Source organism: Mannheimia indoligenes (genome assembly GCF_036880405.1).
GTDB classification, from domain to species: Bacteria; Pseudomonadota; Gammaproteobacteria; order Enterobacterales; family Pasteurellaceae; genus Mannheimia; species Mannheimia indoligenes.
Window position 1 is genome coordinate 57,672 of sequence record NZ_JBAJJM010000002.1, and the last position, 99,719, is coordinate 157,390.

The 99,719-nt window shown below is 39.7% G+C and carries 103 protein-coding genes, 2 tRNA genes and 1 riboswitch (1 of these 106 only partly in view); of the genes, 69 read left to right on the plus strand and 36 right to left on the minus strand.

Annotation, left to right across the window (positions count from 1 at the left end):
• The 6 genes from V6W77_RS02040 to V6W77_RS02065 form a co-directional block, all read left to right on the plus strand.
• A protein-coding gene (locus V6W77_RS02040; protein ID WP_334253646.1) for an AAA family ATPase crosses the window boundary here: on the plus strand, positions 1–1,384 show its 3' portion. The gene continues 674 nt to the left of window position 1, outside the view; 1,384 of the gene's 2,058 nt are visible here — the last part of the coding sequence; its start codon lies off the left edge, out of view; the stop codon is at positions 1,382–1,384.
• Positions 1,385–1,489: 105 nt separating this feature from the next.
• Positions 1,490–2,530, plus strand: coding sequence for a selenide, water dikinase SelD (gene selD, locus V6W77_RS02045; protein WP_334253647.1), 1,041 nt, complete (start codon positions 1,490–1,492; stop codon positions 2,528–2,530).
• On the plus strand, positions 2,530–3,006 hold the full coding sequence (locus V6W77_RS02050; RefSeq protein WP_334253648.1) for an NUDIX hydrolase: 477 nt from the start codon (positions 2,530–2,532) through the stop codon (positions 3,004–3,006). Before selD ends, V6W77_RS02050 begins: the two co-directional genes overlap by 1 nt.
• A complete protein-coding gene (gene ubiH / locus V6W77_RS02055) occupies positions 2,993–4,186 on the plus strand; it encodes a 2-octaprenyl-6-methoxyphenyl hydroxylase (RefSeq protein WP_428981766.1) in 1,194 nt (397 codons plus the stop codon). The genes V6W77_RS02050 and ubiH overlap by 14 nt, the downstream gene beginning before the upstream one ends.
• 268 nt (positions 4,187–4,454) lie before the next feature.
• Entirely contained in the window at positions 4,455–5,678 is a 1,224-nt protein-coding gene (locus V6W77_RS02060; protein WP_283386171.1) for a uracil-xanthine permease family protein, read from the plus strand.
• A 57-nt stretch (positions 5,679–5,735) separates the two neighbouring features.
• Positions 5,736–6,719 carry a dihydroorotate dehydrogenase gene (locus V6W77_RS02065; RefSeq protein WP_334234824.1) on the plus strand — a complete coding sequence of 328 codons (984 nt, stop codon included), beginning with the start codon at positions 5,736–5,738 and terminating at the stop codon, positions 6,717–6,719.
• Between the two features lie 50 nt (positions 6,720–6,769).
• On the opposite strand, the gene V6W77_RS02070 is transcribed toward V6W77_RS02065, so the two are convergent.
• From V6W77_RS02070 to lexA, 7 genes are all read right to left on the minus strand, one after another.
• A complete protein-coding gene (locus V6W77_RS02070) occupies positions 6,770–7,180 on the minus strand; it encodes a DUF2251 domain-containing protein (RefSeq protein WP_025236379.1) in 411 nt (136 codons plus the stop codon).
• A gap of 66 nt (positions 7,181–7,246) precedes the next feature.
• Positions 7,247–8,557 carry a phosphopyruvate hydratase gene (gene eno, locus V6W77_RS02075; RefSeq protein WP_025236378.1) on the minus strand — a complete coding sequence of 437 codons (1,311 nt, stop codon included), beginning with the start codon at positions 8,555–8,557 and terminating at the stop codon, positions 7,247–7,249.
• A gap of 190 nt (positions 8,558–8,747) precedes the next feature.
• Complete coding sequence (gene rlmC / locus V6W77_RS02080; RefSeq protein ID WP_334253650.1) at positions 8,748–9,935, minus strand: 23S rRNA (uracil(747)-C(5))-methyltransferase RlmC; 1,188 nt, start codon at positions 9,933–9,935, stop codon at positions 8,748–8,750.
• A complete protein-coding gene (nagZ, locus tag V6W77_RS02085; RefSeq protein WP_334253651.1) occupies positions 9,928–10,965 on the minus strand; it encodes a beta-N-acetylhexosaminidase in 1,038 nt (345 codons plus the stop codon). Before nagZ ends, rlmC begins: the two co-directional genes overlap by 8 nt.
• 90 nt (positions 10,966–11,055) lie before the next feature.
• Positions 11,056–11,787, minus strand: coding sequence for a TerC family protein (locus V6W77_RS02090; protein ID WP_334235953.1), 732 nt, complete (start codon positions 11,785–11,787; stop codon positions 11,056–11,058).
• Between the two features lie 80 nt (positions 11,788–11,867).
• A complete protein-coding gene (mutH, locus tag V6W77_RS02095; RefSeq protein WP_334248230.1) occupies positions 11,868–12,557 on the minus strand; it encodes a DNA mismatch repair endonuclease MutH in 690 nt (229 codons plus the stop codon).
• A gap of 85 nt (positions 12,558–12,642) precedes the next feature.
• Positions 12,643–13,278, minus strand: a complete 636-nt coding sequence (lexA, locus tag V6W77_RS02100; protein ID WP_025236373.1) for a transcriptional repressor LexA — start codon at positions 13,276–13,278, stop codon at positions 12,643–12,645.
• A 164-nt stretch (positions 13,279–13,442) separates the two neighbouring features.
• On the opposite strand from lexA, the gene plsB reads away from it, so the two are divergent.
• A complete protein-coding gene (gene plsB, locus V6W77_RS02105) occupies positions 13,443–15,887 on the plus strand; it encodes a glycerol-3-phosphate 1-O-acyltransferase PlsB (RefSeq protein WP_334253652.1) in 2,445 nt (814 codons plus the stop codon).
• Between the two features lie 80 nt (positions 15,888–15,967).
• Here the strand turns inward: plsB and V6W77_RS02110 are convergent, their stop codons facing one another.
• On the minus strand, positions 15,968–16,531 hold the full coding sequence (locus tag V6W77_RS02110; protein WP_025236371.1) for an acetate uptake transporter: 564 nt from the start codon (positions 16,529–16,531) through the stop codon (positions 15,968–15,970).
• Between the two features lie 201 nt (positions 16,532–16,732).
• Between V6W77_RS02110 and dmsD the strand changes: the two genes are divergently transcribed.
• The 5 genes from dmsD to V6W77_RS02135 all read left to right on the plus strand — a co-directional run bounded on the left by dmsD (position 16,733) and on the right by V6W77_RS02135 (position 22,118).
• A complete protein-coding gene (dmsD, locus tag V6W77_RS02115) occupies positions 16,733–17,338 on the plus strand; it encodes a Tat proofreading chaperone DmsD (RefSeq protein ID WP_334253653.1) in 606 nt (201 codons plus the stop codon).
• A gap of 17 nt (positions 17,339–17,355) precedes the next feature.
• On the plus strand, positions 17,356–17,898 hold the full coding sequence (napF, locus tag V6W77_RS02120; protein ID WP_334253654.1) for a ferredoxin-type protein NapF: 543 nt from the start codon (positions 17,356–17,358) through the stop codon (positions 17,896–17,898).
• A gap of 227 nt (positions 17,899–18,125) precedes the next feature.
• Positions 18,126–20,564, plus strand: coding sequence for a DmsA/YnfE/YnfF family dimethyl sulfoxide reductase (locus V6W77_RS02125; protein ID WP_334253655.1), 2,439 nt, complete (start codon positions 18,126–18,128; stop codon positions 20,562–20,564).
• An 11-nt stretch (positions 20,565–20,575) separates the two neighbouring features.
• Entirely contained in the window at positions 20,576–21,196 is a 621-nt protein-coding gene (locus tag V6W77_RS02130; protein WP_334253656.1) for a DMSO/selenate family reductase complex B subunit, read from the plus strand.
• A 1-nt stretch (position 21,197) separates the two neighbouring features.
• The gene (locus tag V6W77_RS02135) at positions 21,198–22,118 is read left to right on the plus strand and encodes a DmsC/YnfH family molybdoenzyme membrane anchor subunit (protein ID WP_334253657.1); all 921 of its coding nucleotides are present in this window, start codon (positions 21,198–21,200) and stop codon (positions 22,116–22,118) included.
• 103 nt (positions 22,119–22,221) lie between these two features.
• Here the strand turns inward: V6W77_RS02135 and V6W77_RS02140 are convergent, their stop codons facing one another.
• Positions 22,222–23,121 (minus strand): AraC family transcriptional regulator, encoded by a 900-nt coding sequence (locus tag V6W77_RS02140; RefSeq protein WP_334253658.1) that lies wholly within the window; start codon positions 23,119–23,121, stop codon positions 22,222–22,224.
• 117 nt (positions 23,122–23,238) lie between these two features.
• Here V6W77_RS02140 and V6W77_RS02145 point away from each other — a divergent pair, with 117 nt between their 5' ends.
• From V6W77_RS02145 to purT, 3 genes are all read left to right on the plus strand, one after another.
• Positions 23,239–23,580 carry a carboxymuconolactone decarboxylase family protein gene (locus tag V6W77_RS02145; protein WP_334253659.1) on the plus strand — a complete coding sequence of 114 codons (342 nt, stop codon included), beginning with the start codon at positions 23,239–23,241 and terminating at the stop codon, positions 23,578–23,580.
• An 8-nt stretch (positions 23,581–23,588) separates the two neighbouring features.
• A complete protein-coding gene (locus V6W77_RS02150) occupies positions 23,589–23,942 on the plus strand; it encodes a rhodanese-like domain-containing protein (RefSeq protein WP_334253660.1) in 354 nt (117 codons plus the stop codon).
• Between the two features lie 173 nt (positions 23,943–24,115).
• A complete protein-coding gene (gene purT, locus V6W77_RS02155) occupies positions 24,116–25,297 on the plus strand; it encodes a formate-dependent phosphoribosylglycinamide formyltransferase (protein WP_334253661.1) in 1,182 nt (393 codons plus the stop codon).
• Between the two features lie 37 nt (positions 25,298–25,334).
• On the opposite strand, the gene V6W77_RS02160 is transcribed toward purT, so the two are convergent.
• The 8 genes from V6W77_RS02160 to V6W77_RS02195 all read right to left on the minus strand — a co-directional run bounded on the left by V6W77_RS02160 (position 25,335) and on the right by V6W77_RS02195 (position 31,474).
• Positions 25,335–25,610 carry a hypothetical protein gene (locus tag V6W77_RS02160; protein ID WP_283386155.1) on the minus strand — a complete coding sequence of 92 codons (276 nt, stop codon included), beginning with the start codon at positions 25,608–25,610 and terminating at the stop codon, positions 25,335–25,337.
• Positions 25,611–25,743: 133 nt separating this feature from the next.
• A complete protein-coding gene (gene rplT, locus V6W77_RS02165) occupies positions 25,744–26,097 on the minus strand; it encodes a 50S ribosomal protein L20 (RefSeq protein WP_005596075.1) in 354 nt (117 codons plus the stop codon).
• Between the two features lie 97 nt (positions 26,098–26,194).
• Complete coding sequence (gene rpmI / locus V6W77_RS02170; RefSeq protein WP_005596065.1) at positions 26,195–26,392, minus strand: 50S ribosomal protein L35; 198 nt, start codon at positions 26,390–26,392, stop codon at positions 26,195–26,197.
• Positions 26,393–26,599: 207 nt separating this feature from the next.
• Positions 26,600–27,142: a translation initiation factor IF-3 gene (gene infC, locus V6W77_RS02175; protein WP_081732111.1), complete on the minus strand. Its 543-nt coding sequence runs from the start codon at positions 27,140–27,142 to the stop codon at positions 26,600–26,602.
• 157 nt (positions 27,143–27,299) lie between these two features.
• On the minus strand, positions 27,300–29,099 hold the full coding sequence (gene recQ, locus V6W77_RS02180; RefSeq protein WP_334235964.1) for a DNA helicase RecQ: 1,800 nt from the start codon (positions 29,097–29,099) through the stop codon (positions 27,300–27,302).
• A gap of 111 nt (positions 29,100–29,210) precedes the next feature.
• Positions 29,211–29,516 carry an iron donor protein CyaY gene (gene cyaY, locus V6W77_RS02185; protein ID WP_025236366.1) on the minus strand — a complete coding sequence of 102 codons (306 nt, stop codon included), beginning with the start codon at positions 29,514–29,516 and terminating at the stop codon, positions 29,211–29,213.
• A 77-nt stretch (positions 29,517–29,593) separates the two neighbouring features.
• Complete coding sequence (gene tsaD / locus V6W77_RS02190; protein WP_334253662.1) at positions 29,594–30,625, minus strand: tRNA (adenosine(37)-N6)-threonylcarbamoyltransferase complex transferase subunit TsaD; 1,032 nt, start codon at positions 30,623–30,625, stop codon at positions 29,594–29,596.
• A 72-nt stretch (positions 30,626–30,697) separates the two neighbouring features.
• Positions 30,698–31,474, minus strand: coding sequence for an outer membrane protein assembly factor BamD (locus tag V6W77_RS02195; RefSeq protein WP_334253663.1), 777 nt, complete (start codon positions 31,472–31,474; stop codon positions 30,698–30,700).
• A 139-nt stretch (positions 31,475–31,613) separates the two neighbouring features.
• Here V6W77_RS02195 and rluD point away from each other — a divergent pair, with 139 nt between their 5' ends.
• Positions 31,614–32,594, plus strand: coding sequence for a 23S rRNA pseudouridine(1911/1915/1917) synthase RluD (gene rluD, locus V6W77_RS02200; protein WP_334229734.1), 981 nt, complete (start codon positions 31,614–31,616; stop codon positions 32,592–32,594).
• Positions 32,595–32,672: 78 nt separating this feature from the next.
• A complete protein-coding gene (locus V6W77_RS02205; RefSeq protein WP_038643990.1) occupies positions 32,673–32,795 on the plus strand; it encodes an entericidin A/B family lipoprotein in 123 nt (40 codons plus the stop codon).
• 51 nt (positions 32,796–32,846) lie between these two features.
• On the opposite strand, the gene V6W77_RS02210 is transcribed toward V6W77_RS02205, so the two are convergent.
• The 3 genes from V6W77_RS02210 to V6W77_RS02220 form a co-directional block, all read right to left on the minus strand.
• On the minus strand, positions 32,847–33,554 hold the full coding sequence (locus V6W77_RS02210) for a YwiC-like family protein (RefSeq protein ID WP_334253664.1): 708 nt from the start codon (positions 33,552–33,554) through the stop codon (positions 32,847–32,849).
• A gap of 66 nt (positions 33,555–33,620) precedes the next feature.
• Positions 33,621–34,595 (minus strand): 6-phosphofructokinase, encoded by a 975-nt coding sequence (gene pfkA / locus V6W77_RS02215; RefSeq protein WP_283386148.1) that lies wholly within the window; start codon positions 34,593–34,595, stop codon positions 33,621–33,623.
• 106 nt (positions 34,596–34,701) lie between these two features.
• Positions 34,702–35,898, minus strand: coding sequence for an aminotransferase class V-fold PLP-dependent enzyme (locus V6W77_RS02220; RefSeq protein ID WP_334253665.1), 1,197 nt, complete (start codon positions 35,896–35,898; stop codon positions 34,702–34,704).
• Positions 35,899–36,354: 456 nt separating this feature from the next.
• Between V6W77_RS02220 and V6W77_RS02225 the strand changes: the two genes are divergently transcribed.
• From V6W77_RS02225 to V6W77_RS02240, 4 genes are all read left to right on the plus strand, one after another.
• The gene (locus V6W77_RS02225; protein WP_334253666.1) at positions 36,355–36,504 is read left to right on the plus strand and encodes a hypothetical protein; all 150 of its coding nucleotides are present in this window, start codon (positions 36,355–36,357) and stop codon (positions 36,502–36,504) included.
• A gap of 131 nt (positions 36,505–36,635) precedes the next feature.
• Positions 36,636–36,788 carry a hypothetical protein gene (locus V6W77_RS02230; RefSeq protein ID WP_334253667.1) on the plus strand — a complete coding sequence of 51 codons (153 nt, stop codon included), beginning with the start codon at positions 36,636–36,638 and terminating at the stop codon, positions 36,786–36,788.
• A 94-nt stretch (positions 36,789–36,882) separates the two neighbouring features.
• A complete protein-coding gene (locus tag V6W77_RS02235) occupies positions 36,883–37,008 on the plus strand; it encodes a hypothetical protein (RefSeq protein ID WP_283386145.1) in 126 nt (41 codons plus the stop codon).
• Positions 37,009–37,042: 34 nt separating this feature from the next.
• On the plus strand, positions 37,043–37,270 hold the full coding sequence (locus V6W77_RS02240) for an ATP-binding cassette domain-containing protein (RefSeq protein WP_349306814.1): 228 nt from the start codon (positions 37,043–37,045) through the stop codon (positions 37,268–37,270).
• A 1-nt stretch (position 37,271) separates the two neighbouring features.
• On the opposite strand, the gene V6W77_RS02245 is transcribed toward V6W77_RS02240, so the two are convergent.
• The 7 genes from V6W77_RS02245 to V6W77_RS02275 form a co-directional block, all read right to left on the minus strand.
• Positions 37,272–37,940: a thermonuclease family protein gene (locus V6W77_RS02245; protein WP_283386144.1), complete on the minus strand. Its 669-nt coding sequence runs from the start codon at positions 37,938–37,940 to the stop codon at positions 37,272–37,274.
• A 43-nt stretch (positions 37,941–37,983) separates the two neighbouring features.
• Positions 37,984–39,351, minus strand: a complete 1,368-nt coding sequence (locus tag V6W77_RS02250; RefSeq protein WP_334253668.1) for an alanine/glycine:cation symporter family protein — start codon at positions 39,349–39,351, stop codon at positions 37,984–37,986.
• Positions 39,352–39,468: 117 nt separating this feature from the next.
• A riboswitch (glycine riboswitch) is annotated at positions 39,469–39,565 on the minus strand.
• 168 nt (positions 39,566–39,733) lie between these two features.
• The gene (locus V6W77_RS02255) at positions 39,734–40,789 is read right to left on the minus strand and encodes an AI-2E family transporter (protein WP_025236353.1); all 1,056 of its coding nucleotides are present in this window, start codon (positions 40,787–40,789) and stop codon (positions 39,734–39,736) included.
• 45 nt (positions 40,790–40,834) lie between these two features.
• Entirely contained in the window at positions 40,835–41,248 is a 414-nt protein-coding gene (gene ruvX / locus V6W77_RS02260; protein ID WP_334253669.1) for a Holliday junction resolvase RuvX, read from the minus strand.
• Positions 41,248–41,808, minus strand: coding sequence for a YqgE/AlgH family protein (locus V6W77_RS02265; protein ID WP_334253670.1), 561 nt, complete (start codon positions 41,806–41,808; stop codon positions 41,248–41,250). Before V6W77_RS02265 ends, ruvX begins: the two co-directional genes overlap by 1 nt.
• Positions 41,808–42,539, minus strand: a complete 732-nt coding sequence (rsmE, locus tag V6W77_RS02270) for a 16S rRNA (uracil(1498)-N(3))-methyltransferase (protein ID WP_334234351.1) — start codon at positions 42,537–42,539, stop codon at positions 41,808–41,810. The genes V6W77_RS02265 and rsmE overlap by 1 nt, the downstream gene beginning before the upstream one ends.
• A 196-nt stretch (positions 42,540–42,735) precedes the next feature.
• Positions 42,736–43,323: a YajG family lipoprotein gene (locus V6W77_RS02275; RefSeq protein WP_025236348.1), complete on the minus strand. Its 588-nt coding sequence runs from the start codon at positions 43,321–43,323 to the stop codon at positions 42,736–42,738.
• Positions 43,324–43,411: 88 nt separating this feature from the next.
• Between V6W77_RS02275 and V6W77_RS02280 the strand changes: the two genes are divergently transcribed.
• Positions 43,412–43,723 carry a BolA family protein gene (locus V6W77_RS02280; protein WP_025236347.1) on the plus strand — a complete coding sequence of 104 codons (312 nt, stop codon included), beginning with the start codon at positions 43,412–43,414 and terminating at the stop codon, positions 43,721–43,723.
• Positions 43,724–43,816: 93 nt separating this feature from the next.
• A tRNA-Ser gene (locus tag V6W77_RS02285) sits at positions 43,817–43,906 on the plus strand.
• Between the two features lie 184 nt (positions 43,907–44,090).
• Here the strand turns inward: V6W77_RS02285 and V6W77_RS02290 are convergent.
• Together V6W77_RS02290 and V6W77_RS02295 are read right to left on the minus strand one after the other, a co-directional pair.
• The gene (locus V6W77_RS02290) at positions 44,091–44,465 is read right to left on the minus strand and encodes a copper resistance protein NlpE (RefSeq protein WP_025236280.1); all 375 of its coding nucleotides are present in this window, start codon (positions 44,463–44,465) and stop codon (positions 44,091–44,093) included.
• Between the two features lie 15 nt (positions 44,466–44,480).
• Positions 44,481–44,786 carry a DciA family protein gene (locus V6W77_RS02295; RefSeq protein ID WP_334253671.1) on the minus strand — a complete coding sequence of 102 codons (306 nt, stop codon included), beginning with the start codon at positions 44,784–44,786 and terminating at the stop codon, positions 44,481–44,483.
• A gap of 118 nt (positions 44,787–44,904) precedes the next feature.
• Between V6W77_RS02295 and secM the strand changes: the two genes are divergently transcribed.
• The 6 genes from secM (at position 44,905) to groL (ending at position 51,399) form a co-directional block, all read left to right on the plus strand.
• Positions 44,905–45,225: a secA translation cis-regulator SecM gene (gene secM, locus V6W77_RS02300; protein WP_334253672.1), complete on the plus strand. Its 321-nt coding sequence runs from the start codon at positions 44,905–44,907 to the stop codon at positions 45,223–45,225.
• A 57-nt stretch (positions 45,226–45,282) separates the two neighbouring features.
• On the plus strand, positions 45,283–47,997 hold the full coding sequence (gene secA, locus V6W77_RS02305; RefSeq protein ID WP_334253673.1) for a preprotein translocase subunit SecA: 2,715 nt from the start codon (positions 45,283–45,285) through the stop codon (positions 47,995–47,997).
• 88 nt (positions 47,998–48,085) lie between these two features.
• The gene (gene mutT, locus V6W77_RS02310) at positions 48,086–48,496 is read left to right on the plus strand and encodes an 8-oxo-dGTP diphosphatase MutT (protein ID WP_188156593.1); all 411 of its coding nucleotides are present in this window, start codon (positions 48,086–48,088) and stop codon (positions 48,494–48,496) included.
• A 140-nt stretch (positions 48,497–48,636) separates the two neighbouring features.
• Entirely contained in the window at positions 48,637–49,197 is a 561-nt protein-coding gene (locus V6W77_RS02315) for a YceI family protein (RefSeq protein WP_334253674.1), read from the plus strand.
• 211 nt (positions 49,198–49,408) lie between these two features.
• Complete coding sequence (locus tag V6W77_RS02320; RefSeq protein WP_025236286.1) at positions 49,409–49,699, plus strand: co-chaperone GroES; 291 nt, start codon at positions 49,409–49,411, stop codon at positions 49,697–49,699.
• A 59-nt stretch (positions 49,700–49,758) separates the two neighbouring features.
• Positions 49,759–51,399 (plus strand): chaperonin GroEL, encoded by a 1,641-nt coding sequence (gene groL, locus V6W77_RS02325; protein ID WP_188156590.1) that lies wholly within the window; start codon positions 49,759–49,761, stop codon positions 51,397–51,399.
• Positions 51,400–51,533: 134 nt separating this feature from the next.
• Here groL and V6W77_RS02330 read toward each other — a convergent pair whose 3' ends face one another.
• Complete coding sequence (locus V6W77_RS02330) at positions 51,534–51,860, minus strand: DUF5339 domain-containing protein (RefSeq protein WP_025236344.1); 327 nt, start codon at positions 51,858–51,860, stop codon at positions 51,534–51,536.
• A gap of 409 nt (positions 51,861–52,269) precedes the next feature.
• Here V6W77_RS02330 and V6W77_RS02335 point away from each other — a divergent pair, with 409 nt between their 5' ends.
• The 15 genes from V6W77_RS02335 (at position 52,270) to V6W77_RS02405 (ending at position 64,904) form a co-directional block, all read left to right on the plus strand.
• A complete protein-coding gene (locus V6W77_RS02335; RefSeq protein WP_334253675.1) occupies positions 52,270–53,820 on the plus strand; it encodes a cytochrome ubiquinol oxidase subunit I in 1,551 nt (516 codons plus the stop codon).
• A 12-nt stretch (positions 53,821–53,832) separates the two neighbouring features.
• Complete coding sequence (cydB, locus tag V6W77_RS02340) at positions 53,833–54,966, plus strand: cytochrome d ubiquinol oxidase subunit II (protein ID WP_334239095.1); 1,134 nt, start codon at positions 53,833–53,835, stop codon at positions 54,964–54,966.
• 14 nt (positions 54,967–54,980) lie between these two features.
• Positions 54,981–55,079, plus strand: coding sequence for a cytochrome bd oxidase small subunit, CydX/CbdX family (locus V6W77_RS02345; RefSeq protein WP_080686558.1), 99 nt, complete (start codon positions 54,981–54,983; stop codon positions 55,077–55,079).
• Positions 55,079–55,366, plus strand: coding sequence for a cyd operon protein YbgE (ybgE, locus tag V6W77_RS02350; protein ID WP_334253676.1), 288 nt, complete (start codon positions 55,079–55,081; stop codon positions 55,364–55,366). The genes V6W77_RS02345 and ybgE overlap by 1 nt, the downstream gene beginning before the upstream one ends.
• 160 nt (positions 55,367–55,526) lie before the next feature.
• Positions 55,527–55,928: a tol-pal system-associated acyl-CoA thioesterase gene (gene ybgC, locus V6W77_RS02355; protein ID WP_025236340.1), complete on the plus strand. Its 402-nt coding sequence runs from the start codon at positions 55,527–55,529 to the stop codon at positions 55,926–55,928.
• 21 nt (positions 55,929–55,949) lie between these two features.
• Positions 55,950–56,630 carry a protein TolQ gene (tolQ, locus tag V6W77_RS02360; RefSeq protein WP_025236339.1) on the plus strand — a complete coding sequence of 227 codons (681 nt, stop codon included), beginning with the start codon at positions 55,950–55,952 and terminating at the stop codon, positions 56,628–56,630.
• Positions 56,631–56,769: 139 nt separating this feature from the next.
• The gene (gene tolR / locus V6W77_RS02365) at positions 56,770–57,210 is read left to right on the plus strand and encodes a colicin uptake protein TolR (RefSeq protein WP_025236338.1); all 441 of its coding nucleotides are present in this window, start codon (positions 56,770–56,772) and stop codon (positions 57,208–57,210) included.
• Between the two features lie 16 nt (positions 57,211–57,226).
• A complete protein-coding gene (tolA, locus tag V6W77_RS02370; protein ID WP_334239093.1) occupies positions 57,227–58,513 on the plus strand; it encodes a cell envelope integrity protein TolA in 1,287 nt (428 codons plus the stop codon).
• A gap of 16 nt (positions 58,514–58,529) precedes the next feature.
• On the plus strand, positions 58,530–59,816 hold the full coding sequence (tolB, locus tag V6W77_RS02375; protein ID WP_283386131.1) for a Tol-Pal system beta propeller repeat protein TolB: 1,287 nt from the start codon (positions 58,530–58,532) through the stop codon (positions 59,814–59,816).
• A gap of 27 nt (positions 59,817–59,843) precedes the next feature.
• Complete coding sequence (locus V6W77_RS02380) at positions 59,844–60,317, plus strand: OmpA family protein (protein WP_334253677.1); 474 nt, start codon at positions 59,844–59,846, stop codon at positions 60,315–60,317.
• Positions 60,318–60,380: 63 nt separating this feature from the next.
• Positions 60,381–61,265 carry a DMT family transporter gene (locus tag V6W77_RS02385; RefSeq protein ID WP_334253696.1) on the plus strand — a complete coding sequence of 295 codons (885 nt, stop codon included), beginning with the start codon at positions 60,381–60,383 and terminating at the stop codon, positions 61,263–61,265.
• Between the two features lie 65 nt (positions 61,266–61,330).
• The gene (djlA, locus tag V6W77_RS02390) at positions 61,331–62,203 is read left to right on the plus strand and encodes a co-chaperone DjlA (RefSeq protein WP_025236333.1); all 873 of its coding nucleotides are present in this window, start codon (positions 61,331–61,333) and stop codon (positions 62,201–62,203) included.
• Positions 62,203–62,829 (plus strand): DUF2238 domain-containing protein, encoded by a 627-nt coding sequence (locus V6W77_RS02395; protein WP_334229750.1) that lies wholly within the window; start codon positions 62,203–62,205, stop codon positions 62,827–62,829. Before djlA ends, V6W77_RS02395 begins: the two co-directional genes overlap by 1 nt.
• 77 nt (positions 62,830–62,906) lie before the next feature.
• The gene (dusC, locus tag V6W77_RS02400) at positions 62,907–63,857 is read left to right on the plus strand and encodes a tRNA dihydrouridine(16) synthase DusC (RefSeq protein ID WP_334253678.1); all 951 of its coding nucleotides are present in this window, start codon (positions 62,907–62,909) and stop codon (positions 63,855–63,857) included.
• Positions 63,858–64,904: a TIGR01620 family protein gene (locus tag V6W77_RS02405; RefSeq protein ID WP_334253679.1), complete on the plus strand. Its 1,047-nt coding sequence runs from the start codon at positions 63,858–63,860 to the stop codon at positions 64,902–64,904.
• A 34-nt stretch (positions 64,905–64,938) separates the two neighbouring features.
• On the opposite strand, the gene V6W77_RS02410 is transcribed toward V6W77_RS02405, so the two are convergent.
• Positions 64,939–65,598, minus strand: coding sequence for a histidine phosphatase family protein (locus V6W77_RS02410; protein ID WP_334253680.1), 660 nt, complete (start codon positions 65,596–65,598; stop codon positions 64,939–64,941).
• A 47-nt stretch (positions 65,599–65,645) separates the two neighbouring features.
• Here V6W77_RS02410 and V6W77_RS02415 point away from each other — a divergent pair, with 47 nt between their 5' ends.
• The 3 genes from V6W77_RS02415 to V6W77_RS02425 all read left to right on the plus strand — a co-directional run bounded on the left by V6W77_RS02415 (position 65,646) and on the right by V6W77_RS02425 (position 67,469).
• The gene (locus V6W77_RS02415) at positions 65,646–66,272 is read left to right on the plus strand and encodes a TIGR01621 family pseudouridine synthase (protein ID WP_334253681.1); all 627 of its coding nucleotides are present in this window, start codon (positions 65,646–65,648) and stop codon (positions 66,270–66,272) included.
• Between the two features lie 31 nt (positions 66,273–66,303).
• Positions 66,304–66,924, plus strand: coding sequence for a glutathione S-transferase (locus V6W77_RS02420; RefSeq protein WP_334253682.1), 621 nt, complete (start codon positions 66,304–66,306; stop codon positions 66,922–66,924).
• Between the two features lie 158 nt (positions 66,925–67,082).
• The gene (locus V6W77_RS02425) at positions 67,083–67,469 is read left to right on the plus strand and encodes a lysozyme inhibitor LprI family protein (protein WP_025247961.1); all 387 of its coding nucleotides are present in this window, start codon (positions 67,083–67,085) and stop codon (positions 67,467–67,469) included.
• Positions 67,470–67,531: 62 nt separating this feature from the next.
• Here V6W77_RS02425 and V6W77_RS02430 read toward each other — a convergent pair whose 3' ends face one another.
• The gene (locus V6W77_RS02430) at positions 67,532–69,469 is read right to left on the minus strand and encodes an ABC transporter ATP-binding protein (protein ID WP_334253683.1); all 1,938 of its coding nucleotides are present in this window, start codon (positions 69,467–69,469) and stop codon (positions 67,532–67,534) included.
• Positions 69,470–69,713: 244 nt separating this feature from the next.
• On the opposite strand from V6W77_RS02430, the gene V6W77_RS02435 reads away from it, so the two are divergent.
• The 5 genes from V6W77_RS02435 to V6W77_RS02455 all read left to right on the plus strand — a co-directional run bounded on the left by V6W77_RS02435 (position 69,714) and on the right by V6W77_RS02455 (position 73,809).
• A complete protein-coding gene (locus tag V6W77_RS02435) occupies positions 69,714–70,925 on the plus strand; it encodes an ATP-binding protein (RefSeq protein WP_334253684.1) in 1,212 nt (403 codons plus the stop codon).
• Between the two features lie 69 nt (positions 70,926–70,994).
• Entirely contained in the window at positions 70,995–71,612 is a 618-nt protein-coding gene (locus V6W77_RS02440) for a MarC family protein (RefSeq protein WP_283386120.1), read from the plus strand.
• 26 nt (positions 71,613–71,638) lie between these two features.
• Positions 71,639–72,868: a molybdopterin molybdotransferase MoeA gene (gene moeA / locus V6W77_RS02445; protein WP_334253685.1), complete on the plus strand. Its 1,230-nt coding sequence runs from the start codon at positions 71,639–71,641 to the stop codon at positions 72,866–72,868.
• A gap of 12 nt (positions 72,869–72,880) precedes the next feature.
• Entirely contained in the window at positions 72,881–73,630 is a 750-nt protein-coding gene (moeB, locus tag V6W77_RS02450) for a molybdopterin-synthase adenylyltransferase MoeB (protein ID WP_334253686.1), read from the plus strand.
• Positions 73,631–73,733: 103 nt separating this feature from the next.
• A tRNA-Asn gene (locus V6W77_RS02455) sits at positions 73,734–73,809 on the plus strand.
• A gap of 131 nt (positions 73,810–73,940) precedes the next feature.
• Here V6W77_RS02455 and yfbV read toward each other — a convergent pair.
• Positions 73,941–74,378 carry a terminus macrodomain insulation protein YfbV gene (yfbV, locus tag V6W77_RS02460; RefSeq protein WP_334235985.1) on the minus strand — a complete coding sequence of 146 codons (438 nt, stop codon included), beginning with the start codon at positions 74,376–74,378 and terminating at the stop codon, positions 73,941–73,943.
• Positions 74,379–74,508: 130 nt separating this feature from the next.
• Between yfbV and V6W77_RS02465 the strand changes: the two genes are divergently transcribed.
• The 10 genes from V6W77_RS02465 (at position 74,509) to lptD (ending at position 84,935) form a co-directional block, all read left to right on the plus strand.
• Positions 74,509–75,255 carry an ABC transporter permease gene (locus V6W77_RS02465; protein ID WP_334253687.1) on the plus strand — a complete coding sequence of 249 codons (747 nt, stop codon included), beginning with the start codon at positions 74,509–74,511 and terminating at the stop codon, positions 75,253–75,255.
• Between the two features lie 11 nt (positions 75,256–75,266).
• The gene (locus tag V6W77_RS02470) at positions 75,267–75,824 is read left to right on the plus strand and encodes a septation protein A (protein ID WP_025236319.1); all 558 of its coding nucleotides are present in this window, start codon (positions 75,267–75,269) and stop codon (positions 75,822–75,824) included.
• Entirely contained in the window at positions 75,814–76,278 is a 465-nt protein-coding gene (gene yciA / locus V6W77_RS02475; RefSeq protein ID WP_283386114.1) for an acyl-CoA thioester hydrolase YciA, read from the plus strand. Before V6W77_RS02470 ends, yciA begins: the two co-directional genes overlap by 11 nt.
• A gap of 1 nt (position 76,279) precedes the next feature.
• Entirely contained in the window at positions 76,280–76,561 is a 282-nt protein-coding gene (locus V6W77_RS02480; protein WP_283386113.1) for a YciI family protein, read from the plus strand.
• An 80-nt stretch (positions 76,562–76,641) separates the two neighbouring features.
• Positions 76,642–79,533, plus strand: a complete 2,892-nt coding sequence (gene glnE / locus V6W77_RS02485) for a bifunctional [glutamate--ammonia ligase]-adenylyl-L-tyrosine phosphorylase/[glutamate--ammonia-ligase] adenylyltransferase (RefSeq protein WP_334253688.1) — start codon at positions 76,642–76,644, stop codon at positions 79,531–79,533.
• A 67-nt stretch (positions 79,534–79,600) separates the two neighbouring features.
• Positions 79,601–79,978 (plus strand): YacL family protein, encoded by a 378-nt coding sequence (locus tag V6W77_RS02490; RefSeq protein WP_334253689.1) that lies wholly within the window; start codon positions 79,601–79,603, stop codon positions 79,976–79,978.
• A 75-nt stretch (positions 79,979–80,053) separates the two neighbouring features.
• On the plus strand, positions 80,054–80,641 hold the full coding sequence (gene yihI, locus V6W77_RS02495; protein ID WP_025236314.1) for a Der GTPase-activating protein YihI: 588 nt from the start codon (positions 80,054–80,056) through the stop codon (positions 80,639–80,641).
• 16 nt (positions 80,642–80,657) lie between these two features.
• Entirely contained in the window at positions 80,658–81,125 is a 468-nt protein-coding gene (locus V6W77_RS02500; protein ID WP_334253697.1) for a DUF2489 domain-containing protein, read from the plus strand.
• On the plus strand, positions 81,125–82,492 hold the full coding sequence (hemN, locus tag V6W77_RS02505; RefSeq protein WP_334253690.1) for an oxygen-independent coproporphyrinogen III oxidase: 1,368 nt from the start codon (positions 81,125–81,127) through the stop codon (positions 82,490–82,492). Before V6W77_RS02500 ends, hemN begins: the two co-directional genes overlap by 1 nt.
• A gap of 109 nt (positions 82,493–82,601) precedes the next feature.
• Complete coding sequence (gene lptD / locus V6W77_RS02510; protein ID WP_283386111.1) at positions 82,602–84,935, plus strand: LPS assembly protein LptD; 2,334 nt, start codon at positions 82,602–82,604, stop codon at positions 84,933–84,935.
• Positions 84,936–85,067: 132 nt separating this feature from the next.
• Here the strand turns inward: lptD and plsY are convergent, their stop codons facing one another.
• Positions 85,068–85,673, minus strand: a complete 606-nt coding sequence (plsY, locus tag V6W77_RS02515; protein ID WP_025235646.1) for a glycerol-3-phosphate 1-O-acyltransferase PlsY — start codon at positions 85,671–85,673, stop codon at positions 85,068–85,070.
• 69 nt (positions 85,674–85,742) lie between these two features.
• Between plsY and folB the strand changes: the two genes are divergently transcribed.
• The 4 genes from folB (at position 85,743) to V6W77_RS02535 (ending at position 89,475) form a co-directional block, all read left to right on the plus strand.
• On the plus strand, positions 85,743–86,099 hold the full coding sequence (folB, locus tag V6W77_RS02520) for a dihydroneopterin aldolase (protein WP_334253691.1): 357 nt from the start codon (positions 85,743–85,745) through the stop codon (positions 86,097–86,099).
• Complete coding sequence (locus V6W77_RS02525) at positions 86,096–86,998, plus strand: DMT family transporter (RefSeq protein ID WP_334253692.1); 903 nt, start codon at positions 86,096–86,098, stop codon at positions 86,996–86,998. Before folB ends, V6W77_RS02525 begins: the two co-directional genes overlap by 4 nt.
• A gap of 14 nt (positions 86,999–87,012) precedes the next feature.
• Positions 87,013–87,912: a cytidine deaminase gene (gene cdd / locus V6W77_RS02530; RefSeq protein ID WP_283386108.1), complete on the plus strand. Its 900-nt coding sequence runs from the start codon at positions 87,013–87,015 to the stop codon at positions 87,910–87,912.
• A 171-nt stretch (positions 87,913–88,083) separates the two neighbouring features.
• A complete protein-coding gene (locus tag V6W77_RS02535) occupies positions 88,084–89,475 on the plus strand; it encodes a DASS family sodium-coupled anion symporter (protein WP_334229769.1) in 1,392 nt (463 codons plus the stop codon).
• Positions 89,476–89,523: 48 nt separating this feature from the next.
• Here V6W77_RS02535 and V6W77_RS02540 read toward each other — a convergent pair whose 3' ends face one another.
• Together V6W77_RS02540 and clpB are read right to left on the minus strand one after the other, a co-directional pair.
• Positions 89,524–90,666 carry a 5-methyltetrahydropteroyltriglutamate--homocysteine S-methyltransferase gene (locus V6W77_RS02540; RefSeq protein ID WP_334253693.1) on the minus strand — a complete coding sequence of 381 codons (1,143 nt, stop codon included), beginning with the start codon at positions 90,664–90,666 and terminating at the stop codon, positions 89,524–89,526.
• A 177-nt stretch (positions 90,667–90,843) separates the two neighbouring features.
• Positions 90,844–93,411, minus strand: a complete 2,568-nt coding sequence (gene clpB, locus V6W77_RS02545) for an ATP-dependent chaperone ClpB (protein WP_334253694.1) — start codon at positions 93,409–93,411, stop codon at positions 90,844–90,846.
• Between the two features lie 265 nt (positions 93,412–93,676).
• Here clpB and V6W77_RS02550 point away from each other — a divergent pair, with 265 nt between their 5' ends.
• The 3 genes from V6W77_RS02550 to V6W77_RS02560 form a co-directional block, all read left to right on the plus strand.
• The gene (locus V6W77_RS02550; RefSeq protein ID WP_334229772.1) at positions 93,677–94,324 is read left to right on the plus strand and encodes an OmpW/AlkL family protein; all 648 of its coding nucleotides are present in this window, start codon (positions 93,677–93,679) and stop codon (positions 94,322–94,324) included.
• Between the two features lie 309 nt (positions 94,325–94,633).
• A complete protein-coding gene (ilvD, locus tag V6W77_RS02555) occupies positions 94,634–96,481 on the plus strand; it encodes a dihydroxy-acid dehydratase (RefSeq protein WP_283386103.1) in 1,848 nt (615 codons plus the stop codon).
• A 420-nt stretch (positions 96,482–96,901) separates the two neighbouring features.
• A partial coding sequence (locus V6W77_RS02560) for a collagen-flanked surface repeat-containing protein (protein ID WP_334253695.1) occupies positions 96,902–99,719 on the plus strand: 2,818 nt, incomplete at its 3' end.

A 99,719-nucleotide genomic window follows, 5' to 3' on the forward strand; every position in this document is an offset into this window, starting at 1 on the left:
TGCAATGATGAAAGCCTACTTATCACAAGCCTTAAATACTCAACAAAAAGGTGTGAATCTATTGATTTACGGCAAGCCCGGAACAGGGAAAACAGAGCTTGCGACATTATTGGCAAATGAATTAAATACAGCAGCCTATACTTTAAGTTTTGAAGATGAAGCCGGCGAAGCCGTTTCTGCCAAAAATCGTTTAAATAGCTGTGTGTTGGCACAAACGTTACTAGCTGATCGAAATGCACTGATTATTTTTGATGAAATTGAAGATGTTTTTGCAGGTTCATTTTCAGCTCGTTCAGAAGCACAATCTAAAAAGGCGTGGGTAAATCATTTTTTAGAAAATAATAATGTCCCGATGATTTGGATTTCAAATTCAGTCGATTGCATTGACAACGCCTATCTCCGCCGCTTTGATATGGTGTTTGAAATGCCGATGTTGCCGAATAAACATAAAGAAAGTTTGATTAGTGCATTGGCAGGAGAAAAACTCTCTCCCGACTATATCCGCTATTTCGCCCAAAATGCCGATTTATCGCCGGCGGTATTAACTCGTACTTTTAATGTGATGAACTGCCTCCCTATCGAAAACCAAGCGGATTTTGCCGGAAAAGCGTTGGGAATGTTTAATCAAACGCTGGTTTCGCAAGGTTTCCGCAAAATTGAACCGCTTGTTGAAAGCAAAATTGCCTACAATTTAGATTGGGTAAATTGTGCGGAAAATATGCACAAAATCAGCGAGGGGCTAAAACGCACCAAACGTGGGCGAATTTGTTGCTACGGTCCACCGGGAACTGGCAAAACCGCTTGGGCAAATTGGTTGGCACAGAAAATGGGATTGCAAACCTTGGTTTGTCAAGGTTCGGATTTATTAAGCTCTTATGTGGGAGAAACGGAGCAAAAGATTGCTGAAGCGTTTCGCCGAGCCAAAGAGAACAATATGGCTCTGATTTTTGATGAAGTGGATACCTTTCTGTTTGCTCGTGAAAGCGGGCAACGCAGTTGGGAGCATAGCCAAGTTAATGAAATGCTGACGCAAATCGAAAAATTTGAAGGCTTACTGATCGTTTCCACCAACTTAATGGATAATCTTGACCCAGCCGCATTACGCCGTTTTGATCTCAAACTCCATTTTGGCTATTTAAACGTGGAACAACGTAAAACTGTCGCTATCAGTCAAGCGAAAAAATTGGAGCTGCCTGAGTTGAATGAGCAAGAGCTTTCCCGTTTTGATTACTTGGAGAATCTCACCTTAGGCGATTTTACAGTGGTGGCTCGCCGACATCGGTTTGCTCCCTTTGAACATTGTACGGATTGGCTTGAAGCACTGGAAGCGGAATTATGGCTAAAACCTAAAGTGGAAACGAATTTGGAAAAATGGGTGCTTTAAGGAAAGTAAGCGGTCGCTTTTTCCTGAAATTTTGCAAAAAATTTCCCAAATTTGACCGCTTGTTAGCGTACAATAGGCATAATTTTAATTAATGATGGAGGCGAGATGTCTGAACCGATTAGATTAACCCAGTTCAGCCACGGGGCGGGTTGAGGTTGTAAGATTTCTCCTAAGGTGTTAGGGACAATTTTACAAACACAGTTAGATAAATTTATCGACCCGAATTTGCTCGTGGGCAATGAAACGGCAGACGATGCGGCGGTTTACGATCTAGGCAATGGGCAGGCGATTATCAGCACAACGGATTTCTTTATGCCGATTGTGGATGACCCGTTTGATTTCGGGCGGATCGCCTCTGCTAACGCCATTAGCGATATTTACGCAATGGGTGGCAAGCCGATTATGGCGATTGCCATTCTTGGTTTTCCTGTAAATAAATTGCCGGCAGAAGTGGCTCAACAAATTGTTGAAGGTGGGCGTTTTGCCTGTCAGCAAGCTGGTATTGCGTTGGCTGGCGGACATTCTATTGACTCGCCTGAGCCGATTTTTGGCTTAGCCGTTACAGGGATTGTGCCGACTGAGCGTGTTAAACGTAACGCTTCGGCAGTTGCCGGCTGTGAACTGTTTTTAACCAAGCCGTTAGGGATTGGGGTTTTAACCACTGCCGAGAAAAAAGGCTTGCTCAAGTCGGAACATCAGAATTTGGCAAGTGAAGTGATGTGCCAAATCAACTTAATTGGGGCTGAATTTTCCGAACTTGATGAAGTAACGGCAATGACTGATGTAACAGGATTTGGGCTGTTGGGGCATTTAAGCGAAGTGTGCCAAGGTTCGAATTTGCGTGCGGAAGTGCATTTTGCCGATATTCAAACCTTAGAGGGTACTAAAGAGTATATCGCCTTAGGGGCAGTACCGGGTGGAACAAATCGTAACTTTGACAGCTACGGGCATTTAATTTCAGCGATGACGGACGAGCAAAAAGCGATTTTATGCGATCCACAAACCTCAGGCGGTTTATTGGTGGCGGTGCTGCCACAAGCGGTCGAAAAAATCCAACAAATTGCAAATCAAGCAAATGTATCACTATACCACGTTGGCAAATTGCTTGAAATGGAAGAGGGAAAACCACTTATTGAGGTAATTTGATGTTTAAACCAAATATAACAATGGCTTGCGTGGTACATTGCAAGGGCAAGTTTTTGTTCGTTGAAGAGATTGAATATGGTAAACGAACACTTAATCAACCGGCAGGACATTTAGAACCAAATGAAACGTTGCTGGAAGGGGCAAGCCGAGAGTTGTTTGAAGAAACCGGTATTCGGGCGGAAATGGCAAGCCTTGTTAAAATTTATCAATGGCAAGCCCCACGCTCTAAAACGGACTATTTGCGTTTTCTGTTTGCGGTAGAGCTTGAAGATTGGCTCGAACCAAAGCCGCAGGATTCGGATATTACCCAAGCAATGTGGCTCACGTTTGAGGAATTTAACTACTATATTCAGCAGAAGGGGCAATGTGAACGTAGCCCACTGGTGTTGCAATCATTGAAAGATTATTTGAACGGCGAGCGTTATCCGCTCTCGTTACTAAATGCGTTTGAGTGGAGGAAAAATGCAGCAATTTGATGTTGTGATTGTAGGCGGAGCGGTAAGCGGCTCGGTGTTGGCGTTGGCGTTAAGCAGTTTTTGTCAGCACAAAATCTCCATTGCGATAGTTGAAAAATCGTTGCCCAACTATGAACAACAAGGCGGTTTTGATGCTCGTAGTATTGCCTTAGCCGAAGGCAGTTTGCAAAAAATGAGCCAAATTCTACCGCTTGCAGGCGAGAATTTGGGCGAGATGATTCAAGCTATTGCTACCCCAATTCAACAAATCCAAGTAGCAGATAAAGGGCATTTTGGCAAAACTACACTCAAAGCAAGCGAGCAGAATATTCGTCAACTCGGTGCGGTGGTCGAGCTGGCAAAATTAGGCAAAAATTTAACTGCTTGCATTGAAAAACAGCCGAATATTCACGTTTTTTGCCCGAATGAAGTTAAGTCAATTAAACGCTCACAGCAATATTGTGAACTGACGCTAAAAAATGGCGAGAAGCTGAGCTGTTCTTTACTTGTGGCGGCTGATGGTATTCAGTCTCAAATTGCTAAACAATGTGGAATAGAAACTGTACAAGTTCGAGATTATAAACAATCAGCCATTATTGCTAATGTAGAGCTGAATAAATGGCATCAATATCAAGCCTTTGAGTATTTTACCGAACAAGGACCTTTTGCTTTACTGCCGTTAGGTGGCAATATGATGTCATTGGTTTGGTGTGTGAAAAATGCAGATGAATTGGTGCAGTTGTCAGATAATGAATTTTTAAGCCGATTACAACATCAATTTGGTTGGAAATTAGGACAGTTTTTGCGTGCCAGCAAGCGGTTTGTTTATCCGCTGATTTTGCAAAAAGCAGAAAGTCATATCCATCACCGATTAGCTATTGTCGGTAATGCGGCACAGATGCTTCACCCGGTAGCAGGTCAGGGATTTAACTTAGGATTGAGAGATTTGTACGCATTGGCAAAGCGAGTAGCAGAAGCCTTTAATCAGGGCAAAGATATTGGCGACTTTTCGTTGTTAGTCGAGTTTGAAAAAGAGAGAGTGCAAGATCAAAGTCGTATTATCAATGCAACAAGCGGTTTAATTTCTGTCTTTTCTTGCGGAATGTTGCCTATGCAAGTTATGCGGAACTTAGGGCTATTCGCCGTTTCACACTCGAAAACGGCTAGAGATTTTATAGCTAATCGAGCATTAGGGTGGTAAAAGTACAAAATCTTAAATTTTCTATTTGACATTGTTGCAAGAGCGCTATATTATTCTGCCGTCTAAAAATCAATCCTAAGCCTTGAATGAAAATTCAAGGCTTTCCTTTTAGTGGAAGCCCTAGAAATTTTGTTTGCCGTAAAATCGGCAAAAAAATTTTACCTAAAATTGGCAACCGATTGCCGTAATCGTTTGCTAAGATGGTTTTGTATGCTTTCATCTGAGTAACTGCAAGAGTTACATCGTCATCACACAAAGAGAGTAAAAAATGACCACAGAAAATATGAATACGCCAAAACAGGCGTTTATCGGCTTGCAAATGTTGTTTGTTGCATTTGGGGCATTGGTATTAGTTCCGCTAATTACCGGTTTAGATCCTAATGTTGCCCTTCTTACTGCCGGTGTCGGCACTCTAATTTTCCAAGTTTGTACTAAACGTCAAGTCCCTGTTTTTCTCGCATCGTCTTTCGCTTTTATTGCTCCAATCCAATTCGGTGTCCAACAATGGGGTATTCCTGTAACAATGGGAGCATTACTATGCTCAGGTTTCATTTATATGGCATTATCTGCTTTAGTGAAAGCAAAAGGTGTTGAAATCTTACATAGATATTTTCCACCAATTGTGATTGGTCCTGTGATTATGGTGATCGGTTTGGGTCTTGCTCCTGTGGCAGTAGATATGGCAACAGGTAAATCAGCAAACATTCCATATAACACTGCAATTGTTGTTTCAATGACAACGTTGGTAACTACCCTTATTGTGGCTGTTTTTGCTAAGGGTTTATTGAAATTAGTACCAATTTTAGCCGGTTTAACAGTAGGCTATATTTTATCTATCTTTATGGGATTGGTGGATTTTACCAAAGTGATTGAAGCTCCTTGGTTTAGCTTACCAAATGTTTCTGCACCTGAATTTAAATTAGATGCTATTCTTTACTTACTACCAATTGCTCTTGCTCCTGCAGTTGAGCATTTAGGCGATGTGATGGCTATCAGCCAAGTAGCAGGCAAAGATTTTATGAAAAAACCAGGCTTACACCGTACACTTTTAGGAGATGGTTTAGCAACTTCTGCGGCAGCGGCATTAGGTGGTCCACCAAATACGACTTATTCAGAAGTAACCGGTGCAGTGATGCTAACCAAAAACTTCAATCCGAAAATTATGACTTGGGCTGCGTGTTGGGCAATTGCCTTCTCATTCTGCGGAAAAATTGGGGCATTCCTTGCAACGATCCCAACTTTCGTGATGGGCGGTATTATGATGTTGCTATTCGGTGCAGTAGCCGTTGTGGGTATCAATACCTTAATCAAAGCTAAAGTTGATTTAAGTATCCCACGCAATCTTTGTATTGCTTCTGTTGTAATGACATTCGGGATTGGTGGTATGTTAATCAACATCGGTGAGTTCTCTTTGAAGGGAATCAGCTTATGTGCTTTAGTGGCGATTGTGCTAAATATCGTATTACCAAAAGAAAAAAACGTAACTCACTAATCGGAAAGGACGCTAATGCGTCCTTTTTGTTACAAATTCTAAAATAAGGAATAATCTATGCAAAAATTAACGTTCAATCCTCCTCTTCTTAATACGCCTTGCCCTTGGTGCTCTGAGCTCGACAACCTGCGTGAACTCTATGCGTGTGAATACACGGGGGCTGTTACTACGCGTACTTCAATGTTAGAGCCATACCCACACGATTGGGCGAACAATCAATATGTTTTATTTGATTCTACTGCTCAACAAGTTGCCGGTGTAAATGTACAAAATGCAACTGCTATGCAAACTTCCAGCCTCAATACTATTGGGCTTAGTCCGAATAATTTAACTGTAACCAAAGGTTTTGTTCGTACAATTTCTGATGAATTAAGCTCAAATAGCAGTAAACCGTTTATCATTTCTGTATTTGGCTCACCTGAGGAAGTGGGAGATTGTTACGAGCAGATTTGTGCGTTACAAAATGAAGTGAAAATGCCATTGGCAATGGAAATTAATATTTCTTGCCCTAATATTCCGGGTAAAGTTTCGCCCGCTTATTCCGCAGAGGAACTTCTGCCGTATTTAAAAGCACTACAAACAACGCTGGAGAAACTTAATCAGGGGGAAAATGCTCTGCCAATCGGCATCAAAATTCCGCCGTTTACTTACCAAAATCAGTATGATGAATTGATTAAAGGGTTATTACAAGCGGTCGAAAATGGTAAAAATTTACCAATTACTTTTATTACTTCAACGAATACGCTTGGCTCATCATTGTTAATGCAAGGTGATAAATCGGTATTAAACTCAGAAGTGGGTACAGGTGTAGGAGGAATGGCGGGAACTGCAATTCACGCCCTTTCTCTTGGAAATGTTTACACACTACGTCAAATGCTTGATCAAGAACCGGCATTGAAATCACTGCAAATTATTGGTGTGGGTGGTGTAAATGATAAAGCAGGCTTTGAGCGAATGAAAGCCGTTGGGGCTGACTTTGTAGGTTTAGCAACGGCATTAGGTGTGAAAGGAATTGGCGTGTTTAAAGAGATTTTGTCTTAATCACGAAGAATAGAGGCGTGCCTTGCACGCCTAAATACTAAATAAAACATTTAGCCCAACCATTTCTCCACTAATTCATTAGTGGTTTCCTTATGCACCCACATACTGCCCAATTCGGGGTGAGGGAATTTGGTGCGGTTGTAGCCGACAAATTGGCGAAAATCAAATACGGCGTGTGGGTAGCCGTTAATGAGTAAAAAGGCTTGATAACCGCTTTCGTCCCAACAAATTTCCAAACGGCGTGGCTCGTGTAGTGAGTTTTGCTCAATATCACTGACGCTAAATACAAACAGACTATCGACCACAGGTTGCTCGGTTTGGTGTAAATCCATCGCATAAAAATAGCCGGTTTCGTCATCAATTTCAAACATCACCACTAAATGTTCGTGCTGAGTAGAATGTGCCCCATTGCGGTAAGGCTCGTTAAGTAGAATATGATCGGTTAAAACAGAGTAGAGCATTAAGTTATCCTTATATAGAAAAATGCCACTGATTTCTCAGTGGCATTTGTGATTTCATATCAGCAATTACGCTTGACCTTTAATCTCTTTACGACCATTGAACGGAGCCGGTGTACCAGCACGCTCTAACGCTTCTTCGATACGGATTAATTGGTTGTATTTCGCAACACGATCTGAACGGCTCATAGAACCGGTTTTGATTTGACCTGCTGCTGTACCAACCGCTAAATCTGCAATCGTTGCATCTTCAGTTTCGCCTGAACGGTGAGAGATAACTGCGGTGTAACCTGCGTCTTTAGCCATTTTGATTGCAGCTAATGTTTCAGTTAATGAACCGATTTGGTTGAATTTGATTAAGATAGAGTTTGCAATACCTTTTTCGATACCGTTTTTAAGGATTTTAGTATTAGTTACGAATAAATCGTCGCCTACTAATTGTACTTTGTCGCCTAATACTTTAGTTTGGTATGCGAAACCTTCCCAGTCTGACTCATCTTGACCATCTTCGATAGACACGATTGGATACTCTTTACATAAGCCTTCTAAGTAGTGAGTGAACTCTTGTGAAGTGAAGGTTTTACCTTCGCCTTTCATATCGTATACATTACGTTCTTTGTCGTAGAACTCAGAAGATGCACAGTCCATCGCTAAAGTAACATCTTTACCTAATACATAACCTGCTTTTTCTACCGCTTCTTTGATACACGCTAATGCGTCTGCGTTAGAGGCTAAGTTAGGAGCGAAACCACCTTCATCACCTACTGCGGTATTTAAACCTTTAGATTTTAATACTTTCGCTAAGTTGTGGAATACTTCAGCACCAATGCGTAATGCTTCTTTTAATGTTGAAGCACCCACCGGTTGAATCATAAACTCTTGAATATCAACGTTGTTGTCTGCGTGCTCACCACCGTTGATGATGTTCATCATTGGTAACGGCATAGAGTAAACGCCCGGAGTACCGTTTAATTCAGCGATGTAAGCATAAAGCGGTAAACCTTTAGATGCCGCTGCAGCTTTAGCGGTTGCTAAAGATACTGCTAAGATTGCGTTTGCACCAAATTTAGATTTGTTATCTGTACCGTCTAAATCGATCATAATTTGGTCGATTTCAGCTTGTGCTGTACCTTCTTTACCTTCAATTGCTTTAGCAATTTCGTTGTTTACTGCTGAAACCGCTTTTAATACGCCTTTACCTAAGAAACGACCTTTATCGCCATCACGTAATTCTAACGCTTCGCGTGAACCTGTTGATGCACCTGATGGAGCAGCTGCTAAACCTACGAAGCCACCTTCTAAGTGAACTTCAGCTTCTACGGTTGGGTTACCACGAGAGTCGATAATTTCACGACCGATTACTTTAACAATTTTAGCCATTGTTGAGTTCCTCTAATTTGAGAGTTAATAGAAAAAAAGAATAGGTATATAGTAAAACGATTTTACGCTTTTGTCTTGGAAAAACTGTGATGAGAGTTGAGAATTTACCACTAATTTGATCTAAGACTATATTCGCTCAAGATTATAGCAATTTTTGCAAAAAACGGCAAAAATTTGCCCGCTTGTATGCTTATTTTTTGATTAAAAAAGTCAGTGTTTCATAATGTGAAGTATGAGGGAACATATCAAACAACTGCACTTTGTTTAATTCATAATTGGTTAAAGCTGCAAAATCTTTAGCCATAGATTGAGCGTTGCAACTTGAATAAATCAAATAAGGCGAGCCTAAATCATTTAAAAATTCCGCTAAAGGTTTGCCAATACCACGTCGAGGCGGATTGACAATCACTAAATCAGGTGTTGAGCCTACTTCATTTAACGCAAATTGGGCGGAGTCCAGTGAGGCAAATGTTACCTTTTCTAAACCTAATCTTTGGGCTGATTTTGTTGCACTGGCAATAGCCGAAGCCGAAATTTCAATGCCCGTTAATTCCACATCAACACCTTTATCTTGCAATGCTTTGGCACAATGTAACCCAAAGCCACCGACACCGCAGAACAGATCCCAACATTTTTGTATCGGTAAGTTTTCAATCCACTGTCGAGCAGTCAAATAAAGTTGGCTTGCAACAAAAGGGTTGGTTTGGAAAAAGCCTTGCGGACGAATAAATAACGGAATGCCGTTAAAATGTTCTTCAATGACTTTATGCTCTGTTAGGAATATCTCGGTTTCACCTTCCAAGACGGCTGCGTGTTGTGGTTGAATGTTGAGGCTAATGACCGAATTTTTGGGTAGTTTTCCTACTAAGTGAGGTAACTCTCTTTCGACTAACGCTCGCTTTGCTTCACTTCTTACCACAAAACGGATCATCAGCGATTGATTGAATTGGCTTTCGGTAATCAGAATATATTTCAGCTCGCCTTTTTTCTTGGCGATGTTATAAGGTACTAAACCGGCTCGGGCGATAAAGTCTTTTAAAATCGGAAAAAGAGCCGAAAACGAAGGCGGATAGAGAGAACAATCAGTTAAATCTACACCACTTTGTGCATCATTTTGATCTCTCAAAATGCCGAGAATCGGGCGTTCCACACTACCGGAGACCACCATTTTCGCTTTATTGCGAAACCGGGAAATCGGCGAGCGAACAAGCGGTAAGATTTCGGTTTCATTTTGCAAAATAAAAGGAAAAATTAACCGCTTGAGGTCGGCTTCTTTCTCTGTTAATTGGTTCTGATAGGATAGCTCAAGCCATTGGCAAGAGGTACAATCGCCACGCTCAAAGTGTAAGCAACTAAGTTGATTAGGCTGATTAAGCATTGGCTTCTTTCCACTCTAGCCAGTTATTTTGTAGAGCTGTCAGCTCAGCTTGAGCTTGTTGATAACGTGTGCTGTTTTCTAATTCACGCCAAGTTACGGTTCGACGTTTCATTAATGATAGATGACGTTCTTTTTGAGCTTGAGTTGGCTGGTATTGCAAGCCGTCTAACACCTGTACCACACCCTCAGGTTCATTACAAAGAAGTAATAAATCGCAACCGGCTTGAATCGCTTTTTCAGAACGTTCCACAAAATTCCCCATAAAGCCAGCCCCTTTCATTCCTAAATCATCAGAGAAAATCACACCATTGAAATTGAGTTGCTTGCGTAAAATTTCTTTCAGCCAGTAAGCTGAGCCACTTGCCGGTTGGCTGTCGCATTGGGTGTAAACTACGTGAGCCGGCATAATCGCAGAGAGTTTACCTTTGCTGATCAATTGTTTAAACGGCAGGATATCGTGGCTGAAAATTTCGGCTTTCAGACGATCATCAAACGGGGTTTCTAAATGCGAATCAGCTAAAACGTGCCCGTGTCCGGGAAAATGTTTGCCTGTGGTTGCCATTCCCATTTCTAACATTCCGTCAATAAAGGCTTCGGCAATAGGTAAAATAGTATTTGGATCTTGCCCGAATGAACGGTCGCCAATTGCTTTGCAGTCGTGTCCTAAATCCAACACAGGAGCAAAACTTAAATCAATGTCTAGTGCGAACATTTCCGCCGCCATTAACCAGCCTGTTTCTTTTGCTAGTTGCGTTGCTTGCTCTGGGGTTTGAGCCAATTGATTAAAAGATTGCATCGCCGGCAGTTTTGTAAAACCTTCACGGAAACGTTGTACACGTCCACCTTCTTGATCGACGGTAATCAATAAAGGTTTTTTCACGCGGCTTCGAATATCTTTTACTAAGGCTTGGATTTGTTGTTTATCGTAAAAATTGCGAGTGAATAAAATTAACCCGGAAACCAAAGGGTGTTCCAGCATTTCCATTTCTTCTTGAGCAAGTTCTTTGTCTTTAATATCAATGAGTAGCATAATTTGTAAAAAATCGGATAAATAAAACCGCTTGTATTGTACATTAAAAAGCCCTTGATTTTCATCAAGGGCTAACGAATTGCTCAGTAATTATATTTGTTGCACTTTTATTTGGTTACGACGCATTTTGATATTGAGCATTTCAACTACAACAGAGAAGCCCATTGCGGTATAAACTGCCGCTTTTGGAATGTGGATATCAAAGGCTTCGCCGACTAACACTACGCCAATTAAAATCAAGAATGCTAAAGCAAGATTTTTAATCGTTGGGTTATTATCAACAAAGTCGCCAATTGCTTTTGCTGCTAACATCATCACACCAACTGCGATCATAATTGCAATAACCATCACGGGAATGTCATCAGCCATTGCTACAGCAGTAATTACCGAATCAAGTGAGAAAATAACATCAAAAATAGCGATTTGTGCCAGTATCATCAAAAAGCCGGTCTTTTTGAGTGAGGTTGTTTCTTCCTCGTGTGAATTAGCCGAAATAGATTCTTTTAGTTCCATCAAACTTTTTACAATAAGGAAAAGACCGCCGATAAGTAAAATTAAGTCTCTACCTGAAATAGCATTACCTGCAATATAGAAAAGAGGGGTAACTAATTTCATCATCCACGCAAGTGAAAGAAGCAATAAAATACGTGTTCCCATTGCTAAAGCCAAACCGATAATTCGAGCTGATTGGCGTTGCTCAATCGGCAAGCGGGAAACTAAAATACTGATAACAATGATGTTATCGATACCAAGTACAATTTCAAGCCCGGTGAGCGTAACAAGTGCTACCCAAGCTTCAGGATTTGTCATCCACTCAAACATAAAATGTCCTTTTAAAAATAGGGAATTGCTTTTTTTCTATACAAAAGAAAGGCAACATCTTATAGAGAATAGAGGCAAAATTAAAGGGGGGAATATAAAAAGTTTTGTAAAATTTCTGCCGTGAATTGTTTGCGTAAATAAAAGCCTAAAGGCAGTGATTGAACTCGCTCACCATAAGCATTGATCGCAGAGGTTACAGAGCGATTGTTTCTACCTTTGGGTCTAAGTTGTAAGACTTCACCGTGCTTGGCATTAATTGCGTGAAGTTTGCCGAATACAATCATTTCCATCAACTCTTCCCAATCACGTTTTAATTGGAATTCTTGTTCAAGTGTAGGCGACCATAAAATCGCTTGTCCGATATGGCGTTGATAAAGTGGAATAGTACGTTCGCCTTCGACAGGAATCCATAATACACGCGAAAGTTTATGCTTAACGTGTGAACTTTCCCAAGTAATACCGTTGTTTTGAGTGAGAGGAGCAAGGCTTACAAACGTAGTTTCTAACGGTAAGCCTTTGTGATTAATAGGAATAGTTTTAAGCTCAATACCTAAATGCGAAAAATCTTGCTCTGCTTTGCTCCCCGCCTTTGCCCCAAGTGCAGTTTCTATAAGTGTTCCCACCCAGCCCTTGTCTCGTTTGAGATCCGGCGGAACCGGAATATTCAGCATTTCAGCAATTTCACCTAAGCTAAAACCTGCTAGCCATTGTGCTTTGGCTAACAGTTCTTGTTCAGTTTGAGGAACACCGGTAAGAGAATAATCATTCATAGAGAATTAATAAACAAGCGGTCGTTTTTTAATGATTTTTTGCAATTGGCATCATTGATAGGGCGAAAAATATTACCCTGCCAATTTACATCCACGCATTACTACGAATAACGCCAACCGCAATGCCTTCAATCTCAATATATTCTTGGCTTGGATTAACCACAATTGGCTTTAACTCATCATTTTCAGGGTGTAAATAAATTAAGTCTCCCTTTTTCTCTAATCGTTTCACTGTTACTTCATCATTCACTCGAGCAACAACAACTTGACCGTTACGAGCGGTATTGGTTTTATGAACAGCTAATAAATCACCGTCTAAAATACCGATTTTCTCCATTGAATTACCGTTTACTTTGAGTAAATAATCAGCAGTCGGATTAAACATAGCCCCATTAACAGGATAATGATTTTCAACGTGCTCTACTGCTAAAATCGGTGTGCCGGCAGCTACTTTGCCGATTAATGGTAAGCCTTCATCTTCATCATTGGCAGCTTCGTTTTCGTCCTCAACGAGAATGCGAATACCGCGAGATGTGCCGGAGAGCATTTCAATATAACCTTTGCGGGCTAAGGCTTTTAGATGTTCTTCTGCGGCATTGGGTGATTTAAAACCGATTTCTCGTGCAATTTCTACACGGGTTGGTGGCATACCTGTTGTTTCGATATGATTTTTTACAAAATCAAAAATTTCTTGCTGACGAGCAGTTAAATGTTTACGCATCTGGGTTGAACCTCACTGTCTTTATATACAGAAAATATTGATAGTATATACAGTATTTTTTATTTTGTAACTAATAATTTCACAAAATTATAGAAAAAACTATGGTAGAATGAGGTGAATCAGAGGTTAGACCTCCAAAAATAACAATTCTAAAGGGTATTAATATGTCTGGCTTATTAAATTTCTATCGTGCTTTTCTCAATTTACCACTTTCACTTTTGGTAAAATCCCGTGCTATTCCAACTGATCCCGTAAACGAACTAGATCTGAACTTAGAGCAGCCTATCGTTTATGTGTTGCCTTATACTTCGCAAACGGATTTACTGATTTTGCAAAAAAACTGTTTGGCACTAAACTTGCCTGACCCATTGCAAGATAATGTTATTGATGGGCACGCTTTACCTCGCTTCGTATTTTTAGATGAGGGCAGACGCTTTTTTAAATCAAAAGGGGCAAAAAGTGAGACCGAGTCTATTTTTTATCGCTATTTAGATTTACATCGTGAAAAAACGGAGCTAGATGTTCAGCTTGTGCCTGTTTCAGTGTTATGGGGGCGAGCTCCGGGTAAAGAAGATGCACGTCATTTGCAAGTTTTAACTTCATTTCAGCGTTTTATGTCAATGGTTTGGTTCGGGCGTGATAATTTTGTCCGCTTCTCGCCAGCTGTGTCGCTACGTTATATGGTAACCGAACACGGTGCAGATGAAAAAATTGCACAAAAAATTGCTCGAGTGGCGAAAATGCACTTTGCTAAATTACGTTATTCTGCAATGGGACCTCGTTTGCCTAACCGTGAAGCAATGTTCAATAAAATTCTTAATTCAGAGGTAATTCAAGCTGCAATTGCAGAAGAAGCGAAAAAATCTTCGCCTGAAAAAGCACGTAAAGAAGCGGAAAAAATCATTAATGAGATTGCGGCTGATGTAAAACACGATAGTTTGCGTATTGCCGATCGTGTACTGAGTTGGCTTTGGAACAAGTTATATCAAGGCATTAATGTGCAAAATTCGGATCGTGTCAGAAAACTTGCCTTAGAGGGGCACGAAATTGTGTACGTGCCGTGCCACCGTAGCCATATGGACTATTTGCTTTTATCTTATCTGCTTTATCATCACGGTGTTGTACCACCGCATATTGCAGCAGGGATCAACTTAAATTTCTGGCCGGCAGGTCCGATTTTCCGTAGTTGGGGAGCATTTTTCATTCGCCGTACTTTTAAAGGAAACCGTTTATATTCCACCATTTTCCGTGAATATTTGGCGGAGCTATTCTATCGTGGCTATTCTGTGGAGTATTTCATCGAAGGTGGACGTTCTCGCACAGGGCGTTTGTTACAGCCTAAAACAGGTATGATGTCGATGACTTTACAAGCACTTCAACGTGGCTTAAATCGTCCATTAAGCATTGTGCCGGTATATATTGGCTATGAACACGTTCTGGAAGTGGATACTTATGCCAAAGAGCTGCGAGGGGCGGCAAAAGAGAAAGAAAATGCAGGTTTAGTATTACGCGTACTTAAAAAACTGAAAAATTTAGGTCAAGGCTATGTGAATTTTGGCGAGCCGATTCAGGTAAACAATTATCTAAATCAATATTTCCCTGAATGGAAGGAGCAAACTGAAGATACTCGCCCTAAATGGTTGAATGAGGCAGTAGATCAAATTTCTCATCAAGTGATGGTAAATATCAATAAAGCAGCAGCGGTAAATGCCAAGAATTTAGTCGGTTCGGCATTATTGGCTTCACGCCAGAGAGCTTTATCTCGTGAGCAGCTTATTGAACAGCTTGAGAGCTATGTTCAACTATTCCGCAATGTGCTTTATTCTAAAGATATGACTCTGCCGGAAGAAAGTGCAGCTGAAATGCTTGAGCACGTTATTCAATTACCTCGTTCCGGAGTAACCATTGAGAAAGACAATTTCGGCGAACTCATTCGTTTAGAACGTGAAGCTGCAGTATTAATGACATACTATCGTAATAATGTACAACATCTATTTGTATTACCTTCACTGGTAGCAAGCTTCGTGCTACATCACGAGGCGATTTCAAAAGATTTGGTTATTCAATCGGTTTATCGAATTTATCCGTTCTTGCAAGCAGAGTTATTTTTACACTTTAAGCAAGAAGAAGTAGCAGAACAGGTTGAAGCCATCATCAATGAGTTTGTTCGTCAAGGCATCATTAAAAATGAAAGTGATATGTTGATGATTAACCGTCTGCATATTCGTACATTACAACTTCATTCGGCTGGCGTGCGTGAGATTTTACAGCGTTACTACATCAGTTTAAGTTTATTGCTTGAACAACCGGATATTAGTCGCATTGCATTAGAAAAAGAGAGTAGTTCAGTAGCACAGCGTTTGTCGGTACTACACGGTATTAATGCTCCCGAATTCTTTGATAAAGCCATTTTTTCAACATTTACTAATAGTTTGAAAGCACAAGGCTACTTTGATGGTGGCGATAATTTAGTTACCGAAAAAGTGCAAGAAACTGAGGCATTACTAAGAAGTTTGATTTCTATTGAAGTGCAACAAACCATTCAAGGAGCGATGGCAAAAGTTGATGTAGAAAAAGTCGAACGTGAAAAAGTAGAGAAAGAAAGCTAACAAGCGGTTGTTTTTCTCACCTATTTTGCAAATAAAAAGGCTGAATGTTCATTACATTCAGCCTTTTGTTATTACTTAAATTATTTAGGCTCACCGATTGGTAAAACCGTTCTGCCAAAGCTTTCGTTGATAATATCTGCCGCTGCTAAGTAGAACGCTAAGAATGCCGTTAATAAACCAAAGTTACCACCGATATGCGTGATACTACTGTTGTGGGTGAAATCGCCCGCTGCTAATAAGTAGAACGTAATAGTTAAGCTTAAGAAAATCGCTTGTAACGCACGTGGTTTGGTTAAAGTACCGATGAACATCATAAATGTGAATGTTCCCCAAGCCACTAAATACCAGCCGATAAACTCCGGAGATACAGTTGAAGCAAAGAACACTTTAAATAATGCAAAAGACCACCAGAATGCACCGTAGCTGGTGAAAGCCGTAAAGCCGAAGGTGTTACCTTTAGCAAATTCAAACATACCTGCGATCATCTGTGCAGTACCGCCGAAGGCAAAGCCCATTGCTAATACTAAACCAACGTTTTCGCCACTAAATGTGCCATTATTAATTAAACTTAATAAAAAAGTCGTAAGTGCAAAGCCGCATAAACCGAGCGGAGCCGGGTTAGTTCCTGAATTTGGAGCTGACATTGAAAACCTCTATTGTATTGTTACACCACAAACTGTGGCAATGCTTTTATTCACTTCTAAGAAAGAAGCTATTTTCCCTAAATTTTAGGGCGATAAAGTATAGCGATTTTGCAGCGAATTGACTAGATATTTCGATTTTATTGCGTTTTTTTACAAAAAATTTAAAATTCTGATTGCACTTTGGAAAATAAAGGAAGAAATATGTTGAGTGTATATAATCAAATCACGCAATTTGGGCGAATTCTCGGCTCGCTTTTCTATGCTGAGCCAAACAGTAAACAAAATCAGCCGTTAGTCGCATTATTGCAAAATGGCGAATGGCAGGCAGAATGTGGTTTTTTAAGAGAACATAAGCGGTCAGAAATTCAGAAAAATTTGCAAAATGCCACCTCAGAACAGTTGAATGAGGCTTATCAAACTCTGTTTATCGGACCAAATGCGTTGCCTGCTCCGCCTTGGGGGTCGGTGTATTTGGATAAAGAATCGGTACTTTTTGGCGACAGTTTATTAAATTTACGCACCTTTTTGAATGACAATCAAATTGCTTTTTCCCTTAACCAAAATGAGCCGGAAGATCATATCGGATTGATGTTGATGCTAGTTGCCTATCTTGCAGAAGAAAATCCGAGCCTGCTTAAACCATTTTTTGCCGAACATTTTCTACCCTGGGCGTATCGCTTTTTTGAATTGTTCAATGCAGAGAATTATCCGTTTTATCGAGGCTTAGGTGAATTAACTTTTGAGTTACTAAAAGAATGGCAAAAAAATCTGGAAATTCAACCGATTACATTACAACTTTATCGTTAAATTAAGCTGACAGATAAATGAAAGACGAACGCTATTACGCTGCCTATTTGGAACATAATCGCATTTCACGGCGAGGTCTATTCCGAGCCTTAATCGGTGGCGGTCAAAAAGCCCAAGCTGAAAGTGCCGCAGAATTACTTAAAAGAGCTGTGGCACGTCCTCCTTTTGCGGTAGTTGAACCGTTATTTTTGAAATCTTGCAACGGCTGCGGTGATTGCGTTTCTGCTTGCCCTTATGGTTTGATTTTGCTCAAAGAGGGCAAGGCAAGCCTTGAGATCGATTTTTCTGCCTGTGATCTCTGTGGTAAATGTGCCGAAGTCTGTTCAACAGGGGCATTGGCATTGAACGTGCCACCCGATACAGGGCTACGTCCAAACATTGATCTCTCCTGTGTACGGCAGTACCACCAATCTTGCCTGTTTTGTGAAACTGCGTGCAAAACCTCTGCACTTTCGTTTAACTCTACGACTCGGAAAATGCAGCTAGACAATGAAAAATGCAATGGTTGCGGTGAATGTAAAACCGCTTGCCTACATAATTACATCAATTTGGCTCTCTAATTGATGCTGAATATGTGAGGCAAGTTGTTGTTTTTACAGAGTTTTTTGCAAAATTTTGTGGAAAATTGACCGCTTGTTACATTGAATCCTACTAAAAAGTTTCAACTTATTACCTTAAAGTTCCATCACCCTCCAAATTTGACCATTATCAAAGCCCACCCTAATAAAAATCTGCATAGTATTGGTAATTTTTTATTCTTTTTTCTTTTTTCTTTGTGGGGGAAACTATGCAGAAAAAATCAGAACAACCACTTTCTGTGAATAGACGGGATTTTCTGAAAGGCTCGGCGGCGGTCGGTGGTGTGGCACTGGCGGCAAGCAGCGTACAGATTCCGTTAGCGAAAGCGGAAACCAAGCCTGTGGCAACAGCCAAAGGCGAAGAAAAACTGGTGTGGAGTGCCTGTACGGTAAACTGCCACAGCCGTTGTCCGCTTAGAATGCACGTTCAAGACGGGGTGATTAAATATGTGGAAACCGACAATTTGGGCGATGATGTCTATGGCGATTTCCACCAAGTGCGTGCCTGCGCCCGTGGACGTTCAATGCGTCGTCGTGTTTATAATCCGGATCGCTTGAAATACCCGATGAAACGTGTCGGCAAACGTGGCGAAGGTAAATTCAAACGCATTTCGTGGGACGAGGCGTTTGAAGAGATTGCGTCTAACTTAAAACGCATTATCGCCCAATATGGTAACGAGGCTCTCTATCTGCCGTTTGCAACCGGTACGCTCGGGGCAACCGTGGCGGCAAGCTATCCGCCACCACGCAGTATTTCCAACCGTTTTATGAACAGTATCGGCGGTTGTTTGGGGCATCACGGCACTTACAGCTATTCGCAAATTTTTGAGGCGATTCCGTATATGTACGGTAGCAATGCAGCCAATAGCCCAACCGATATTGAAAACTCGAAATTAGTGGTCTATTTCGGTAACAACCCGGCGGAAACCCGTATGAGTGGCGGTGGTGTGACTTATCTCTACCAACAAGCCCAAGAACGTTCACAAGCCAAAACCATTATGATCGACCCACGCTATAACGACACCATCGCAGGTCGTGGCGAGTGGGTGCCGATTCGTCCGGGTACGGATGCGGCGCTAGTCGAAGGTATGGCGTATGTGATGATTACCGAAAACTTAGTCGATCAAGCCTTCCTTGATACCTATTGTGTCGGCTATGACGAGAAAACCTTGCCGGCATCAGCCAAACCAAACGGACACTACAAAGCCTATATTTTAGGCGAAGGCGATGATAAAACCGCCAAAACTCCTGAATGGGCGGAGAAAATCACCGGCATTCCAAAAAACAAAATCATTGAATTAGCCCGTGAAATTGGGACGACTAAACCGGCTTACATTTGCCAAGGTTGGGGGCCACAACGCCACGCCAATGGTGAACAAGCCTCTCGTGCCATCGCCATGTTGGCTTGCTTAACAGGTAACGTGGGGATTAACGGCGGAAACAGCGGCTCCCGTGAAGGTTTCTACACGATGCCGTTCGTGCGTTTGCCGGTGGGTAAAAACCCGATTGCGGCGAAAATTCCAATCTTTATGTGGACAGACGCAGTTACCCGTGGTGCAGAAATGACGGCTCTCAAAGACGGTTTGAAAGGAGCGGAAAAACTCAATCAAAACGTTAAATTCATTTTGAACTACGCAGGCAACTGTATCATCAACCAACACTCGGATATCAACCGCACCCACGAGATTTTGCAAGATGAAAGCAAGCTCGAAATGTTGGTGGTGATTGATAACCATATGACTTCCACCGCCAAATATGCGGATATTTTACTGCCGGACTGCACTACGTCTGAGCAAGCAGACTTCTGTATGGACGGCTCGGCGGGCAATATGGGCTATGTCATTTTTGCCGATAAAGCGATTGAACCGCAGTTTGAATGTAAACCGGTGTATGAAATTCTGTCGGGTATTGCCGAGAAAATGGGCGTGAAAGACGTTTTCACCGAAGGTAGAACCCAAGAAGAGTGGTTACGCCATCTCTATGCGCAAACCCAAGAGAAAAATCCGTTCTTCAAAGAAATTACCTTTGAACAGTTCCGTGAGCGAGGCATTATCAAGCAGAAAGATCCTGCCGGTCATATGGTGGCGTTCAAAAAATTCCGCCAAGATCCGGTGGCAAATCCGCTTGAAACGCCGTCAGGCAAAATTGAGATTTACTCTGAACGTTTGGCGAAAATTGCCGAAACGTGGGAATTACCGGAAGGTGATGTGATTAGCCCACTGCCGATCTACGCTCGCCAATTCGAGGGCTGGGACGATCCAAAACGTGAGCAGTTCCCACTGCAATTAGTCGGTTTCCACTATAAATCTCGTGTGCATTCGACTTATGCGAACGTGGATGTGTTAGAGCAGGCATCTCGCCAGTCGGTGTGGATCAACCCACTTGATGCCGAAAAACGTGGCATTAAAAACGGCGATATGGTGCGGATTTTCAACGATCGTGGCGAAACCCGTGTGATGGCAAATGTCACGCCACGGATTATGCCGGGTGTTACCGCAATGGGTGAAGGGGCGTGGTATATGCCGGACGGCAATCGGGTCGATCACAATGGCAGCTTTAACGTGCTGACCACACAACGCCCATCGCCGCTCTCCAAAGGCAATCCGCAACACACCAACTTGGTGCAAATTGAACGAGTACAAGGGTAAGGGGGTAGAAAATGAGTAAAAAACAGTACGGCTTTTATATTGATTCACAGCGTTGCACAGGATGCAAAACCTGCGAATTAGCCTGTAAAGATTACAAAGATTTAACCCCTGATGTCAGTTTCCGCCGTATTTACGAATACTGCGGTGGTGGCTGGAAACAAGAAGGCGAGGCGTGGACGCAAGATGTGTTCTCTTACTATCTCTCCATCTCTTGTAACCACTGTGACAACCCGGCTTGTGCCAGCGTTTGCCCGAGTAGGGCAATGCACAAGCGTGAAGACGGCTTTGTGGTGGTCAATCAAGACGTTTGTATTGGCTGCCAATACTGCTCAATGGCTTGCCCTTACGGTGCGCCTCAATTCAACCAACGCACAGGGCGTATGACCAAATGTGACGGCTGTTTCGAGCGTGTAGAGCAGGGCTTAAAACCAATGTGTGTGGAATCTTGCCCACTGCGTGCGTTAGATCTGTTGCCGATTGATGAACTGCGTGAGAAGTATGGCGAAATCAAAGATGTTGCGCCATTGCCACCATCGCACTATACCAACCCGAATATGGCATTACGCTTAAATACCAACGCCAAACCGACCGATTTTGAAGGCGGTTTCTTAGCTAATCCGAAGGAGGTTTAAAATGGGTGCAGGATTACACGAATTACCGCTGGTCTTCTTTACCGTCTTTGCACAGGCGGTGGTGGGGGCATTTATCGGCTTAACGCTGGTGCTTGCCACATCGCAAGGCAAATTGGCAGAAAATCGAGTGCATTATGCGATGACGATTTTGTGGGGGCTTATGGCGTTAGGCTTTATTGCATCCACCACCCACTTAGGTTCGCCAGAACGTGCTTTCAACGCTCTAAACCGTGTCGGGGCATCGGATTTGAGTAACGAAATTTTCACTGGCTCAACGTTCTTTGCCTTAGGCGGTGCATACTGGGCATTGGCAACGGCGGTATTTTTGCAAAAAGATAGCGTAAAACTACCGCTTGTCAGCCCACTCGCAAACCTTATCGCCCCGATTGCCAACAAATTACCCAAAGGTTGGGCAACACTCGGCAGAATTATCGTGGCGATTAGCGGTGTGATTTTCGTTGCGGCAATGGCGAAACTCTACCTCATCCCAACCGTGCCAACGTGGAACAGCATTTTCACCCCACTCTCATTCGGCCTAACCGCCTTACTGGCAGGTTCAGCCTTAACAGTGGTGCTGTTACAGTTAGCAAAAGTGGAAACAGGGCAATCTCTGTTCGCCAAACTTGTTGCACTCTTTGCGGTGATTGCGTTGGTGGTTACTTTCTTCCACTACCAACACCTAGCCCAAACCAAAAATGCGATTTTCCAAGCCCTTGATTTAGTGCCGGGCTATATGACATACAGCATTATCCGTTTTGGCTTGATTTTTGTTGGCGTGGTAGCGGTATTCATCAGCCTGAAAAAACAGTGCGTATGGTTAAGCGGATTGGGTTTTGTGCTGATTGTTGCCGGAGAATTACTGGCAAGAACCCTGTTCTACGGCACACATATGACTGTGGGCTTGAAAGCGTTAGGGGGCTAAGTTTGATAAGTTATCAAGCAATAAATTAATCCCTTTTCTTTGACTTAAAAAGCCATAATGGATCTATTTAGTCCATTATGGCTTTTTGTATCGAGCAAATTTGTTAACTATTTTTACTCTGTCGATATTGGCTCGGTGTTTCGCCATAAGCCTTTTTAAAGGCGGTAATAAAATGTGGCTCAGACTGAAAACCGCAGGCTAGGGCAATGCTTAAGACCGAATCAGGCTGGCTTTTCAGCAGCATTGCCGCTTTTTGCAGCCGTATTTTATGCACAAAAGCGTGGGGGCTAATACCTAAATTTTTGTTAAATAAGCGAATAAGTTGTGAGCGGGAGAGGTGAACCACTGCCGCCATTTCCTCAATTTGCCAAGAAAGCTCAGGGTTTAATAAGATTTCACGCATTAAAGGGCGTAATCGGGTATCTTGCCACGCTTTTAACACGCCGACCGTTTCCCGTTCGTGGTGGGTTAAATATTGGCGGAAAATCATCGTGAGAATCACTAATGCCAATGAATTGACTACTGACTTACTGGCAAAACCCGGATCATCACCTTCTTGGCGGAGCAGACTTAAAATGGCGTTTAATGGGGTTTCAGTTGCTTGAAAAATCAGCATTTCAGGTAGGTTATCCATTAAATCGGCTTGGCTATCATAGTGAAAATGTAGGCAAAACAGATCACATTCTGATTTTGTCTTGCTGTTTTGCACCAAGGTAAAGCCACCGAGCTCTGCTTGGTTAATCACGCTTTTGGCATTAACTGGCTCAATTTGGCTGCGTAATGTGTGATCGGCTGATTTTGGAAAAAAGGCAATATCGCCTTGATTAAGCTGAATAGTTTCGCCGTTATAGTAAAGATAAGCCGAGCCTTGGCTGACAATATGTGCCACAGCTTGCCTATCTTGATACGGGTTATCTAGCTGCCATTTGCCCTGTAGTTGGCATTTGACGTTGATTCCTGCCGAAATTTGGGAAAACGCCAAGAGTTTGTCTAAAACGTCCATTTTTAATCCTAAAATTGCGATGATTTCATTACAAGATGATATTTTTTGATAATAAATTCTATCAAATAAATGCAAAAATAGCTTTAAAGTTTACAGTTCATAATGGAGAAAATTATTATGTCATCTTTTCAAAATTGGGCAGAGCATACCACTCACGTTAAACAATCTTTCGGTAAATTAGGGCAGAAACATCCGAAAATGTTAGAAGCTTATAAAGCATTGGGAACGGCTGCGGCGGCTGAAGCCTTAGATCACAAAACCCGAGAGTTGATTGCTGTGGCAGTAGCGGTCACGACACGTTGTGAGAGTTGTATTAGTGTACACGCAGAAGAAGCGGCAAAAGCCGGTGCAACCGAAAGTGAAATTGCCGGTGCATTGGCAACCGCTATTGCATTAAATGCAGGTGCGGCTTACACTTATGCATTGCGTGCTTTAGAAGCCGTTGAGCAACAAAGATAGGAGGGAATATGAAAAAATGGATTTCAGTTTTGGTGTTAGCACTTGGTTTGCCAATTCACGTTAATGCGGAGCAAGCCACCGCTCAGCAAACACACGCAACGAAAGCAGCAGGTATTTGGATCGATGTGCGTTCAGCAGAAGAATTTCAGCAGGGGCATTTGAGTGGAGCATTGAATATCACACATACGGAGATTGCAAAACAGGTTTCTCAAATTGCCCCTGATAAAAATCAGCCTATCAATCTTTATTGTCGTTCAGGAAAACGAGCTGAAGCGGCTCGCAATGAGCTGCAAAAATTGGGCTATACCAACATTGTGAATCACGGTGGTTACACAGATTTAGTGAAACAAGGGCTGAAATAGCACCTTAATAGCGAATAACAGTGCCGAGCAAATGCTCGGCATTTTTGTTGAGAAAAAACCTATTTGCAAAAAATTTCAAAAATCTCACCGCTTGTAAGCCTAGCCCTAACCGATGGATTTCAAGTATAATATTGCAACGCAAACGTTTGCTTTAAATGTAAAGGAGAAAGAATATGACAACAATCGGCACCCCGTTAAGACCTAATGCAACCAAAGTGATGATGTTAGGTTCGGGCGAATTAGGCAAAGAAGTGGTGATTGAACTGCAACGCTTGGGCGTGGAAGTAATTGCGGTGGATCGCTACGAAAATGCCCCGGCACAGCAAGTGGCACACCGTGCTTATACGATTTCAATGTTAAACGGCGCTGCATTACGTGCATTGGTTGAAAAAGAGAAACCGGATTTTATCGTGCCGGAAGTGGAAGCAATTGCGACCGCTACCTTAGTCGAGTTGGAGCAAGAGGGCTATACTGTAATTCCTACCGCAAAAGCAACACAATTAACCATGAACCGAGAGGGTATTCGCCGTTTGGCGGCGGAAGAGTTAGGGCTGAAAACGTCCCCTTACCGTTTTGTCGATAATTTCGAGCAATTCCAACAGGCGATTAGCGAAATCGGTATTCCGTGCGTGGTGAAACCGATTATGTCCTCGTCCGGACACGGTCAGTCGGTGGTTAAATCCGAAGCCGATATTCAAAAAGCGTGGGATTATTCGCAAGAAGGCGGGCGTGCCGGCGGTGGACGCGTGATTGTGGAAGGCTTTATCAAATTTGATTATGAAATTACCCAGCTTACCGTTCGCCACATTCACGGCACATCATTCTTAGCCCCAATCGGCCATATCCAAATTGACGGCGACTATCGTGAATCGTGGCAGCCGCAAGCGATGTCGGAAATCGCCTTAAAACGTGCCCAAGAAACCGCTGAAAAAATTACCACAGCACTTGGCGGACGTGGCATTTTCGGCGTGGAACTCTTTGTGTGTGGCGATGAGATTATCTTTAACGAAGTCTCGCCACGTCCGCACGACACGGGTATGGTGACAATGGCATCGCAAGAGCTTTCGCAGTTTGCCCTACACGCCCGTGCGATTTTGGGTTTACCGATTCCGGAAATTCACCGCATCAGCCCGGCGGCATCAAAAGCGATTGTGGTGGAGGGTAAATCGGATAATGTGTGTTTCGGCGGCTTGGAAAACGTCTTAGCCGAAATCGGCACCAACATTCGTTTATTCGGCAAAGGCGAAGTGAATGGACACCGCCGTTTGGGAGTGATTTTAGCTCGTGATGAAAACACCGATAAAGCATTGGAAAAGGCTCGTAGAGCCTATGATCAGCTAGATATCAGCTTATAACAACAAGGGCTATTAAATAGCCCTTTTCTTTTGAAAATTACCAATACTTGTGACGCCAGCCGTGATGATAACCCACACCAATACTTGGGTAAATTACAGGGCGAATTGGATAAATTGTACTTTTTGAGCGTCTATCACTTTGGTTTAGTGCTTCATTGTTTGGTTGAGCATTTTTATCCACAGTTTGTTTAGTTAATATTCGTTGTTGATAATCGTGAACGGCTTGCATATCCATTGGCACAGTGCTTTGTTGTGCTGGAGTTGAACAAGCAGTAATGACGATTGATGAAACGAGTAGCATAATTTTTTTCATATCATTTCCTTATATTTGCAAAAAATTTGTTAATTTAGACCGCTTGTTTTCTATTTTTATCTTAAAGGTTTGTAATTTTTACCGATAAAATAAAAAAGGACGCACTAGGCGTCCTCATCTCTATTCTTTAAAATTAAAGAGCAGATTTTGCTTTTTCAACTAAAGCGGCGAATGCTACTTTGTCGAATACAGCGATGTCAGCTAAAATCTTACGATCGATTTCAACAGATGCTTTTTTCAAGCCGTTGATGAATTTGCTGTAAGATAAACCGTTTTGACGTGCTGCAGCGTTGATACGAGCAATCCATAATTGACGGAATTGACGTTTACGTTGACGACGGTCACGGTAAGCATATTGACCAGCTTTAATTACAGCTTGGAACGCAACGCGATAAACACGTGAACGCGCACCATAATAACCTTTAGCAGCCTTAAGAACTTTCTTATGGCGTGCTCTTGCAATAACACCACGTTTTACACGAGCCATTATTTAATCTCCTAAATTGTCTATTTTGATTTATGGACGACTTCTCGCCCCTAAGAATTACTATTCGTACGTTTGTGTTTTTAACGCAGCCTTAGGCTTATGCGTATGGTAAACACGCTACTACTAAAACTTGGTCTGCTTTCGCTACCATTGATTTATGACGTAAATGACGTTTACGTTTAGTGGTTTTCTTAGTCAAAATATGACGTAAGTGAGATTGTTTACGTTTGAAACCGCCAGAAGCTGTTTTTTTGAAACGCTTAGCAGCACCACGTACTGTTTTAATTTTAGGCATTGTTAAAAAACTCCGCATTGTTTTTGGTTTAAATGAATAATCAGGCGAACTCTTATGAGTTACTTGGTTGCACTGATTACGCTACTTTACGGCTTTCACCGCAATCTAAAAAAGCAGCTCAGGCTGCTGAGTGTGCCTGTCTGCTTTTGTTTCTCTTTACGAAAAACGAGCGAATTTTACAGAATAAGCTCGCTTTTTGCAAGTGAATTATTTTTTCTTCGGTGCGATAACCATCACAACTTGGCGACCTTCCAATTTGCCCGGTGCAGATTCAACTGCTGCAATCTCAGCAGTATCTGCTTTCACACGTTCTAAAACGTCCATACCGATCTCTTGGTGAGCCATTTCACGTCCGCGGAAGCGAACCGTAATTTTTACTTTATCGCCATCTTCTAAGAAGCGAAGAATGCTACGCAATTTAACTTGGTAATCGCCATCATCTGTACCCGGACGGAATTTGATTTCCTTCACTTGTACCACTTTTTGCTTTTTCTTTTGCTCTTTTGCCGCTTTTTCTTTTTCATAGATGAACTTACCGTAGTTCATAATACGACAAACAGGCGGTTCAGCATTTGGGCTGATTTCTACTAAGTCTAATTCAGCTTCTTCAGCTTTTGTTAATGCTTCTTGAATTGATACAATACCAAGTTGTTCGCCATTTTCATCAGTTAAGCGAACTTCTTTCACACCACGAATTTCTTCATTAATACGGTGTGCACGGTTTGTTTGAACACGTTTTACAGGTTTAATAGCCTTATTCCTTCTAGTAAATTTTTGGTTAAATAAGACCGCTTGAAAGCGGTTAAGTATTTTTATAGTGTCCGTTTTATTTTATAAAAAACAGATAAACGTTCGGATTCTATAGGATTTTCAATGCTTATGCAATAATAAACCCTTATTTAGCTCCCTATTTTCGGTTATTTTGATGTTCTTTGATTAATGTCATAAATGCTTGACCAAATCGTTCAAATTTTCGCTCACCGACACCGTTTATTTCGAGCATTTCCACTTTTGAAGTCGGCAGGAATTCCGCCATTTCTTGTAGCGTGGCATCATTAAATACAATATAAGGCGGAATATTTTCCTTATCGGCAATCTGTTTACGCAAGAAGCGAAGACGAGCGAATAGGTCTTTATCATAACGATGGCTTGCTTGTTTTTGCACAAATGCCGTGGCGGAAATACCCAAGCGTGGCAATGCCAGTTGTAACGGTTTCTCACCACGTAAAAAAGGTCTTGCACTTTCGGTTAATTGAAGAGCTGAATGATTAGCTATATTTTGATAAATCAGTCCTAAATGAATGAGTTGTCTTACCACATTCTGCCAATAATGCTGGCTCTGTTCTTTCCCAATACCGTAAACTGAAAGTTGATCGTGATTGTGTTCACGAATTTTTAAGTTATTCATTCCACGAAGTACAGCAATAATGTGGTGCTGACCGAAAATCTGCCCTGTTCGATAAATAACCGACATCACTTTTTGAGCATCGAGTAAGCCATCATATTTTTGTGGCGGATCTAAGCAAATATCGCAGTTTTTGCAATCTTCTTGTTTATGTTCGCCAAAGTAATTGAGTAAAACTAAGCGGCGGCAAGTTTGTGATTCCGCAAATTCGCCGATAGCGTGTAACTTGTGCTGTTTGATGTCTCTTTGTTCGCTTTCTGGCTCTTCTAAGAGGATTTTTTGTAGCCAGCCATAATCGCTTGGATCGTAGAAAAGTATTGCTTCCGAAGGAAGATCATCTCGTCCAGCACGTCCTGTTTCTTGGTAATAAGATTCGATAGAACGGGGAAGATCGAAGTGTACAACAAAACGGACGTTTGATTTGTTTATCCCCATTCCAAAAGCAATGGTTGCCACCACAATTTGAATGTCATCTCGCTGAAATGCATTTTGTACAAATTCTCGCTGTTCAAAACTCATTCCTGCGTGATAGCCCAGCACGCTAATATTTCTGGAAGCTAATTTTTCAGTAATTTCTTCCACTTTTTTACGGCTATTGCAATAAATAATTCCACTTTTTCCCTGCTGTTTATTGATGAATTTCAGCAACTGTTCAAGTGGCTTAAATTTTTCTTGTACCGTATAGCGAATATTCGGACGATCAAAACTACCTAAATAAATATGTGGATTATTTAGACGTAAATGGTGAAGAATATCCGCTCGTGTTGTTGGGTCTGCTGTGGCGGTTAGTGCCATTAACGGCACGTTAGGAAACGTATTTCGCAAGCCACCAAGTAGAGTGTATTCAGGGCGGAAATCGTGTCCCCATTGGGAAACACAATGGGCTTCATCTACGGCAATAAAACTAATTTTACAGAGTGAGATAAAATGGAAAAAGCCTTGTGTCATCACTTTCTCAGGGGAAAGATAAAGTAATTTTAATTTACCTGATAAGGCTTTTTGCTCTACAAGCTGTTGTTCTTCGAGTGTTTGAGTAGAGTTTAAATAGGCAGCTTCAATACCATTGGTAATGAGCTGATCTACTTGATCTTTCATTAATGAAATCAGTGGCGAAATAACGAGCGTTATGCCATCCAAACATAGAGCAGGTACTTGATAGCAAAGGGATTTTCCACCGCCTGTTGTCATAATTACAAGGCAATCACGATTTTCCAACACGGCAGAAATGACTTCTTCTTGCCCGTCTCGGAATTTTTGATAGCCAAAAACATTATTTAAAACAGAAATTGCGGTGGTATTCATTATTTTTATATGTGGGGAAGCACTATGTGCCTCCGCAAGCGGTTTATTTGAGGAAAAAATTTACAAATATAAATTATAAAAGGACGCACTTCAGTACGCCCTTACAAACAATTAGAAAGAAATGCTTTCACCGTGTCGAGCAAAAGCTTCTTCTAAATGTTGCCAGAAGGTGCGACCTTCGTCTGTAACCCATTCTCCATCAATGTTTTTAAAATGAATGCCACCTAATTTGCTGGCAAGCCATAGTTCTAACATCGCTTCTTGTTTGTTAATGATGATTTGTGATTCGTCATCAAAGGTTAAAGTGCAAACTGCACCTTGAATTTCGGTATCAACCGATAAACCTTCGTCATCAATTTTTTCTTCAATTTGCTGCCATACTTGTTCAACAGATTGGTGGAATTGTGCTGTGTTCATTTTTTATCCTTAAAATATGTTGTTGTTTGAAAGAGATATTTTTGCAAAATTACCAAGAAATTTGACCGCTTGCAATGCTATTTAATTGGCGGTAGTTCGGTCATCGCCCAGCGAGGTTTTACGCTAATACTTAAATCGCTGTGTTCGCCGTTTTTTAAACGTAAAAAACCTGTGTAGGCAATCATCGCACCGTTGTCGGTGCAAAATTGCGGGCGAGGGTAAAATACTTCGCCTTTGAGTTTTTGCATCATTTCGGCAACGTCGGCACGTAATTGCTTGTTGGCACTTACACCGCCTGCCATCACTAGCCGTTTATAGCCTGTTTTTTCTAATGCCCGTTTGCACTTAATTAAAATAGTATCCACTACCGCTTGTTGGAACGCGTGAGCAATATCGCAACGAGTTTGCTCGTTAATTTCGCCATTTTCGTTTGCGTTGGCTTTAATGGTATTTGCAGCAAAAGTTTTTAAGCCGGAAAAGCTGAAATCTAAGCCCGGTCGGTCGGTCATCGGGCGTGGGAATTTAAAACGATTTGGTGTGCCAGATTCGGCAAGTTTTGACATCGCAACTCCTGCCGGGTAATCCAAACCTAATAATTTCCCGGTTTTGTCAAATGCTTCACCTGCGGCATCGTCAATAGATTCGCCCATTAATTCGTATTTGCCGATACCATCGACTTTCACTAATTGGGTGTGTCCGCCTGAAATTAATAACGCCACAAACGGAAATTCGGGAGCGTTTTCTTCCAACATAGGAGCAAGCAGATGCCCTTCCATATGATGAACGCCAAGAGCCGGCACATTCCACGCATAAGCTAAAGAGCGAGCAATGGTTGAGCCTACTAATAATGCTCCAACCAAGCCCGGACCGGCGGTATAAGCAATACCATCAATATCGGAAGGCTGAAGGTTAGCTTCTTTTAGGGCTTCTTGGATGAGTGGGAGCGTTTTGCGGATATGATCTCGTGAAGCAAGCTCCGGCACAACACCACCATAATCAGCGTGCATATCAATTTGGCTGTAGAGCTGGTTTGCTACTAAGCCTTTTTCTTCATCATAAATGGCAACGCCGGTTTCATCGCAAGAGGTTTCAATACCTAAAATTCGCATAATTTCCTAATGAGCTAATAAGTTATAAAGCCAAAAGGGGCGAAACCGCCCCTAATATTCTGGTATATTTAATTAGAATTGTTCACCATATTCCGGTTTTGCCGGGTTTGGTAAGGTTTTATTTTCGTATTCTTTAATTAATAGTTCGGTTTTTTGCTCTGAATCTTGAATACCCATTTGTTTAAATGCTTCTTTCAGATAAGGAAGGGCATTTTTAGTTGCTTCGGTATTTGGATAGAAACGCAACATTTCTTCTACGCGATTTACTACTGCAACGTACGCATTACGTTTATCATAGAATTTTACGATCGATAATTCGTGTTCGGATAAACGGTTGAATAAATAGTTCATCCAATTTTGAGCATCTTGAGCATATTGGCTTTGTGGATAGTGCTGAACGATAGTTTGGAAGTTACCGTAAGCGTTACGCACATTATCCACTGCACGAGAAGCACGATTTACTTTAAAGAAATCTTGGATAAAATTATCGCCTAAGCGTGCATTTGAAAGACCGGCTAAGTAGAATACATAATCCATATTGGCTGCATTTGGATAAGAACGGGCGAAACGTTCTGCAGCATCTAATGCTTTATAATATTCGCCTACTTTATATTGTGCATAAATTAAACTTAATTGGGTTTGTTCACCAAGACCTGAATATTGACCACCTTTAGCACTCACTCCCTCTAAATAACGAATGGCAGAGTTATAATCGCCGTCTTGTAAATAGGTTTGCCCTTTGCTATAAAGATCTTGAACGTTTGATTCTTCGATGTCTTTATTAGAACTTGAACAACCTACAACAAGCCCTGCTAATGCTAATGTGGCAAGAGTTTTAAATTTACGCATATGTTTTACCTATAAAAAGTGTCTGAGACCAAAAGTTAATGTACAATACCTCAGACTAAGAATAACTTATGAAGTTCATCTCACTATTTTATATAACATCACGCAAGTAAGCAAATGACTAATTAGGATTTATATTTTAATGACTACTCAAAAAAAGATTTTAACCGCAGAAATTACAGCTGACCTATTAGGTGCTCGTTTAGATCAAGCACTGGCACAACTTTTTCCGGATTATTCACGTTCACGCATTAAAGTGTGGATTGAAAGCGATTTAGTAAAAGTGAACGGCAATATCATCAATAAAGCACGAGAAAAAGTATTTGGTGGCGAAATGGTGGAAATTACCGCTGAAATCGAAGAAGAAATTCGTTTTGAGCCGCAAGATATTCCGCTCAATATTGTGTATGAAGATGACGATATTATTGTTATCAATAAACCAAAAGATTTAGTGGTTCACCCCGGAGCGGGCAACCCTGATGGTACGGTATTAAATGCGTTGTTGCATTATTATCCGCCGATTGCAGAAGTCCCACGAGCCGGCATTGTGCATCGTTTAGATAAAGATACAACAGGCTTAATGGTGGTAGCGAAAAATATTCCAGCCCAAACTCACCTAGTAACAGCATTACAAAAACGCCGTATTACGCGTGAGTATGAAGCAGTCGCAAGCGGCATTATGACTCAAGGTGGTAAAGTTGATGAACCAATGGCTCGTCACCCAACCAAGCGTACTGCGATGGCTGTTCACCCAATGGGGAAACCGGCTGTGACTCACTATCGCATTATGGAGCGTTTCCGTAACTACACCCGCTTGCGTTTACGTTTGGAAACCGGGCGTACTCACCAAATTCGTGTGCATATGGCACATATTGCTCACCCTTTATTAGGTGATCAACTTTATGGCGGCAGACCTCGCCCACCAAAAGGAGCAAGTGAGGAATTTTTATCTGTTTTACGCAGTTTTCAACGCCAAGCATTACACGCTATTATGCTACGCTTAGAACACCCGATTACAGGGGAATTGATGGAATGGCACGCTCCATTACCGGAAGATTTTGTGGAACTCATTCAAGCATTAAAAGCGGATTACGAGCTTTATAAAGATGAACTAGATTATTAATTTAACGTATTGCGTTTATAATTTAGACTTGTTATATTGAAGTCGTTTTCATAACAAACAAAAAATAAGGAGTGTTTTATGAAAAAATTAGTATTAGCAATTTTAGCAAGTGCAACTTTCTTAACAGCGTGTAACACTGTTGATGGCGTAGGCAAGGATGTTGAGAAAGCTGGTGATCAAATCCAGAAAGCAGCACAATAAGAATAATTAAAAAACCTCTGATAAGCTCAGAGGTTTTTTGTTATAGAAAAATCATAAAACTAACGCAATCAAAAAAAGTAGGATAACAGGAAATTCCAACATTCCGATCTGTTTTACATTCAAGCCTAAACTCGGCACAATAATCGCACGAGCAGTTGCAATTAAATAGGCAAAAAAGACCGCTTGCATTGAACTCAAACAATAAATAAGAGTTAATAGTAGGTGTGTTGCGATGCTGAGCTCCATATATACAGGGTTTTTACGTTCTCTCACCATACTTTTTACATAGAACGTAGTGGCAATAAAAAACAGCGTAGGGTGGAGTAGAATCTCAATATTATATTGTTTTGTAACAATATAATAAGCTGCCATTCCCATTACCCCGAAAGTTAAAATGCCTGCAATATCATTCCACAAATTCCGTTCATCTTTTTGCTTGGCAAAGTAAATTTGAATTAATCCAAGCGGTAGAATTATCACTAAAAATTGCAAAATAGCAGGCACATTATAAATAACAGGCAAAGCAAAGAGTAAACTTAAAGCGAAGTAAATTTTTGCCCATTTTTTATTACGTTCGGTTGGTTTTTTGCTAAATAAAGAGAGAAAAGGGTAAGAGAAAAGATAGAGGAATAGCCAAGAAAGCCCAAAGAAAATATGCAAAGGTGTAAATCCACTTGTGATGACCACATAAAGAAAAGGCAGCATTGCCATTGCTAATGCACCGTGTTGGTTGGAAATAACGGGTTTTTCTTTGAACATTCGATTTCCTTATTAGGTGAAAATAAAAAGGCGACTATTTTAGTCGCCTTTAAATTTTAAGAAATCCTAGAATAATTTTCTAGAGGTCTCGTATAATTCTTCTTTAAACGGACGACGCATATTATTAATTGCATCAATAATATCGTGATGAACTAACTGCTCGTTTTGAATACCGACACAGTGTCCGCCAAAACCTTGTAATAATAATTCTACCGCATAAACGCCCATACGAGAGGCTAAAATACGGTCAAATGCACAAGGTGCACCACCTCGTTGGGTATGACCTAACACAGTTGCACGAGTTTCGTGTCCGAAACGCTCTTCAATCTCTTTTGCTAATTCGTGAACATCAGTCATTAACTCAGTAATTGCAATGATAGAATGGCGTTTACCTTTTTGGAAACCATCAGAAATACTATCCATTAATGCTTCTTTATTCAATCCTTTTTCCGGCACGATAATATATTCACAACCGCCGGCTAAGGCTGCACTAATGGTTAAATCACCACAATGGCGACCCATTATTTCAACAATAGAAATACGTTGGTGAGAACTTGATGTATCACGTAAACGGTCAATTGCTTCTAAAGCGGTTTCTAACGCAGTTTGATAGCCGATAGTATAATCAGTACCTACGATATCATTATCAATCGTGCCCGGAATACCGATACACGGATAACCAAATTCCTCAGTTAATAACTTCGCTCCCATATAAGAGCCATCGCCACCAATAACAACTAACGCATCAATATCATATTTTTTTAATGTTTCTACGCATTTTTTACGTACTTCAGGGCGTTTGAATTCAGGAAAGCGTGCTGAACCTAAGAATGTACCGCCACGATTGATAGTTTCTGATACAGAGCGTCTGTCTAGTGGAATCACTTTATCGTGATAAAGCCCTGAATAACCATCTTGAACGCCACAAACTGCTAATCCTTCATTTAATGCTGCACGCACCACACCACGAATAGCGGCATTCATACCCGGTGCATCGCCACCGCTGGTTAAAATCGCAATTTTCTTGATTTTTTTACTCATCTAAAAACACCTTTTTGATAAATTAAATTTAAAATAGAAACTAGTGTAAAGATTACAATATTCAGCCTTTTCGTTCTACTAAAAAATATGTATTTTTTGATTTAGCTTAGCTTTCTTGCAAAATTTCGAGTGCAAAATCTAAGGCGTTGAAAAAATGCTCAATATCCTCTTTTGTATTGTAATGAGCCAGCGAAAGGCGAAGTGTGCCGCTTTCTTGCAAATAACGCAAATAAGGCTTAGCACAATGTTCGCCGTGCCGAATAGCGATTTTACTCTGGGTCAAAAAAGCGGCAATATCGGCAGGGTGTTGATCTTTAACCACAAAACTAATAGTCGGTGTATTTTGTTGTCCGATAATTTGCAAATGTTGATAAGAATTTAACCGCTTGCGGGTGTATTCTGCTAACGTATAAAGTTGTTGATTAAGTTCTGTAAAATTCCATTTCTCTAACCAAGCCAAAACTTGTCCAAAACCAATAATACCTACAATATTTGGCGTGCCTGCTTCCAACCGGTAAGGCAAATCTGCTACAGTTAGTTCACTTTCAGTAACGTTTTTCAGCATTTTGCCACCGAATACAAGCGGTCGAATTTGCTCCAAACTTTGCAATTTACCGGTCAGCACGCCCACACCGTTTGGACCATACATTTTATGGGCGGAAAAAGCGTAGAAATCGGCATCAAGTTTTTGCACATCCACTTGCTCACAACATACAGCTTGAGCAATATCTAACACAATTTTAGCGGAAGTGTGTCGGCGAATAATTGGGATTAAATGTTCCGCAGGTTGGCGAACCCCTGTTACATTGGAAACTAAATTAAAAGCGACGATTTTGGTTTTTTCTGACAACGCATTTTTAAGTGTTTCAGCTTCAATTTGATACTGTTCATTAAGTGGCAGCACAATAAGTTTTGCTCTTGTGCGTTCGGCAAGTTGTTGCCAAGGAATAAAATTGGCGTGATGTTCTGCCACTGAAATCACAATTTCATCACCTTCTGCAATTTGATGCTCCAAGCCATAAGCCACAGTGTTAATGCTTTGGGTTGTGCCACTGGTCCAAATTACCGCTTCACGGGCTTCCACATTAAAACGTTTCATCACCAAATCACGAGCCAGCTCATATTGCTCGGTTTGCGGCAAATCATACTGACTACGATGCACCGAACCGGCAGAGGCGTAAAATTCGCTGGTTGCTTGAATCAGCACATCAGGTTTCAGCGTTGTAGCGGCGGAATCTAAATAAGTCCAACCGTCAGCTTGGGTGAAAAAGGGAAAATAGGTACGAAATTGTTGGTTACGCATATAATTTGCCTTAAATGAGAATGAATGTTATTTTGTAGATGCGTTTTTTCTGAGTTGAGGTATTGTAGATAAAAAATAACTTGCTCAATTATTAAAAATCATATTGTTGGCTTATCTGCTCTCTCAAATATTGGATATATCATAGCACAATTTAACCTTCCTGACGTCCTTAGCCTTATAGTTTGCTTTTGGTATTGGCTGACTTATTTATTATTGTTAGCTCTTTTCTGAAGCATAGAAAGAGAGTAGAAATAGAGAGACTACGCGAAATGAACATTAAAAGAATGGTAATTGTATTTCTCATTGCAATGATTTATGTATTTGTGGTTCGTAAAATATTAAAAATGAAAGTGTGGTAAATACGAATATTGTTAGTAGACATAGTTATATTACTCTTAGTTTGTATTAGCCAGGGCCTCATTACACATAAAGAGAACAAATATACCAATTCTTGGTATGCCAATTTTTGCTGGTTTGGCAGTAGGTAAATTGGGTTTTGATCCTGCATTTGATACCTTTATTAAAAGTATAGAGAAGCAAATTCCAGATGCACTGGATAGAATGAAAACATTAATAAAAATGGGGATTTTTGTCTATATGATTTAAATCAGTAAGTCAGTATATAGAGGATATATTGTTATTTTATGTGGCTATTATAATGAAGTTGTTATTTTATTTTCGTTTGAAATGGAATTTAGTATAGGAAGTATGATTGTTTTTTATAGTGAGGTGTTGTTATGAGTATTTTAATGGTGGTTTTTATTGGTTTTATTTATTTTATGGTTTCTAATGTTATTTATCCATTGCTACCATTTGGTTTTAGTGAGATTGTTTATGATGTAATGTTTTTTTGTGTTTTATTTATTTGGTATTTTTTTAGAAAAGAATAGCAATGATATATTCGTTATTTTTATATAATTAAATGTTAATTAATATTAAGCTGTATATGAATCTATATGTGGATTTATATAGGAAACCTTAGTTATGTGTTTAGACAAGAAGCTATTGCATATCAGTCAAAAAATTTATCAAGATAAGCAGGCTTATTTAGTTGAAATTGAAAAAACGATGAATGACTATGCTGATTTAGTAAAGCATTATGAGAAATGATTAAAAGTAGGGCATTCCAGCCACGATGAAGTAAATATTTCGAAAAGCCGGCGGACAAAGACAACGATTATTTATTGCTAGAGCTTTATATAAAAAGCCTAAAATTCTCTTGATGGACGAGGCAACCAGCCATTTAGATGAAGAAAATGAGAAGTTTGTTAATCAAGCGATTTCACAAATGAATATAACAAGGATTATTATTGCTCATAGACAATCTACAATTCAATCAGCAGATAGAATTATTTCTTTGAATGAATGTTAAATTAATATCTATTTTGCTGAGCTTTCCGATACAGTTTATTACACGGAATGCCATCATTATTACCATCTAACGCTTTCCAACCGCATTGTTGAAAGTAGTGTTTTGCTTGTTCGTAATTGCCGATTTGGTTGCAGCTTAATTTAATTTTGCAGTTAATTGCTTGTGGTGGATTTGCAATATTTCCCGGTTTTTTGACCGCTTGTGGTAAGGCTGATGTATGCTCTTTTCGCCATTGGCTTGGATTGATGGGGAATTTGTCCTGCCATAAGCCGATTTTGGCGTGTTTTGCTTGATTTTGTGCCTCAATGTACTCTCGCTTTGTGGTATAAGCCCACGCCATACCGTTTTCTACTAAGGCTAAGTTGATGTTTTTACCGTTTAAATAGAGGGTAGCAAGTAAGCGTTGATAGCGATCGTAGCCTGAAATCACGGCAGTAATGTTTTGTTTAAATACTAACTGAGCCAGAGCTTGTTTAGCTCTATTTCCATAAGGCTGAGATTGTTCAGGTGCATCAATATGTATCAGTCTCACTTTAAGTGGTGTTTTGTTTACTAAGCAACTTAGGGTGTCGCCATCGCTAATTCCCACCACTTTGCAATTGATTTGTCGCTCATTTGCATAACTAATTGAAAACAATAGGCAAAAAATAAAGGTGTATAAAAATTTCATAAATAAAAATATAGGGCTAAATTGCCCTATATTCTATCAGTTTTTATTCTGTTTCGCCTTTTTTAAGGCGAGCAAAGAAATCTTTGGTTTCGCTAATAATTACTTTGCGTAAAGCAATAATTGCAATGAGATTTGGGAATGCCATTAAACCGTTTACAATATCGGCAATTGTCCAGATGGTGTCGAGTTGTAAAAACGGGGCAGCGGCAATTAACGCAATAAATAAAATGCGATAGAGCTTGATGTATTGGGTTCGTCCACGTGTTAAATAGACAAAACAACGTTCACCATAATAACACCAGCCTAAAATAGTGGTGAATGCGAAGAAAACTAAGCCAACTGTTACAATAATTGCACCAAATGAGCTGTCTAAGCCTTGAGTAAAGGCAGTTGTCGTGAGAGCTGCTCCTTTAATATCACCTGTCCAAGCACCTGAAATAATAATAACCAAGCCTGTCATTGTACAAACAATGATAGTATCTAAAAATGTGCCTGTCATTGAAATTAAGCCCTGTCTCACAGGTTCTTTGGTTTGAGCAGCAGCGGCGGCAATCGGGGCTGAGCCTAAGCCTGATTCATTCGAGAAAATACCGCGTGCTACACCCAGCTGAATGGCTTGCATTACCGTAAAACCAAATGCTCCACCTAATGCTGCTTGCGGATTAAAGGCAGCGTGAACAATAGTAACGATAGCTTGTGGTACTTTTTCGGCGTTGAGAATAATCACACACAGTGAAGCAACAACATAAGCGATAGCCATAAACGGCACAACAATGGTTGCAATTTTAGAAATACGTTTTACACCGCCAAGAATAATTGCAGTTACAATCAGCGTTAAAATAATAGCACTAAAGAGAATTGGCACATCGAAGGTACTTTCTAAGGCGTGCGTAATGCCATTTACTTGTGGGAAAGTGCCAATACCGAGTAACGCCACTAATACCCCAAAAAAAGCAAAGGCTTTAGCGAGCCAACGCCATTTTTTACCCATACCTAATTCGATATAGTACATTGGTCCGCCGGCAACGAAGCCCGCTTTATCTTTAGTACGATATTTAATCGCAAGCAATCCTTCGGCGTATTTAGTTGCCATACCGAATAGGGCGATGAGCCACATCCAAAATAATGCACCTGGTCCGCCCGAATGAATTGCGGTGGCAACACCAACAATATTCCCTGTACCGATAGTCGCTGCAAGGGCAGTAGCAAGGGCGGCAAAAGCTGAGATGTCTCCTGATTGTCCTTTCCCTTTTTCAGGTTTGAACATATAAACGAACGCTCGCCCAAGTTGGCTTAATTGAATGCCTTTTAAGGCAAGAGTGAGATAAATCCCTACGCCTGAAATTAAAATCAGAAGCGGCGGACCCCAAATAAAATTATTGATTTGATTAAGAATGGTGTCGATTGACATTAAATGTTCCTCGTAAAAATAACTTACAAGGAAAGAAAAGGAATGCTAGAACAAGCGGTTAAAAAACGGAAATTTTTTGCAAAAAATCAGCAAAAAACAACCGCTTGTATTATATAACTTTTCTCCCCTGTCCTTTTGCCTGAGCGTTTCACACATTGCTGCATTTTCGCCTTCGGCGGCTGATTTTTCATCAGCTCTCTCCAAGGGTTCGTCCAGTAACAGTCCTCGCAACTTAGTTGCACCTGAAAGAGTTTGCCTCGTCGGTGAAATGTTAATTCATTTCTCTCCAGCTACCTTCATCCGAACAATCTGATTTATTTCAGTTTGTGAAATAAAAAAGAGTTGCCAAATTCTAGCAACTCTTTTTCGCTCGTCAAGTTATTTAGTGATATTTTTTGCCTCTTGGCACTTCTTCTAAATCACTGAACAATACGGCATATTTTCTTGTGTCTTTATTTGATTCTAACGCCACTTTACACGCCATTGTTAAAGGAACAGAAAGCAACATTCCCACCGCTCCGAGCAACCAGCCCCAAAACAGAAGTGAAAGGAATACCACTAGAGTTGAAAGCCCTAGCTTTTTACCCATTAAACGAGGCTCTAAGGCATTACCGATAACCATATTAATGGCAACCATACCGATTAATGTTCCTAGCCCGATTGAAAAGCCATTTAATATGAGGGCTTGAATAACAATAGGAATGCCTGCCAAAATTGAACCGATATTCGGAACATAGTTAAGTAAGAAGCTAAACATAGCCCATAAAATAGCGTATTGGACATCTAACGATGTTAATAAAATCCATACAAAAATACCGGTAAGAAGACTAACAAAGGTTTTTACGCCTAAATAACCGATTACGCCTTCTAATACTTGGTTGATATACTCTTTTTCATTGCGTAAATCATCATCTTCACTTAACGCTAAAGCCAGTTTATATTTCGCTACAGGCATTTCCATTAGCATAAAAATGACGATTAAAAAGACCACAAAAATATTTGATAATGTACCGGAAAGCCCCACCAATAGCGAACTGACAAAATTCATAATGGAGCTTGGGTCAAATTTGCTCATCAGTTCTTCCTGTGAAATATGAATTGGTAAATTCCACTGCTGTGCAAATTCCAAAAGGGCACGAACTCTGGTTGAGAGCTGCGTTTTATATTGCGGTATTGAGCCGGTAAACTCTTGCAATGAGCTATTAATAATGCCTGCAAAAAAGGTAAAACCTAACAGAATCACTATCAGCAAGAGTGTAATTGCTAACCATAGCGGAATTTTTCGCTTCGTCATAAAATTAATCATTGGCGAGCAAATAATCGCAATGAAAAGTGCGAGTAGAAATGGCACTACAATCTCACTAGACAATTTAATACCGGCTAAAATAATAATGATTGCAGCGATAGAAACTAAACTACGGCTAGATGAAAGTATCATAAATATCCTTTTACAAGCGGTCGAAAATCGTTAATTTTTTGCAAATTACCGATTTTTAAACCAGCTTTCTAAAATTAAACAAGCGGAAATGGAATCCACTTTATCCTTTTTTAATGCTTTGTAGCCACCACGAGAAAAAATTTCCGCTTTGGCTTCAACGGTGGTTAAACGTTCATCTTGTAACTCAACAGGCAAATTAAAACGTCCGTTTAAGCGGTTAGCGAATTTTCGGGCTCTTTGGGTTAAAGGCTGTTCTGTTCCGTCCATATTTAATGGTAAGCCGACAACTAAAATATCGGGCTTCCATTCTTGCAACAGTTTACCAATTTCTTCCCATTTTGGAATACCGTCTCGGGCTTTAAATGAACTCAAGCCTTGAGCCGTGCCGGTAATACTTTGACCAACAGCACAACCAATGCTATTTGTGCCGAAATCGAAGGCAATAACGGTTTCGGACATTAAGCTCTCCCTGCTCTGGCTGGTATACCTGAAAGCCCCATCATTTCATAGGCTTCTGCCCAGCGATCTAAATAGCCGGTTTCAAATAATGTTTTTTCATTTGCTTCAGACACAATCCAATAATTTTGTGCAATTTCTTGCTCCAGTTGGTTGGTTCGCCACGTTGAGCAGCCTAAGCAAACAATAAATTTTTCCGGCGATTCGGGAGTACCGAAAGAGTCTAACACATCGCCTGAAGTTGTGAGTGTGATTCTATCCGTGATCGGATAAGTGTGAATAAAATCATTTTCTGTTTTGCTGTGAATGATAAAGCCCCTGTCTTGATTAACCGGTCCGCCGCTGAGCACCATTTGATCTTTATTATAATCACGCTGCTTTGCCATTTGGAAATCCATACGGGTAAGCAATTCAAGTACAGAAAGATCGGTTGGCGTGTTAATTACAACCCCCATCGCCCCTTGCTGATTGTGCTCACAAATATAGATAACGGTACGTTCAAAATAATCATCGTCCATTTCTGGGGTGGCAATCAGAAATTTGCCTTGTAAATTTTCTAGCATTAAATATCTCCAAAACACACTTGTAGGGCAGTAATGGCGGCAAGTGAGGCAGTTTCTGTGCGTAATACTCGTTTGCCTAACAATACTTCGGTAAAGCCTTCGCTTTCTGTCATCGCAATTTCTTCTGCCGATAATCCGCCTTCTGAACCAATTAATAAGCGTACTCCTGCACTCGGTACATTTGGCAGTTCCCGAATGGTATATTTGGCTCTTGGATGCAGATTAAGTTTTAGCATTTCATCTTGCTCTTTGCACCAATCGGTGAGCTTCATAATCGGGCGAATTTCAGGAATTTCATTTCGTCCGCATTGCTCGCACGCAGCAATCGCAATTTTTTGCCATTGTTGTAGTTTTTTATCTTGTCGTTCATCATTGAGTTTTACACCACAACGCTCCGACCAAAGAGGGGTAATAATTTTTACACCCAATTCCACCGATTTTTGAATGGTAAATTCCATTCTATCGCCTCTGGAAATCACTTGCCCTAAATGAATAGGCAAATTAGATTCTCTATCGTCTAATTCACTTGAATCAATTTTTGCAATAATTTGGCGTTTTTCGACCGCTTGTAATGTGGCGTGAAAAATATGGTTCGAGCCATCAAACAAAATAATCTGCTCGCCTTCTTTCATTCGTAGCACTCGCCCAACGTGATTAAATGCATCTTCACTTAAAATACAACTTTGCTGATTAGCTAATAGTTCCGGGTGGTAAATTCTTGGGATTCTCATTTTATATCTATTTAAAATATATCAAAGGCAGACTTATGTCTGCCTTATGGTAAGGGGAAATTGTTCAACAGTAAATTGAATTTATGTTATTTTCAATCAACATCACAAAATAGAAAACAACAAGCGGTTAAATTTTTTCAATTTTTTGCAAAAAACTGAGCAAATTTAACCGCTTGTAAGATGAGTTCAATATCAATTACTTGAATTGATGAATTGCTGCTGCGATTTCGTTATCGTTATAAATTGCTTTAACAACATCAGAATAGGCTTGGTCTAGCACCTTTTTGATTTCATCGTTGTTTGCACCAAATGCTCCTTCATAACCGCGTGTTGCGTTGAAGTTTTTGCTGAAGTTGCCTCTTGAACCTTGAACAGTAACTTCAACACCAACTTGTGCATCAGCTTTATAGCGTAAATTGCCTTGCTCAACTGTTGCGAAGAATTTACGAATATTCACAGTAACATTTGCATTTGCTGCACCTTGCACAATTTGGAAGCCTTTTGCGTTAAGGTCTTGCTGTACTGCTTGTTGGAACATTGCAGCCACTTCCGGCACTGCGGTTAAACGAATTAATTCACCGTTTTTAGTGTAGCTTGCAATTTCGCGTGAGGTACGTAAATCTTGTGTCATCACATTTACCGCAGCAGTTTGATTGTTGGTGTTAAATACCGCAGTTGGGGTTGGTGTTGCAAAAGTTAAAGTATTTGATTGGCTTTGACAACCTGCTAATAAAGCAGCTGCAAAGGTTGTCGCTAAAACTAAGGTTTTTTTAGATAATTTCATAATAAATCCTTCTGTTTAATAAATTATGAGAAAAATTTTCACTAGTATAGTATTATTTAGCCTTAATTTTCAATGAAAGAGAATAAAAATGTTAGTAGAACAAACAATTATTAATAAAATAAACAACGAATTTTCGCCAATTGTGTTGAATATTGAAAATGAAAGCTATATGCACAGTTCTGGTAGGGGGGCTGAATCCCATTTTAAACTGACATTGGTATCTGACAAATTTGAAGGGAAAAGAGCCGTTGCCCGTCATCAGGCAGTTTACGCTTGTTTGGCGGAAGAATTGGAAAATGGCGTTCACGCATTGGCTCTCCATTTATACACACAAAGTGAGTGGGCTGAAATTGGTGGAATTGTACCTAAATCGCCAAATTGTTTAGGTATTGGGCAGTAATCCGTTCAAAATTTGATTTAATTTATTTTGTGAAGAAAATACTTGAAATAAAGTCGTAATATTGCTATATTTATACCATCTTTTTGTTGATTCGGTGAGATGTCCGAGTGGTTGAAGGAGCACGCCTGGAAAGCGTGTATATGGGAAACTGTATCGAGGGTTCGAATCCCTCTCTCACCGCCATCATAATGAAAGATTCCTTACTGTTTTCATAGATATTTCCTTGGTTAAGTAAAAGTAGAAATACTTTTTTATTTTTTTAGGTTATCCCCAAACATTTTTGTTTGGGGATTTTTTTATTCTTTATTTTTTTATTCTTCAATGTAGAAATAAAAAAGAGATTCCTAAGAATCTCTTTAATCGCATATTAACGAATTTTATTCAATTTATAATTGTTTGTGCTTTTTACCGTATTACCGTTTGGATCGCAAAGCTCAACATATTGGTCGGAAACTTGGAATGCCAAATTACCGGAAGCGTGTTCTAAACGGATCACGTTTGATTTGTTTGCTTCCCAAGTGTATGTGCCGTTATCACGGTAAGAATACTCTTTTTTATCTTTGAAATAGATAGTATCGTATTGATAAGTTCTATCTGCGTTTAGAGTCAGCTGTGCTTGAATTTTTTCGCAGTCAGCACAAGGAAATACACCTGCATAAGTACCTGTTACGCTTTTTTGTGGTAACAATGAACACGCACCTAGCATAGTTGCGGTAAATCCAATGAGTGCAATTTTTTTCATATTCTTTTCCTCTTTTTAAATTTTAACGCTCGGATTTACTCTAAATTCAAGCTGGGTTATTTCAGGTAAATCGGTTTGTATCTGTGCTAACAGAGCAGTTTGTTGTAACAATAAACCTTGCCTCACGGTTGCACTTTGTACATTAATAATGAGTTGATTATCAACTAAATTTGCCACTCGGTAAAGCCCACGATAAGATTCCGGCAAGATTTTCTGAATTTTTTGGTTTAAATCATTCACAAAATTTGCCTTTTCGACAATTCGACTTAAAGTGGAGTTCTGTAAAATTTCGTTAATCTTTTTAGGTGCTGAATTTTTCATCTATTATTTACTTTATCTCTATTTTTATACTTGATTTTACGTTACTTGACCCAATTATTTGATAACTCTGATTAAATTTAGCGTATAATCACTTAAATTTTTATTTAATCTTAACTTAATGAGCTTATTTTTTAAACACTTTCATAAAACGCCTTTTTGGTCGCAACTTTTTTTCGGAATGGTTGCGATGCTTGCGTTACCTGAAATTCAGGCGGTTAATCCAAATGAAAGTGAGCAAGAAGCAGTTATCAATCAATCTTTTCTTCAGTATGCTCAAGCTACGAATGAGCTAGAGCAACAATCACTTTTTATCGCAGAATTGAACCACAATATTGTGGAAATTAAACCACAAGCGGTCAATTTTTGCGAATTTTTTACTAAATCTTACCGCTTGGATAAACAAAATATTTATCCAATTCGAGCAGGACCTTACGCCTAACTATAAATTTCATTTTAAAATCAATTAATTAACAATATTTATATTTAGGAAAATACAATGATTTCAAAATTACTTACCTCTATTTTTGGCTCAAGCAATGACCGTACGCTAAAACGTTTAAGAAAACGAGTGGTGCAAATTAATAAACTTGAGCCGACATTTGAACAGCTATCTGACGAAGAATTAAAAGCCAAAACGGCTGAATTTAGACTCCGTTTAGCAGATGGGGCAACCTTAGACAGTTTATTGCCTGAAGCCTTTGCAACGGTTCGAGAAGCGAGTAAACGTGTGTTAGGTATGCGTCCGTTTGATGTACAGCTTATTGGCGGTATGGTTTTAACCGGGCGTAATATTGCCGAAATGCGTACTGGTGAAGGGAAAACATTAACTGCAACTCTGCCTTGCTATTTAAATGCTTTAACCGGTAAAGGGGTTCACGTTGTAACCGTAAATGATTACCTTGCTCGCCGTGATGCGGAAACTAACCGTCCATTATTTGAATTTTTAGGCTTAACCGTAGGCGTGAACATTCCTGGTTTACCGCCGGAGGTTAAACGTGCGGCATACCAAGCAGATATTACTTATTCAACCAATAGTGAATTAGGTTTTGACTACTTGCGTGATAATTTAGCTCACGATAGAAATGAACGTTTTCAACGTGAATTACATTACGCATTAGTGGATGAGGTGGACTCTATCTTAATTGATGAAGCTCGTACGCCATTAATTATTTCAGGACCAGCGGAAGATGCGACTCAAATTTATCAAGCAGTAGATCAAATTATTCCGCATTTGATCGCACAAGATAAAGAAGATACCGAAGAATACACAGGCGAGGGTGATTTTACCCTAGATCTGAAAAATAAACAGGCTCATTTAACTGAGCGTGGTATGGTGAAAGTAGAGGATTTCCTTACTCAAATGGGCTTGATGGAAGAAGGGGAGAGCTTATATCACCCGGCTCGTATTTCGCTTTTACATCACGTTAGTGCGGCGTTGCGTGCTCATAAATTGTTTGAACGCAACGTGGACTACATTGTAAAAGATGGCGAGATTGTCATCATTGACGAGCACACAGGGCGAACAATGGCAGGTCGTCGCTGGTCTGATGGTCTACATCAAGCGATTGAAGCAAAAGAGCGTGTGAATATTCAAGGCGAAAACCAAACCGTTGCTTCTATTACTTACCAAAACTATTTCCGTCTATACGAAAAATTAGCAGGTATGACAGGTACAGCAGATACCGAAGCTTTTGAATTCCAACAAATTTACGGCTTAAATACCGTTGTTGTGCCAACAAACAGACCGGTTATCCGTGTAGATCGCACTGACTTAATGTTCAAAAGTGAAGCAGAAAAATTTGCGGCGATTATTACTGAAATTAAAGATTGTATGGAACGCCAGCAACCTGTGTTAGTGGGGACAGCATCGGTGGAAAAATCGGAGTTATTATCGGCAGAATTAACTAAAGCGGGTATTCCTCACAACGTATTAAATGCAAAATTCCACGCCCAAGAAGCAGAAATTGTGGCAGAAGCAGGTGCACCGGGTGCAGTAACTATTGCAACGAATATGGCTGGTCGCGGTACCGATATCGTGCTTGGCGGTAACTGGAGAATGGAAATTGCCAAACTTGAAAACCCAACTCAAGAACAAATTGATGAAATTAAATCAGCGTGGCAAGAGCGTTACAACACGGTAATGCAAGCAGGTGGTTTGCACATTATTGGTACAGAACGCCACGAGTCTCGCCGTATTGACAACCAGCTGCGTGGTCGTTCCGGTCGTCAAGGCGACCCGGGTTCATCACGTTTCTACTTATCATTAGATGACTCGTTGATGCGAATTTACCTCAATGAAGGTAAATTGAATATGATGCGTAAAGCCTTTACTGAAGAAGGCGAAGCGATGGAATCGAAACTTCTTACCAAAGTGATTGCTTCGGCTCAAGCAAAAGTGGAGGCTCATAACTTTGATGGTCGTAAAAACCTATTGCAATATGATGATGTAGCGAACGAACAGCGTAAAGTGATTTACGAACAACGTAACCATTTATTAGACACAGACGATATTTCTTCAATGATTGAAACTATTCGCCAAGATGTATTTGATAGCACCATCAGTGAGTACATTCCGCCTCAATCTATTGAAGAAATGTGGGACGTACCGGGCTTGGAAGAGCGTTTACGCCGAGAGTTTGGCTTAGACTTACCAATTTCTCACTGGTTAGAAACCGAAAAAGATCTACACGAAGAAACCTTGCGTGAGCGTATTCTCAATATCGCTATTGAAGAATATAAAGCGAAAGAAGAGAAAGTTGGTGCTGAAGTAATGCGTAATTTTGAAAAAGGTGTAATGCTACAAAATCTTGATGAATTATGGAAAGAGCATCTTTCTTCTATGGACTACTTACGCAAAGGCATTCACTTGCGTGGCTATGCTCAGAAAGATCCGAAGCAAGAGTACAAAAAAGAGTCTTTTGCAATGTTTACCAATATGCTTAACACCTTAAAATTAAATGTGATTAGCATTTTAAGCCGTATTCAAGTGCGTAGCCAAGAAGAGGTGGAAGAGGCTCAACGTTTGCAAGCAGAAATGGAAGCTAAAGCGGCGGAGCAATCACCAATCGATGAGCCAGCACAGCAAGTTGATCTTGAAAGTTTAAGTGATGAAGAGTTAGCAAACTTAAACATTGGTCGTAATGATCCTTGCCCTTGTGGTTCAGGCAAAAAATATAAACATTGTCACGGCAATAAAGCGAGATACGCATAATGATACAAGCGGTTATTTTTAGACAGAAATTTGCAAATTATCGTCTAAATCTGACCGCTTGAGTTTATAGAAAGAGTAGAGGAAATCTATGTCAAAACCGATTATTCAAGTATCAGCCGGTATTATCCGCAACGAATTTGGGCAAATTTATTTGACTCAACGCTTAGAAGGGCAAGACTTCGCTCAATCATTAGAATTTCCGGGCGGTAAGGTTGATGCCAGTGAGACCCCTGAAGAAGCCCTTAAACGTGAGCTAGAAGAAGAAATCGGTATTCAAGTGCTAAGTGCTTTTCCCTATGAAAGTTTCAGCTTTGAATATCCAAACAAGATTATTGAATTTTTCTTCTACTTAGTGGAAGAATGGGTAAATGAACCCTTTGGTCGAGAAGGGCAAGAGGGCTTTTGGATCGCACAATCTGATTTAGATGAAGGGGCTTTCCCACCGGCTAATGCACAATTGATTAAACGTCTAAAAGCAGAAATAGAAAATCAAGAATAGTAGTTGTTTAATCTGCTATTCTTTCTTTTAAAGAAATAATCTTTTTTCATAACGCACATTTATTCCTTATCTTTATTTGGATAGAATAAAAGTTCCTTAACTAAAATTTAACAAATCGACAATTAAAGCGAGGAAATTTTATGAAAAAAATCGTTATGTTAGTAGCTGCTATTGCTGCTGTATCTGCAAATGCGGCAACTTATAAAATTGACCCATATCACGCAAATGCAAGATTTAGTATTGACCACTTTGGGACAAGTAGCAACGTGGGCGGTTTCTACAATTTAACAGGTGAATTACAGCTTGATGTAGAAAAAAGTACCGGCTCAATTGATGTAACTATTCCGGTAAGCAGTTTACAAGCAAGTAGCCAAGATTTTACCAATCACTTAAAATCGGCTGATTTATTCCACGTTGAAAAATTCCCTGAAATGCGTTTTGTTTCAACCAAATTCCATTTTGCCGATAAAAAAGTAACGGAAGTAGAAGGTAATTTAACCTTATTAGGCAAAACTCATCCGGTAACCTTAAAAGCGACAAAATTCAACTGCTATCAAAGCCCAATGTTAAAAGCTGAAGTATGTGGCGGCGATTTCGTAACGACTATCGACAGAAGCCAATGGGGTATGAACTACCTTGTTGATGTAGGTATGACAAAAGACGTTGAAATTGCAATTCAAATTGAAGCAGCGAAGCAGTAATTATTAAGCGAATCCGCACTTATGTGCGGATTTTTTTATGGTTTTCGTTCTCTTTATTTGACTGAAATTCCACCACCAAGCGGTGAAGTTTGCAAAATTTTTTACAAATTTCACCGCTTGCCCTTGAAAGTATGAAATCCGCCTTTATATTGTTAGACGTTACGCTTTTTGCGTAGAATTATCAATCATCAATTTATAAGAGGAACAGAATATGGCACTTCGTCCATTACACGATAAAGTTATTTTAAAACGTGAAGAAGTTGAAACAAAATCGGCAGGTGGTATTGTTTTAACCGGTTCGGCAGCAACAAAATCAACCCGTGGTAAAGTAATTGCAGTAGGTACAGGTCGAATTTTAGAGAACGGTTCGGTTCAACCCTTAGCGGTTAAAGTAGGTGATGTCGTTATCTTCAATGAAGGCTACGGCGTGAAAACCGAGAAAATTGATGGCGAAGAAGTGTTAATTTTAGCAGAACACGATATTTTAGCGATTGTAGAATAAATTAATTGTAATGTAGGAGTGTATTACATACGCCTACACACATCAAAAAGGAAAAGAAAATGGCAGCAAAAGACGTTAAATTTGGTAATGATGCACGCGTAAAAATGTTAAAAGGCGTGAATATTTTAGCTGATGCAGTAAAAGTAACTTTAGGTCCGAAAGGTCGTAATGTGGTATTGGACCGTGCATACGGTGCTCCAACGATTACTAAAGATGGTGTATCGGTTGCTCGTGAAATCGAATTAGAAGATAAATTTGAAAATATGGGTGCTCAAATGGTGAAAGAGGTTGCCTCTAAAGCCAATGATGCCGCCGGTGATGGTACAACAACTGCAACGGTATTAGCTCAAGCGATCGTAAATGAAGGCTTGAAAGCGGTTGCAGCCGGTATGAACCCAATGGATTTAAAACGTGGTATCGATAAAGCAGTTGCCGCAGTTGTTGAAGAATTAAAAGTGATTTCAAAACCGTGTGAAACTTCCAAAGAGATCGAGCAAGTTGGGACAATTTCAGCAAACTCAGATGAAACCGTCGGTAAATTAATTGCTCAAGCGATGGAAAAAGTGGGCAAAGAGGGCGTAATTACTGTTGAAGACGGCACAGGTTTAGAAGATGCGTTAGATGTGGTTGAAGGTATGCAGTTTGATCGCGGCTACTTATCACCATATTTCATCAATAAACCTGAAGCTGGCACAGTAGAGTTGGAGAATCCGTACATTCTTTTAGTGGATAAAAAAGTCTCTAACATTCGTGAATTATTACCGGTGTTGGAAGGTGTGGCGAAAGCGGGCAAACCGTTAGTGATTATTGCAGAAGACATCGAAGGCGAAGCATTAGCAACGCTTGTTGTGAACACAATGCGTGGTATTGTAAAAGTAGCTGCAGTGAAAGCACCAGGATTTGGCGATCGCCGTAAAGCGATGTTACAAGATATTGCTATCTTAACTGCGGGTACCGTGATTTCTGAAGAGATCGGTATGGAACTTGAAAAAGCGACATTAGAAGAGTTAGGTCAAGCAAAACGTGTGGTTATCTCAAAAGATAACACCACGATTATTGACGGCATTGGTGATGAAACACAAATTAAAGGTCGTGTAGCACAAATTCGTCAACAAATTGAAGATTCGACTTCAGACTACGACAAAGAAAAACTGCAAGAACGTGTAGCAAAATTAGCCGGCGGTGTGGCAGTTATCAAAGTTGGTGCGGCAACAGAAGTAGCGATGAAAGAGAAGAAAGACCGTGTTGATGATGCCTTACACGCTACCCGTGCCGCAGTGGAAGAAGGTATCGTTCCGGGAGGTGGTGTAGCTTTAGTGCGTGCAGCAAGCAAAGTAGCAGCAACCTTAAAAGGCGACAATGAGGAACAAAATGTGGGTATCAAACTTGCCCTTCGTGCGATGGAAGCACCTTTACGCCAAATCGTAGCAAATGCCGGTGAAGAGTCTTCAGTAGTCGCTCGCAACGTGAAAGATGGTTCGGGTAACTATGGTTATAATGCAGGTACAGAGCAGTATGGCGATATGTTAGAAATGGGTATTTTAGATCCAACTAAAGTAACCCGTTCAGCATTACAATTTGCAGCTTCTATTGCAGGTTTAATGATCACGACAGAATGTATGATCACAGACTTACCAAAAGAAGAAAAATTAGATCCAGCCGCAATGGGCGGTATGGGTGGAATGGGCGGAATGATGTAATCGTTTGTTCTTAATAAATAAAAGCTACTGAAAAACTCAGTAGCTTTTATTTTATTTATTAGAAGAACTGCAAGCGGTCATTTTTGTAGAAAAGTTTGCAATAAAAAGCCAAGCTATTCTAGCTTGGCTTTTTCTTATTGATGTTTTTGCCTTAGGTTATTTAATGCGGTTAAACCTTTTTCACAACTTTTTTGTTGTAGAACAGTATCCATTTTAAGGATCTGTTGCTTTGTTGAAGAAAGTTTATTTTTCATTTTAACCAATTGAGTATGAGTACCCGGCTGTTTTTCTGCATCAGAAACTAATTTATTTGCGGTGTTAAACATTTTCTCACATTCAGTTGGTAATGTTTTACTTAAAGTAGGTTTTGCAACTGTAAGTGATGAAGTTTTCACATTCGCAATTGCAGTAGCTGAAACCAGTACTGCACAAAGTGTAACTCCTAAAATTCTTTTAAGCATGCGTTCTCCACACATTAAGTGCTAATAAATTCAATGTTTTGCTTATTATCAAATATAAAGCCAGCCGATACTAGCAGAAGTTTAAATAAAAGTCATCTATTAAGTGGATCTTTTTTGCTAAAAGATCCATATATATTAAAATGGTAAATTATTTGTTATAAATTTGTTTATTATAACCTAGTTATTTAGTGGGTTATATAGAATTTATTACATAAATAAACCAATTTTGTGACGAATATAACAAAATTACTATTTTTTAATTGGTTATTTACAGGTAGAATACTTTCCGACACTTTATTATAAATTTAACCAATTTGGGTTATTGTTAGAATTGAGTGAAAATTTGTGGGCGATTACTTTTCGGTAATCTATTTGTCAAATTATTATATTAATAAATAAGAGGTTTGAGATGTTAGACGTAGTTGAACTCTCACGTTTGCAGTTTGCTTTAACTGCACTCTATCACTTCTTATTCGTACCGCTTACATTAGGTCTTTCTTTCGTACTTGTTGTGATGGAAACACTTTATGTAACTACGGGTAAAGAAGTATATAAAGATATGACTAAATTCTGGGGTAAGTTATTTGGTATTAACTTTGCTCTAGGTGTAACAACTGGTATTACAATGGAATTCCAGTTTGGTATGAACTGGTCATATTACTCTCATTATGTAGGTGATATCTTTGGTGCTCCATTAGCGATTGAAGGCTTAATGGCATTCTTCTTAGAATCTACATTTGTGGGCTTGTTCTTCTTTGGTTGGGAACGTTTATCAAAAGCTAAACACTTATTAACGACTTACTGTGTTGCATTTGGTTCTAACTTATCTGCATTGTGGATTTTAGTAGCTAATGGTTGGATGCAAAATCCGGTTGCTTCAGAGTTTAACTTTGAAACAATGCGTATGGAACTTTCAAGCTTCTCTGAATTGTTACTAAATCCGGTTACGCAATCTAAATTTTTACATACTGTAACAGCAGGTTATGTTTGTGGTTCTATTTTCGTATTAGGTATTAGTGCATACTACATCTTAAAAGGTCGTGATTTAGGATTTGCTAAACGTTCATTCTCTGTAGGTGCAAGTTTTGGTTTATTATCGATTATTGCGGTATTAATTATGGGCGATGAGTCCGGTTATGAAATCGGGAAAGCTCAGCCAACAAAATTAGCTGCAATGGAAGGTGAATTTGAAACTCAACCTGCTCCGGCTGCGTGGAATGCATTTGTTATTCCAAATACAGCAGAAATGAAAAATGAATTCTCAATTCATATTCCTTATGCCGCCGGTATTATTGCAACGCGTTCTTTAGATACTGAAATTACAGGCTTAAAAGATATCCGTGTAATCAATGAACAACGTGTTCGTAACGGTATTGTTGCTTACGGTTTACTAGAAAAATTACGTTCTGGTAACTATACAGAAGCAGATAAAGAAGGCTTTAAAGCAGTGCAAAAAGATTTAGGTTTTGGCTTATTGTTAAAACAATATACAGACAATGTAGTTGATGCAACAGAAGAGCAAATCCAAAAAGCAGCGGATAATACTATTCCAAATGTAGGTCCTACTTTCTGGGCATTCCGTGTGATGATGCTTTCAGGTGTGATTATGTTGGTATTGATCATTGCTGCGTTTGTTCAAAATATGCGTGGTAGAGTAGGGCAAAGTCGTTTCCTATTAAGAACGTTATTATGTGGTATCCCATTACCGTGGATCGCAATTGAATCTGGTTGGTTCTTAGCCGAGTATGGTCGTCAGCCGTGGGCTATCTATGAGATGTTACCTGTTGGTGTAGCAAACTCTGCATTAACAACAGGCGATTTATGGTTTACGATCGGCTTGTTATGTGGTTTATATACACTGTTCTTAATCATAGAAATGTACTTAATGTTTAAATACGGACGACTTGGACCAAGTGCATTAAAAACAGGTCGTTACTACTTTGAACAATCAGCTAAATAATAGGAGTTAAAAATGCTCGATTATGAATTTCTCCGCTTTATTTGGTGGATTTTAATCATAGTATTATTAATTGGTTTCGCCATTACTGATGGCTTTACTATGGGCGTATTAAACCTTTTACCTGTGATTGGTAAGAGTAATGTTGAACGCCGTATTATGATCAACACAGTTGCTCCTCACTGGGATGGTAACCAAGTGTGGTTATTAACCGCTGGCGGTGCATTATTTGCAGCGTGGCCTACAGTATATGCAACCTCGTTCTCAGGTTTCTATATTGCAATGGTGCTAGTATTAGCAGCGTTATTCTTCCGCCCTGTTGGTTTTGAGTATCGTGCCAAAATTGATAGTCCGAAATGGCGTAATGCTTGGGACTGGGGGCTATTAATCGGTGGATTTGTACCATCATTAGTATTCGGTGTTGCATTTGGTAACTTATTACAAGGTGTACCATTTGAATTTAACAGCATTAACCAATCACAATACACAGGTACATTCTTTGGTTTATTAAATCCATTTGCATTATTATGTGGTGTGATTAGTTTAATGCTGCTAACAACACAGGGTGCAACTTGGTTACAAATGAAAACCACAGATGAGCTCCATAATAATTCAAGAAAAGTAGCACAAGTTACAGCAGCAGTTGTATTAGTTGCCTTTGTTCTTGCAGGTGTATGGTTATATTTCAAAGATGGTTTTGTAGTAACAAGCCAAATTGATCACAATGCACAATCTGTATTTACTAATAAAACAGTAGCAGTTGAAACAGGTGCTTGGTTCAGAAATTATGCGGCAATGCCTGTATTATGGATCATTCCGGCATTAGCGGTAATTGGTGCATTGCTTACTATCGTTGCATCAAGAGCAAATCGTTCCGGCTTTGCGTTCTTCTCATCATCTATTATGATTGTTGGGGTAATTACAACGGCGGCAGTTTCAATGTTCCCATTTGTAATGCCATCAATTACTCATCCTAATATGAGTTTAACGATGTGGGATGCAACCGCAAGTCAAACAACATTAACAGTAATGTTAGTAGTAGCGTGTATCTTCGTTCCAACAGTATTAGGCTATACTATTTGGTCATACATCAAAATGTATGGTCGCTTAGATGCGAGTTACTTAGAACACAATAAATCAGCTTACTAATAGGAGAGTGCATTATGTTTTATGTAACTTGGGTGTTAGGTGTAATGCTTGCAATTTTCTTTGCAACAGTAATCACTATCAGCATTGAAAAAACAGGTAAGTTTGACGAGTAATGATTAATACTCTTTATAACTTAACAGCAAAGGGCTTGTTAAAAGCCCTTTCTTTTATTTTAGCCACCGCATTATTTGCAATAATTTTACTAAATTCGACCGCTTTTGCTCTTACTTTTGGAGGAAAAACACCGTATTTAGTGATGCTCATCTTTTATGGTATGGCAATTTTGTGGATACACGGGGTTGGATTTGAAATTCATTCAACGATTTGGAAAGCAATTTTTTTACCGATAGTAGGTTATCTTATTGTCATTCCATCTTTATGTATTTTATTAATGAAATAGAGGCATTTTTAATGCCTCTATTTGTTTTTGATAGGTAAAAAATATTTTTACGATTAAACTCAAAATATACTTGCACAACGATTTGTCTATCTCTACAATAGCAACCAATTTTCCGCCTAAATTTTGGGCGTTTTTTCATTTTGAAGAAAGAGGAAAAAGTATGCATTTTCCGATTCGGGTTTATTACGAAGATACTGATGCTGGTGGGGTAGTTTATCACGCTAACTATCTTAATTTTTTCGAGCGAGCTAGAACGGAATTTTTAAGGCAATACAATTTTTCTCAGCAGGCACTTTTTGCAAAATCTCTCGCTTTTGTCGTGAAAAAAATTGAGATAGACTATAAGCTACCTGCACGTTTAGATGATTTATTAAACGTAGAAACAACCATTTCAGAGTTTAAAAAAGCTACTTTGGTGTTTAAGCAAACCTTGTGGAAACAAGATATCTGCTTAAGTGAGGCAACTGTAACAGTTGCCAGTGTTGATCTCGTTAAAATGAAACCTGTTGCAATTCCTGATGATATTCGTCAAGCATTACAAAAAATTAATTTTTCTATTTAAAAACTATTCGGAGTTTTATTAATGCAAACTGAATTTAGCCTTCTATCGTTGTTTTTAGAAGCAAGTATTGTGGTCAAGATCGTAATGTTGATCCTTGTTGTATTTTCAATTTTATCTTGGGCGGTTATTATCCAGCGTAGTAAGGTATTAACAAAAGCGAGAAAAGACTCATTGACGTTTGAAGATCGTTTTTGGTCTGGCGAAGATTTAAACCGCTTACATCAAGGTTTAGAAAACCGTCGTGATGCTTTAACAGGCTCAGAACAAATTTTCTATGTTGGATTTAAAGAATTTAACCGTTTACAACAAGCAAATCCTGATGCACCTGAATCTATCATTCAAGGTTCAACTCGTGCAATGAATTTGGCGTTAAACCGTGAAATGGAAAGCCTAGAAAACTACATCCCGTTTTTAGGCACCGTAGGTTCAATTAGCCCATATATTGGCTTATTTGGTACAGTATGGGGAATTATGCACTCATTTATGGGGTTAAGTGCAGTTAAACAAGCAACCTTACAATCTGTTGCACCGGGTATTGCAGAAGCATTAATTGCAACCGCGATTGGTCTATTTGCGGCAATTCCAGCAGTTATGGCATATAACCGTTTAAACTTACGTTTAGGTAAAGTAGAACAAGGTTATGTGAATTTCATTGATGAATTTACGACCTTATTACATCGTCAAGCCTTTTCAAAAAGATAAATAGCAAGCGGTTTCTTTCTGATAAAAATTTGCAAAATTCAGTAAAAAATCGACCGCTTGTAAAGTAATAATGCGTAGTTAAAAGTGCTACGTTATATAAATTAATGATAGATGCAAAAGCATCTTAAAAGAGGAAAATATGTCGATTCGTCGTGTAAAACGTAATGACATTAAATCGGAAATTAATATTGTTCCATTCCTAGACGTATTGTTAGTACTATTGCTTATTTTTATGGCAACAGCACCTATTATCAGTCAAAGTGTGGAAGTTAATTTACCTGAAGATACACATAGTCAATCTGTATCAAATGAAGATAAAACGCCTGTTATTTTAGAAGTGGCGGGTGTGGGGGCATATAAATTAAAAATTGATGGTAACTATGTGCAAAGTAATGGGCAAGATAATATTTCTGAAGCAGAAGTGATCGCTTATGCCGGAGAGCAATTTCAAAAAGATAATAATACATTATTTTTAGTTGCCGGTGATAAAGTTGTACCTTATGAAGAAATTATGAAAGGTATCACATTACTTAAAGATGCAGGGGTTAAATCAGTGGGTTTAATGACTGAAGGCAAATAATCAGCAAGGATAACGTGTGAAATCTCAACAAGATAGACTAGAGCTTGCAGTTATTATTTCGATCTTATTACATATATTATTGATTGGATTATTATTGCTTGGGTCTCTTTTCACCAAAACGGAATTAGCAGCGGCTGGAGGTAGTGGCGGTGATAGCGACAGCTTCGAAGCCGTAATGGTTGATACCGGGCAAGTGGCGGCGGAATATGGGCAATTGATGGCGGAGAAAAAGGGCTCTAAACCAGCTAAGCCAACGGTAGAGCCTAGAGAAGAGCCTGAAGAAACTGTTGAAGAAGCGGAAGAAAAGCCAACTCCGGAAGAAATTGAGCAACAAAAGAAAGCTGAATTAGCGGCAATTCAAGAAAAGCAACGTCAGCAAAAGTTGCAAGAGCAGCAAAAACTTCAAGAACAGCAAAAGCAAGAGCAAGCGAAACAAGAAGAAATTAAAAAGCAACAAGCAGCCGAAGAGGCTACACGTAAAAAAGCAGCTGAAGCAGCAAAATTAAAAGCAGATGCAGAAGCTAAGCGTTTGGAAGCTGCTGCTAAACAAGCTGAAGAAGAAAGAAAAGCGAAAGAAGCCCAAGAGAAGAAACTTGAGCAACAAAAAAAAGCTGAAGCTGAAAAGAAATTACAAGAGCAGAAAGAGCTAAAAGAGAAACAAGCTAAGGAAAAAGCAGAGAAAGAAGCTAAGGAAAAAGCTGAGAAAGAGGCTAAAGCGAAAGCCGAAAAAGAAGCTAAAGAAAAAGCAGAAAAAGAAGCCAAAGCAAAAGCTGAAAAAGAAGCTAAAGAAAAAGCAGAGAAAGAAGCTAAAGCAAAAGCTGAAAAAGCTGCTAAAGAAAAAGCAGAGAAAGAGGCTAAAGCAAAAGCCGCTGCTGAAGCAAAAGCTGCTCAAGCGAAGAATAACAAAGCACTTGACGATTTCCTAGATGGTGGCGACATTGGCGGTGGTTCAAGCAAAGGCGGTAATAAAAACTCATCGGGTTCTCAAGGATCAGGCGGTACAAGTGGTCTTGGTCAAGGTGCGAATGTCGATGGTAATGCATACGGTCAGCGAATTAAGAAATTAATTCAATCTAAATATCGTGTTGATCCAAGCTTTGCAGGAAAACAATGCGATGTTAAGATTTTCTTAAGTCGAGATGGTACAATTACTAATTATCAAGTAGTTAGTGGCGATAAAGCAGTGTGTGATGCAGCGGTAAGTGCAATTGTGGCAACCAGAAAAGTGCCGCCTGCACCATCAGATGCAGTCTATAATATGTTTAAATCTCCAACGCTTGATTTTAGTTTAAAAGTTAAATAACTTTAGAGGGTTAAAAATGAAATTATTCTCTCGTATATCGAGTGTAATAGCGATAGTTTCTACATTGGTTACAAGCCAAGTGATGGCAGATTCTGATGTTCGAATTTCTATTGATGAAGGTGTAAGTATGGCTCAACCGATTGCGGTTGTGCCGTTTAAAGCAAGTGGCGTGCCTGCTGATGTGGCACAGATTATTTCTGACGATTTGCGAAATAGTGGTAAATTTACACCGCTTGAACGTTCTCAAATGCCTGCACAACCGGGTTCTGCTGGAGAAGTAGTAGCAGATCAATGGAGTGCTATTGGGATTGATAATATTGTTGTAGGACAAGTAAGTAGCACTGGCGGCGGTTATAACGTAGCTTATCAATTAATTGATACGCTAGGGACTTCAGGGACTGCAGGTGGTGTAATTGCTCAAGGCTCATTCATTGTGCCAGCAGCACAAATCCGTCAAGGTGCTCACACAGTAAGTGATCAAGTATTTGAAAAATTAACTCAAATTCGTGGTGCATTTAGAACGAAAATTGCTTATGTAGTACAACGTGGCGTATCATCTTATGAATTACGTGTATCGGATTATGATGGCTTCAACGCTTTCACTATTACAACAAGTAAAGAGCCATTAATGTCTCCAGAATGGTCTCCGGATGGTAGCAAATTAGCCTATGTTACCTTTGAGAACAAAAAAGCACAGGTTGTTGTGCACGATATCCGTTCAGGTTCTCGCCGTGTTGTAGCTGCATTAAAAGGGCATAACGGTGCACCGGCATTCTCACCAGACGGTTCTCGTATTGCATTTGCTTCTAACCAAGATGGTGAGTTAAATATTTATGTGGTGGGTAGCAACGGTGGAACACCAAGCAAATTAACTGCAAATGCAGGAAATAATACTGAGCCTAGCTGGTCTCCAGACGGGAGTACAATCTACTTCACTTCTGACCGTGCTGGTTCTCCACAAGTGTATAGAATGAGTTCATCAGGTGGCGGTGCAAGCCCAATGGGTGGTCGTGGTAGCTACAATGCTAAAGTATCATCTGATGGTAAGAATCTAATCATGATTGCCGGTGATAGAGTTGTGAAACGCGATCTCGCTTCAGGTGGCACGGAAGTACTGAGTTCAACTTTCTTAGACGAAAGTCCAAGTATTTCACCAAATGGCATTATGGTTATTTATAGCTCTACCAAAGGTACGAGTAAAGTGCTACAATTGGTATCCGCAGATGGGCGTTTTAAAGCTAATTTGCCGGGAGCAGGCGGACATTATAAATTCCCTGCGTGGTCCCCATACTTAACTAAATAATAATATTTCTCTAATTAGGAGCAACAAATGAAAAAATTTGCTAAAGTTTTAATGGTAGCAGTACCAGCTTTCGCATTAGCAGCATGTAGCAGCTCATCTGATGATGCAGCAGCAAACGCAAATGCAAACGCAGCAGCGAATGCAGCAGGCGAATTCGGTGGTTTAACAGCTGAGCAATTAAAAGCACAATACAACACAGTATACTTCGGTTTTGATAGTTATGCAGTTGAAGGTGAATACCGTCAATTATTAGACGCTCACGCTCAATTATTAGCTAAAACTGAAGGTAAAGTAACTATCGCTGGTCACGCGGATGAGCGTGGTACTCCAGAGTACAACATCGCATTAGGTCAACGTCGTGCAGATGCAGTTAAAGGTTACTTAGCAGATAAAGGTGCTAACAATACTTCAACTGTTTCTTACGGTGAAGAGAAACCTGCAGTGTTAGGTCATTCTGAGTCTGACTACGCGAAAAACCGTCGTGCAGTATTAGAATACTAATTCTTAGTTGATTCTAAAATGAAGCCCTGAATAATCAGGGCTTTCTTTTTATTAAATATCTATATTATGAATTTCTGGAATGCCTTATCTCCGTTATTTAAAGCCATATCTTGTGTACTTTTATCGGCATTAAGCTTTGCTGCTATGGCAGTATTTCTTCGCTTATCTGGTGAATTACCTGTGGCTGAAAAAGCCATTTTCCGTAATGGTATTACGGCATTAATAAGCGGCTATATTGTTTGGAAAAATCGTCAATTATTCTTCGGGCATAAAGAAAATCGGCTTTTGTTACTTTGTCGTTCGGTTACTGGTCTAATCGGTATTTTAGTTGGTGTTTATATCATAGATCATCTCGTATTAAGTGATGTAGATATGATTGGCAAGCTAACTTCTTTTATTTTGATTATTCTATCCGCTATCTTTTTGAAAGAAAAAGCTTCTATAGCACAGTGGCTCTTATGTATTGTTGCCTTTATTGGTGCACTTTTTATTATTAAACCTGCATTTGATATTCGATTTATCCCTTATTTAATTGGTATTATCGGCTCTGTTTTTGCTGCGATTGCCTACTTATGTTTGAGATTATTGTCAAAAACAGAAAAATTAGAATCGCCAAATACCATTGTTTTCTTTTTTTCTATGTTCTCGACCTTGATATTATTACCTTTTGTCGCCATTGATTATGTACCACTGACTTCTATGCAATTAGTGTACTTAATTCTAGCGGGCATCACGTCAGCAGTTGGACAGTTTTGTGTAACTACAGCATATAAATACGCAGCTGCTAAAGATATCTCAATCTATAGCTACGCATCAGTAATCTTTAGTGCGGTTTTAGGAGCACTACTTTTTGAGCAATACCCTGATGTGTGGAGCTGGCTAGGTTATGTCATTATTTTTATAGCAAGTTGGTTTATGTTTGTTTTAACGAAAAAGCAAGCAAAGTGAAATCATTAATCTTTGCCATAAATTTTGTTAGAATAGCACCACTTAGTTTACGAAAAGGATAAAAAATGCAATTTATTGGAAAAATAATTGGCTTTATTTTGGGTTACCAAATTTTTCACGGTCTATTTGGTGGGCTATTAGGGGCATTTATTGGGCATTTGGCAGATAAAAAACTCTATGCCTTAGGCACAGTACGCTCAAGTACTTTTGGTAAAAACCTTACTCGCCAATCGCTTTTCACTCAAACTACCTTTGCAGTCTTAGGACATATTGCGAAAGCCAAAGGTCGTGTAACCGAAGCCGATATTGAATTAGCTCGTGCATTAATGGCTCGCCTAAAATTAGACGGTGCAGCTCAACAATTGGCTCAAGAGGCTTTCACTTTAGGTAAAGAGCCTAATTTCCCATTGCGTCAAGTTATTCAAGAGTTTCGTGAAGCCTGTGGTGCAAGAACTGATTTGCTGCGTTTCTTTGTTGAAGTACAAATGCAAGCGGCGTTGCAAGATGGCGAATTGGATGCAAACGAACAACAAATTCTCTTTACGATTGCAGAAACAATGGGAATGTCTCGTTTCCAATTTGAGCAAATGATCGCGATGATTATGGCGGCTCAACAATTCCGCACCGGGGGCTATTACCAACAAGGTGGAAGCTATCATCAGCAATCGCAAAGTGGCTACAGTTCTCAAGGTGGTGGATATGGTTATCAACAGCCGGCAAAACCGAGTATTGAAGCGGCTTATACTGTGTTAGGTGTAACGGCACAAGACGATCAAAATACGGTTAAACGAGCTTACCGCAAGCTAATGAACGAACATCACCCTGATAAATTAGCAGCAAAAGGCTTACCTGATGAAATGATGGAATTAGCGAAAGAAAAAGCCCAACAAATTCAATCCGCCTATGATCTCATCTGCAAAGTAAAAGGATGGAAATAATGGATTCACGTTCGCATATCATTCCGCTGTTTTTAGCTATAGTTATTACCGTTATTGCCGTTTGGTCTGGTTTTAATCCAACAGATAGAGCGGTATGGTATGCGGAAGTTGCCCCCATTTTTGTCGTATTCGGCTTGCTGATTATCACTTACCCAAAATTTCAGTTTAGCGGCTTAGCTTATTTTCTAATGTCGCTTTGGTTAATTATGCATTTAATTGGGGCAAAATATACTTTTGCCAATGTGCCGTTTGATTGGGCGAATCAATTTCTAACACCATTTTTAGGAGAAGAACGTAACCATTTTGACCGTGTGGCACATTATATTATCGGTTTTTATAGCTACCCAATGGCGGAATGGTTATTGCGTAAACGTAAATGTACCTTTGGAGTTGCCCTCTTTTTCTCGTTATTTTTTATAATGTCGGTGGCGGCAGCCTATGAAATTATTGAGTGGCAATATGCGGTGATAGAAGGTGGCAATGCAGGTATTGAATTTTTAGGCTCTCAAGGCGATATTTGGGATGCTCAAAAAGATATGTTAGCCGATACCTTAGGGGCAATTACCGCTCTGATAATTTATGTGATTACTCGCCCTGATTTGCGTATTCACGATAGACATTTTTAACTCTCAAGCGGTTGAATTTACGCATTTTTTTGCAAAATTTTTATAAAATTCAACCGCTTGTCATTTTATTTTAACTAATGAACTCAATTCCAAAAGTTATTCTCGCCCCAATGCAGGGGGTGTTAGATCCCTTCGTTCGTAACCTTTTAACCTCTGTGAATGAATACGATCTCTGTATTTCTGAATTTGTGCGGGTTGTGGATCAAAAATTACCGAAAAAAGCTTTTTATCGTTTAGTACCGGAGCTTTATCAAGGCGGATTAACGGATTCCGGCACGCCAGTGCGAGTGCAGATTTTAGGGCAACACCCCCAATGGTTGGCTGAAAATGCAGCACTTGCGATTGAGCTGGGCTCGCACGGGGTAGATCTGAACTGTGGTTGCCCATCTAAAACGGTAAATGGCAGTAATGGTGGGGCATCGCTACTTAAAGATCCTGATTTAATTTACCGAGCGACAAAAGCAATGCGGGAAGCTGTGCCAAATGAACAGATTGTGTCTGTAAAAGTACGTTTAGGTTGGGATTCTGCCGAGCAATGCTTTGAAATTGCCGATGCTGTTCAGCAAGGTGGAGCGAATGAAATAACCGTACACGGGCGAACAAAATCTGATGGCTATCGTGCCGAACGTATTAACTGGCAAGCGATTGGTGAGATTCAAAAGCGTTTAACTATTCCTGTTATCGCCAATGGCGAAATTTGGGATTTTGAATCTGCAAAAAATTGCCAAGAAATGACCGCTTGCAATACTTTGATGATTGGCAGAGGGGCATTAAATACGCCAAATTTGAGCAAGGTAGTGAAATATAACGAGCTAAAAATGGCGTGGAGTGAGGTTTTGCAACTATTGTTTAAGTATGTTCAGATGGAAAATCAGTTTGACACAGGTTTTTACCACGTCGCCCGTATAAAGCAATGGTTACGCTATTTGGATAAAGAATATCCACAAGCAGTCGAATTATTTGATATTTTGAAAACTGAACACGGCTATGATGGTCTAAAAGCACATATTGAAAAGGCGGTGGGCTAAATGAGTAAACAAATTTTTAATGAAGAAGAGCTAAAAATAACCGAGTATTTTGAGCCTAAACAAGAGTTTGATCTCGAAAATTCAATTATTGAGGAAGAAGCTAAAGCTGTTGAGGCAGAACTGATTATTGAAGAAAGCCTAAAACCTTCTCGCTTTTGGGTTCGAGTGTTGCTTGCAACGCTTGCCTTGTTTGGCGTGGCGGTGATTGCTCAAAGTATTCAATGGTTAATCGATACTTTCCAACAAAAAGAGTGGATCTATTTTGCTTTCTCAATAGTCTTTTTTATTATTAGCTTGTTCGGTGTGGGCGTGATTGTCTCTGAATGGCGTAAATTGGTTTATCTGCGTAATCATCAGAAAAATCAGCAGATGAGCCAGCAGCTTTTATTAGAGCAACTTCCCTCAAATGATGGCGAACAAGCGGTCAAATTTTGTGAAGATGTTGCAAATAACCTCAATCATTTACCAACCGTTGCTCAAGCAGAGCAACGCTGGAAAAGTCAGCTTAACGAGGCTTACAATGCCAAAGAGGTATTATATCTTTTTAGTGAAAATGTACTCAAGCCGATTGATAAACAAGTTAAGCAAATGATTTCCCGTAATGCGGCAGAAAATGCGGTTATTGTGGCTGTCAGCCCACTTGCCGTCGTTGATGTATTACTAATGGCAGCAAGAAATATTGCCTTAGTGAATAAAATTACCAAAGCCTACGGAATGGAATTGGGTTACATCAGCCGCTTAAAACTATTCAAAATGGTGTTAAAAAATATGGTATTTGCCGGAGCAACGGAAATCGCTACCGATGTAGGAATGGATTTCTTCTCGCAAAACCTCACGGCAAAGCTCTCTCTCCGTGCCGCACAAGGTATTGGTGTGGGCTTACTCACTGCAAGGCTTGGCATCAAAACAATGGAATTTTGTCGCCCGGTTGCTTTTCAAGCTAATGAGCGACCAAGAATTTCCGCTATTCGCCAAGAATTATTAACATCGGTGAAAAATACAGTGTTTGCTAAAACGGAAACAAAAGAAAAAGTATTTTCTGATTAGAAATTGTAGGGCGGACAATGTTCCGCCCTTAACATTATCGTTTATATTGGCTTGTTGGAATATTATCCAAATGGTCGATATTATTAAACTCTAAGACCGTTACTTTGCCATTATCCACTTCCACTTTGGTAATCGCTGTGTTAATGATAAAACTATGCTTTTCTTCATTACGAAAATCTTGCCACGCAATACCTTTTAACACAGCGGTAAGCAGAGTTAAGGTCATTCCGTGTGAAACAATCAACACCTTACCATCATTTTGATGAAGTTGAGCAATTTGATTAAACACTTGGGTAACACGTTGATAAAGTTGTTCGAACCGCTCGCCACCGTTTGTTTTAGCGAGATATTCAGCCGGCGTGCGTTTCATTACCCAATATTCTTCATTCTCTTGTAAATCAAGGGATTTCATTCCCTCCCAACTACCGAAATCAAATTCATTCAGCCCTTTATGATGAAAGTGAGGGATATTACTCAATTTATTTTCCGCTAAAATGTAGTTTGCGGTATCTTGAGCCCGTTTTTGCATACTGGAATAAGCAGCGGTAAAAGGCACATCTTTTAACGCAATGCCGGTTTTCTTTGCCCCAATAATGCCTTCTTCCACAAGGGCTGAGTCGCCAGAGCCTTGCAATCTACCTTCAATATTCCAAACGGTTCTGCCGTGTCGAACTAAATAAATGGTAACAGCCATCGTAATTCCTTGCTAAAATAGTTAAAAATAAACGAGATTATAGCAAAATGACCTTAACATTGCCTATTTGTTATCAGCACCCCGATTTTATTATTATCAATAAGCCTGATGGTTTAAGTGTGCATAAAGACGAAGCGGAAATCGGTTTAACAGAAATGATAGCTCGTCAGCTAAATGTTGAGCAGGTGTGGTTGGTTCATCGGCTGGATAAAATCACCTCCGGCTTGTTAATTTTAGCGTTAAATAAAGAAGCAGCAGCGAAGTTTTATCATCTGTTTGAACAACATAAAATTCAGAAAACCTATTGGGCGTTGAGCGATAAAAAACCGAAGAAAAAGCAGGGGAAAATTGTGGGTGATATGGAAAAAAGCCGTAATGGAGCTTGGAAATTATGCCACAGTAAAGAGAACCCGGCGGTAACACAATTTAACTCTAATTCGCTTGAGCCATCACTTCGCCATTTTATTTTGCAACCGAAAACAGGTAAAACCCACCAACTAAGAGTGGCAATGAAAAGTTTAGGTAGCCCGATTTTAGGCGATAAACTTTATTCAGGCACAGAGGCGGATAGGGTTTATTTACACGCCTACCAGCTTGAATTTGAATACGAAAACGAACATATCTGTGTTCAAGCAGAGCCTACAAGCGGTCATTTTTGGCAAAAAATTTGCTAATTTATGTTACTAAAAAGAAACGGAGAACAGTATGAAACTTTGGTACTCAACAACAAGCCCTTTTGCTCGCAAAGCCCTTGCGGTTATTAAACATCACCAGCTTGATGACAAAGTGGAAATGTTGCGGGTAACTGCCGCAATGGATCCAAACTCACCACACAACCAAGACAATCCATTAGGACGCATTCCAGCATTACAGCGAAATTGCGGACGCTGGCTATTCGGCAGTTTGCTCATCAGCGAGTATCTTGACCAAAAAGGCAATAATACGCCTTTACTGCCAAAAGAGGGCAAGCCACGCTGGGCGGTATTAGCTTTGCACAATTTGGCAGACGGTATAATGGAAAACACAATGCACACCATTATCCAAGAAAAAATGGCTCGCCCCGAAAATGAATGGTGGGTAAGTCGCCACAAACAATTAATGGAAAGAAATATCCGCACTTTCCAACACTTAGAAGAAGCCATACAAGAATTTGGTACGGAGCTTAATTTAGGCACATTAACCGCAGTTGCATTAATTGATTGGTGGGCGTTCCGCTTAGAAAAAATCGGCTATGATCTTGCAAAAAATCATCCAAATTTAACCGCTTGGGCGGAAGAAATGAATAATAAATACAGTATTTTGGCTGAAACCAAGCCGAGAGTATAGAGAGCTTGCATTGAAAATAAAGGCATTGAGTTTGTGGTTCAATGCCTTTTTGTTTAGCTAATTTACCTAAATTTAGGTGGGTATAAAAATAGCATATTGTGCAAAAAAAAATAATTGTAAAATCCAAAAAGTTTTAATCACGACTTTAAGGAGATTTTATGAAAAAATATGCCCTACTTATTATGTTGCCAGCTATGGCTACGGCAGAAGTTAATTATTCTTCGACATTTATTAAATGTAGAAGTAATGAATCTAATAACGCAGATCTGGCAAATTGCATTTCTGAGGAAACTAACCGTCAGGAGAAGCGTTTAAATAAAGTTTATAATCAGTATCTGAAAACCCTTTCCCCTAATCATTCCAAAGCATTTAAAGAAGCTCAAAGAGCTTGGATTAAATATAAAGACTTAAGTGTGAAAGCCGCAGCTATGGAATATGAAGGCGGATCTTTGGCTGGAATTTCATCAAGCTATAAATATATGGATATGACCATTGAGAAAGCTGATGAAATTGAAAAATTATTAAAGGAAGCTAATTCAAGATAATTCTATTTGTCCGTGTGCTGGGTTAGTCTACCTAACCCAGTTATAATGTAAAAGGGAAAACATTAGTCTGCCAACATCCCTTCCAACTCTTCCTGTGCCTCCAACCACTGCATTTCAATTTCCTCCACCTGTTTTTTAGTCTCAACTTGTTGAGCAAGAGTTTCGGTGAGTTTGGCTTTATTTTCTGCTTCGTAGAGCTGGCTATCGCCAAGCATTTCTTCTAACTTATTCAGTTTTTCAGTAGCTTTTTCCAATTCTTTTTCCAACTGCGTGATTTTTTTACGCAGTGGAGCGGTTTGTTGGCGGCGTTCGGCTTCTAAACGCTTTTGCTCTTTGCGGTTTGCCGCACTATTTTCATTGGCTGTCGGCTCACAAGCGGTTGCATTTTCCGAATTTTTTGCAAGTACCGATTTCGGCTCATTCGCTAGGGCATTTTGCTCATTCAACCATTTTTGATAATCGTCCAAGTCGCCTTTAAATTCTTCTACTTTTCGGTCGTGTACCAAATAAAATTCATTCACGGTGCTGCGGAGTAAATGACGGTCGTGCGAAACCACCACCAACGAGCCTTCATAATAAGTGAGGGCATCAATTAAGGCTTGTCGCATATCCAAATCCAGATGGTTGGTTGGTTCGTCCAATAACAGTAAATTCGGGCGTTGCCATACAATCAACGCAAGCACCAAGCGAGCTTTTTCGCCACCGGAGAAAGATTGCACCGCTTGCACGACTTTATCGCCTTTAAAATCAAAACCGCCTAAATAATTACGCAGCTCTTGTTCGGTTTTTTCCGGCTCGATTTTCTGCAAATGCCAAAGTGGGCTTTCATCAAAACGGAGCGTATCCACTTGGTGCTGGGCAAAGTAGCCAAGCTGAACGCCTTTTGCGAGTTGCATTTTGCCGTTTTGTGGCGGAATTTCACCCGCTAATAATTTAATTAGAGTGGATTTCCCCGCCCCATTTCTGCCAAGCAAACCAATTCGGGAGCCGGGCACTAAATTCAATTTCACCGATTCCAGCACGGTTTTATCTGCGTAACCTGCACTCACTTTTTCCATCATCAGCAATGGGCTTGGTAAGGCAAGCGGTGGTCGGAATTCAAATTCAAACGGGGAATCTGCGTACGCAGGGGCGATAAGTTCCATTTTCTCCAATGCTTTAATACGGCTTTGAGCCTGTTTGGCTTTGGTCGCTTTGGCTTTGAAACGGTCAATAAAGCTCTGTAAATGAGCAACTTTTCGTTGTTGTTGCTGATAAGCGGCATTTTGTTGTGCGATTTTAGTCGCTCGCTGAATTTCAAACGAGGTGTAATTGCCTGTGTATTCATTGAGTTTTTGATGTTCGATATGAATGACACGGTCAATAATCGGATCAAGAAAATCACGGTCGTGGGAAATCAGTAATAACGTACCACGATAGTTAGTGAGCCAGCGTTCAAGCCAAATCACAGCATCTAAATCTAAGTGGTTGGTCGGTTCATCGAGTAGCAATAAATCGGAACGGCAAATCAACGCTTGAGCGAGATTTAAACGCATACGCCAACCGCCCGAGAAAGATTTCACAGGCAGTTGTAATTGCTCGGTGCTAAAGCCTAAGCCGTTGAGCAAGGTAGAAGCTCTGGCTTGAATTGTCCACGCATCAATGGTGTCGAGATGGGAGTGGATAGTCGCAATGCGATTGCCGTCATTTTTTGCATTCGCTTCATCAAGCTCTGCTATTAATTTTGTGTATTCTCTATCACCTTGAATCACATAATCAAGAGCGGAAATATCTAACGCAGGTGTTTCTTGATTTACCCACGAAATCTCCCAATTTTTTGGGAGTGAAACATCGCCGCCTTCAGGCTGTAGCTCATTTTTAAGTAAGGCAAAAAGAGAGGATTTTCCACACCCGTTTTTACCCACCAAACCTACCTTCTGCCCCGTATGAATGGTGGCGGAGCTGTTTTCAATCAGGACGGAATGTCCTCGTTTTAAAATTAAATCTGTAAAAAATATCATTACAAGCGGTCTGTTTTGTTAAAAATTTTGCATATTTTAGCATAGTAAATTTTAATACAATCAAAATTGTTTGAGATGAAAATTAAGTTTAATTCAATATCTAATATTGAATTAAACTTAAAATAGACTTATTATTAAGTTTAATTAACTATGTTATATTGAATTAAACTAAAAATTCATTATTAATTAAGTTCAATTCAATATGCTATGTTAAATTAAACTTAATTTTATTTCAGGAGGGTAAATGATCTCTCGCCAAATGCAATCATTAGTAACACGTTTAGTTAAACAATTTCCAGCGATTTTGGTAACAGGGGCAAGGCAGGTAGGCAAATCAACACTGCTACAATATATCGGGCAAGATTATCAATATATTACTTTTGATGATCCTATGCTATTGCAACAAGCAAAAGATGAGTCTCGGCTGTTTTTCTTAAATCATCAGGGGAAGTTGATTTTAGACGAGGTGCAGTATGTGCCTGAAATTTTCTCTTTGTTAAAACTAGAAATTGACCGAAAACAGCACAACGGTTTGTTTTTGCTTTCTGGTTCACAAGCTTTTGAATTAATGCAAAATGTGAGTGAGACACTTGCCGGGCGTATTGCTATTTTAAAGTTGCAAGGGCTCTCTTTACGTGAAATTCTTGGAGTAAGTTTTAATCAACCTTTTGTGCCAAACAATGATTATTTGTTTGCTCGTGAAGAGGAATTAAAATCACCCGAAAATGTTTGGCAACTTATCCACAAAGGCGATATGCCCCGTTTATATGCACAAGAAACTGACTGGGAAATTTATTATCGCTCTTATGTTGCTACTTATATTGAGCGAGATGTTCGCCAATTAACCAATATTGCCAGCACGACAGATTTTACCCGTTTTATGGTGTCGATCGCCTCTCGTAGTGGCGAGCTGCTGAATTACAGCAATATCGCCCAAGAGGTTGGCGTATCGAATGAAACGATTAAACGTTGGGTAGCAATTTTACAAACTTCGGGCATTATTTATTTGTTGCAACCTTATCATAACAACCATTTGAAACGGGCTATAAAAACCCCAAAAGTCTATTTTTTAGATACGGGGTTAATGGCGTACTTAACTAAATGGCTTACCCCTGAAACTATTTCGAGTGGGGCGAAAAGCGGTCAGTTTTTTGAAACTTTTGTCGTAAGCCAAGTAATTAAATCCTTTAATAATCAAGGCATTGAACCACCTCTTTATTTTTATCGGGATACTAATCAAAAAGAGATTGATTTAATTATCGAATATGACCGCACACTTTATCCGGTGGAAATTAAAGTTACTGCAAGCCCAAATAAAAAAATGGCGAAAAGTTTTGATTTATTAAGTCCGCTTTCGCCTGAATGGACGCTCGGGCAGGGAGTGATAATTAACCAATATCCGACTAAACTTTATTTAAGTGAAAATTTAGTAGCATTACCACTGAGTTATTTATAGCTCATCGCTCTACAAGCGGTCGTTTTATGTTAGAATTTTTCCAAATTCAAAATAACAGGGAGAGAAAATATGTTTGATTCATTAGCGGTGCAATTTGTGGTTCTTTGGGCGGTTATTGACCCGGTTGGATCTGTTCCTGTTTATTTGGCGAAAACGATTGGTTTGCCGATTGAAGCACGTCGCAAAATTGCGTTAAATGCGGTACTCATTGCAGGGGGAATCTTAATTTTCTTCCTAATCGGCGGGCAGATTTTATTGGAGTCAATGCAAATTCCTCTACCTGCTTTCCAAGCTGCGGGTGGCTTAGTGCTTTTATTATTTGCTTTAACGATGATTTTTGGCGAAAGTAAGCCGGATCAAGAAATCAGAATGAGCAGTAATTTAAATGAATTAGCTGTTTATCCGTTAGCTGTTCCCTCTATTGCTTCTCCGGGGGCGATGATGGCAATCGTGCTACTTACCGACAATCACCGTTTTAGTATTAGTGATCAATTTATTACCGCTGGCATTATGATGCTTGTTTTAGCAATTACTTATTTATTATTGTTAGCTGCAAATAGAATTCAGCATTTAATTGGTAATGCAGGGGCGGCAATTATTAGCCGTGTGATGGGATTAATTTTAGCGGCAATTGCAGTGAATAATTTGCTTATTGGTGTGCGTGATTTCTTCGTGCAAGTTAGCTGATTTTTGAATAGGAATAGAATAAATTTATGGCTCTTTTACCTCTTGCAGATGCATTAGAGAATATGCTTTCTCGTTTGCCTGCTCCAACAATGATTGAATATTTACCATTAAATGAATGTGCAAACCGAGTGTTGGCGGAAGATATTTCCTCGCCTATTAATGTGCCTAATTTTGATAATTCAGCAATGGACGGTTATGCAGTACGCATTGCAGATTTAGAGCAAAATTTAACCTTAAAGGTAGCAGGAAAAGCCTTTGCAGGTAATCCGTTTAGTGGCGAACTCCAAGCAGGCGAATGTGTGCGTATTATGACGGGAGCCTTAATGCCAAAAGGTGTTGATGCCGTTGTAATGCAAGAGGAAACCACTTTAAATGCAGATGGCTCTGTAACTTTTAACAATATTCCAAAATTAGGTAGTAACATTCGTCGTATTGGGGATGATGTAAAGCAAGGTGCATTGGTATTGAAAAAAGGTTCGCTATTGAATGTAGCAAGTCTGCCATTGTTAGCTTCACTCGGCATTGCTTCTGTGCCTGTGTTTGCAAAATTGAAAGTGGCGATTCTTTCTACCGGCGATGAATTAACGTCGGTTGGAGAGTCTTTGAGTGAAGGGAAAATTTACGATACCAACCGTTTTGCAGTACGTTTAATGCTGGATAAACTCAACTGTAAGATTTTAGATTACGGTATTTTGCCGGATGATGAAACCTTATTTGAACAAACTTTTATTGATGCACAAGAAAAAGCTGATGTGGTGATTACTAGCGGTGGAGTATCGGTCGGCGAGGCAGATTTTACTAAAACAGTATTGGAGAAATTAGGCGAAATCGGCTTCTGGAAAATTGCAATGAAACCGGGCAAACCTTTCGCATTTGGTAAATTGGAAAAGGCGTGGTTCTTTGGTTTGCCGGGAAATCCGGTTTCCGCATTAGTAACCTTCTACCAATTAGTACAGCCTGCTTTAGCGAAATTATCAGGTTTATCAGCAGATAAAATTGCAAATCTTACGCAAAATTTAACCGCTTGTAGTGCCGAAAAATTGAAAAAAGCAGTTGGTCGTCAAGATTTCCAACGTGGCTATTACTACGCTAATCAGCAAGGCGGGCTGGAAGTTCGACCGATTGGCTCGCAAGGTTCACATATTTTTAGTGCTTTTAATGAAAGTAACTGTTTTATCGTGCTTGAAGCAGAGCGTGGCAATGTAGAGGCTGGGGAAAAGGTAACGATTCAGCCGTTTAATTCGTTACTCGGTTAGTTGAGGGGAGATATGGAACTGACTGATCACGAAACCCTTCGTTATAACCGCCAAATTATTCTCAAAAGTGTTGATTTTGACGGGCAGGAAAAATTAAAATCGAGCCGAATTTTAATTGTGGGCTTGGGCGGTTTAGGCTGTGCGGCGTCGCAATATCTTGCTTCAGCCGGGGTAGGGCATCTCACTTTGGTTGATTTTGATACAGTTTCACTTTCTAATTTGCAACGTCAAATTTTGCATACCGATGAAACCATTGGGTTGCCTAAAGTTGAATCGGCAAAAGTTCGTTTGTCAGCGATTAATCCAAATATTCAAATTGAAGTTATCAACCAAAAATGTAGCGATGAACAGTGGGCAGAACTCATTGCTAAAACAGATTTAGTGCTAGATTGTACCGATAATGTTACTGTTCGTAATCAACTGAACTTGCAATGTTTTAACCAAAAGCGACCGCTTGTATCAGGCTCGGCAATCCGTTTTGAGGGGCAAATTAGTGTATTTACTTATCAAGATAACGAGCCTTGCTATCAGTGTTTGAGTAGCTTATTTGGCGATGGCACATTGAGTTGTGTTGAAGCTGGCGTAATTGCTCCAATTGTTGGTGTCATTGGTAGTTTTCAAGCGTTAGAAGCGATAAAAGTGTTGCTGAATATTGGCAAAATATTATCGGGAAAATTGTTGATGATTGATGGTTTACATTTTTCAATACGAGAAATGGCATTGCTTAAGCAAAAAAACTGCTCTGTTTGTACCTCTAATTAAGTATTTTCAATACTAAGAGCGTAAATAAATGTAAATAATGAACGAATGTTCATTATTTTATTTGACGGCTAAAACGTTTTAGCCTATTATGCACACCGTTAATTCCTCCTTAGTTCAGTCGGTAGAACGGTGGACTGTTAATCCATATGTCGCAGGTTCGAGTCCCGCAGGAGGAGCCAAAGATTTTTTATTTTCTTTTGTTCTTGTTTTATTTGTCTCCTTTTATAAAACAGTAATTCAAACCTCCAGAATTAGAACAAAAGTTTTGCTCCGCTCACTTATTTGAGTGGAGCTTTTTTCTTTTGGGCTTTTAAAGCTCATCAAAGTATTCATTTCCCCACGTTTCTTCCGCTAATTTCAGTAAATTTGCAAAATCTTGGAAAGAAGGCACCGCTTGTTCTTCTTCAAGTTTGACTTGAGCGGTAATTAGCTTTTGCCTGAGCGATTCATACCATTCCAACAATGATAAGGAAAGTGGCGATTTTGCCCGCTTACCCAGCCAATAAAGCCCTTGAAAAGGGATAGAGATTGCAAAAATAGCCGTAATAACAGAATTAGCTACAACAGACTGTGTGGGATCGGTAAAAAAGTATTGCCATACTAAAGCAAAGCACGCAAAAGCAGGCATTACTTTAGAAGAAAATTTAACAAGGCGAATAATGTGATAATCAGGCATAAAATTTGCCAATTTTTTCTGATTAGGCAACGTGTTTAGATAGCGTTGCCCCGCTTCAAACAGGCTTAACATAGTTTTTCTCTTTCAATCTTTTCTTTTATTGTAGCTAACTTACTAAAATCTACAATAGGTTAATGCAGTTTGGGTTAACACTTGCTATACTTTACAACAAAGTGTTTACAACTTATTTGAAGGATATTTTATGCCAATTAAATTTGTGGATTTATTACAACAAAGTTGGAATTTTATGCGTAATCAGCAATCTTTCACACTGTTTGCGATAATGACTATTGTGGTGGTGCAGCTGGTATTTATTTTATTATTGCCAACTTCGCCGGAAATGGTTGCAAATCAGCAGCCACAACAAATTCAAATTGATAGCTCAAAATTATTAGCTATTTTAATGCCAACTGTTTTATTAGGAATTGCCAATTTATTTATGACAGTATTGATGATTTTAAACATTCAATCTATCAATAATGGCAACTATCAGCATTTTTTCCAAAATGCAGGTGGAGCATCAAAACACTTTTTACCTGTTTTAATGTTGCAATTTATTATGGTACTTCCTCTTTCGTTGGGGGCTTCTTTTGCGATGGCATCGCCTGAAACTGTGATTATTGCTTTGCCTATGCTAGTGGTTGGTTTTTATTTTTTCATTAAATTGTCGATCGTTATCTATGCATATTTATTGGAAAAACCACAGAAAACCTTATCAGAAAGTATTAAATTTACCTTCCAATTATCGCGTGGAAAAATGCTGCCATTAATTTTATTTTGTGTGATCTCTTATTTATTACCGGGAATGCTATCTCGATTATTTGCGGTTTTTGGTAATGATTTTGTCGGGGCACTAATTACCGTTGTTTTCAGTGCGGTAATTAATGTATTTATGGCAATTTTTAGTTTCCGCTTTTATCAAGTTTATCGCCAAATGCCGGCAAATTAATAGGAGATTAAATGAAACAATTACTTGAATTTATTCCGCTGATTCTGTTTTTTGTCTTTTACAAAATGGACGGCATTCAAATGGCATCAATTGTGTTAGTTGTGGCAACGATCGCACAAATGATAGTCTTAAAAGTGCTTTACGGTAAAATTGAAAAGCAACAACTTATTATGAGCGGAGCAGTGGTCTTTTTTGGTTTGCTCAGTGCTTATTTTAATGAAGTGAAATATTTACAATGGAAAGTTACCATCGTTTATTCACTTTTCGCTCTGGTGCTATTAGTAAGCCAATTTGTGTTTAAAGCACCGTTAATTAAAAAATTACTCGGTAAGGAAATTAATTTGCCGGAGCAAGTGTGGAATAAAATCAACTTCGGTTGGGCTATTTTCTTTATTATTTGTATGTTACTCAATATTTATATTAGCCAATATTTATCCGAAGATGTTTGGGTTGATTTTAAATCCTTTGGCATTATCGGATTAACATTGGTTGCAACAGTTATAACGGGTTTTGTACTTTACCCTTACCTAAAAGAGGCTGAAAAACAGGAAAAACAAGATGAAAAATAAACCTTATGAAAAAGATCCTGAGGGGAAACTGATTTTAAGAACGCTTGCAATGCCATCAGACACCAATGCTAATGGTGATATTTTTGGTGGTTGGATTATGTCGCAGATGGACTTAGGCGGTGCAATTTTAGCGAAAGAACTTGCGAAAGGCAGAGTTGTTACAGTAACAGTAGATAAAATGATTTTTCACAGACCAATCTCTGTCGGCGATGTGGTGTGTTGCTACGGCAAATTGATGCACGTTGGTCGTTCTTCAATGCAAGTAAAAGTTGAAGTGTTTATCAAGCAGGTTTATGAAGGCACGCGTGAACGTTTTCTGGTAACAGAAGCGTTATTTACTTATGTTGCTACTGATAAAGAAGGCAAGCCTCGAGCTGTGCCAAGAGAGAATAATCCGGAATTAGATGAAGCTTTATCATTAATTACCCCAACTACTACTGAACAAGGAGAATAGTATGTATTACGTCATTTTTGCACAAGATAATCCGAACACGTTGGAAAAACGTTTAGAAGTACGCCCTGCACATTTAGCTCGCTTAGAAAAATTGCAGGCTGAAAATCGTTTATTAATTGCCGGTCCTAACCCAACGGAAGATGGCACAGGCGTAACAGGTTCGACGGTTATTGCTGAATTCAGCTCTCTTGAAGAGGCTCAACAATGGGCAAGCCAAGACCCTTATGTTGATGCAGGTGTATATGGCGATGTGATTGTTAAGCCGTTTAAGAAAGTGTTTTAATTTTTTCTCCCCTCTTTAGCAAAGAGGGGAATGGATAAAACGTGCAATACCTATCCATTCCCAATTTTGAGCCTAAATTTATGCTTACCACTCTAATTTCCCAATCCCAACTTAATTTACCAGCCGATTTGCAAAATTCTGAGCAAATTCAACCGCTTGTTGTGGCGATGGCAATGTCTAATTTAGTTAAACAAACCTTGCAAAAACAGCCTGATTTACTGGAGCAATGGGTTCATTTTCCTCCAACGGTAGAGGAGTGTGGTAATTATGCCACTCGTTTAAATGAGCTTTTAGCAACGATTGAAAATGAGGAACAACTTAGCAGAGCATTACGACAATTTCGCCATCGTGAATTAGCTCGATTGAGCTTTTTGCAATCAAACAAACTTGCTACAGTTGAATTTGTATTTCAACACTTATCAGACTTAGCTGAAAGTCTGATTTTAACCGCAAGAGATTGGCTATTTAAAAAGTGTTGTGAAGAATATGGTATGCCAATGAATAGCTTGGGGGAAAAGCAAGAAATGCTGATTTTAGGAATGGGGAAACTTGGCGGAGGAGAGCTAAATTTTTCATCTGATATCGATCTCATCTTTATTTACCCTGATGCCGGCGAAACAGTGGGTGGACGTAAGCCGATTGAAAACAGCAAATTTTTTACCCGACTCGGTCAGCGTTTAATTAAAGCTCTTGATGATATTACCGCTGATGGCTTTGTATACCGTACTGATATGCGGCTTCGTCCTTTTGGCGACAGCGGAGCGTTAGTATTCAGTTTTGCCGCAATGGAGGATTACTACCAAGAGCAAGGGCGTGATTGGGAGCGTTATGCGATGATCAAAGCCAAAATTTTGGGCGAAGAGAGCCAAAATATCAATCATCGCTACTTAAAACAGATGCTACGACCTTTTGTTTATCGTCGTTATTTGGATTTTTCTGCAATCCAATCTCTACGTGAAATGAAGCAAAAAATCAGCCGTGAGGTGGTTCGTCGTAGTTTAACGGATAACATCAAACTTGGTGCCGGTGGTATTCGGGAAGTAGAATTTATTGTACAAACCTTCCAGATGATTCGTGGCGGGCGAGATAAAATTTTACAGGAACGCAGCCTGTTAAAAGTACTCCCTCGCTTGAGTGAGCTGAATTTATTAACGCAATCACAGGTAGAAAAACTGCATAATGCCTATATTTTTTATCGTCAAGTGGAGAATGTACTACAAGCGATTGATGATAAACAAACGCAAACTTTACCGACAGATCTTGATGATCAAGCTCGTCTTATTTTTGCTTGTCGGAGCTATTGGCAGCAAGCCTTAAATAGCGAAGATAGCATTTTTATAGAACACCCATTTAGCGATTGGGTAGGATTTTTAGCGGTGTTAAGTTGCCACCAAAATGAGGTTCGCCACATTTTTAATGAATTGATTGGTGAGGAAGAAAATGAAGATGAAGCCTCTCCATTAAATGAAAAATTAGCCGAATGGAAAGATATTCTGAATTACAACATCTCATTAGAAGATTTGTCTGCCATATTAAAAAATTATCCTCGAGTCGCAGAAAGCGATTATGAGGCGATTTTCCACCATTTTTCCACCACTTTCCAAGATTGGGTAAAACGCCCGATTGGAGTAAGAGGGCGAGAAGTGCTTCGCAATTTAATGCCGAAAATCGCAGACAGCATTTTTGAGCGTGAGGATTATTTATTACTTTTACCTCGTTTGCTCAACATCGTAGATAAAATCACAACCCGTACAACCTATCTGGAATTGATGGTGGAGCGTGAACAGATCTTGCCACAGCTATTAACACTCTGTAGCAAATCGGTAATGATTGCCGAGCAAATTGCTCGCTACCCAATGTTGCTTGATGAACTGATAAGATACAATGGCTTAACCGAAGTGCTAGAGCTTGAGCAGTATCAATCTACCTTACAGGATTATTTAATCCGCATTCCAGAAGAAGATGAAGAAGCTTTGATTGATGGCTTACGTCAGTTTAAACAAACGCAGATTTTACGTATTGCCGCAGCCGATATTTTAGGTGTGCTACCCGTTATGAAGATCAGCGATCACCTTACTTACTTAGCACAAGCCATTATCAATGCGGTAGTGAATATGGCGTGGAAGCAGGTCAGCCGGCGTTTCGGTACACCTGAACATTTAGAGTCTGATGAAAAAGGCTTTGCGGTTATTGGCTATGGAAAATTAGGTGGGATTGAGCTGGGGTACAATTCAGATCTTGATCTGGTTTTTTTGCATAATGCTCCAGAAGATAGCCAAACGATTGGCGGTAAAAAGGAAATTTCAAGCCATCAGTTTTACTTAAAACTTGCTCAAAAAATTAACTCGATTTTTAACCTTAACACCAGTGCCGGCGTGTTATATGAAGTGGATATGCGACTTCGCCCGTCCGGTGAAGCAGGGCTTTTAGTCAGCACCTTTAATGCCTACGAACATTACCAACAAAATGAAGCTTGGACGTGGGAAAGTCAAGCCCTTGTGCGGGCAAGATGTGTGTTTGGGGCAGAGTATTTAAAGCAAGAGTTTGAACGCATCCGTCAATCTACCTTGGCATTACCTCGCACAAGCGGTCAATTACGCCAAGAAATTTGCGAAATGCGGGAGAAAATGTATCAGCACCTGAGTTCCCATTCGCAAGACAAATTCCATATCAAAACCGATCAGGGCGGCATTACTGACATTGAATTTATTGCTCAATATTTGGTGCTGGCTCACAGTAATGAAAATCCACAAATGGCGGTATGGTCTGATAACGTGCGGATTTTCGACAGTGCGGTGGAATGCGGCATTTTAAGTCTACAAGAGAGCGAGCAGCTCAAACATTGCTACACATCACTTCGCAACAAAATTCACCATTTAAACTTACTCCGCAAAGAAAATGTGGTTGAGGCAGCAGAATTTGTGGAAGAGAGGGAGTTTGTGAGAAAAATGTGGCAAGCATTATTGAACTAAATGGTAAAATTTTTCCAAAAAACAACCGCTTGTTAGGCTATAATAGCGATTAAAGAGGAGAATATGTATGGAATATCAATTTACGCATAGTATTCACGGGATTGTGGCAAAATGTTCAATGGATCACGAGGCATTTGCCCGTTGGTTGAATACGGAGATTACAGGCAATCCGAAAGAGTTGGAAACCATTTTTGCTGAAATTGAAAAGTGCAGAGCGGCTTTCCCAAATCATTATGAATGCGTATTTGAAGGACGTGAATACAGTATTTATTTTGATTATGATGAAGTGATGGCAAAAGCGAATAACTTAGATGCGGCTTTTGACGAAGAAGAAATGGAAGAAGGTTTTCAATTTTACAATGAAGAGAGTATTGCGTTTTGTGGCTTAGATGATTTTGAAAAATTCCTCAAAGCCTATCACCATTTTATGCAAACTTACCATTAATTGAAATCAACGCTATTAAGGCAAGATAATTCCTTGTAGAATAGCGTTTTATTAAAACTAGATGATGAAACAATTATGAGTCGTACGAAAAAAACACGCCGCATTACTGATATTATGCCGGCAAGAAAAACAGATAAACCAAAGCAACCAACCCCTAAATTAGGTGGTGGTAAAAATCGTAAATTAACCCGTTATGAGTTAGATGCTCAAGCTCGTGAGGAAAAGCGTAAACGCAAACATAAAGGTTTACCGACCGGTTCTCGTAATGCTGATCCGGCAGAGCAGAAAAAAGCGGTTGAGAAAGAAGTAAAAGATCCACGTATCGGCAGCCGTAAAAAAGTGCCGTTAATGGTGGAATTTGTTAATCAACCGGAAAAAGGGCGTACGATTAAGCCTGTTCCGGTTGAACCTGTAAAACCAACGCTTTCACCTGAGCAAGAGTTAGAGCAATTAGAAAATAATGAATGCTTAAATCAGCTATTAGATGATTTAGAAGCAGGCAAAACGTTATCGCTTGAAGATCAGAAATTTATGAATGAATGTTTAGACCGCATTGATGAATTAATGACGGAACTTGGCATTGAATTTGAAGATGAAGACGGTGATAACGGTGATGCGTTATTACGCCAATTTGAAACAATGGATATTAATAAATTCCGCTAACGGATAGCAAATTATGATGCTAAAAATATTCCTGATTGTACTAGCTATACTTATTCTGATTTCAATGGCTGGTTATGCAATCCATTTAATGCTTAAAGTCCGTTTACAAAAAAGACGTGAGCAAGAGTTGATTGAAGAAGCTAAACAATCACAAAAAGCCCGCTATCTACGTATTTTAGAAAGCATTGATGTGATTACCAGAGCAATGATTTCTGAACAATGCGATCTTTCCGAAGGCGTTTTACGTTTAAAGCCTCTGTTAGATGTATTGGGTAAAAAATTAAGCCACTATAATGCGATGTGGGCGTTATATGAAGTGGTGGAAAATATGCCGATTTTAGATGAACGTAAAAATTTAAAACGCAATGAACGAATGAAACTTGATTTAGAACGTGAGGCAAAGGAAGTTGAGCTTGAAGCCGAGATTAAAATCGAGTGCGAGCAATTATTAAAAGATATTGAAGAAATGAGAAAGGCAGTCTAATGTCGGAAATTATTTGGGATTTAGCCCTTATTCAAAAATATAACCATTCAGGTCCTCGTTACACCTCTTACCCAACGGCATTAGAGTTTAACGAAAATTATACTAATGATGATTTTATTGCAGCGGCTGCTCGTTATCCTGAGCGTCCGCTTTCGCTTTATGTACATATTCCGTTTTGTCATAAACTGTGCTATTTCTGTGGCTGTAATAAAGTGATTACCCGCCATCGCCATAAAGTTGAAATATATTTAGATTATTTAGAGCGTGAAATTAAAACCCGATCACCGCTATTTACAAATCGCTTGGTTACGCAAATTCACTGGGGCGGTGGTACTCCAACTTATTTAGATGAAGATCAATCTGCACGTTTGATGCAAATGCTGCGTACTCATTTTGAAATTAGCGAAGATGCTGAAATCAGTATCGAGATGGATCCGCGTGAAATTGAACTAGATATGTTAGATCACCTAAAAGCTATCGGTTTTAACCGAATTAGTATGGGGATTCAAGATTTCGACAAAGAAGTGCAACGCTTAGTAAACCGTGAGCAAGATGAAGAGTTTATTTTTGCGTTAATGAAGCGAGCAAAAGAACTCGGTTTTGTTTCGACCAATGTAGATTTAATTTACGGCTTACCGAAACAAAATGTTGAGAGCTTTATGTACACGTTACAACGTGTGGTAGAATTAAATCCGGATCGTATGAGTGTGTTTAACTACGCACACTTGCCAAGTCGTTTTGCAGCACAGGTTAAAATCAAAGAAGAGCTACTGCCGGCACCGGAAACAAAGCTTACGATCTTACAAAAATCGATCGAATTCTTAGGCGAAAACGGTTATAAATTTATCGGTATGGATCACTTTGCCAAACCTGATGATGAACTTGCGGTTGCCCAAGAAAAAGGGATTTTACACCGTAACTTCCAAGGCTATACAACACAAGAAGAGTGCGATTTGTTAGGTATGGGCGTTTCAGCAATCAGCTTATTGGGCGATACTTACGCTCAAAATCGCAAAGAGTTACAGCAATATTATGCTGATGTGGAAGAAAGTGGCATTGCTTTACATAAAGGTATTGCACTTACCCAAGATGACTGTATTCGCCGTGATGTGATTAAAGCCTTGATTTGTAATTTCAAATTAGATTTTGCAACTATTGAAAAGCAATACGGTATTGATTTTAAAGCCTATTTTGCTGAAGATCTGACTTTATTAGAGCCGTTAGCGGAAGATGAATTATTAACGATTAACGATGATGGCATTGTGGTGTTACCGCGTGGACGTTTGTTAATCCGTAATATTTGCTTATGTTTTGATGTATATTCAAGACAATTAGCGAGAAGACAGCAGTTTTCCCGTATTATCTAGTAGAACAAGCGGTTATTTTTTTAAGATTTTTTGCAAAATATAAAATAATCGGATTTGCAAGAAAACGTTCAAATTCAACCGCTTGTTCCCAATTCAGAAAGGAAAAATAATGAAACAGCGTTATAGCTTACTTTCTCTTGCTGTGATGGCAGCTTGTTATAGTAATTATGCAGTAGCTGATCTAAAGCAACAATGCTTGCTTGGTGTACCTCAATTTCAAGGTGAGGTAGTAGAAGGCGATCAGCTCAGAATGCCTGTTACCATTGAGTCTGACAGTGCGGTGATTAATCAGCCTCGTGATGCAACTTACACGGGTGATGTGAGTATTAAACAAGGCAATCGTTCAATTGTGGCTGATCAGGTTCGAGTGGAACAAGACGGCGAAAATGCCCGAATGGCATATTTGCAAGGCAATTTTAACTATCAAGACAATTTGATTCAAGCCACTGGAGCTGATGCTACTATTAATCTGCTTTCCAAAGATGCCAACTTAAGTAATGCTAACTATCAATTAGTCGGCAGACAAGGGCGAGGTACAGCAGAGTATGGTGAATTTGGGGATAGCAAACGTACGCTTAAAAATGCCAGCTTCACTTCTTGTTTACCCGATGACAATTCTTGGCAAATTGACGCGAATGAGATGATCCAACACGTTGATGAAGAGTATGCTGAAATGTGGCACGCTCGTTTCAAAGTCTTAGGTGTACCTGTTTTCTACTCACCTTATTTACAATTTCCGATTGGTGATCGTCGTCGCACTGGGTTACTTATTCCAAGTTTTGAGCGTTCAAGCAAAAATGGTTGGACTTACTCTCAACCATTTTACTGGAATATTGCACCGAATATGGATGCGACAATCACACCAACTTACTATTCCCGTCGTGGCTGGCAAGTTAGTCCGGAGTTTCGTTATCTAACCAAAATCGGTCAAGGCTTGGTGGCAACAGAGTATATGGCGAAAGATCGTCTCAGTGAATATCAACCGGAAAATGATGATCGTAAACGTTATTTGCTCCACTGGCGACACGCAATGAGTTTCTTAACTGATTGGCGTTTCTCGGTAGATTACACCAAAGTTAGCGATAGACGCTATTTCTCTGATTTTGATTCAGACTATGGTAACAGTACAGACGGCTACGCAACACAAAATTTTAGATTAGGTTATTACCAACCAAATTATAATTTATCGATTTCAGGTAAAAAATTCCAAACCTTTGATGAATTGGATATCGGACCTTACCGTGTACTTCCACAAATTGACTTTAATTACTACAAAAACGATTTAATTAAAGGTGGTGATTTCAAATTCTTCGCTCAAGCTGCTCGTTTTGAAAATGATAGTAAACTAATGCCAAAAGCGTGGCGTTTCCACGCTGAGCCAACGTTAAACTTTCCATTTGCAAACCGCTACGGTAGTTTGAATTTAGAAACTAAGTTATATGCAACTCATTATTTGCAAAGTAAAGGAAGTGAAAGTACAGAAGAGATCAAGAAAAGCGTAAGCCGAGTATTGCCTCAAATTAAGTTAGATTTCAAAACGGTTTTAGCATCAGATAAACAACTATTCTCCGGTTTTAATCAAACGATTGAGCCGAGATTGCAATATATTTATCGTCCATACAAAAATCAAAGCGATATTGGTTCTAAACGCCAGAAAAGTGTGAGTTTAGGTTATGATTCGGCACTATTGCAAAATGATTACTTCTCACTATTTAACGACCGCCGTTATAGTGGTTTAGACCGAATTTCATCGGCAAATTTAATTACAGCCGGTGGAACAACTCGCTTCTTTAACAATGAAACAGGAGAAGAGGTATTCAACTTTAGTTTAGGTCAAACCTATTATTTAAGCCCATCAAAAATTGATGATACATCGGATAATAGCACTGCTAAACGTTCTTCTTCGTGGGCGGCAGAATCTAACTGGAAATTCCATAAAAAGTGGAACTGGCACGGTAGTTATCAATATGACACTCGCTTAAATCAAACTTCTTTAGCGAATATGTCATTGCAATATAAACCGCAATCAGACAAATTGATTCAGCTTAACTATCGTTATGCAAGTAAAGATTATATCAATCAAAACTTAAATACGAATAGATATGGTCAATCTATCAAGCAAATTGGTGGGGTATTAGGTTGGGAAATAACGGATAAAGTATCGGTAATGACCAGTTATTATCACGATCTTGCTTTGAAGAAACCGGTTGAAGGGCAGCTTTCTCTGAATTACAACACTTGTTGTTGGGCAGCGAATGTCTACGTGGCTCGCCGCTTAGTTTCAACGCCTGTCGGTTCGCCTGATACGATTAACGATTTTTACTACGATAATAAATTCGGGATTAACTTTGAGTTACGTTTTGGCACAAGTTATAGCAATGGCGTATCGAGAATGTTAAAACGAGGCATTATTCCTTATACTGAACCTTACGGTATCAATTAAAAAAAAGCGAGAACATTGTTCTCGCTTTTTTATGCCAATATAAATCTCAGGGCACGAGATTGATTTGCTAGACACTGTGCTGTAGATTAACTTATCCTGAGTTTCATTCGAAAATCTGAACTATGCCTATTTTTACGCTTTCTTTTTCTTTAATTTGTCCCACATTTTATCTTCTTGTCCTCGCCATAAACGTTGAATATTGTCGTGGTGGCGGTAGACCAATAAACAACATACTAAGGCAACAGGGAAAGTAAATTGTGGCTCAAACCACCAAATATAAAACGGTACAAGTAGGGCAGTTAGCACTGCACTTAAAGATGAGTAGCCGGAAATCAAAAACACCAAAAGCCAAGTACAAATTGCTCCACCTGCAACAATAAAGCTCAACGCAGAAATTGCCCCAAATGCAGTGGCAACGCCTTTTCCGCCTTTAAATTGAAAGAAAACCGGGAAAATATGCCCCAGACAAACCGCTAATGCAATAAAACCAAGTTGTGAAGGAGATAAGCCAAAATAAATTCCCATTGCCACAGGTAATGTGCCTTTTAAAATATCGAATAAAAGCACGCCCAACGCCGCACTTTTACCCCCGATTCTAAGCACATTGGTTGCTCCGGCATTATGCGAACCGGTTTCTCTTGGGTCGGGCAAGCCTGCAAGTTTGCAGAAAATTACCGCACTTGAAATTGAGCCTAGCAAATAGGCAATCAAGATCAATAAATAGGGAATTAAAGTCATAAATTTTCCTGATTAAATTTATCTTGTGCTATATTTTACAGAAATTCTAAAAATATAACAGGACGAAAAATGAGTGATAAAGTGTTTATTCGAGAGTTAACTGCATTTGCTTCTATCGGGGCGTATGATTGGGAACATACTATTAAACAACGTCTGGTGTTTAATATTGATATGGCGTGGGATTTTTCCAAAGCCACAGAAACCGATGATGTGAAGTATTGCTTGAATTATGCAGAAGTGTCGGAAAAAGTGTTACATTTTGTAGAATCTCAACCGTTTAAATTGGTAGAAACCGTTGCCTATCAACTGGCAGAATTATTGCAAAAAGAGTACCAACTTTCTTGGGTTCGCATTGAATTGCATAAGCCTAAGGCGGTGGCTCAAGCAAGTAGTGTAGGTGTGATTGTAGAACGAGGTCATCAATGACCTCATCATCACTGAAATTAGGTTATTTTAGCTTAATTATTGCGACCCTTTTCTGGGGTGGAAATTTTGTATTAGGCAAAGTGTTAAGCGGCTCAGTTCAGCCTATTACATTAACCTATTTGCGGTGGTTACCGGCATTTTTAATTTTGGCTTTGCTCTTTTTTCGCCCGACTTTACGAGCTATACCTTTATTCAAACCTCGTTTAGGGGTAATGTGGGGGCTGGGGTTACTTGGGGTTATTTTGTTCCCTGCTACTTTATATGAAGGCTTAAAAACAACAACGGCACTCAATGCCAGCCTCTATTTAGCTATTTCGCCTGTTTTGGTATTGCTTTTAAACCGACTTGCTTTTAAAGAGCAAATTAGCCCGATTATTTTAACAGGTGCAATTATTAGCTTGCTCGGTGTACTGTGGCTATTAATGCAAGGGGAGCTTTCTCGTTTAGTCAACCTTTCAATTAATAAAGGTGATTTATGGGCGATTGCATCTACTGTAAGCTGGGCGGTTTATTGCTGTGTGATTCGGCTACGTCCGCAAGGCATCAGTAATACCGTATTTCTTACGGTATTGGTTGGATTAGCGGTTATCACTTTAACGCCTTTCTTTATTTATGAATATACAACAGAATCTGCAAAAAATTTAGCAAATTTGACCGCTTTACAATGGAGCGGAATAGGTTATTTAATTATTGGACCATCCATTCTCTCTTACGCTTTTTGGAATTTTGGTATTGCGATAGTAGGTTCAGCTAAAGGAACGGTAATGACTAACTTCACACCACTGTTTGCAGCCATTTTTAGTATCATTTTATTAAATGAAGCAGTCCATATTTACCATATTATTAGTGCCGTATTGATTACGGCAGGCATACTGATTTGTAGCTATAAAAAATATTAACCGGAGGTAGTAATATGTTTCGTACAGAAATTTTAGAACGTTTTGAACAATTAATAGCGGAGAAAAATTGTGAAATCACAAAAGCGGTAATTGAGCAACTTATCAGGCAAGATTTTCACGGACAGTTATCTTATGAAGTTGTTGATGAACTATGTGAAAAATTTAAACGTTCTCGCATTGAATTAGCCCTATTTTGTATTTCAATTGCCGCTTGCTATGCGGTTACGCCCGTCTCTCATTTTAATGTTGGAGCAGTAGCAGTTGGGAAACGTGGCGATTTCTATTTCGGGGCAAACCAAGAATTTTCGGGGGAATGTATGCAGCAATCGGTTCACGCAGAGCAGAGTGCGATTTCCCACGCGTGGCTTGCAGGCGAAACCTTGATTACAGATGTAGTGGTTAATTACACCCCTTGCGGACATTGCCGCCAATTTATGAATGAACTTAGTGGAGCTGAAAATCTAAAAGTACACTTGCCACACAGCCAAGATAATTTATTACATAGCTACTTGCCGGATAGTTTCGGACCAAAAGATTTAGGCATTGAAAAAGTCCTATTTGACAACCAACCACAACAGTTTGCAACTACAGGCGACAAATTACAACAAGCCGCCATTGCTGCTGCAAATACGTCTTACGCACCTTATAGCAAAGCCTTTAGTGGGATTGCATTACAAGTCGGCGAACGTATTATTTGTGGCAAATATGCTGAAAATGCGGCGTTCAATCCAACTTTTTTACCGTTACAAAGTGCATTGAATTATCGCCTATTTTTAGGATTAGCTGATGTGCCTGTTGAGCGAATTGTATTAGCCGAAGCAGAAGGCTCATTAAGTAGTAGGGCAATGACGAAAGCCTTAGCTAAATCCTTATTGGATTTAGACATTGAATATGTTCCACTACAAGCGGTCTGATTTTTAATTATTTTTGCGATTTAATCACTATTTTCTAAAGCGAGCAAAAATGCTTGCTTTTTTATTCTCTATCTTTTTGATTTAACGCATATTTTGGTGTTTTTTTACTAATGGCAAGTTGTAATTTTAGTTAAGATATTTCCCATAATATTAAAAATATAAGGATTTGAAATGAATAATGCACTCATTTTAGAACAAGTTAAAAAGAACCGACGTGATATGGCTATTTTTATAGCGGACGTTGTGCTTTTCTTTGTTTTACTAAACACATTACCTTTTGAGCCGGAGCCAACCAAAGGCTTAGCTCTTTTAGCTTTTGTTGCTATTTTATGGCTCACGGAAGCGGTTCACGTTACCATTACTGCTCTTTTTGTGCCTGTGTTGGCAATTGCATTGGGGGTGGTTACTTCAAAAGAGGCATTAAGTGCCTTTGCTGATCCAACTATCTTCTTATTCTTTGGAGGTTTTGCATTGGCTGCCGCATTGCATATCCAAAAAATTGACAAAATGATCGCAAATAAAATTATGGCTCTGGCAAAGGGAAAATTATTTGTTGCCGTACTTTATTTATTTGGCGTTACGGCTTTTTTGTCAATGTGGATGAGCAATACCGCAACGGCTGCGATGATGCTACCTCTTGCATTAGGCATTCTCAGTAAAATGGACAGAGAATCGGAACGCAATACTTATACTTTCGTATTACTTGGTATTGCGTATAGTGCAAGTATCGGCGGAATGGGGACTTTAGTCGGAAGCCCGCCAAATGCGATTGCAGCTTCCCAGCTACACCTTACATTTTCCGATTGGTTGATGTATGGCTTGCCGGTTATGTTGATTATTTTGCCATTAGTCATTTTTATTTTATATATCACTTTCAAGCCTAGATTTAATCAAGATTTTGAGTTTGAATTTGAACAAATTAACTTTAATCGTCAACGTGTTATTACGCTGAGCATTTTTCTTTTCATTGCGTGCTGTTGGGTGCTAAGTAGTGTGATTAATCCGCTTATTTCAAGCTTCTTAGGCTTAAAATCTAATATTGGCAACTTTGATAGTATTATTGCACTCGTTGCTTCCTTGCTATTGTGTGTAACAAAAGTAGTGAGTTGGCAACAAATTCAAGACAATACAGAATGGGGAATATTATTTCTCTTTGGTGGTGGGCTCACCTTGAGTGCCGTACTTAGCCATACAGGAGCAAGCCGAATTATGGCGGAAGGTATTATCTCTTTAATTGAAGGCAAACATTATTTTATTGTGTGCTTAATTATTGCTGCTTTTATTATCTGCTTAACGGAGTTTACTTCAAATACCGCAAGTGCAGCATTACTTGTGCCGATATTTATCTCTATTGCAGAGGCTTTAAATATCAACCCACTTGGATTTGCCTTAATTATTGGACTAGGGGCATCTTGTGCCTTTATGTTGCCTGTAGGAACACCACCTAATGCCATTGTTTACGGAACAGGTTTGGTTAGACAAAAAGATATGCTCAAGTCTTATAAAATCGACTTGCTTTGTATATTAGTGATTGCCGGAATTGGTTACTGGTTCTGGTTGTAAATGAAAATAGCCAAGTGATTACTTGGCTATTTTTTTATAAAAAGGGAATTACTTACCCCAAACTTCTTCTGCAATTTCTTTAATTAAGTTTAATTTCGCCCACTGTGCTTCTTCAGTTAAAATATTCCCTTCTTCGGTGGACGCAAAACCACATTGTGGCGATAAACATAATTGGTTAATCGGTACAATTTGAGCAGCTTCTTTAATACGTTCGATGATTGCATTTTTATCTTCCAAATCACCAAATTTCGAGGTAATTAAACCTAAAACCACTTGTTGATTTTTAATATGACGTAACGGCTCGAACGTACCTGCACGTTCGGTATCATATTCTAAGAAGAAACCATCAATACGGCATTTGCCAAATAATGTTTCAGCAACAGGACCATAACCACCTTCCGAGAACCAAGAAGAACGGAAGTTACCACGACAAATATGCATTGTAATAGACATATCGGCAGGTTTGGCATCAACAATACGATTTAATAAGGCAACATATTTTTCGGCTAAATCAGTTAAATCGAAACCTCTTGCCTCAAATTCTTTACGTTTGTCTTCGGCACAGAATTGTCCCCAGCTTGTATCATCTAGCTGTAGGTTGCGTAATCCCATTTCGTAGAATTTGTGCATTGCCTTAATATAAGCATTGGCAATATCATCATAAAGTTTTTGCTCGTCTTGATATTGTGGTAGTGGCTGGTAGTTTTCATCTCGCACACAGCAGATAACGTGCAACATTGTTGGAGCAGGAATAGTAAATTTAGTTGGATAATCGCCTGCTGCTTCTTTTAAAATGCGGTAAGCATCAATAAAAGAGTGATTGTCCGAGAAATCAATATCACCTATGATTTTTACGGTTTGACCCTTCGGCTTATGACCCGTGAAGTTTACATTAAAGACTTCTGTTTCTTTCCAATCCATACCGTCTAATTCAGCTAAGAAATCCAAATGCCACCAAGTACGGCTGAATTCCCCGTCAGAAACCGCTTTTACGCCGTGTTGTTTTTGTAAGTCAACTAGCTTTTTAACCTCTTGGCGAGTTACTTCTCTGAGTTCCTCACGGCTAATTTTTTGTTGGTTGAAATCTTCTCTCGCTTGCTTTAACGCATCAGTACGCAGAAAACTGCCTACAATATCATTGCGATAAGGGGCTTGGGTACGAATGGTTGCTTCCGGAAATAATTGGCTCATAAAATCACTCCTTGTAATTGTATTGTGTTATAAACACTGTTAATCATAGCAAAAAGAGCAATAAAAAGCCCTTCATTAACTTATGAAAATTAATGAAGGGCAGTATGAAAAATTTTACTATACAAGCGGTGATCTTTTGCAAATTTTTTGCAATTTTTAACCGCTTGTTAAAGGCTATTATTGCGTTGCCACAATAGTGCCGTCTTGGTAATCCACTGTTACAGGTTTATTCGGTAATAATTTACCGCTTAAAATCTGTTGAGCAAGCGGATTTTCAAGCTCTTGCTGAATCGCACGTTTAAGTGGTCTTGCTCCGAATAATGGGTCAAAACCGGCATTGCCGATATGATCTAACGCTGCATCTGTTACCGTTAGGCTATAACCACGTTCTGCCAAGCGAGTGATTAAGCGTTGTAGCTGAATTTTCGCAATTGAACGGATATGATCTTTTCCTAACGAGTGGAACATCACGGTTTCATCAATACGGTTGATAAACTCAGGGCGGAAATGGTGTCCAACAACTTCCATTACCATCTCTTTAACCGCATCATAGCCCTTATGTGCATTCTCTTGAATGAGATGTGAGCCTAAGTTTGAGGTCATAATTACAACGGTATTACGGAAATCCACCGTTCTGCCTTGCCCGTCCGTTAAACGTCCGTCATCTAACACTTGCAGTAAAATGTTAAACACATCAGGGTGGGCTTTTTCCACTTCATCAAGTAATACAACAGAATAAGGACGGCGGCGGACCGCTTCGGTTAAATACCCCCCTTCTTCATAACCAACATAGCCCGGAGGTGCTCCCACCAAGCGAGACACGCTGTGTTTTTCCATAAACTCAGACATATCAATACGCACCATTGCATCAGGGTCATCAAACAAGAAGTTGGCTAATGTTTTGCTCAATTCCGTTTTACCCACGCCGGTCGGACCTAAGAATAAAAACGAACCAATCGGTTTATTCGGATCAGAAAGCCCCGCACGGCTACGGCGAATGGCATTTGCCACTGCATCCACCGCTTCATTTTGACCGATAACACGAGCGTGCAATACGTCTTCCATACGAAGGAGTTTTTCTTTCTCGCCTTCCATCATTTTAGCAACAGGAATGCCCGTTGCTTTTGAAAGCACTTCGGCAATTTCTTCTTCGGTTACTTTGGTGCGAAGTAATTGCGTTTCTGCATTTTTTTCACCATTTTCGACCGCTTGTAACTGCTTTTCTAAGTTTGGAATCACGCCATATTGCAACTCAGACATCTTCTCGAAGTTGTTTTCACGGCGAGCTTGATCCATCGCAATGCGAGCGTTTTCCAACTCTTCTTTAATATGTTGCGTGCCAAGCAAGGCGGACTTTTCCGCTTTCCAAATTTCTTCTAGCTCGGAATATTCACGCTCTTTCGCTGCCATTTCTTCATCTAACTTCGCTAAACGTTGGCGGCTTGCCTCATCTTCCTCTTTTTGTAACGCTTGGCGTTCCAATTTGAGTTGAATAATGCGGCGTTCAAGCTTATCTAACGGCTCAGGTTTGGAATCAATTTCCATACGTAGGCTGGAGGCTGCTTCATCAATTAAATCAATCGCTTTGTCCGGCAACTGACGATCCGACACATAGCGGTGCGAAAGCGTTGCCGCCGCTACGATAGCTGGGTCGGTAATTTGCACGTGGTGGTGAATTTCATAACGCTCTTTCAATCCACGCAAAATCGCAATGGTATCTTCCACCGTTGGCTCGTCCACTAATACTTTTTGGAAACGGCGTTCAAGGGCGGCATCTTTTTCAATATATTGACGATATTCATCAAGGGTAGTTGCCCCTACGCAGTGTAATTCACCTCGTGCAAGGCTAGGTTTGAGCAAGTTGCCGGCGTCCATTGCACCGTCTGTTTTGCCTGCTCCCACCATTGTGTGAATTTCATCAATAAAGAGGATAACTTGTCCTTCTTCTTTGGCGAGTTCATTTAAAACCGCTTTTAAACGTTCTTCAAATTCGCCACGATATTTCGCCCCGGCAATTAATGCTCCCATATCAAGCGAAAGTACACGCTTGTTTTTCAAGCCTTCAGGCACTTCACCATTGACAATACGCTGTGCCAAGCCTTCCACAATCGCCGTTTTACCCACGCCCGGTTCGCCGATAAGCACTGGGTTATTTTTGGTACGGCGTTGTAATACTTGCACCGCACGGCGGATTTCTTCATCACGCCCGATAACAGGGTCTAATTTACCTGCTTTGGCTCGCTCGGTTAAATCAATGGTATATTTTTTCAATGCTTGACGGGTTTCTTCCGCATTTTGATTATTCACGTTTTCTCCTCCTCGAATTTGGCTAATTGCTTGTGTGAGTTTTTCTTTACTCAAGCCAAACTTTTTAAATAATTTACCCAAATCACCGTTATCTTCAACAGAGGCTAACACAAACAGTTCAGATGAAATAAAGCTATCACCAAATTGCTGTGCCAACTTGTCTGATTGATTTAACAATCTCACTAATTGCTGTGAAACCTGTGTATTACCGCCTTGAACTTGCGGCAAGCGGTCTAAAATGGCTTGCAATTCGCTAATCAAGGTCTGCACATTGATATTTAATGCCGTAAAGAGTGGGGCAACCGAACCGCCATCTTGTTTTAGTAACGCATACAGTAAATGAGCAGGTTCGATATAAGGGTTATCTTTTCCGACTGCAAGGGATTGCGATTCAGCTAACGCTTCTTGCAGTTTGGTTGTCATTTTTTCAAAATTCATATTTACTCCAGAATCTATTTATTTTTAATAATGAATTAAGCGATGTAATAAACGCTTAACCTTTCACGATGTTATAAATAGTGTTTGTCAAGCAGTTTTCAAGTAAAAATGTGAAAAAGATCACAAAAATAAATAAAATAACTCTCAATAAGTAGTTTAATGTTAAAAATTTGATAAATATCAATTCATTTTTATTTCACTTCATTTACACTCCTCCAAAGTTTACCTCGTTATAGGTAATCTGATTATTTTTGAGGAAATTAAAATGAAAAAAACAACTTTAGCAATTCTTTTAGGTAGCACTTTATTAGCAGGTTCAGCAATGGCACACCAAGCGGGCGATACAATGTTCCGTTTTGGTGCGGTACACGTGCAAGCAAATTCAGAATCTAACACTGTTACACCGGTTAAGATTGATTTAAAAGTGAAAAACAACACTCAATTAGGCTTAACTGCAACTTATATGTTAGCGGACAATGTGGGTATTGAATTATTAGGTGCAACACCGTTTTCTCACAAAATTAACGGTAAAGTGCCTGCATTAAACTTAGATTTAGGCAGAGTAGTAAGCTTAAAACAATTACCTCCAAGCCTTTATGCTCAATATTATTTCTTTGAGCCAACGGCGAAAGTAAAACCTTACGTTGGTGCAGGTATTAACTACACTCGCTTCTACCACGCTAAATCAGTTCACGCAGCAGTTACCAATTTAGATGTGAAAAAACACTCTTTCGCACCTGTGGCTAACTTAGGGGTAGATGTGAAATTAACTGACAACATCTACTTCAACGCAGCAGCGTGGTACACACGTATTAAAACCACAGCAAAATTTAAAGCGTTAGGGTTAGATCACGAAGTAAAAGTGAAACTTGACCCTGTTGTATTATTCGCAGGTTTCGGTGTGAAATTCTAATTCCCCTTTGATATTTAGCTAGAAAAGAGAGAGTGTTAATCTAACGATTAGCACTCTTTTTTATTTTACAAGCGGTCGTTTTGCGGAGAAAAAAGGCTAATAGATTAAATATTAATGATTTAGCCGATCTCCCCTCTTTAGCAAAGAGGGGCAGGGGGAGATTTGGCAGAATAAATAGACGGAGAATAGTATAAAATATACAAAAAATAACCTTATTTTAACCGCTTGCAAAAAAATTACCGCTTCCCAAAAAATTCAAGTAGAATTAATCCATTTAACAAACACAACATCAAAAATTTGGAGAAGATTATGCCTATTTTACGTTCTGCGACTTCTACACAAGGTCGTAATATGGCTGGGGCTCGTGCGTTATGGCGTGCCACCGGTATGAAAGAAAATGATTTCGGTAAACCGATTATTGCGGTGGTAAACTCCTTTACCCAATTTGTGCCGGGGCACGTTCACTTAAAAGATATGGGGCAATTAGTTGCAGCTGAAATTGAAAAAGCTGGTGGTGTGGCGAAAGAATTTAACACTATTGCGGTGGACGACGGCATCGCAATGGGGCACGGCGGAATGCTTTATTCCCTGCCAAGCCGTGATTTAATTGCCGATAGTGTGGAATATATGGTAAACGCTCACTGTGCCGATGCGATGGTCTGTATTTCCAACTGCGACAAAATCACACCGGGAATGTTAATGGCGGCAATGCGTTTGAATATTCCGACTATTTTCGTTTCAGGCGGACCAATGGAAGCAGGTAAAACCAAACTTTCCGATCAACTAATTCGTTTAGATTTAGTTGATGCAATGATCGAAAGTGCAGACCCAAATGTGTCTGATGAGCGTATTGATGCCATTGAAAAACACGCTTGCCCTACCTGCGGTTCTTGTTCAGGAATGTTTACTGCAAACTCAATGAACTGCTTAACCGAAGCCTTAGGTTTAAGTTTGCCGGGCAACGGTTCAATGCTTGCAACTCACGCAGACCGCAAAGAATTATTCCTAAAAGCAGGGCGTGAAATTGTCGAACTTTGCCGTAAATATTACCAAGAAGATGACGAAAGCGTGCTACCACGTTCGATTGCGAGTTTTGATGCCTTTGAAAACGCAATGAGTTTAGATATTGCAATGGGCGGTTCAAGTAATACGGTGCTTCACTTATTAGCAGCAGCACAAGAAGCCGGTGTGGATTTCAAAATGGCAGACATTGACCGCCTCTCTCGCGTTGTGCCGTGCTTAAGTAAAATTGCCCCAAATACCAATAAATACCATATGGAAGATGTGCACCGTGCAGGTGGTATTATGGGGTTATTGGGCGAGTTAGACCGTGCCGGTTTAATTCATCGCCACGTTAAAACCGTATTAGGATTGACGATTGAAGAGCAACTTAACCAATACGACATTATCCGCAACAAAGACGAAGAGTTACACAAATTCTTCCGTGCCGGACCGGCAGGTATCCGCACCACCAAAGCATTTTCGCAAGATTGCCGTTGGGATACGGTTGATGATGACCGTGAAAACGGCTGTATCCGCAACGTAGAAAATGCGGTAACTAAAGAAGGCGGTTTAGCCGTATTATTCGGTAACATTGCTGAAGATGGCTGTATTGTAAAAACCGCCGGCGTTGATGAATCCATTTGGAAATTCACCGGCGAAGCCATTGTGTTTGAAAGCCAAGAAGATGCAGTAGCCGGCATTCTAGGTGGAAAAGTAAAAGAAGGGCATATCGTAATTATTCGTTACGAAGGACCAAAAGGCGGACCGGGTATGCAAGAAATGCTTTATCCAACCAGCTACTTAAAATCAATGGGTTTAGGCAAAAAATGTGCGTTATTAACAGACGGACGATTCTCTGGCGGTACATCAGGTTTATCTATCGGACACGCTTCACCGGAAGCCGCTTCAGGCGGTGCAATTGCCTTAATTAACGATGGCGATACGGTTTCAATTGATATTCCAAACCGCTCAATCAATTTAATGATTTCAGACGAAGAATTGGCTGAACGCCGTAAAGAGATGGAAGCTCGTGGCGACAAAGCGTGGCAACCTGTTAATCGCAAACGTGAAGTGTCATTTGCATTAAAAGTGTTCGGGCATTTTGCCACCTCAGCGGATAAAGGTGCGGTGCGGGATAAATCGCTTTTAAAATAATTTAATACTCTGCATAACCTTACGTCGGGGCGTACAATGTACGCCCTGATTATTTCCAAAAATAGCACAGCTAATCTGCAAAAAAATAATGCTTTTTGACCGCTTGTTATCTACTTATAAGAGATTTCTAACCTAATTTATGCAAAGATTTAACCATAATTAAGAAGATTTACAAATCTTTAAAAAAGTATTGTTGTATTCATATCGTGAAGGCGTACAATATATCTCCAGTTTTTCTAAACTATTACATTAGAGTATGATTAAAAGAAATATAATTCTGTCAAGCAAGCAAGCAAGCAAGCAAGCAAGCAAGCAAGCAAGCAAGCAAGCAAGCAAATAATTGTACCTAAAATTTATCAATTCACTTGTAGCAGTAATAAAACGCTATAGGTGGATTTTTTTATTTGGAGACTTTAATAAATGAACAAAATCTACAAAGTTCTTTGGAATTGTGCTACTCAAACTTGGGTAGTAACCTCAGAAATCGGCAAGGCTCATAAAAAAACGAAAAGCCAAGTTGATAAAGTGAAATCGCCATCATTAATCGCATTAGCGGCGGTGGGTGGAGTGTTGCTTGGTTCGCAGGCAATGGCGGCTACGGCAATTTCTTACAACACAGGGTCCAGAAATGTAACTAGTGTTTATAATGGCACTGATAATTCTGTTTCCAATACTTATGCTGTCGCAGCAAAAACAGGTTCTATTGCAATTGGTGATGCAAACTCTACTGCAAATGCAGGGAATATCACTTGTGCCACTATGGCGGCTTCTATTGCTATTGGTATGGGTGCTAAGGCAGTTGCAACAGCTCCGACAGGTGATCAAAGTGGTAAAAGTTTAAATAGTTATTCTCAAGCCGTAGCGATTGGTCGTTCAGCACAAGCATTAGGCGATCAGTCTGTTGCATTAGGTGCAGACACCCGTGCATTAGGGCATTCATCTATTGCCATTGGTGGTGATGACTTAGACTCTGTTGCAGGTGTAACATATAGAGGTGGGGAGCACGCTTGGGCTAATGTACCATATACAGGCATTAATACATCTGCTATTGCCACCAAATTTAATACTTTAACCGGTGAGCATTTGGTTGATCTAGATAAAAGCTGGATAGGAAGAACACCGAATGATACTAGCCGAGCGATACAATACACAGGAACTAATGCAAGCCAAGCTGCGGTAGCTATCGGGGTTTCAGCTGTAGCTAAAGATTTAGCAACTTCATTCGGTACTCGTACTTATGCAACGACTATTGCAACAGCACTAGGTGTAGGTGCAAAAGCGGAAAAGGAAAACTCAGTTGCACTAGGGGCTGGTTCAACAACTAAACAGAATGCTACTGTAGAAGACACTGCAACAGTAAATGGTGTAACGTATAGCGGCTTTGCCGGTTCTAAAACAATCTCAGCTGGAGACCAAGTTTCGGTAGGTTCTGCAAACTATGAACGCCAAATCAAACACGTTGCGGCAGGTGCAATTAACGAAAATTCTACTGACGCAATCAACGGTTCACAGCTATACCAAATCGTACAACAAGGTGCGTGGGAATTACAAACAAGTGGTAATAAATTAGCAGATGTAAATTGGGGCGATAAAGTAAACTTTACCTCAGATGATGGTTCTGTAGTTATTACACCGAAAACTACAAAAGATTCAGTAGGACGTGAAGTTTCGACTATTGATCTAAAAGTTACACAAAAAGCAGGTGGAGAAAGTAGCTTCTTTGTTGATAACAATGATAATAGAAAAGATGAAGTTAAAAACCAAGATACTATTAACTTCAAAGACGGAGGCAATACTAAAGCAGTTGTAACCTCAAATGGTACTAAGACTGATGTTCAAGTGAATGTAACAGGCTTACCTGTTCAGTACACAGCTCCGGACGGCACACCGGTTGTTAAAGTTGGCGATAAATACTACAAAGTTGATGATAAAGGCAATCCAACAAACCAAGAAGTGCCTGCTAATCAGCTAGTAATCAACGCAACTAACCCAACAGCTGCTCCAAACCAAAAAGGTAATCCGGTAGCTATTAACAATGTAACGAGTAACTTAAAAAATGATGCTCCACAATCATTGTTAAACTTAACCAATCCAGCTGTTACAAATGACACCGTAGCAACCGTAGGCGATCTACGTAATATGGGCTGGATTGTTTCAACAACTACAGGCGACTACAAAGAAACAGTAAAAAATGCTAATCAAGTGAATTTTATTGGTGAAAACGGCGTAACTGTAACAGGTGCAACAGCAGATAATGTGCGTAACATCACTGTTAAAGGCACAAAAGTAGAAAGCAAAACGAATGATGACGGTTCATACACCATCACTATCACTAACCCTGATAACACAACCTCTACTATGACTGTGCGTAATGGCTTAAATGGTAAAGATGGTGCAGCAGGTGCTAAAGGCGAGAAAGGCGACCCGGGTGTTGCTGGTGCAAAAGGCGACAAGGGTGATGCAGGTGCAAAAGGCGACAAGGGTGATACAGGTGCTCAAGGTCCGGCAGGTAAAGATGGTCAATCTCCAACCGCTACCATCACTAGCAACCCAAATGGCACACATACTATTACTGTGAAAAACCCGGATGGTTCTAGCTCTACGGCTACTGTTAAAGACGGTGCTAAAGGCGACAAGGGCGATGCAGGTGCTAAAGGTGATAAAGGTGATGCGGGTGCTCAAGGTCCGGCAGGTAAAGATGGTACTAACGGTGTAGATGGTAAGAACGCAACTGCAACTGTAACCGACAATAAAGACGGTACGCATACTATTACTGTAACCAACCCGGACAATACCACAACTACAACCATTCTAAGAGATGGTGAGAAAGGTAAAGATGGTACTAACGGTGTAGATGGTAAGAACGCAACTGCAACTGTAACCGATAATAAAAACGGTACGCATACTATTACAGTAACTAACCCGGATGGTTCTACTACCACGACTACAGTGAAAGACGGTACAAATGGTAAAGATGGTACTAACGGTGTAGATGGTAAGAATGCAACTGCAACTGTAACCGATAATAAAAACGGTACGCATACTATTACAGTAACTAACCCGGATGGTTCAACCACAACGACGACTGTTAAAGACGGTGCGAAAGGTGATAAGGGTGATAATGGTAAAGACGGTCAATCTGCAACCGCTGAAGTAAAAGACAACGGCGACGGTTCTCACACCATTACAGTTAAAAACCCGGATGGTACAAGTTCAACCACTACAGTGAAGAACGGTA

Coding starts and splice junctions, on each gene's coding strand:
- V6W77_RS02050 (WP_334253648.1), top strand. CDS start 2,530: ATGTTTAAACCAAATATAACAATGGCTTGCGTGGTACATTGCAAGGGC.
- ubiH (WP_428981766.1), top strand. CDS start 2,993: ATGCAGCAATTTGATGTTGTGATTGTAGGCGGAGCGGTAAGCGGCTCG.
- V6W77_RS02060 (WP_283386171.1), top strand. CDS start 4,455: ATGACCACAGAAAATATGAATACGCCAAAACAGGCGTTTATCGGCTTG.
- V6W77_RS02065 (WP_334234824.1), top strand. CDS start 5,736: ATGCAAAAATTAACGTTCAATCCTCCTCTTCTTAATACGCCTTGCCCT.
- V6W77_RS02070 (WP_025236379.1), bottom strand. CDS start 7,180: ATGCTCTACTCTGTTTTAACCGATCATATTCTACTTAACGAGCCTTAC.
- eno (WP_025236378.1), bottom strand. CDS start 8,557: ATGGCTAAAATTGTTAAAGTAATCGGTCGTGAAATTATCGACTCTCGT.
- rlmC (WP_334253650.1), bottom strand. CDS start 9,935: ATGCTTAATCAGCCTAATCAACTTAGTTGCTTACACTTTGAGCGTGGC.
- nagZ (WP_334253651.1), bottom strand. CDS start 10,965: ATGCTACTCATTGATATTAAAGACAAAGAACTTGCTCAAGAAGAAATG.
- V6W77_RS02090 (WP_334235953.1), bottom strand. CDS start 11,787: ATGTTTGAGTGGATGACAAATCCTGAAGCTTGGGTAGCACTTGTTACG.
- mutH (WP_334248230.1), bottom strand. CDS start 12,557: ATGAATGATTATTCTCTTACCGGTGTTCCTCAAACTGAACAAGAACTG.
- lexA (WP_025236373.1), bottom strand. CDS start 13,278: ATGCGTAAACATTTAACTGCTCGTCAGCAAGAAATTTTTGATTTTGTA.
- plsB (WP_334253652.1), top strand. CDS start 13,443: ATGTCTGGCTTATTAAATTTCTATCGTGCTTTTCTCAATTTACCACTT.
- V6W77_RS02110 (WP_025236371.1), bottom strand. CDS start 16,531: ATGTCAGCTCCAAATTCAGGAACTAACCCGGCTCCGCTCGGTTTATGC.
- dmsD (WP_334253653.1), top strand. CDS start 16,733: ATGTTGAGTGTATATAATCAAATCACGCAATTTGGGCGAATTCTCGGC.
- napF (WP_334253654.1), top strand. CDS start 17,356: ATGAAAGACGAACGCTATTACGCTGCCTATTTGGAACATAATCGCATT.
- V6W77_RS02125 (WP_334253655.1), top strand. CDS start 18,126: ATGCAGAAAAAATCAGAACAACCACTTTCTGTGAATAGACGGGATTTT.
- V6W77_RS02130 (WP_334253656.1), top strand. CDS start 20,576: ATGAGTAAAAAACAGTACGGCTTTTATATTGATTCACAGCGTTGCACA.
- V6W77_RS02135 (WP_334253657.1), top strand. CDS start 21,198: ATGGGTGCAGGATTACACGAATTACCGCTGGTCTTCTTTACCGTCTTT.
- V6W77_RS02140 (WP_334253658.1), bottom strand. CDS start 23,121: ATGGACGTTTTAGACAAACTCTTGGCGTTTTCCCAAATTTCGGCAGGA.
- V6W77_RS02145 (WP_334253659.1), top strand. CDS start 23,239: ATGTCATCTTTTCAAAATTGGGCAGAGCATACCACTCACGTTAAACAA.
- V6W77_RS02150 (WP_334253660.1), top strand. CDS start 23,589: ATGAAAAAATGGATTTCAGTTTTGGTGTTAGCACTTGGTTTGCCAATT.
- purT (WP_334253661.1), top strand. CDS start 24,116: ATGACAACAATCGGCACCCCGTTAAGACCTAATGCAACCAAAGTGATG.
- V6W77_RS02160 (WP_283386155.1), bottom strand. CDS start 25,610: ATGAAAAAAATTATGCTACTCGTTTCATCAATCGTCATTACTGCTTGT.
- rplT (WP_005596075.1), bottom strand. CDS start 26,097: ATGGCTCGTGTAAAACGTGGTGTTATTGCAAGAGCACGCCATAAGAAA.
- rpmI (WP_005596065.1), bottom strand. CDS start 26,392: ATGCCTAAAATTAAAACAGTACGTGGTGCTGCTAAGCGTTTCAAAAAA.
- recQ (WP_334235964.1), bottom strand. CDS start 29,099: ATGAATACCACCGCAATTTCTGTTTTAAATAATGTTTTTGGCTATCAA.
- cyaY (WP_025236366.1), bottom strand. CDS start 29,516: ATGAACACAGCACAATTCCACCAATCTGTTGAACAAGTATGGCAGCAA.
- tsaD (WP_334253662.1), bottom strand. CDS start 30,625: ATGCGAATTTTAGGTATTGAAACCTCTTGCGATGAAACCGGCGTTGCC.
- V6W77_RS02195 (WP_334253663.1), bottom strand. CDS start 31,474: ATGCGTAAATTTAAAACTCTTGCCACATTAGCATTAGCAGGGCTTGTT.
- rluD (WP_334229734.1), top strand. CDS start 31,614: ATGACTACTCAAAAAAAGATTTTAACCGCAGAAATTACAGCTGACCTA.
- V6W77_RS02205 (WP_038643990.1), top strand. CDS start 32,673: ATGAAAAAATTAGTATTAGCAATTTTAGCAAGTGCAACTTTCTTAACA.
- V6W77_RS02210 (WP_334253664.1), bottom strand. CDS start 33,554: ATGTTCAAAGAAAAACCCGTTATTTCCAACCAACACGGTGCATTAGCA.
- pfkA (WP_283386148.1), bottom strand. CDS start 34,595: ATGAGTAAAAAAATCAAGAAAATTGCGATTTTAACCAGCGGTGGCGAT.
- V6W77_RS02220 (WP_334253665.1), bottom strand. CDS start 35,898: ATGCGTAACCAACAATTTCGTACCTATTTTCCCTTTTTCACCCAAGCT.
- V6W77_RS02225 (WP_334253666.1), top strand. CDS start 36,355: ATGCCAATTTTTGCTGGTTTGGCAGTAGGTAAATTGGGTTTTGATCCT.
- V6W77_RS02230 (WP_334253667.1), top strand. CDS start 36,636: ATGAGTATTTTAATGGTGGTTTTTATTGGTTTTATTTATTTTATGGTT.
- V6W77_RS02235 (WP_283386145.1), top strand. CDS start 36,883: ATGTGTTTAGACAAGAAGCTATTGCATATCAGTCAAAAAATTTATCAA.
- V6W77_RS02245 (WP_283386144.1), bottom strand. CDS start 37,940: ATGAAATTTTTATACACCTTTATTTTTTGCCTATTGTTTTCAATTAGT.
- V6W77_RS02250 (WP_334253668.1), bottom strand. CDS start 39,351: ATGTCAATCGACACCATTCTTAATCAAATCAATAATTTTATTTGGGGT.
- V6W77_RS02255 (WP_025236353.1), bottom strand. CDS start 40,789: ATGATACTTTCATCTAGCCGTAGTTTAGTTTCTATCGCTGCAATCATT.
- ruvX (WP_334253669.1), bottom strand. CDS start 41,248: ATGTCCGAAACCGTTATTGCCTTCGATTTCGGCACAAATAGCATTGGT.
- V6W77_RS02265 (WP_334253670.1), bottom strand. CDS start 41,808: ATGCTAGAAAATTTACAAGGCAAATTTCTGATTGCCACCCCAGAAATG.
- rsmE (WP_334234351.1), bottom strand. CDS start 42,539: ATGAGAATCCCAAGAATTTACCACCCGGAACTATTAGCTAATCAGCAA.
- V6W77_RS02275 (WP_025236348.1), bottom strand. CDS start 43,323: ATGAAATTATCTAAAAAAACCTTAGTTTTAGCGACAACCTTTGCAGCT.
- V6W77_RS02280 (WP_025236347.1), top strand. CDS start 43,412: ATGTTAGTAGAACAAACAATTATTAATAAAATAAACAACGAATTTTCG.
- V6W77_RS02290 (WP_025236280.1), bottom strand. CDS start 44,465: ATGAAAAAAATTGCACTCATTGGATTTACCGCAACTATGCTAGGTGCG.
- V6W77_RS02295 (WP_334253671.1), bottom strand. CDS start 44,786: ATGAAAAATTCAGCACCTAAAAAGATTAACGAAATTTTACAGAACTCC.
- secM (WP_334253672.1), top strand. CDS start 44,905: ATGAGCTTATTTTTTAAACACTTTCATAAAACGCCTTTTTGGTCGCAA.
- secA (WP_334253673.1), top strand. CDS start 45,283: ATGATTTCAAAATTACTTACCTCTATTTTTGGCTCAAGCAATGACCGT.
- mutT (WP_188156593.1), top strand. CDS start 48,086: ATGTCAAAACCGATTATTCAAGTATCAGCCGGTATTATCCGCAACGAA.
- V6W77_RS02315 (WP_334253674.1), top strand. CDS start 48,637: ATGAAAAAAATCGTTATGTTAGTAGCTGCTATTGCTGCTGTATCTGCA.
- V6W77_RS02320 (WP_025236286.1), top strand. CDS start 49,409: ATGGCACTTCGTCCATTACACGATAAAGTTATTTTAAAACGTGAAGAA.
- groL (WP_188156590.1), top strand. CDS start 49,759: ATGGCAGCAAAAGACGTTAAATTTGGTAATGATGCACGCGTAAAAATG.
- V6W77_RS02330 (WP_025236344.1), bottom strand. CDS start 51,860: ATGCTTAAAAGAATTTTAGGAGTTACACTTTGTGCAGTACTGGTTTCA.
- V6W77_RS02335 (WP_334253675.1), top strand. CDS start 52,270: ATGTTAGACGTAGTTGAACTCTCACGTTTGCAGTTTGCTTTAACTGCA.
- cydB (WP_334239095.1), top strand. CDS start 53,833: ATGCTCGATTATGAATTTCTCCGCTTTATTTGGTGGATTTTAATCATA.
- V6W77_RS02345 (WP_080686558.1), top strand. CDS start 54,981: ATGTTTTATGTAACTTGGGTGTTAGGTGTAATGCTTGCAATTTTCTTT.
- ybgE (WP_334253676.1), top strand. CDS start 55,079: ATGATTAATACTCTTTATAACTTAACAGCAAAGGGCTTGTTAAAAGCC.
- ybgC (WP_025236340.1), top strand. CDS start 55,527: ATGCATTTTCCGATTCGGGTTTATTACGAAGATACTGATGCTGGTGGG.
- tolQ (WP_025236339.1), top strand. CDS start 55,950: ATGCAAACTGAATTTAGCCTTCTATCGTTGTTTTTAGAAGCAAGTATT.
- tolR (WP_025236338.1), top strand. CDS start 56,770: ATGTCGATTCGTCGTGTAAAACGTAATGACATTAAATCGGAAATTAAT.
- tolB (WP_283386131.1), top strand. CDS start 58,530: ATGAAATTATTCTCTCGTATATCGAGTGTAATAGCGATAGTTTCTACA.
- V6W77_RS02380 (WP_334253677.1), top strand. CDS start 59,844: ATGAAAAAATTTGCTAAAGTTTTAATGGTAGCAGTACCAGCTTTCGCA.
- djlA (WP_025236333.1), top strand. CDS start 61,331: ATGCAATTTATTGGAAAAATAATTGGCTTTATTTTGGGTTACCAAATT.
- V6W77_RS02395 (WP_334229750.1), top strand. CDS start 62,203: ATGGATTCACGTTCGCATATCATTCCGCTGTTTTTAGCTATAGTTATT.
- dusC (WP_334253678.1), top strand. CDS start 62,907: ATGAACTCAATTCCAAAAGTTATTCTCGCCCCAATGCAGGGGGTGTTA.
- V6W77_RS02405 (WP_334253679.1), top strand. CDS start 63,858: ATGAGTAAACAAATTTTTAATGAAGAAGAGCTAAAAATAACCGAGTAT.
- V6W77_RS02410 (WP_334253680.1), bottom strand. CDS start 65,598: ATGGCTGTTACCATTTATTTAGTTCGACACGGCAGAACCGTTTGGAAT.
- V6W77_RS02415 (WP_334253681.1), top strand. CDS start 65,646: ATGACCTTAACATTGCCTATTTGTTATCAGCACCCCGATTTTATTATT.
- V6W77_RS02420 (WP_334253682.1), top strand. CDS start 66,304: ATGAAACTTTGGTACTCAACAACAAGCCCTTTTGCTCGCAAAGCCCTT.
- V6W77_RS02425 (WP_025247961.1), top strand. CDS start 67,083: ATGAAAAAATATGCCCTACTTATTATGTTGCCAGCTATGGCTACGGCA.
- V6W77_RS02430 (WP_334253683.1), bottom strand. CDS start 69,469: ATGATATTTTTTACAGATTTAATTTTAAAACGAGGACATTCCGTCCTG.
- V6W77_RS02435 (WP_334253684.1), top strand. CDS start 69,714: ATGATCTCTCGCCAAATGCAATCATTAGTAACACGTTTAGTTAAACAA.
- V6W77_RS02440 (WP_283386120.1), top strand. CDS start 70,995: ATGTTTGATTCATTAGCGGTGCAATTTGTGGTTCTTTGGGCGGTTATT.
- moeA (WP_334253685.1), top strand. CDS start 71,639: ATGGCTCTTTTACCTCTTGCAGATGCATTAGAGAATATGCTTTCTCGT.
- moeB (WP_334253686.1), top strand. CDS start 72,881: ATGGAACTGACTGATCACGAAACCCTTCGTTATAACCGCCAAATTATT.
- yfbV (WP_334235985.1), bottom strand. CDS start 74,378: ATGTTAAGCCTGTTTGAAGCGGGGCAACGCTATCTAAACACGTTGCCT.
- V6W77_RS02465 (WP_334253687.1), top strand. CDS start 74,509: ATGCCAATTAAATTTGTGGATTTATTACAACAAAGTTGGAATTTTATG.
- V6W77_RS02470 (WP_025236319.1), top strand. CDS start 75,267: ATGAAACAATTACTTGAATTTATTCCGCTGATTCTGTTTTTTGTCTTT.
- yciA (WP_283386114.1), top strand. CDS start 75,814: ATGAAAAATAAACCTTATGAAAAAGATCCTGAGGGGAAACTGATTTTA.
- V6W77_RS02480 (WP_283386113.1), top strand. CDS start 76,280: ATGTATTACGTCATTTTTGCACAAGATAATCCGAACACGTTGGAAAAA.
- glnE (WP_334253688.1), top strand. CDS start 76,642: ATGCTTACCACTCTAATTTCCCAATCCCAACTTAATTTACCAGCCGAT.
- V6W77_RS02490 (WP_334253689.1), top strand. CDS start 79,601: ATGGAATATCAATTTACGCATAGTATTCACGGGATTGTGGCAAAATGT.
- yihI (WP_025236314.1), top strand. CDS start 80,054: ATGAGTCGTACGAAAAAAACACGCCGCATTACTGATATTATGCCGGCA.
- V6W77_RS02500 (WP_334253697.1), top strand. CDS start 80,658: ATGCTAAAAATATTCCTGATTGTACTAGCTATACTTATTCTGATTTCA.
- hemN (WP_334253690.1), top strand. CDS start 81,125: ATGTCGGAAATTATTTGGGATTTAGCCCTTATTCAAAAATATAACCAT.
- lptD (WP_283386111.1), top strand. CDS start 82,602: ATGAAACAGCGTTATAGCTTACTTTCTCTTGCTGTGATGGCAGCTTGT.
- plsY (WP_025235646.1), bottom strand. CDS start 85,673: ATGACTTTAATTCCCTATTTATTGATCTTGATTGCCTATTTGCTAGGC.
- folB (WP_334253691.1), top strand. CDS start 85,743: ATGAGTGATAAAGTGTTTATTCGAGAGTTAACTGCATTTGCTTCTATC.
- V6W77_RS02525 (WP_334253692.1), top strand. CDS start 86,096: ATGACCTCATCATCACTGAAATTAGGTTATTTTAGCTTAATTATTGCG.
- cdd (WP_283386108.1), top strand. CDS start 87,013: ATGTTTCGTACAGAAATTTTAGAACGTTTTGAACAATTAATAGCGGAG.
- V6W77_RS02535 (WP_334229769.1), top strand. CDS start 88,084: ATGAATAATGCACTCATTTTAGAACAAGTTAAAAAGAACCGACGTGAT.
- V6W77_RS02540 (WP_334253693.1), bottom strand. CDS start 90,666: ATGAGCCAATTATTTCCGGAAGCAACCATTCGTACCCAAGCCCCTTAT.
- clpB (WP_334253694.1), bottom strand. CDS start 93,411: ATGAATTTTGAAAAAATGACAACCAAACTGCAAGAAGCGTTAGCTGAA.
- V6W77_RS02550 (WP_334229772.1), top strand. CDS start 93,677: ATGAAAAAAACAACTTTAGCAATTCTTTTAGGTAGCACTTTATTAGCA.
- ilvD (WP_283386103.1), top strand. CDS start 94,634: ATGCCTATTTTACGTTCTGCGACTTCTACACAAGGTCGTAATATGGCT.